Annotated in this window: 99 protein-coding genes (1 of these 99 running past the window's edge); 38 read left to right on the top strand and 61 right to left on the bottom strand. The window is 70.5% G+C overall.

Going from position 1 to position 112,724, the window contains the following annotated elements; all coding sequences use genetic code 11:
- A protein-coding gene (locus tag ABZ906_RS24900) for a SpoIIE family protein phosphatase (protein WP_361181890.1) crosses the window boundary here: on the top strand, positions 1-898 show its 3' end. It extends 1,205 nt beyond the left edge of the window; 898 of the gene's 2,103 nt are visible here — the last part of the coding sequence; its start codon lies beyond the left edge, outside the window; its stop codon occupies positions 896-898.
- A gap of 106 nt (positions 899-1,004) precedes the next feature.
- Here the strand turns inward: ABZ906_RS24900 and ABZ906_RS24895 are convergent, their stop codons facing one another.
- Positions 1,005-3,269 carry a transglycosylase domain-containing protein gene (locus tag ABZ906_RS24895; protein ID WP_361386067.1) on the bottom strand — a complete coding sequence of 755 codons (2,265 nt, stop codon included), beginning with the start codon at positions 3,267-3,269 and terminating at the stop codon, positions 1,005-1,007.
- A 335-nt stretch (positions 3,270-3,604) separates the two neighbouring features.
- Here ABZ906_RS24895 and ABZ906_RS24890 point away from each other — a divergent pair, with 335 nt between their 5' ends.
- The 3 genes from ABZ906_RS24890 (at position 3,605) to ABZ906_RS24880 (ending at position 7,229) form a co-directional block, all read left to right on the top strand.
- A complete protein-coding gene (locus ABZ906_RS24890) occupies positions 3,605-4,132 on the top strand; it encodes a PadR family transcriptional regulator (protein WP_361181894.1) in 528 nt (175 codons plus the stop codon).
- Positions 4,129-4,815 (top strand): ABC transporter ATP-binding protein, encoded by a 687-nt coding sequence (locus ABZ906_RS24885; RefSeq protein ID WP_361386065.1) that lies wholly within the window; start codon positions 4,129-4,131, stop codon positions 4,813-4,815. The genes ABZ906_RS24890 and ABZ906_RS24885 overlap by 4 nt, the downstream gene beginning before the upstream one ends.
- A 98-nt stretch (positions 4,816-4,913) precedes the next feature.
- Complete coding sequence (locus ABZ906_RS24880; protein WP_361386764.1) at positions 4,914-7,229, top strand: FtsX-like permease family protein; 2,316 nt, start codon at positions 4,914-4,916, stop codon at positions 7,227-7,229.
- 36 nt (positions 7,230-7,265) lie between these two features.
- On the opposite strand, the gene ABZ906_RS24875 is transcribed toward ABZ906_RS24880, so the two are convergent.
- Positions 7,266-8,222 carry a LysR substrate-binding domain-containing protein gene (locus tag ABZ906_RS24875; RefSeq protein ID WP_361181897.1) on the bottom strand — a complete coding sequence of 319 codons (957 nt, stop codon included), beginning with the start codon at positions 8,220-8,222 and terminating at the stop codon, positions 7,266-7,268.
- Between the two features lie 215 nt (positions 8,223-8,437).
- Here ABZ906_RS24875 and ABZ906_RS24870 point away from each other — a divergent pair, with 215 nt between their 5' ends.
- Positions 8,438-8,992 (top strand): peroxiredoxin, encoded by a 555-nt coding sequence (locus ABZ906_RS24870; protein WP_361181899.1) that lies wholly within the window; start codon positions 8,438-8,440, stop codon positions 8,990-8,992.
- Positions 8,993-9,007: 15 nt separating this feature from the next.
- A complete protein-coding gene (locus tag ABZ906_RS24865) occupies positions 9,008-9,538 on the top strand; it encodes an alkyl hydroperoxide reductase (RefSeq protein WP_361181900.1) in 531 nt (176 codons plus the stop codon).
- 113 nt (positions 9,539-9,651) lie between these two features.
- Here ABZ906_RS24865 and ABZ906_RS24860 read toward each other — a convergent pair whose 3' ends face one another.
- From ABZ906_RS24860 to ABZ906_RS24845, 4 genes are all read right to left on the bottom strand, one after another.
- Positions 9,652-11,004: an AI-2E family transporter gene (locus ABZ906_RS24860; protein ID WP_361386062.1), complete on the bottom strand. Its 1,353-nt coding sequence runs from the start codon at positions 11,002-11,004 to the stop codon at positions 9,652-9,654.
- Positions 11,005-11,130: 126 nt separating this feature from the next.
- Positions 11,131-11,877 (bottom strand): lytic transglycosylase domain-containing protein, encoded by a 747-nt coding sequence (locus ABZ906_RS24855; RefSeq protein ID WP_361181904.1) that lies wholly within the window; start codon positions 11,875-11,877, stop codon positions 11,131-11,133.
- A 392-nt stretch (positions 11,878-12,269) separates the two neighbouring features.
- On the bottom strand, positions 12,270-13,592 hold the full coding sequence (locus ABZ906_RS24850) for a PhoH family protein (protein WP_361181906.1): 1,323 nt from the start codon (positions 13,590-13,592) through the stop codon (positions 12,270-12,272).
- Positions 13,593-13,922: 330 nt separating this feature from the next.
- The gene (locus tag ABZ906_RS24845; RefSeq protein WP_361386060.1) at positions 13,923-14,696 is read right to left on the bottom strand and encodes an isoprenyl transferase; all 774 of its coding nucleotides are present in this window, start codon (positions 14,694-14,696) and stop codon (positions 13,923-13,925) included.
- 131 nt (positions 14,697-14,827) lie between these two features.
- Between ABZ906_RS24845 and mgrA the strand changes: the two genes are divergently transcribed.
- Positions 14,828-15,865 carry an L-glyceraldehyde 3-phosphate reductase gene (gene mgrA, locus ABZ906_RS24840; RefSeq protein WP_361181910.1) on the top strand — a complete coding sequence of 346 codons (1,038 nt, stop codon included), beginning with the start codon at positions 14,828-14,830 and terminating at the stop codon, positions 15,863-15,865.
- 119 nt (positions 15,866-15,984) lie between these two features.
- Here the strand turns inward: mgrA and ABZ906_RS24835 are convergent, their stop codons facing one another.
- The gene (locus tag ABZ906_RS24835; protein WP_361386057.1) at positions 15,985-16,512 is read right to left on the bottom strand and encodes a hypothetical protein; all 528 of its coding nucleotides are present in this window, start codon (positions 16,510-16,512) and stop codon (positions 15,985-15,987) included.
- 404 nt (positions 16,513-16,916) lie between these two features.
- Here ABZ906_RS24835 and ABZ906_RS24830 point away from each other — a divergent pair, with 404 nt between their 5' ends.
- Positions 16,917-17,276, top strand: a complete 360-nt coding sequence (locus ABZ906_RS24830) for a DUF192 domain-containing protein (RefSeq protein ID WP_361386054.1) — start codon at positions 16,917-16,919, stop codon at positions 17,274-17,276.
- Between the two features lie 280 nt (positions 17,277-17,556).
- Here the strand turns inward: ABZ906_RS24830 and ABZ906_RS24825 are convergent, their stop codons facing one another.
- Positions 17,557-17,904, bottom strand: coding sequence for a helix-turn-helix domain-containing protein (locus ABZ906_RS24825; protein WP_361182488.1), 348 nt, complete (start codon positions 17,902-17,904; stop codon positions 17,557-17,559).
- A 163-nt stretch (positions 17,905-18,067) separates the two neighbouring features.
- Between ABZ906_RS24825 and ABZ906_RS24820 the strand changes: the two genes are divergently transcribed.
- Positions 18,068-19,249, top strand: coding sequence for a winged helix DNA-binding domain-containing protein (locus ABZ906_RS24820; protein WP_361386051.1), 1,182 nt, complete (start codon positions 18,068-18,070; stop codon positions 19,247-19,249).
- A 31-nt stretch (positions 19,250-19,280) separates the two neighbouring features.
- Here ABZ906_RS24820 and ABZ906_RS24815 read toward each other — a convergent pair whose 3' ends face one another.
- The gene (locus ABZ906_RS24815; RefSeq protein ID WP_361386048.1) at positions 19,281-20,036 is read right to left on the bottom strand and encodes a methyltransferase domain-containing protein; all 756 of its coding nucleotides are present in this window, start codon (positions 20,034-20,036) and stop codon (positions 19,281-19,283) included.
- A gap of 173 nt (positions 20,037-20,209) precedes the next feature.
- Between ABZ906_RS24815 and ABZ906_RS24810 the strand changes: the two genes are divergently transcribed.
- The gene (locus tag ABZ906_RS24810) at positions 20,210-20,653 is read left to right on the top strand and encodes a nuclear transport factor 2 family protein (RefSeq protein WP_361386045.1); all 444 of its coding nucleotides are present in this window, start codon (positions 20,210-20,212) and stop codon (positions 20,651-20,653) included.
- A gap of 1,859 nt (positions 20,654-22,512) precedes the next feature.
- Here the strand turns inward: ABZ906_RS24810 and ABZ906_RS24805 are convergent.
- From ABZ906_RS24805 to ABZ906_RS24755, 11 genes are all read right to left on the bottom strand, one after another.
- Positions 22,513-23,172 carry an OmpA family protein gene (locus ABZ906_RS24805; protein ID WP_361386042.1) on the bottom strand — a complete coding sequence of 220 codons (660 nt, stop codon included), beginning with the start codon at positions 23,170-23,172 and terminating at the stop codon, positions 22,513-22,515.
- Between the two features lie 2 nt (positions 23,173-23,174).
- On the bottom strand, positions 23,175-23,774 hold the full coding sequence (locus ABZ906_RS24800) for a hypothetical protein (RefSeq protein ID WP_361386761.1): 600 nt from the start codon (positions 23,772-23,774) through the stop codon (positions 23,175-23,177).
- A gap of 32 nt (positions 23,775-23,806) precedes the next feature.
- Positions 23,807-24,400, bottom strand: a complete 594-nt coding sequence (locus tag ABZ906_RS24795; RefSeq protein ID WP_361386758.1) for a pilus assembly protein TadG-related protein — start codon at positions 24,398-24,400, stop codon at positions 23,807-23,809.
- Between the two features lie 11 nt (positions 24,401-24,411).
- Positions 24,412-24,630 carry a hypothetical protein gene (locus ABZ906_RS24790; RefSeq protein WP_361386755.1) on the bottom strand — a complete coding sequence of 73 codons (219 nt, stop codon included), beginning with the start codon at positions 24,628-24,630 and terminating at the stop codon, positions 24,412-24,414.
- Positions 24,631-25,140: 510 nt separating this feature from the next.
- On the bottom strand, positions 25,141-26,031 hold the full coding sequence (locus tag ABZ906_RS24785) for a DUF5936 domain-containing protein (RefSeq protein WP_361181923.1): 891 nt from the start codon (positions 26,029-26,031) through the stop codon (positions 25,141-25,143).
- A gap of 115 nt (positions 26,032-26,146) precedes the next feature.
- Positions 26,147-27,091, bottom strand: a complete 945-nt coding sequence (locus ABZ906_RS24780) for a type II secretion system F family protein (protein ID WP_361386039.1) — start codon at positions 27,089-27,091, stop codon at positions 26,147-26,149.
- Positions 27,092-27,185: 94 nt separating this feature from the next.
- Positions 27,186-28,544 carry a CpaF family protein gene (locus ABZ906_RS24775; protein WP_361181927.1) on the bottom strand — a complete coding sequence of 453 codons (1,359 nt, stop codon included), beginning with the start codon at positions 28,542-28,544 and terminating at the stop codon, positions 27,186-27,188.
- 8 nt (positions 28,545-28,552) lie between these two features.
- Positions 28,553-28,882 (bottom strand): TadE/TadG family type IV pilus assembly protein, encoded by a 330-nt coding sequence (locus ABZ906_RS24770; RefSeq protein ID WP_361386036.1) that lies wholly within the window; start codon positions 28,880-28,882, stop codon positions 28,553-28,555.
- A 137-nt stretch (positions 28,883-29,019) separates the two neighbouring features.
- Positions 29,020-30,633 (bottom strand): AAA family ATPase, encoded by a 1,614-nt coding sequence (locus tag ABZ906_RS24765; protein ID WP_361386034.1) that lies wholly within the window; start codon positions 30,631-30,633, stop codon positions 29,020-29,022.
- A 429-nt stretch (positions 30,634-31,062) separates the two neighbouring features.
- Complete coding sequence (gene cpaB, locus ABZ906_RS24760; protein ID WP_361181931.1) at positions 31,063-31,776, bottom strand: Flp pilus assembly protein CpaB; 714 nt, start codon at positions 31,774-31,776, stop codon at positions 31,063-31,065.
- A 95-nt stretch (positions 31,777-31,871) separates the two neighbouring features.
- Entirely contained in the window at positions 31,872-32,804 is a 933-nt protein-coding gene (locus ABZ906_RS24755; protein ID WP_361386031.1) for a hypothetical protein, read from the bottom strand.
- A 250-nt stretch (positions 32,805-33,054) separates the two neighbouring features.
- Here ABZ906_RS24755 and ABZ906_RS24750 point away from each other — a divergent pair, with 250 nt between their 5' ends.
- The gene (locus ABZ906_RS24750) at positions 33,055-34,068 is read left to right on the top strand and encodes a chitinase (RefSeq protein ID WP_361181935.1); all 1,014 of its coding nucleotides are present in this window, start codon (positions 33,055-33,057) and stop codon (positions 34,066-34,068) included.
- Between the two features lie 91 nt (positions 34,069-34,159).
- Here the strand turns inward: ABZ906_RS24750 and ABZ906_RS24745 are convergent, their stop codons facing one another.
- Positions 34,160-35,509 (bottom strand): Nramp family divalent metal transporter, encoded by a 1,350-nt coding sequence (locus ABZ906_RS24745; RefSeq protein WP_361386028.1) that lies wholly within the window; start codon positions 35,507-35,509, stop codon positions 34,160-34,162.
- Between the two features lie 176 nt (positions 35,510-35,685).
- Here ABZ906_RS24745 and ABZ906_RS24740 point away from each other — a divergent pair, with 176 nt between their 5' ends.
- Positions 35,686-37,032 carry a M14 family metallopeptidase gene (locus tag ABZ906_RS24740; RefSeq protein ID WP_361386025.1) on the top strand — a complete coding sequence of 449 codons (1,347 nt, stop codon included), beginning with the start codon at positions 35,686-35,688 and terminating at the stop codon, positions 37,030-37,032.
- Positions 37,033-37,086: 54 nt separating this feature from the next.
- On the opposite strand, the gene ABZ906_RS24735 is transcribed toward ABZ906_RS24740, so the two are convergent.
- The 5 genes from ABZ906_RS24735 to ABZ906_RS24715 form a co-directional block, all read right to left on the bottom strand.
- On the bottom strand, positions 37,087-38,652 hold the full coding sequence (locus tag ABZ906_RS24735) for an AAA family ATPase (protein WP_361386022.1): 1,566 nt from the start codon (positions 38,650-38,652) through the stop codon (positions 37,087-37,089).
- Between the two features lie 75 nt (positions 38,653-38,727).
- Entirely contained in the window at positions 38,728-39,312 is a 585-nt protein-coding gene (locus tag ABZ906_RS24730; RefSeq protein ID WP_361386019.1) for a hypothetical protein, read from the bottom strand.
- Positions 39,309-39,503, bottom strand: a complete 195-nt coding sequence (locus tag ABZ906_RS24725; protein WP_361386016.1) for a hypothetical protein — start codon at positions 39,501-39,503, stop codon at positions 39,309-39,311. The genes ABZ906_RS24730 and ABZ906_RS24725 overlap by 4 nt, the downstream gene beginning before the upstream one ends.
- A complete protein-coding gene (locus ABZ906_RS24720) occupies positions 39,503-41,269 on the bottom strand; it encodes a hypothetical protein (RefSeq protein WP_361386014.1) in 1,767 nt (588 codons plus the stop codon). Before ABZ906_RS24720 ends, ABZ906_RS24725 begins: the two co-directional genes overlap by 1 nt.
- Positions 41,270-41,337: 68 nt before the next feature.
- Entirely contained in the window at positions 41,338-41,811 is a 474-nt protein-coding gene (locus tag ABZ906_RS24715) for a hypothetical protein (protein WP_361386011.1), read from the bottom strand.
- Positions 41,812-42,064: 253 nt separating this feature from the next.
- Between ABZ906_RS24715 and ABZ906_RS24710 the strand changes: the two genes are divergently transcribed.
- Positions 42,065-44,026, top strand: a complete 1,962-nt coding sequence (locus ABZ906_RS24710) for a caspase family protein (protein WP_361386008.1) — start codon at positions 42,065-42,067, stop codon at positions 44,024-44,026.
- Here the strand turns inward: ABZ906_RS24710 and ABZ906_RS24705 are convergent.
- From ABZ906_RS24705 to ABZ906_RS24670, 8 genes are all read right to left on the bottom strand, one after another.
- Positions 44,007-48,176, bottom strand: coding sequence for a CHAT domain-containing protein (locus tag ABZ906_RS24705; RefSeq protein WP_361386005.1), 4,170 nt, complete (start codon positions 48,174-48,176; stop codon positions 44,007-44,009). The genes ABZ906_RS24710 and ABZ906_RS24705 overlap by 20 nt on opposite strands.
- Positions 48,177-48,283: 107 nt before the next feature.
- Positions 48,284-48,937: an RES family NAD+ phosphorylase gene (locus ABZ906_RS24700; RefSeq protein WP_361386002.1), complete on the bottom strand. Its 654-nt coding sequence runs from the start codon at positions 48,935-48,937 to the stop codon at positions 48,284-48,286.
- Position 48,938: 1 nt separating this feature from the next.
- A complete protein-coding gene (locus tag ABZ906_RS24695; RefSeq protein WP_361385999.1) occupies positions 48,939-49,610 on the bottom strand; it encodes a hypothetical protein in 672 nt (223 codons plus the stop codon).
- Positions 49,607-50,722, bottom strand: a complete 1,116-nt coding sequence (locus ABZ906_RS24690) for a hypothetical protein (protein WP_361385996.1) — start codon at positions 50,720-50,722, stop codon at positions 49,607-49,609. Before ABZ906_RS24690 ends, ABZ906_RS24695 begins: the two co-directional genes overlap by 4 nt.
- A gap of 170 nt (positions 50,723-50,892) precedes the next feature.
- Complete coding sequence (locus ABZ906_RS24685) at positions 50,893-52,383, bottom strand: gluconate:H+ symporter (protein ID WP_361385993.1); 1,491 nt, start codon at positions 52,381-52,383, stop codon at positions 50,893-50,895.
- Positions 52,384-52,509: 126 nt separating this feature from the next.
- Positions 52,510-52,929 carry a RidA family protein gene (locus tag ABZ906_RS24680; RefSeq protein WP_361181956.1) on the bottom strand — a complete coding sequence of 140 codons (420 nt, stop codon included), beginning with the start codon at positions 52,927-52,929 and terminating at the stop codon, positions 52,510-52,512.
- A gap of 7 nt (positions 52,930-52,936) precedes the next feature.
- On the bottom strand, positions 52,937-53,695 hold the full coding sequence (locus tag ABZ906_RS24675; protein WP_361181958.1) for an IclR family transcriptional regulator: 759 nt from the start codon (positions 53,693-53,695) through the stop codon (positions 52,937-52,939).
- On the bottom strand, positions 53,692-54,801 hold the full coding sequence (locus ABZ906_RS24670; protein ID WP_361385990.1) for a sugar kinase: 1,110 nt from the start codon (positions 54,799-54,801) through the stop codon (positions 53,692-53,694). Before ABZ906_RS24670 ends, ABZ906_RS24675 begins: the two co-directional genes overlap by 4 nt.
- Before the next feature lie 141 nt (positions 54,802-54,942).
- Between ABZ906_RS24670 and ABZ906_RS24665 the strand changes: the two genes are divergently transcribed.
- The 3 genes from ABZ906_RS24665 to ABZ906_RS24655 all read left to right on the top strand — a co-directional run bounded on the left by ABZ906_RS24665 (position 54,943) and on the right by ABZ906_RS24655 (position 59,685).
- The gene (locus ABZ906_RS24665) at positions 54,943-56,253 is read left to right on the top strand and encodes an amino acid deaminase (protein ID WP_361181962.1); all 1,311 of its coding nucleotides are present in this window, start codon (positions 54,943-54,945) and stop codon (positions 56,251-56,253) included.
- Positions 56,254-56,515: 262 nt separating this feature from the next.
- Positions 56,516-58,117, top strand: a complete 1,602-nt coding sequence (locus tag ABZ906_RS24660) for a D-aminoacylase (protein WP_361385987.1) — start codon at positions 56,516-56,518, stop codon at positions 58,115-58,117.
- Positions 58,118-58,248: 131 nt separating this feature from the next.
- Entirely contained in the window at positions 58,249-59,685 is a 1,437-nt protein-coding gene (locus ABZ906_RS24655; RefSeq protein ID WP_361385984.1) for an FG-GAP-like repeat-containing protein, read from the top strand.
- 95 nt (positions 59,686-59,780) lie between these two features.
- Here ABZ906_RS24655 and ABZ906_RS24650 read toward each other — a convergent pair whose 3' ends face one another.
- Together ABZ906_RS24650 and ABZ906_RS24645 are read right to left on the bottom strand one after the other, a co-directional pair.
- On the bottom strand, positions 59,781-60,650 hold the full coding sequence (locus ABZ906_RS24650) for a trypsin-like peptidase domain-containing protein (protein WP_361385981.1): 870 nt from the start codon (positions 60,648-60,650) through the stop codon (positions 59,781-59,783).
- 174 nt (positions 60,651-60,824) lie between these two features.
- Positions 60,825-61,658 (bottom strand): serine protease, encoded by an 834-nt coding sequence (locus ABZ906_RS24645; RefSeq protein ID WP_361385978.1) that lies wholly within the window; start codon positions 61,656-61,658, stop codon positions 60,825-60,827.
- Between the two features lie 242 nt (positions 61,659-61,900).
- On the opposite strand from ABZ906_RS24645, the gene ABZ906_RS24640 reads away from it, so the two are divergent.
- Positions 61,901-63,112, top strand: a complete 1,212-nt coding sequence (locus ABZ906_RS24640; RefSeq protein ID WP_361181969.1) for a pyridoxal phosphate-dependent aminotransferase — start codon at positions 61,901-61,903, stop codon at positions 63,110-63,112.
- Positions 63,113-63,193: 81 nt separating this feature from the next.
- The gene (locus tag ABZ906_RS24635) at positions 63,194-63,604 is read left to right on the top strand and encodes a hypothetical protein (RefSeq protein WP_361385975.1); all 411 of its coding nucleotides are present in this window, start codon (positions 63,194-63,196) and stop codon (positions 63,602-63,604) included.
- A gap of 75 nt (positions 63,605-63,679) precedes the next feature.
- Here ABZ906_RS24635 and ABZ906_RS24630 read toward each other — a convergent pair whose 3' ends face one another.
- Positions 63,680-65,395, bottom strand: coding sequence for an Ig-like domain repeat protein (locus ABZ906_RS24630; protein WP_361385973.1), 1,716 nt, complete (start codon positions 65,393-65,395; stop codon positions 63,680-63,682).
- Between the two features lie 203 nt (positions 65,396-65,598).
- Positions 65,599-67,440, bottom strand: coding sequence for a phosphoenolpyruvate carboxykinase (GTP) (locus ABZ906_RS24625; protein WP_361181974.1), 1,842 nt, complete (start codon positions 67,438-67,440; stop codon positions 65,599-65,601).
- A 308-nt stretch (positions 67,441-67,748) separates the two neighbouring features.
- On the opposite strand from ABZ906_RS24625, the gene ABZ906_RS24620 reads away from it, so the two are divergent.
- From ABZ906_RS24620 to ABZ906_RS24610, 3 genes are all read left to right on the top strand, one after another.
- Positions 67,749-68,486, top strand: coding sequence for a hemolysin III family protein (locus tag ABZ906_RS24620; RefSeq protein WP_361181975.1), 738 nt, complete (start codon positions 67,749-67,751; stop codon positions 68,484-68,486).
- Positions 68,487-68,619: 133 nt separating this feature from the next.
- Entirely contained in the window at positions 68,620-69,264 is a 645-nt protein-coding gene (locus tag ABZ906_RS24615) for a TetR family transcriptional regulator (protein ID WP_361386752.1), read from the top strand.
- A 41-nt stretch (positions 69,265-69,305) separates the two neighbouring features.
- Positions 69,306-70,067 (top strand): Mut7-C RNAse domain-containing protein, encoded by a 762-nt coding sequence (locus ABZ906_RS24610; RefSeq protein WP_361385970.1) that lies wholly within the window; start codon positions 69,306-69,308, stop codon positions 70,065-70,067.
- Positions 70,068-70,179: 112 nt separating this feature from the next.
- Here ABZ906_RS24610 and ABZ906_RS24605 read toward each other — a convergent pair whose 3' ends face one another.
- Complete coding sequence (locus tag ABZ906_RS24605) at positions 70,180-72,192, bottom strand: thioredoxin domain-containing protein (RefSeq protein ID WP_361385967.1); 2,013 nt, start codon at positions 72,190-72,192, stop codon at positions 70,180-70,182.
- A gap of 133 nt (positions 72,193-72,325) precedes the next feature.
- On the opposite strand from ABZ906_RS24605, the gene ABZ906_RS24600 reads away from it, so the two are divergent.
- A complete protein-coding gene (locus ABZ906_RS24600; protein ID WP_361385964.1) occupies positions 72,326-75,526 on the top strand; it encodes a tetratricopeptide repeat protein in 3,201 nt (1,066 codons plus the stop codon).
- Here ABZ906_RS24600 and ABZ906_RS24595 read toward each other — a convergent pair.
- Both ABZ906_RS24595 and mca read right to left on the bottom strand, forming a co-directional pair.
- Positions 75,523-75,792: a hypothetical protein gene (locus tag ABZ906_RS24595; RefSeq protein ID WP_361386749.1), complete on the bottom strand. Its 270-nt coding sequence runs from the start codon at positions 75,790-75,792 to the stop codon at positions 75,523-75,525. The two genes, ABZ906_RS24600 and ABZ906_RS24595, sit on opposite strands and share 4 nt — an antisense overlap.
- A gap of 19 nt (positions 75,793-75,811) precedes the next feature.
- Entirely contained in the window at positions 75,812-76,693 is an 882-nt protein-coding gene (gene mca / locus ABZ906_RS24590) for a mycothiol conjugate amidase Mca (protein ID WP_361181983.1), read from the bottom strand.
- 167 nt (positions 76,694-76,860) lie between these two features.
- On the opposite strand from mca, the gene ABZ906_RS24585 reads away from it, so the two are divergent.
- Together ABZ906_RS24585 and greA are read left to right on the top strand one after the other, a co-directional pair.
- The gene (locus tag ABZ906_RS24585) at positions 76,861-77,268 is read left to right on the top strand and encodes a DUF4307 domain-containing protein (RefSeq protein WP_361385961.1); all 408 of its coding nucleotides are present in this window, start codon (positions 76,861-76,863) and stop codon (positions 77,266-77,268) included.
- A gap of 201 nt (positions 77,269-77,469) precedes the next feature.
- Positions 77,470-77,967, top strand: a complete 498-nt coding sequence (greA, locus tag ABZ906_RS24580) for a transcription elongation factor GreA (RefSeq protein WP_361181986.1) — start codon at positions 77,470-77,472, stop codon at positions 77,965-77,967.
- A 98-nt stretch (positions 77,968-78,065) separates the two neighbouring features.
- On the opposite strand, the gene ABZ906_RS24575 is transcribed toward greA, so the two are convergent.
- The 3 genes from ABZ906_RS24575 to ilvA form a co-directional block, all read right to left on the bottom strand.
- Positions 78,066-78,932 (bottom strand): ABC transporter permease, encoded by an 867-nt coding sequence (locus tag ABZ906_RS24575; protein WP_361385958.1) that lies wholly within the window; start codon positions 78,930-78,932, stop codon positions 78,066-78,068.
- On the bottom strand, positions 78,929-79,942 hold the full coding sequence (locus tag ABZ906_RS24570) for an ATP-binding cassette domain-containing protein (RefSeq protein ID WP_361181989.1): 1,014 nt from the start codon (positions 79,940-79,942) through the stop codon (positions 78,929-78,931). Before ABZ906_RS24570 ends, ABZ906_RS24575 begins: the two co-directional genes overlap by 4 nt.
- A gap of 212 nt (positions 79,943-80,154) precedes the next feature.
- On the bottom strand, positions 80,155-81,384 hold the full coding sequence (gene ilvA, locus ABZ906_RS24565) for a threonine ammonia-lyase (RefSeq protein WP_361385955.1): 1,230 nt from the start codon (positions 81,382-81,384) through the stop codon (positions 80,155-80,157).
- Positions 81,385-81,529: 145 nt separating this feature from the next.
- Between ilvA and ABZ906_RS24560 the strand changes: the two genes are divergently transcribed.
- The 3 genes from ABZ906_RS24560 to ABZ906_RS24550 all read left to right on the top strand — a co-directional run bounded on the left by ABZ906_RS24560 (position 81,530) and on the right by ABZ906_RS24550 (position 82,862).
- A complete protein-coding gene (locus ABZ906_RS24560; RefSeq protein ID WP_361181992.1) occupies positions 81,530-82,033 on the top strand; it encodes a MarR family transcriptional regulator in 504 nt (167 codons plus the stop codon).
- Between the two features lie 95 nt (positions 82,034-82,128).
- Positions 82,129-82,611: a sigma factor-like helix-turn-helix DNA-binding protein gene (locus ABZ906_RS24555; protein WP_361181994.1), complete on the top strand. Its 483-nt coding sequence runs from the start codon at positions 82,129-82,131 to the stop codon at positions 82,609-82,611.
- Complete coding sequence (locus ABZ906_RS24550; RefSeq protein ID WP_361181996.1) at positions 82,608-82,862, top strand: hypothetical protein; 255 nt, start codon at positions 82,608-82,610, stop codon at positions 82,860-82,862. Before ABZ906_RS24555 ends, ABZ906_RS24550 begins: the two co-directional genes overlap by 4 nt.
- A gap of 16 nt (positions 82,863-82,878) precedes the next feature.
- Here the strand turns inward: ABZ906_RS24550 and ABZ906_RS24545 are convergent, their stop codons facing one another.
- The gene (locus tag ABZ906_RS24545) at positions 82,879-84,033 is read right to left on the bottom strand and encodes a cystathionine gamma-synthase (RefSeq protein ID WP_361181998.1); all 1,155 of its coding nucleotides are present in this window, start codon (positions 84,031-84,033) and stop codon (positions 82,879-82,881) included.
- A 90-nt stretch (positions 84,034-84,123) separates the two neighbouring features.
- Between ABZ906_RS24545 and ABZ906_RS24540 the strand changes: the two genes are divergently transcribed.
- From ABZ906_RS24540 to ABZ906_RS24525, 4 genes are all read left to right on the top strand, one after another.
- A complete protein-coding gene (locus ABZ906_RS24540) occupies positions 84,124-85,242 on the top strand; it encodes a hypothetical protein (protein ID WP_361182000.1) in 1,119 nt (372 codons plus the stop codon).
- 160 nt (positions 85,243-85,402) lie between these two features.
- Complete coding sequence (msrA, locus tag ABZ906_RS24535) at positions 85,403-86,107, top strand: peptide-methionine (S)-S-oxide reductase MsrA (protein WP_361385952.1); 705 nt, start codon at positions 85,403-85,405, stop codon at positions 86,105-86,107.
- A gap of 131 nt (positions 86,108-86,238) precedes the next feature.
- Positions 86,239-86,880 carry an ATP-dependent Clp protease proteolytic subunit gene (locus tag ABZ906_RS24530; RefSeq protein ID WP_361385949.1) on the top strand — a complete coding sequence of 214 codons (642 nt, stop codon included), beginning with the start codon at positions 86,239-86,241 and terminating at the stop codon, positions 86,878-86,880.
- Between the two features lie 2 nt (positions 86,881-86,882).
- Positions 86,883-87,491, top strand: coding sequence for an ATP-dependent Clp protease proteolytic subunit (locus ABZ906_RS24525; RefSeq protein ID WP_361385946.1), 609 nt, complete (start codon positions 86,883-86,885; stop codon positions 87,489-87,491).
- A gap of 38 nt (positions 87,492-87,529) precedes the next feature.
- Here the strand turns inward: ABZ906_RS24525 and ABZ906_RS24520 are convergent, their stop codons facing one another.
- Together ABZ906_RS24520 and ABZ906_RS24515 are read right to left on the bottom strand one after the other, a co-directional pair.
- Positions 87,530-87,862, bottom strand: a complete 333-nt coding sequence (locus tag ABZ906_RS24520; protein WP_361386746.1) for a helix-turn-helix transcriptional regulator — start codon at positions 87,860-87,862, stop codon at positions 87,530-87,532.
- A gap of 251 nt (positions 87,863-88,113) precedes the next feature.
- Complete coding sequence (locus ABZ906_RS24515; protein ID WP_361385943.1) at positions 88,114-89,016, bottom strand: aminoglycoside phosphotransferase family protein; 903 nt, start codon at positions 89,014-89,016, stop codon at positions 88,114-88,116.
- A gap of 43 nt (positions 89,017-89,059) precedes the next feature.
- On the opposite strand from ABZ906_RS24515, the gene ABZ906_RS24510 reads away from it, so the two are divergent.
- A complete protein-coding gene (locus tag ABZ906_RS24510) occupies positions 89,060-89,866 on the top strand; it encodes an alpha/beta fold hydrolase (protein ID WP_361385940.1) in 807 nt (268 codons plus the stop codon).
- A gap of 31 nt (positions 89,867-89,897) precedes the next feature.
- Here ABZ906_RS24510 and ABZ906_RS24505 read toward each other — a convergent pair whose 3' ends face one another.
- Both ABZ906_RS24505 and ABZ906_RS24500 read right to left on the bottom strand, forming a co-directional pair.
- Entirely contained in the window at positions 89,898-90,284 is a 387-nt protein-coding gene (locus ABZ906_RS24505) for a VOC family protein (RefSeq protein ID WP_361385937.1), read from the bottom strand.
- A gap of 237 nt (positions 90,285-90,521) precedes the next feature.
- Positions 90,522-91,589, bottom strand: a complete 1,068-nt coding sequence (locus ABZ906_RS24500) for an NAD(P)-dependent alcohol dehydrogenase (RefSeq protein ID WP_361182010.1) — start codon at positions 91,587-91,589, stop codon at positions 90,522-90,524.
- Positions 91,590-91,707: 118 nt separating this feature from the next.
- Between ABZ906_RS24500 and ABZ906_RS24495 the strand changes: the two genes are divergently transcribed.
- Positions 91,708-92,619: a helix-turn-helix transcriptional regulator gene (locus ABZ906_RS24495; RefSeq protein WP_361182012.1), complete on the top strand. Its 912-nt coding sequence runs from the start codon at positions 91,708-91,710 to the stop codon at positions 92,617-92,619.
- Positions 92,620-92,682: 63 nt separating this feature from the next.
- Here ABZ906_RS24495 and ABZ906_RS24490 read toward each other — a convergent pair whose 3' ends face one another.
- Positions 92,683-93,453 carry an antibiotic biosynthesis monooxygenase gene (locus ABZ906_RS24490; protein WP_361385934.1) on the bottom strand — a complete coding sequence of 257 codons (771 nt, stop codon included), beginning with the start codon at positions 93,451-93,453 and terminating at the stop codon, positions 92,683-92,685.
- Positions 93,450-93,857, bottom strand: a complete 408-nt coding sequence (locus ABZ906_RS24485; protein ID WP_361385931.1) for a helix-turn-helix domain-containing protein — start codon at positions 93,855-93,857, stop codon at positions 93,450-93,452. Before ABZ906_RS24485 ends, ABZ906_RS24490 begins: the two co-directional genes overlap by 4 nt.
- 52 nt (positions 93,858-93,909) lie before the next feature.
- Between ABZ906_RS24485 and ABZ906_RS24480 the strand changes: the two genes are divergently transcribed.
- Positions 93,910-94,311: a nuclear transport factor 2 family protein gene (locus ABZ906_RS24480; RefSeq protein ID WP_361385928.1), complete on the top strand. Its 402-nt coding sequence runs from the start codon at positions 93,910-93,912 to the stop codon at positions 94,309-94,311.
- Positions 94,312-94,339: 28 nt separating this feature from the next.
- Here the strand turns inward: ABZ906_RS24480 and ABZ906_RS24475 are convergent, their stop codons facing one another.
- The 5 genes from ABZ906_RS24475 to ABZ906_RS24455 all read right to left on the bottom strand — a co-directional run bounded on the left by ABZ906_RS24475 (position 94,340) and on the right by ABZ906_RS24455 (position 102,086).
- Positions 94,340-97,681, bottom strand: coding sequence for a S8 family peptidase (locus ABZ906_RS24475; RefSeq protein WP_361385925.1), 3,342 nt, complete (start codon positions 97,679-97,681; stop codon positions 94,340-94,342).
- Positions 97,682-97,802: 121 nt separating this feature from the next.
- Positions 97,803-98,486 (bottom strand): ABC transporter ATP-binding protein, encoded by a 684-nt coding sequence (locus ABZ906_RS24470; RefSeq protein WP_361385922.1) that lies wholly within the window; start codon positions 98,484-98,486, stop codon positions 97,803-97,805.
- 91 nt (positions 98,487-98,577) lie between these two features.
- The gene (locus ABZ906_RS24465; protein ID WP_361385919.1) at positions 98,578-100,080 is read right to left on the bottom strand and encodes an ABC transporter permease; all 1,503 of its coding nucleotides are present in this window, start codon (positions 100,078-100,080) and stop codon (positions 98,578-98,580) included.
- Positions 100,081-100,215: 135 nt separating this feature from the next.
- Positions 100,216-101,475 carry an Ig-like domain-containing protein gene (locus ABZ906_RS24460; protein WP_361182024.1) on the bottom strand — a complete coding sequence of 420 codons (1,260 nt, stop codon included), beginning with the start codon at positions 101,473-101,475 and terminating at the stop codon, positions 100,216-100,218.
- A gap of 251 nt (positions 101,476-101,726) precedes the next feature.
- Positions 101,727-102,086: a hypothetical protein gene (locus ABZ906_RS24455; RefSeq protein WP_361182025.1), complete on the bottom strand. Its 360-nt coding sequence runs from the start codon at positions 102,084-102,086 to the stop codon at positions 101,727-101,729.
- Between the two features lie 110 nt (positions 102,087-102,196).
- On the opposite strand from ABZ906_RS24455, the gene ABZ906_RS24450 reads away from it, so the two are divergent.
- Both ABZ906_RS24450 and ABZ906_RS24445 read left to right on the top strand, forming a co-directional pair.
- Complete coding sequence (locus ABZ906_RS24450) at positions 102,197-102,544, top strand: hypothetical protein (RefSeq protein WP_361385916.1); 348 nt, start codon at positions 102,197-102,199, stop codon at positions 102,542-102,544.
- Between the two features lie 88 nt (positions 102,545-102,632).
- A complete protein-coding gene (locus ABZ906_RS24445; protein ID WP_361385913.1) occupies positions 102,633-103,397 on the top strand; it encodes a PepSY domain-containing protein in 765 nt (254 codons plus the stop codon).
- A gap of 85 nt (positions 103,398-103,482) precedes the next feature.
- Here the strand turns inward: ABZ906_RS24445 and hutH are convergent, their stop codons facing one another.
- From hutH to ABZ906_RS24420, 5 genes are all read right to left on the bottom strand, one after another.
- Positions 103,483-105,021, bottom strand: coding sequence for a histidine ammonia-lyase (gene hutH / locus ABZ906_RS24440; protein ID WP_361182495.1), 1,539 nt, complete (start codon positions 105,019-105,021; stop codon positions 103,483-103,485).
- Between the two features lie 593 nt (positions 105,022-105,614).
- Positions 105,615-106,790, bottom strand: a complete 1,176-nt coding sequence (locus ABZ906_RS24435; RefSeq protein WP_361182031.1) for a diguanylate cyclase — start codon at positions 106,788-106,790, stop codon at positions 105,615-105,617.
- 73 nt (positions 106,791-106,863) lie between these two features.
- On the bottom strand, positions 106,864-107,661 hold the full coding sequence (locus ABZ906_RS24430) for an enoyl-CoA hydratase-related protein (protein ID WP_361182033.1): 798 nt from the start codon (positions 107,659-107,661) through the stop codon (positions 106,864-106,866).
- Between the two features lie 93 nt (positions 107,662-107,754).
- Positions 107,755-108,834, bottom strand: coding sequence for an adenylate/guanylate cyclase domain-containing protein (locus ABZ906_RS24425; protein WP_361182035.1), 1,080 nt, complete (start codon positions 108,832-108,834; stop codon positions 107,755-107,757).
- 717 nt (positions 108,835-109,551) lie between these two features.
- Positions 109,552-110,445 (bottom strand): biotin--[acetyl-CoA-carboxylase] ligase, encoded by an 894-nt coding sequence (locus ABZ906_RS24420; protein ID WP_361385910.1) that lies wholly within the window; start codon positions 110,443-110,445, stop codon positions 109,552-109,554.
- Between the two features lie 228 nt (positions 110,446-110,673).
- Between ABZ906_RS24420 and ABZ906_RS24415 the strand changes: the two genes are divergently transcribed.
- Together ABZ906_RS24415 and ABZ906_RS24410 are read left to right on the top strand one after the other, a co-directional pair.
- Positions 110,674-112,323 (top strand): acyl-CoA carboxylase subunit beta, encoded by a 1,650-nt coding sequence (locus ABZ906_RS24415; RefSeq protein ID WP_361182038.1) that lies wholly within the window; start codon positions 110,674-110,676, stop codon positions 112,321-112,323.
- A gap of 44 nt (positions 112,324-112,367) precedes the next feature.
- Positions 112,368-112,574 (top strand): acyl-CoA carboxylase subunit epsilon, encoded by a 207-nt coding sequence (locus ABZ906_RS24410; protein ID WP_361182040.1) that lies wholly within the window; start codon positions 112,368-112,370, stop codon positions 112,572-112,574.
- Positions 112,575-112,724 lie beyond the last annotated feature (150 nt).

Here is a 112,724-nt window from a genome sequence, read left to right as displayed (position 1 = left end):
GATCATGGGCCAGCTGCGCACGACGGCGCAGACCCTGGCCGGGCTCGACCTGCCGCCCCAGGAGGTCCTGCACCACTTGGACGAGCAGGCCCAGCGGCTCGGCTCGGACCGGATGGCGACCTGCCTCTACGCGGTCTACGACCCGGTCGCGCACCGCATCACCATCGCCAACGCCGGCCATCCGCCGCCCGTCCTGCTCCACCTGGGAGGCCGCGCCGAGGTCCTGCGGGTCCCGCCGGGCGCCCCCATCGGCGTCGGCGGCGTCGACTTCGAGGCCGTGGAGCTCGACGCGCCCGCGGGCGCCACCCTGCTGCTCTACACCGACGGGCTGGTCGAGTCCCGTCTGCGTGACGTATGGACCGGCATAGAGCAGCTGCGCGAACGGCTCGCCGCCACCGCCCAGTTGACGGGCCCGGACCATCCGCCGCCCCTGGAGGCCCTCTGCGACGACGTGCTCGACATGCTCGGCCCCGGCGACCGGGACGACGACATCGCGCTGCTCGCCGCCCGCTTCGACGGGATCGCGCCGAGCGACGTCGCGTACTGGTACCTGGAGCCGGAGGACGCCACGCCGTCCCGCGCCCGCCGCCTGGCCCGCAGCGCCCTGGAGCGCTGGGGCCTGCAGGAGCTGAACGACTCGGTGGAGCTCCTGGTCAGCGAGGTCGTCACGAACGCCGTGCGGTACGCGTCGCGTCCGGTGACCCTGCGGCTGCTGCGTACGGACGTCCTGCGCTGCGAGGTCGGCGACGACGTGCCGCAGCTGCCGAGGCTGCGCCAGGCGCGGGCCACGGACGAGGGCGGCCGCGGGCTCTACCTGGTCAACAGGCTGGCCCGGCGGTGGGGCGCGACACGGCTGAGCACCGGCAAGGTGGTGTGGTTCGAGCTGAACCACGGCTGAGCGGGGCAGTAGCGGGGCAGTGCACGGCGAAGGCGCCGGAAGCGTGTGCTTCCGGCGCCTTCGCCGTGCCTGGTGACGTCCGTCCGGCCCTCGGGCCCTCGGGCCCTCAGTCCTTGTTCGGCCGCCCGTTCGGGTTCTCCGGGATCTCGATGGAGTCGGACGGGTCCGGCTCCTCCGGATCGTCCGTCGGCTGCTGGGTCGTCGGGTCGTCCGTCGGTTCCTGCGTCGTCGGATCGTCCGTCGGTTCCTGCGTCGTCGGGTCCTCCGACGGCGGCTTCGTCGTCGGGTCCTTCGTCTCCGAGGGCTCGTCCGTCGGCTCCGTGGGCTTCTGCGTGGTCGGCTCCGAGGGCGGTGCGATGGCCGCGCCCATGGAGGTGTCCAGCTCGAACTCGCTGGGCGAGCCCATCGCCTTGAACGTGTACGCCGCCCAGATCTGCGCCGGGAAGCTGCCGCCGTCGACACGCGGCAGACCGCCCGCGCCCTTCATGGAGACCTGCTTGCCCTGTTCGTCCGAGCCCGTGGCGCCCTCGCCGAAGAGGCCGACCGAGGTGACCAGCTTCGGCGTGTAGCCGGTGAACCAGGCCGACTTGTTGTCGTCGGACGTACCGGTCTTGCCCGCCACGTCCTGCACGGGGCTGCGCACCGCGCTGCCCGTACCGTCGTCGACCACACCGGTCAGGACCGAGGTGAGCGAGTCCGCGGTGCCGCGCTCGACGACCTCCTCGCCGATCGGGTCCGGCAGTTCGATCGTGCGGTCCTTGTGCTCGACGGACGCCACGAGGGCGGGGGTGACCTTCTTGCCGTGGTTGTCGAGCGTGGCGTAGACGCCCGCCATCTCCAGCGGGCTCGCGCCCATGGTGCCCAGGGTCTGGGCGGGCACGGCGGGCAGATCCTCGACGTCCATGCCGAGCTTGCCCGCGGTCTCCAGGACGTCGTCCATGCCGACGTCCACGCCCATCTGCGCGAAGACGGAGTTGATGGACTTGTTCATCGCCTTCTGGACGGTGACCGGGCCATAGCTCTTGTCGTCCTCGTTCGGCGGCGCGAAGGCGACGTCGCTGCCCTTGACCGGGCGCTCGCTCGTGCCGTCGTAGACGGTGTTCGCCGTGATCGGCTGGTCGGACTGGGTCTTGGCGCCGTTCTCGAGGGCGGCGGCCAGGATCAGCGGCTTGAAGGTGGAGGCGGGCTGGTAGTCACGCCGGGTGGCGTTGTTCGTGTAGTGCTTCACGTAGTCCCGGCCGCCGTACATCGCGAGGACCTTGCCGGTCCTGGGGTCGACGGACGCGGCGCCCGCCTGCACCCGGGCATCGGCCTTGCGCTTCTTCGGATCGAGCTCGTCGTTCAGCTTCTTGTCGACGGCCTTCTCGAGCTGCTTCTGCTTCTTCTCGTCGATGTTGAGCGTGATCGAATAGCCGCCCGCGTCGAACTGCTCCTCGCTGAGGTGCCCGGCCTTCATGACCTCGGCCTTGGCGCGCGTGACGAGGTAACCGGTCTGGCCCTCGAGTCCCGGGGCCGCCTTGGGCTCTTCCGGCACGTCGAACTTCTGGCGCTGGCGTTCGCTCGCGGACAGCCAGTTCTCCTCGACCATGTTGTCGAGCACGTAGTTCCAGCGGGCCTTGACCAGCTTCCTGCTGGCGGGCGTGGCCGACGTCCAGTCGTACTGGCTCGGGGCCTGGAGCAGCGCGGCGAGGTAGGCGCCCTGCGAGACGCTCAGCTTCTCGGCGTCCGTGCCGTAGTACGCCTGGGCGGCGGCCTGGATTCCGTAGGCGCCGCGGCCGTAGTAGCTGGTGTTGATGTACCCGGCGAGGATGTAGTCCTTGCTCTTGTTCTGGTCCACCTTCAGCGAGATGACCAGCTCCCGGAACTTACGGGTCACCGTCTGGTCCTGCGTCAGGTAGTAGTTCTTGACGTACTGCTGGGTGATCGTCGAGCCACCCTGCTTGCCCTTGCCGGTGACGGTGTTGAGCAGGCCGCGGGCGGTGCCCTTGAAGTCGACGCCCTTGTCCTTGTAGAAGGACTTGTTCTCGGCGGCCACGAAGGTGCGCTGCACCTTCTTCGGCACCTTGTCCAGGTCGACGACCTCGCGGTTCAGCTCGCCGGTCCTGGCGATGACCTTGCCGTTCTTGTACTTGTAGACGTTGCTCTGGAGCTTGGCCGCGGCGTTGCCCTCGGGCACCTCGACCATCATGTAGAGGACGACGAAGCCGAGCATGCCGAGCAGGCAGAGCCCGAAGAACGTGCCCAGGATCTTCTTCAGCGTGAAGAAGCGGCGTATGCCCGTGCGCTTGGGCTTGCCGCCGCCGGCGGGGCGCCCGCGCCATGCCCGGCGCGCGCCGCGCTGCCGCGCTTGTCGCTCTTCCGCTCGGCCCATGAGTGTGAGTGCTCCGCTTCCGTCTCGTTCACTAATCCGTATGCCGTGGCAAGTCAGCTCAAGAAGCTAACACCGCACCTGGGGACAAAGGACTGCCGATCCGGTCTTTTCCGGACGTGACAATCAGCACCTGCCCCAGAGGAACCGTTGGTTGCCCCCAGCAGACCGACCCCAGTAGATCGACGATCCCGGGGCCCAGAAGGTTGCCCGTGTTGCGAACCTGTGAGCCGCGCATCAGCCGCACACCAGCCCGGCGACAGAGCGGCAGTACGCCGTCAGCGGCTCTGAACCGACGGTATACATGCCACGTATACACACGGTGTAGAGTGCTCCGCATGTCCATCGGTCACACCCTCCTCGGCCTCCTTGAGTCGGGCCCGCGCCACGGCTACGACCTCAAGCGCACCTTCGACGAGAAGTTCGGTCACGACAAGCCCCTGCACTACGGGCAGGTCTACTCGACCATGTCCCGTCTCCTGAAGAACGGCCTCGTCGAGGTCGACGGCATAGAGACGGACGGCGGCCCCGAACGCAAGCGGTACGCGATCACCGACGCCGGCATCACGGACGTCGAGCAGTGGCTCGCCACCCCGGAGAAGCCCGAGCCCTATCTCCAGTCGACCCTCTACACGAAGGTCGTCCTCGCGCTCCTCACCGACCGCGACGCCTCGGAAATGCTCGACGCCCAGCGCGCCGAGCACCTGCGCCTGATGCGCATCCTCACCGACCGCAAGCGCAAGGGCGATCTCGCCGACCAGCTGATCTGCGACCACGCGCTCTTCCACCTCGAAGCCGATCTGCGCTGGCTCGAACTGGCCGCCGCACGCCTCGGCAAGCTCGCCCGGGAGGTGCGCTCCGCATGACACCCGCAGGTTCCCTTCTCACCGCCACCGGCCTCCGCAAGACGTACGGTCCGACGACCGCGCTCGACGGCGCCGACTTCTCCATCCACCCCGGCGAGGTCGTCGCCGTGATGGGCCCCTCCGGCTCCGGCAAGTCCACGCTCCTGCACTGTCTCGCGGGGATCGTGAAGCCCGACGCGGGCTCCATCACGTACAACGGCCGCGAACTCGCCGGTCTGCCGGACGCCGCGCTGAGCGCCCTGCGCCGCAGCGAGTTCGGCTTCGTCTTCCAGTTCGGGCAGCTGGTGCCCGAACTGACGTGCGTGGAGAACGTCGCGCTTCCGCTGCGGCTCAACGGCGCCAAGCGCAAGGACGCCGAGCGCACCGCGCAGACCTGGATGGAGCGCCTGGAGGTCGACGACCTGCTCGGCAAGCGGCCCGGCGAGGTCTCCGGCGGTCAGGGCCAGCGCGTCGCCGTGGCCCGCGCGCTCGCCACCAACCCGCGCGTCCTCTTCGCCGACGAGCCGACCGGCGCGCTCGACTCGCTCAACGGCGAGCGCGTGATGGAGCTGCTCACCGACGCCGCGCGCTCGACGAACGCCGCCGTGGTCCTGGTCACGCACGAGACGCGCGTCGCCGCCTACTCCGACCGCGAGATCGTCGTGCGCGACGGCAAGTCACGTGACATGGAGCGGGCCGTATGAGCCTCGACACCCGCGCGAAGGCCCGTACGGACCCCCCGGCGTCGCAGCCCGCGCACTCGGCACCGACAGGCATCCGCGCCTGGGCCCGCGACCTCGTGATGGGCATACGCTTCGCCGTCGGCGGCGGCCGCGCGGGCTGGGCCCGCACGATCATGACCGCGGTCGGCGTCGGCCTCGGTGTGGCGCTGCTCCTCGGCGCGGCCTCCGTGCCGAATCTGCTCCAGCACCGGGAGGACCGCTCGGTGGCCCGCTCCTCCGAGGGCCAGTTCGACGGCAAGGAGCACAAGCGCTCCGACACCAGCGTCCTCACGCGCTACGCCGACACCGACTTCCGGGACTCGACGGTGGCCGGCCGCGTGGTGCGCGCCGAGGGCAAGCACCCCGCCCTGCCGCCCGGCCTGACGAAGCTGCCCGCGGACGGCGAGATGGTCGTCTCGCCCGCCCTGCGCGACCTCATGAACAGCTCGGAGGGCAAGCTCCTCAAGGAGCGCTTCGCGAACTACCGCATCACGGGCACCATCGGCGACCCCGGCCTGGTCCACCCCCAGGAGCTGTACTTCTACACCGGCTCCGACGCCCTCACCCAGGCCAAGGGCGGCCACCGCATCGTGGAGTTCGGCTACAAGGAACCGCCGAAGCCGCTGGACCCGATCCTCATCGTCCTTGTCGTCCTGGGCTGCGTGGTGCTGCTGACCCCCGTGGTCATCTTCATCGGCACGGCGGTCCGCTTCGGCGGCGAACGGCGGGACAAGCGCCTCGCCGCGCTGCGTCTGGTCGGCGCGGACGCACAGGCGGTGCGCAGGATCGCGGCGGGCGAGGCCCTGTGCGGCGCGCTGCTCGGCCTGGCCTTCGGCGCCGTCGCCTTCCTGGGCCTGCGCGAGCTGCTCGGCGTGTTCGACGTGTGGAAGGTCAGTGCCTTCGCCACCGACGTGACGCCGGTGCCCGGCCTCGCGGCGCTCGTCCTCATTGCCGTCCCGCTGACCGCCTTCGTGGTCACGCTGGTCTCGCTGCGGTCCGTCTCCATCGAGCCCCTGGGCGTCTTCCGCAGCGCGAAGCCCCGCAAGCGCCGCATCTGGTGGCGTGTCCTCATGCCGGTGGCCGGCATCGGCATCCTGCTCGCGTCGGGCCGCCTCGCGGGCGATCTGACCCCGCCGGTCTTCGCCATCGGCCTGGGCGCGTCGCTCACCCTGATCGGCCTTGCCGCGCTGCTCCCCTGGCTCGTCGAAGCGGCCGTGGCCAAGCTGCGCGGGGGTCCCGTGCCCTGGCAGCTGGCCATTCGCAGGCTCCAGTTGAGCAGCGGTACGGCGGCCCGCGCGGTCAGCGGCATCACGGTCGCGGTGGCGGGTGCCATCGCCCTGCAGATGATGTTCGGCTCGATGCACAACGACTTCGACCGGGTCACCAACAACGACCCCGCGCGGGCCAAGCTCCAGGTGCGGGCGAGCATCGGGGACGGCGATCTCGCCACGCAGATGATCGACAAGTTCCGTACGACCAAGGGCGTCAAGAACGTCATCGGTACGGTCTCCGCGTACGTCGTGAAGCCCGGCAAGCTGAAGAACGCCGACGACCTCAGGCCCACCACGGAGCTGACGGTCGGCACCTGCGCGAACCTGCGCGAGCTGGCCCGGATCAGCTCGTGCAAGGACGGCGACACCTTCGTCGTGCACACGGGCGACGCCGAGATGAACGAGTGGGTCGACGAGACGGCCCGCCCCGGCAAGCCGATCGACCTGAACTCCATGAGCTGGGAGGAGCCCGGCCACAAACACAAGCCGTGGACGCTGCCCGCGGACACGCGCGAGGTCAAGGCCCGCCCCGACCCGGGCGGCGACCTGCACGACGGCATCTTCGCCACCCCCGGCGCGATCTCCCCGTCCGAGCTGGTCGACGCCGAGACGAGCGCCATGATCCAGGTCGACCCGGCGGTGAAGGACAACGAGGAGTACGTCCGCAACGCCGCGGCCCGCGTCGACCCGTTCCTCGACGTGATGACGCTGCGCGCGGTCGAGCGCGACAAGCAGTACGCCTCCATCCAGACCGGCCTGATGATCGGCGCGATGGCCACGATGGTCCTCATCGCGGCGTCCATGCTGGTGTCGATGCTGGAGCAACTGCGCGAGCGCAAGCGGCTGCTCGCCGCCCTCACCGCGTTCGGCACGCGGCGCGGCTCGATGGCGTGGTCGGTCCTGTGGCAGACGGCCGTCCCGGTGGTCCTCGGCCTGGCCCTTGCGGTCGCGGGCGGCCTCGGACTCGGCCTCGTCATGGTCCGCATGATCGAGAAATCGGTCGAGGACTGGTGGATCTTCCTGCCGCTGACCGGTGCGGGGGCCGTGCTCGTCGCGGTCGTGACGCTGCTCAGCCTGCCGCCGCTGTGGCGCATGATGCGCCCGGACGGCCTGCGCACGGAGTAACTCCCCGCGCGGGAGCAGGACGTTGCCGGTGCGGGGTCACAACACCCGCACCGGCAACGGCTTTACGGCCCCCCTCAGGGCGACGGCGAGCGCCTCGTACTCCGCCGCGCGCGCGGCCCCCGTACGCATCGCGAGGGCGATGCGCCTGGTCGGCGCCGGGTCCGCGAAGTACCCGGTGAGCAGCTGATTGCTGCGGCTGGTCTCGACGCGGACGGCGGTGCGCGGAAGCAGCGTCACTCCGAGCCCGCCGGCCACCAGCTGTACGAGGGTGGAGAGCCCGGCGGCGGTCGTGGTCACGGGGGCGTCCGCGCGCCCCGCCTCGCGGCAGATGTCCAGGGCCTGGTCGCGCAGGCAGTGCCCCTCGTCGAGCAGCAGCAGGTTCAGCTCGCGCAGGGCGTCGCGCGGAATCCCCTCGCGTCCGCCGAGCCAGTGGTCGAGCGGCGTGACGAGCACGAAGTCCTCGTCGAACACGGGCAGTTCGGTGACGCCGGGCACGCCGAGCGGCACGGCGAGCAGCAGCAGGTCGAGCCGCCCCGCGCCGAGCCCCTCGATCAGCGACGAGGTCTGCTCCTCGTGCACCTGGAGGTCCAGGTGCGGGTACTTCTCGTGGACGAGTCCGATGAACGTGGGCAGCAGATACGGCGCCACGGTCGGGATCACGCCGAGCCGCAGCGCTCCGGTGAACGGGGCGCGCACCGCGTCGGCCTCCTCCATCAGCGCCCCGACCTCGTCGAGCACGGCCCTGGCCCGCACCGCGAGCCGTTCGCCCGCCGACGACAGCAGCACCTTGCGGGTCGTACGTTCGAGCAGGGTGACACCGAGTGTCTCTTCCAGGGCTGAGACGGCGCCGGAGAGCGCGGGCTGGCTCATGCCGATCGCGGCGGCGGCATCCCGGAAGTGCAGATGCTCGGCGACGGCGGCGAAGGCGCGCAGCTGGGCGAGGCTCGGCTGTCGGGCGCCGCGCTTGGCCGCGGGCTTGGCGCTGGTGGCCAACTCGCTCCTCCTTCTGGGTCCCTCTCGGGTCCCTCTCGGGTCCCTCTCGGGACCTTCTCGGGTGTCCCCTTATTACTGGGACTGATAGCCAGGTCCGATCAACACGACCCACTCTAGCTATTTCCATAATCAATGCACCCTGTGCCACCATCAACACCAGTCCAACCCCCCAGGAAACTCCCCAAAAGGGATTTTCTTTGCAGCAAGGAGAGCGCGTGCTCACTGTCGGTGACAAGTTCCCCCAGTTCGATCTGACTGCCTGTGTCTCGCTGGAGAAGGGCTCGGAGTTCCAGCAGATCGACCACAAGACCTACGAGGGCAAGTGGAAGATCGTCTTCGCGTGGCCCAAGGACTTCACCTTCGTGTGCCCGACCGAGATCGCCGCCTTCGGCAAGCTGAACGAAGAGTTCGCTGACCGTGACGCCCAGATCCTCGGCTTCTCCGGCGACTCCGAGTTCGTGCACCACGCCTGGCGCAAGGACCACCCGGACCTGACGGACCTGCCCTTCCCGATGCTGGCCGACTCGAAGCACGAGCTCATGCGTGACCTCGGCATCGAGGGCGAGGACGGCTTCGCCCAGCGCGCCGTCTTCATCGTCGACCAGAACAACGAGATCCAGTTCACGATGGTGACCGCCGGTTCCGTGGGCCGTAACCCCAAGGAGGTCCTGCGGGTCCTCGACGCCCTGCAGACCGACGAGCTGTGCCCCTGCAACTGGACCCAGGGCGACGAGACCCTGGACCCGGTCGCGCTGCTCTCGGGCGAGTGAACGGAGCTTTCTGACATGGCACTCGACGAACTGAAGTCCGCCGTACCGGACTACGCCAAGGACCTGAAGCTGAACCTCGGCTCGGTCATCGGCAACTCGGATCTGCCCAAGCAGCAGCTCTGGGGCACGGTGCTCGCTTGCGCGATCGCCTCCCGCTCCCCGAAGGTGCTGCGCGAGCTCGAGCCCGAGGCGAAGGCGAACCTCTCCCCCGAGGCGTACACCGCCGCCAAGTCGGCCGCGGCCGTCATGGCGATGAACAACGTCTTCTACCGCACGCGCCACCTCCTCTCGGACCCGGAGTACGGGACGATGCGGGCCGGCCTGCGGATGAACGTCATCGGCAACCCGGGCGTGGAGAAGGTCGACTTCGAGCTGTGGTCGCTCGCGGTTTCCGCGATCAACGGCTGCGGCCAGTGCCTCGACTCGCACGAGCAGGTGCTGCGCAAGGCCGGCGTGGACCGCGAGACGATCCAGGAAGCCTTCAAGATCGCCGCCGTGATCCAGGCGGTCGGCGTCACGCTGGACTCCGAGGACGTCCTGGCCTGAGGCCCGGCACATCTCAACGAAGCGGCCCCGCTCGGCAGTTGCCGAGCGGGGCCGTTTCGCGTGCGCGCGGAGTGCCGTTTCGCGTGCGCGCGGAGTCAGCTGAGTCCGCGGAGTCAGGAGCCGGTGCCCGGCGACGGGGCCGGGGGATCCACCGGGGCGACATCCACCGCCGTGGCCCCCCGCGGCTGCGGCGACTGCTTCAGGGCCGCCTCCTGGGAGTACGCCCGCAAGTAGCCCACCACCGTGTTCGTCACGGCGACGAGCGGCACCGCCACCACCGCCCCGCCGATCCCGGCGACGAGACCGCCCGCGGCCACGGAGAGCACCACGGCCAGCGGATGCACCCGTACGGCGCGGCCGAGGATGAACGGCTGGAGGATGTGGCCCTCGATCTGCTGCACCGCGAGGACCACGACCAGCGTCATCAGGCCGGTGAAGACGCCCTGGGTCACCAGACCGACCACCACGGCGAGCGCGCCCGAGACCACCGCACCCACCAGCGGGATGAACGCGAACAGGAAGATGAAGACGGCGAGCGGCACCGCCATCGGCACCCCGAGGAAGTAGATCCCGATGCCGATGAAGATCGCGTCGATCAGAGCCACTATCACCGTGCCGCGCACATACGCGGTCAGCGTGCGCCATGCCCGCGGCCCCGCACCCGCGATACCGGGCCGCGCGGGCGCCGGGACCAGCTTGAGGACCCACTGCCAGATGCGCTTGCCGTCGTAGAGCAGGAACAGCGTCGAGAACATCGCGAGCAGGATGCCGGTCATGGCCTCCACGATCACGGTGACGCCTTCGAGCCCCGCCGACGTCAGCTCCTCCGTGTTCGCCCCGACCGCCTCGCGCAGGCTCTTGGCGATGTTGTTGATCTGGTCCTCGGTCACGTGGAACGGGCTGTTGAGCAGCCAGTTGCGCAGATCGTCGATGCCGTCCTGGACCTGGCTGGACAGCGTGTCCACGTTGTCCATGACCTGCCAGACGACGAACCAGCCGACCAGACCCATGATGACGAAGCCGAGGACGGCCGTGACGACCGTCGCGAGCCCCCTGGGAAGTCCGAGCCGCTTGAGCCGGGCCACCGTCGGCTGGAGCATCGCGGTGATGAGCAGCGCCGCGACGAAGGCGAAGACGACGAGTTGCACGGCGCTGATGACCTTCATCAACACCCAGAGCGTGCCCGCGAGTACGAGAAGGCGCCAGCCGGCCTCGGCGGCCACCCGCATCCCCCACGGCACCGCCGCGACGGGATCGGGCCGTGCGGACACGGCCGGCGCGTACGCGGGCGGCGCGGGGACGACCTGCTCCGGATCCACGTCGGCCGCCACATCGGCGTCGGCGGACCGCCGCGACGCCCTCACATCGTCCAGCGGGCCGGAATCGGGCTCATCGCGCCCCATCCGCTCGCCCATCTGCGACAGCCCGGCGCCGAGCCGGCCGATCCACCCTGGTACTCGCGACATGATCCATCCTCTTCCCCCGTCTTTCCCCACCACTCCCCCCTGGAAGTCGTCCGACTGACCGTACACGGCTGAGGCCCCCCACCGATTGACGGTGAGGGGCCTCGAAAGGTTGAGCTGAGCCGGGGCTCAGTACCAGTTGTTCGCCTGCCAGAACTCCCAGGCACCGCACGGGCTGCCGTAGCGGTCGTTCATGTAGCCGAGCCCCCACTTGATCTGCGTGGCGGGGTTCGTCTGCCAGTCGGCTCCGGCCGAGGACATCTTGGAGCCGGGCAGCGCCTGGACGAGGCCGTAGGCGCCGGAAGAGGCGTTGCTGGCCTTGTAGTTCCAGGTGGACTCGTGGTTGACGATGTTGCTGAAGCACTGGAACTGGTCACCGGGGACCATCTGCCGTGCCATCGCCTGAACCTGCGAGACGGAGTACGAGGACTGCGTGCTGAAGGACGAGGCGTCACGCGTGGAGGAGCGGCTGGCCTTGGACTCGGCCTCCTTGCGCTCCTTCGCGTCGGCGGCCTTCTGGGCCGCCTCTGCCTTCTCCGCCTTCTCGGCGGCCTTCTGCTTGGCGATCGCCGACTCGGCGGCCTGCTTGCGCGCGGCTTCCGCTGCGGACTTCTTGGCGGCCGTGTCCGCAGCCATGGCCTGTGCGTCGGCCTGCTGCGTCAGGGACGCGGTCTGCACCTGGGCCTGCTGACCCGCGGGGATGTCTGCGAGGAGTGTCGCTTCGCTTGCCGTCGCCTCGAAGTCGTTGTCATTCGAGGCGCCCTGGGTGCTGCCCGAGGCGACACCAACAACAGCGCCGACAGTGGTGACCGCGGTGGCGGATGCCACGGCGAATCCCCGGACCGAAATCCGGCTCACACGGTTTCCTTCCAGCATCGCCCGCATAGGTGACCTCGCGGACGCAATCGTGCCCCTGGACGCTGGCCTCCGCTTGGTTCTCGGTCACGGGAGGCACGGGCCCGGTGGGCAACTCCCGTGACGGGAGTGCCGCGTGGTGCTTCGGGCGGCATGCGACGGCCACTATGAAGTTCTGGTGTTTCCGGGTTGCAGTACCTCTGGGGGTACACGTGTGTCGCATGCGGGGCCTGACAGGACCCAGACTCTGCCCCAGCCGGACGCCGCAAGGCAATTCTCCGTGCCGTGTGAAAGCTCACACCTCGTTTGCCCCAGGAGTTTTTCGGAAAAGGGCGGACGCCAAGACGCCGCCCGGCTAAGCTCCTTCGCTTCGCCGGGCGGCGCCAACTACCGCGTAACCAGGGTGAACTGGCTCAGATCGATCCGTCCTCCAGCATTTCGGTCACGAGCGCCGCGATCTGCGAACGCTCGGAGCGGGTGAGCGTGACGTGGGCGAAGAGCGGATGGCCCTTCAGCTTCTCGACGACGGCAACTACCCCGTCGTACCGCCCCACTCGGAGGTTGTCGCGCTGGGCGACGTCATGAGTGAGTACGACTCGGGAGTTAGCTCCGATCCTGGACAGAACGGTCAGAAGAACGTTTCGCTCCAGGGATTGGGCCTCGTCGACGATCACGAACGCGTCGTGCAGCGAGCGCCCGCGGATATGGGTGAGCGGGAGCACTTCGAGCATGCCGCGCGCCGTCACCTCTTCGATGACCGCCTTGCCCGCCACCGAGCCGAGCGTGTCGAAAACCGCCTGCGCCCAGGGGCCCATCTTCTCGGCCTCGGTGCCGGGCAGATAGCCGAGCTCCTGCCCGCCCACCGCGTACAGCGGCCGGAAGACCATCACCTTCTGGTGCTGGCGGCGCTCCAGGACGGCCTCAAGGCCCGCACAGAGCGCGAGAGCCGACTTGCCGGTGCCCGCACGGCCGCCCATCGACATGATGCCGATGTCCGGATCGAGCAGCAGATCGAGCGCGATGCGCTGCTCGGCGCTCCTCCCCTTGAGACCGAATGCCTCACGATCACCGCGTACGAGCCGGACGTTGCCCTCTGCCGTGACGCGGCCGAGCGCCTTGCCCTTCTCGGACTGGATCGTCAGGCCCGTGTGGACGGGCAGGTCCGCCGCCTCCGGTACATACAGAGTGTCTTCCTCGAAGAGGAGATCCACCTGTTCGCCGGAGAGGGTCAGTTCGGACATTCCGGTCCAACCGGAGTCCGTGATGGCGAGCTCGGCGCGGTACTCCTCCGCGAGGAGGCCGACCGAGGACGCCTTGATCCTCAGGGGCAGATCCTTCGACACGACGGTGACGTCGTATCCCTCTGCCTGGAGGTTGCGTGCGACGGCGAGAATCCGTGAGTCGTTGTCCCCCAACCGGTAGCCGGCCGGAAGCACGCCGGGATCGGAGTGGTTGAGCTCGACTCGCAGCGTGCCGCCCAGTTCGCCGATCGGGATCGGCGCGTCCAGGCGACCGTGCCGGACCCGGCAGTCGTCCAGGAGGCGCAGGGCCTGCCGGGCGAAGTAGCCGAGCTCGGGATGGTGCCGCTTCGCCTCGAGCTCCGTGACCACGACGACGGGCAGCACGACTTCGTGCTCGTCGAAGCGGTTCATGGAATTCGGGTCTGCGAGCAGAACGCTGGTGTCGAGAACATAGGTGCGCCTGTCGGGCATGCGGCGCTTTGTGCTGGTCACCACGGAAGGACGTACCCCCTCGGATGAGGTCGGGGAGCGACGGGAAGGATGCCGGGAGAAATCCGGGCCGGTCTCGGACCCCAGTGCATGGGCCGAGCTCCGGCCCTCCGCTTCGCCCGTACTCACCGCACGGTCGTCCTGGTGCAAAGGGCCTCCCGGGCGGACGGCCCCATGCCGCCCGCTGAGATACGACATCCGTGAATCGGATGTCGACCTGGAAGGCTTATTCCCTCGAACAAGCGCAGCCATGCCACGGCATATGACGGCGCGTCCGTGAACTCTGGGTTACCCACACCTCATCGACATGGGCACTTCGCGTGCGCCCCGGGGGTGTCAGCCGCCGTAACGCCGGTGCCGGGCCGCGTAATCACGCAGCGCGCGCAGGAAATCGACCTTGCGGAAGGCCGGCCAGAAAACTTCACAGAAGTAGTACTCGGAGTGGGCCGTCTGCCAGAGCATGAAGCCGGACAGACGCTGTTCTCCACTCGTTCGGATCACCAGGTCCGGGTCGGGCTGGGCCCTGGTGTAGAGGTGCTTGCCGATGAGATCGACGTCGACCTTGTCGGCCACCTCTTCGAGCGTTTTCCCCTTGTCGGCGGCGTCGAGCAGCATCGAGCGGACGGCGTCGGCGATCTCCTGGCGACCGCCGTAGCCGATCGCGACGTTGACCACTATCCCGTCGACGTGGGCCGTGGACTCTTCCGCCTCCTTGAGGACGTTGCGCATCCCCGAGGGCAGGATGTCGGTGGCGCCGACGTGGTGGACGCGCCAGCGGCCGTCGCGGCCCAGCGAGCGGACCGTGTCCTCGATGATGCCGAGGAGCGGACCCAGCTCGTCTTGGGGCCGGTCGAAGTTGTCCGTCGAGAGCAGCCACAGCGTGACGACCTTGACGTCCGTCTCGCTGCACCAGCCGAGGAACTCCCCGATGTTGTCCGCCCCTGCCTGATGGCCCTGGGCGGTGGTGGATCCGGCGGCCTTGGCCCAGCGTCGGTTGCCATCCATGATGACGCCGATGTGCTTGGGCACCTGGTCGTGGTCCAGATGACCTTCCACCCGGCGTGCGTACAGCCTGACCAGCAGGCCGCGCAGCCTGTCCCGCAGGTTCACGGTCTTTCAGCCCCTCCGTGCAGATGGCAGTCCCCGAAGGCGAAAGCCTACCGCTGTGAGGCCGGGGTTCCGCCCGCGGGTGATGCGGGCCCGGGCCCCACAAGATCCGGGGCTGGCGTAGTTTCGTGCCCATGAACGACACGTCTCTATACCAAGCGGCAGCGGACCGTTACGACTCCATGGAGTACCGGCGCACGGGCCGCAGCGGCCTGAAACTGCCCGCCGTCTCCCTCGGCCTGTGGCACAACTTCGGTGACGACAAGTCCCTGGAGAGCCAGCGCGCGATCCTGCGCCGCGCGTTCGACCTGGGCGTCACCCACTTCGACCTGGCGAACAACTACGGCCCGCCGGCCGGTTCCGCCGAGCTCAACTTCGGCAAGCTGTTCGCCCAGGACTTCGCCCCGTACCGCGATGAACTGGTCATTTCGACCAAGGCGGGCTACCTCATGCACCCCGGCCCGTACGGCGAGTGGGGTTCGCGCAAGTACCTGCTCTCGTCCCTCGACGCCTCGCTGAAGCGGATGGGCGTGGACTACGTCGACATCTTCTACTCGCACCGCTTCGACCCCGAGACGCCGCTCGAAGAGACGATGGGCGCGCTCGCCTCCGCGGTCCAGCAGGGCAAGGCGCTGTACGTGGGTGTCTCCTCGTACAACAGCGAGCAGACCGCCGAAGCGGCGCGCCTGCTGCGGGAGATGGGCGTGCCCGCGCTCATCCACCAGCCCTCGTACTCGATGATCAACCGCTGGACCGAGGACGACGGGCTGCTCGACACGCTCGAAAGCGCGGGCATGGGCTGCATCTCGTTCGTGCCGCTCGCGCAGGGGCTGCTCACGAACAAGTACCTCAAGGGCATCCCCGAGGGTTCGCGTGCCACGCAGGGCAAGTCGCTCGACCCCGACCTCCTGAGCGACGAGGTCGTGCGCCGGCTCAATGGCTTGAACGACATCGCGGCCCGCCGCGACCAGTCGCTCGCGCAACTGGCGCTGAACTGGGTCCTTCGCGACGAGCGGATGACCTCCGCGCTCATCGGCGCCTCCAGCGTGAAGCAGCTGGAGGAGAACGTGGCGGCCCTCGCGGGTCCGAAGCTCACGGACGAGGAGCTCACCGAGATCGACACGTTCGCGGTGTCCACGCCGGGCACCAACATCTGGGCGGGACGCGGCTAGTCACGCCGGACGGTTACGGCGGCTCGTCGCGCGGGACGGTTACGGCGGCTAGTCACGCCGGAACGTTACGACGGCTAGTCACGCCGGACGGTTACCTCGGACAGTGACGGCGGACCGCCTCAGCCGGTGTACCCCTGACCCTGCCATTGCGCCGGGTCAGGGGTCTGCCCCCGCTTGAACCAGGCGCCGGCGTAGCCCTGGCTGAGCATGATCACCAGCGCGATCGAGCAGCCCACGAGGATGAGCGCGCCGAGGCCGCCGCCCCGGCTCAGGGCGCCGAACCCGACCAGGATCTGCACGCTGCTGAGCACGATCGACGCGACACGCTTCCCGTTGCCGGGCAGGTGGAAGCGGAAAGCCAGCACGCACAGCGGGATCAGAAGGAAGTTGCTCCCCAGCACCGCGCCCGCGGTCTGCGGTCCATACAGCGCACCGCCGATGACGGAACCGAGCAGGCACATCCCGGAGAGCGTCCAGATGATGACCTGTGCGGCACGGACGCCGCCCGGCATCTTCTGCGGCAGAACCGGTCCGAAGCCGTAAGCGGGGGCCGTCGCGGGGCCAGTCGCGGGGGCCGTCGCGGGGCCCGGATAGCCGGGCAGGCCCGCGTGCGGGTTCTGGGGCGGCGGGGGGAACTGGTTCGACATGTCCCTGACCATATCCGGAGGCTTCGGCTCAGCCACGGGGCGGGCGATGCGGGGGCCCGGCGTCAGGGCACAAAAAATCGGGCCGGTCCATGGGGGGGAGATGGACCGGCCCGAGGGGGGGTTTCCACCATAACCCTTCGTAAGTGATGCTGCGCGCATCGGCGTGCCACAACTACTCTCCGAAACCGCCTGACGACTCCGGGGCCCTGTTCTCCCACCGGATTTCGGCCCCGGTGGCATATTTAGGCCCCGTTCGGCGGTCGCCCGTTGGGGGGAACGGGGGCGGGGCGCCTTCTTGACGCGGCGGGCTTGGCGGGGCGGGTGGCTCCGGGGAGACGACCGGACGGCCGGAGAGACGGGCGGGCTTGACGCGGCGGGCGGGCGGGGCGCTAGCTTCGGCTCGCATGGCGACGCTTCTGCTCCCGTCCGGCCGGACACTCCCCCTGGAGATCGCGGACTCCGCCGGTGCGCGGCGGCGCGGGCTGCTCGGCCGGGACGGAGTGACCGGGGCGCTGCTGCTGAGTCCGGCGAACAGCGTGCACACGGTGCGGATGCGGTTCGCCGTGGACGTGGCCCACCTGGACCGGGAGCTGCGAGTTCTCTGCGTGCGGACGATGCGGCCCTGGCGGATCGGGCGACCCCGGCTGCGGGCCCGGCACGTCCTGGAGGCGGAGGCCGGCGCGATGGCCCGGTGGGGCGTGCGGCGGGGTGCGCGGGTGGAGGTGGTGCGGACCGGTGAGACCGGGGGCCTCGACGGGAAGTGAGGTGGCGCGCGGGGCCGCGCAGCCCCCTCCACCGCGCGGCACCGCTACACGTGGCTTTGCTCACGCGAATTCGCCTTGGTCTGAACTTACGTGATGAACGCGCCAAGATCGAGCCGGTCCCGATAACGATGCGGAATCAACGCCACCTGTTCCGGGATCACTTGGCTAACGATTGGCTCGACCGGGCAACCATCGCCCCGCTTTCCCCGTCGGGGCACCGCTCACCAGTGACCAGTGACCAGTGACCAGTGACCAGTGACCAGTGACCAGTCACCCTGCGTCAGGCGGCCGTGCCTTCCTTGTTGCACCGCCGGTTGGCCACGAGCTGCTCCATGTGCTCGTCGCCCCACACGCCCAGCGGGGCCAGCGCCTCGTTCAGGGACGTGCCGAGCGGGGTCAGGGAGTACTCGACCTTCGGCGGCACCTCCCGGTACACCTCGCGGTGCACGATGCCGTCGGACTCCAGCTCGCGGAGCTGCTGGATGAGCACCTTCTCGCTGATCCCGGCGATGTGCCGACGGAGCTCGCCGAAGCGGAGCGTCCTGCCCGCGTAGAGCGCCCACAGGATCATCGGCTTCCACTTGCCGCCGACGACGTCGACGGCGGCATCGAGACCGCAGACGTACATCGCCTTGCCGTCCTTGCCGCTGCTCTCGCCGCCCCCGTTGCCGCTCCCGTTGCCGCTCTCCTTGTCGCTCTCCGAAATGCCCTCCGTGCCGGTCTTCGGCATGGTCCACTCCTCGTGTCCGCAGAGCCACTTACCCGATGGACAGTACCGAAGGAGACCTCCGATGAGCGCCCCTGCCACCGTCACGTGGAGAGCCGCCAACGCCCGCCGCATGGACCGGCAGTTCCTTCGGACACCGGCGAAACCGGGCGAGGCAGGACCCGGCGAGGTGGTCGCCGCGATGCTGGGCGCGCAGGCGCAGGTGTCGTCCGCCGCGGAACTGTCGGTGGGGCTGCGGATGGACGGGGCGACCCGGCATGACGTACGCGACGCGCTGTGGGGTGAGGAGCCGAGCCTGGTCAAGACGTACGGGCCGCGCGGCACGATCCACTTCCTGCCCGTAGCCGAACTCCCCCTCTGGACCGGCGCCTTGTCCGCGATCCCGGGCAAGCCCAGCCCCTTCAAGGCGGGCGACCGGCTGACCGCGGACCAGACGGAGCAGATCGTGGGCGCGATCGGCGACGCGCTGGACGGGGTCCGCCTGACGATCGACGAGCTCAGCGACGAGGTGGTGGCGCGTACGGGGCCCTGGGCGGGCGATCTGGTGCTGCCCGCCTTCCAGGGGATGTGGCCGCGCTGGCGCTCGGTCATGCATCTGGCGGGCCACCGCGGGGCCCTGTGTTTCGCGCCGAACCAGGGGCGCAAGGTCACGTACACGCGCCCGCCGGCCACCGGGGAGCCGCCGCTCGACGCCGAGGTGGCGACGGGGCGCCTGGTGCGGAGGTTCTTGTACGCGTACGGCCCGGCGACGCCCCGCCAGTACGCCAAGTGGGCCGCGGCGCCCGGCGCTTGGGCGGACGGGGTGTTCGCGTCCCTCGCGGCCGACGGGGAGATCGAGGAGGTCCGGATGGAGGGGGAGCCGGGGGCGTGGGTGACGGCGGGCGACACGGAGTTCCCCGAGTTCCCGGATGAGCTGGTGCGGGGCGTGCGGCTGCTCCCGTACTTCGACGCGTACGTGATCGCCTCCCACCCGCGGGACCGCCTCTTCCCCGGCCGGGCCTACGAGAGGGCGCTGTCCGGGGGCCAGGCGGGCAACTTCCCCGTACTGCTGATCGACGGAGTCGTGGCGGGCGTCTGGCACCAACGCCGCAGCGGCCGCCGCGTGACGGTCACGGTGGAGCCCCTGTCCCCTCTGGCTGCCTCACAGGAGAGGGAGCTTGCGGGGCAGGTGGAGCGGGTGGCGGAAGTGCTGGAGGGGCGGGGGGAGTTGGTGGTGGGCGAGGTGACGGTGGGGGCGCACGCGTAGACCGCGAGCCCTTTGGTACGGGCCCCCAGGGTCAGGGCTTGCGGGCGTGGAACAGGTGTCGTGTGCTGTGGGCCACGAAGGGGCCGTCCGCTTCGATCCGGTCGTGCAGTTCCCGCAGGCGGGGGCGGTATCGCTCCACCGAGAAGTCCGGCACCATCCAGACGACCTTGCGCAGGAAGTGGACGACGGCGCCGATGTCGTAGAACTCGATCCGGAGCCGTTCGGCACGCAGGTCGACGATCTCCAGGCCCGCCGCTTCCGCCTCCGCGCGCTCGCCGTCGGGGTGGCGTCCGTTCCGTACGGAATCGGGCTGGGGCCCCAGGAAGTACTCGACGACCTCGAAGACGCTGGCGGGGCCCACGTGCTGGGCGAAGTACGTCCCTCCGGGGCGCAGGACCCGCGTGATCTCGTCGAAGTCTGCCTTCACCGGATGCCGGCTGGTGACCAGGTCGAACGCCTCCGCCGCGAACGGCAGCGGCGCTTCCTCCGGCGAGGCGACGACCACCGCGCCGCGCGGATGCAGCAGGGCGGTGGCCTTGGCGACGTTCGGGGCCCACCCCTCCGTGGCGACGGCGAGCGGCGGGAGGGCGGGTGCGGAGGCGAGGACTTCTCCGCCGCCGGTCTGGATGTCGAGGGAGGCGGTGGCGTGCCCGAGCCGCTCTCCCATGGCGTGGGCGTAACGCCAGGAGGGACGCTCCTCCGTGGCCCGTCCCTCGAACCAGGAGAAGTCCCAGCCTTCGGTGGGGGCCGACTCCGCTTCCGCCACAAGTGCGTCGAAACTGCTCATGCGGCGATCTTCGCATCGCACGGGGTCACGGTTCACCTCCATTACTCGGGAGGTAATCGCCGCCTGCCACGCCCACAAACAACAATCACGTCACACCCCACGCCGCACGCCCCACGCACGCCCGACGGAGCCCACGAGCCATGCCGGAACCCGCCAGCCCCGGAGGAAACCCCATGTCCACTACCACTACCGCTACCACCCGCTCCGTAGTGGAGGACCTCCTCGGCCGCATCGGCGAAGGCGACCCCGAGCGCATCGCCGCGCTGTACGCCGATGACGCCGACTGGAAGCTGGACTGGCCGGAGTCCGAGCACGGCCGCGCAGCCACCCCCTGGATCCGCCACCGCACCACCCGCGCCGACGCCGCCGCCCACTACCGGGAACTCGCCGAGCACCACGTGGCCGGGGAGGCGGCGACGCAGGTCGAGCGCATCCTCGTGGACGGCGACCACGCCGTACTACTCGGCGAGATCCGCCAGACCGCCCGCCCGACGGGCAAGCCGTACCGAGCACGGTTCGCGCTGCACCTCACGGTGGAAAACGGCCTCATCACCCGCCACCACGTATACGAGGACAGCCTGGCGGTGACGCAGGCGTTCGGGGAGTGCGAGGAGTAGGAGGAGTAGGAGGAGGAGCAGTGCGCGGACGCGGCAACAGCGGTACGCCGGTCTGGGCCTGTGACTTTGATCGGTTGCCGGGGCCGTCCGGTTCTCGCGAGATTGGCGGTTCCGGGCCGGGCGTAAAGGGCGCCCTTCGGGCGTCGGCTGCGCCGATTGCGCTGCGCTCCACCCTTGACACCCGTCCCTACACCGCGCGAGGGAAGACAACCGGACGGCCCGGGAGCGGGACTCTCGACCAGGGCCGCAGTCCATCCCACTTTCCGGTCGGGTGCGGACTGGTTCGTTCGGGGTGACCGCCAGAGGGTGAGGTGCGCGGTGGCTCCGGGGATGGGCGCGGGTCTCGTCAAGCGTCCGCCGACCGGATCGTCGGGGGTGACCGGGAGAGGCAATGGGGTGCGGGGGTCGGCGGTCCGTGTCGGCACGAGGGAAATGGCGACCGGCAGCATGGCGGAGAAGTGCGGGGAAGGGCGGCCGATTGGGCCGGTCACAGGGCGGATTGCAGGAAGGTCCCACGCGATGGGCCGCTGAGGGTGATGGGGCGGGACTTTCGTGCAATCGGCCTGGAGGGCCCGGGGGTAGAGGACCTACTTGGCAAAGTTGCGTTTCGGGGTGAGAGGGGCGCACGGAGAGCGCGATGCGCCCACCCGGGCCCAAGTGCTCGCCCGCAGGCTGCCTTGCCTATGTGCAATCGACTTGGAGGCCGGGGGTGGAGGACCTACTTGGCAAAGTTGTGTTCGGAGGGGAGGAGGGCGCACGGAGGGCGCGATGCGCCTGCCTGGGCTTAGGTGTTCGCCCGCAGGCCGCCTTGGGGAGCGGACGGGGCCGCCGTCGACTGCGGGCACCCGTGGCGAGGCCGCGTCGCACAGCACGCGACCGATACCGACATGATCGCGCAGCCCCCTCGCAGCCTCTCTGACCAGCGCGTCGGCGCAGGAAAGACCGCTGCGGCAACCGCTGCCACACCACGCAGCAAGACGCCGCCCACGACGGCACGCAGGCAAGGGCCGCCCCGGACGAACCGCGCCTTCACCCCCAACAACCCAACCAGCCCCAACAGTCCCAACAGTCCCAACAGCCCGGATAGCTGGTCACCGACCGCGCGACCGTCCGACCGCCGACAGCCCGGGTGGCTGGTCACCGACCGCGCAACCGTCCCTCCGCCGACCGCCGATCGCCGTCAGTCCAACGAGACCGCCCCACACCCACCGCAACCGGGCCCCCAGCCCCCAGCTTGGGGCCCCACCCCGTAAGCCTGCGGCGCTCCAACTACACCCCCGGCCCCGCCCCGCCCCCCTGGGCAGGCGCACCCCGCAACACGCGCGCCCCCATCCCCTCCGAACACAACTTTGCCAAGTAGGTCCTCCCCCTTGGGCCTCCGAGCCGATTGCACAAAAGTCCCGCCCCTCATCACTCCCAGCACCCCTCTTCGTGGGACTTTCCTGCAATCCGCCCTCCGACCGGCCCAACGGGCCCCCGACCCCGCATCCCATGCCCCTCCCACCCCCGATACCTCTCCCGGCCACCCCCGACGATCCGGTCGGCAGCCGCTTGACGAGACCGGTGCCCATCCCCGGAGCGGCCGCGCGCCCCTCACCCTCTGACGGTCACCCCAAACGAACCAGTCCGCACTCGACAAGACGACCGGAGGACGGGCCGTCCCTGGTCGAGAGTCCCGCTCCCGGGCCGTCCGGTTGTCTTCCCTCGCGCGGTGTAGGGGCGGGTGTCAAGGGTGGAGCGCAGCGGAATCGGCGCAGCCGACGCCCGAAGGGCGCCCTTTACGCCCGGCCCGGAACCGCCAATCTCGGGAGAACCGGACGGCCCCGGCAACCGATCAACGTCACAGGCCCACTGAAAGATCAGTCCTGGCTGCCGGACGGAGCCGTTCCCTCGTCCGTTCCGGCACCCCTGGGGAAGGACACCTCGACTCGGCGGTTCTTCTTGCGGCCTTCCTCGGAGGCGTTGTCCGCGATCGGATAGTCCTCGCTGTAGCCGCGTACGGAGTACGTGACCTCCGGGCCCAGGTAGCCGGCCATCTTGTCGTGTACGGCTTCCGCGCGTTCGCGGGACAGCTTCTTGCCGTGGCTGTACGAGCCGAGGTCGTCCGTGAAGCCGAAGATGCGGACGTTCGTCGCCTTCTGGGCCTGCGCCTCCTCGGCGATCGCCTTGATACGGGAGTTCGCCTCGGGGTTCAGCTTGTTGCTGTCCTTGGGGAAGAGGACCTCGGCCTGGAGGGCGAACTTGACGTCCGTGTTGGTGTCCTCGCGGCGCTCCTCACCTCCCATGTCCTCGACCACCGACTTGATGTCCAGAACCTTCGCCGGGGCCAGGGTCGCTCCGTCGGCCAGCTTGAGGCCGGGGCTGTTGGAGTCGACCTCCTGGGGCGGGGTGGTGGTCGTGCTGCCGGGGGGTGTGCTGGGGTCGTCGTCGTCCGCGTAGGCGGGGGCGCCGGTCAGGAGGACCAGCGCCGTGAGAGTGACGGTGGCTGTCGCGAGGCTGCGTGATCGTGGGTGGGACATGATCACTCACCCTCGGCTAGTTCGATGGACGCGGGGGGCATGGTCGGAACCTGGAACTGGAGTTTGGTGGCCCCCTCCGGGGGAGCCGGAAACTGGGCGTACCAATCAGCGGACTGGCTCTCGTTGACCCCGCCCTCGAACTTTGTGCACAAGCACCGCCCGGTTGTATCCCTCAGCACCAGGTACTTCTTCTTGCCCTCCTGGTCGACCACGCTGGCACCCGCCAACGATCCACCGTTCTTCTTGAGCTCGTTCTCGTCGCTCCTCCACTCACTGGCGACCCAGATACCGGAAGTGCCGTTGGTGACCTTGCCGCTGATGGTGAGGAAGCCACCCTCATCACGTTCGGCCGAACTCACGGTGAGCGTGATGCCGTTGCTCTTCACCTCGGCCAACGCCTGGCCTGCCGCAGGCTCCTCTGCATCGTCATTCCCTTCATCGCCGCCACCCTTGGCAGGCGTTGAGGCAGACGAGTCCTTGTCCGGCTTCTCCTTGTCGCCACCGTCACCGCCGCCGCAGCCGACGACCGTGAGGACCAGCCCAGTCGTGATCGCCACAGCGGTCATTGCCCTGCGGGCCTTCGTGGTGCGCCGAATGTTCATCGCTACGGCTTCCTTCTTTCGTCGATCGTTCATCAGTCGGCCAAGTGCACGGAGAAGAGAGTGGATGCGTCCGGGAGGTCATCCAGTTCGAAGTCATCGGGATCGATCTCGAAAGAGTCGCCGTCGTCGCAGTCGAATTCGATGACCTTCTCCGGGTCAGCCGAAGGATCAACGTCGCAGCGCGGCTTGATGATGGCGACGGCTTCGGCCTGGGCATGCTTGGACTCTGTGCCCGGGATGATCGAGTCACCCACCGTGTAGTTGGTCTCGACCTTCGCCCGGAAACCCGGGTATCCGTTCACTTCGGCCGGCCCGAACCCAATGACAGAGGAGTCGTTGTCGGCTGCCAGCGCCTGCGCCGCTCCCTCGGCGCCATCACCGGTGAACTCGTCACCCCCCAGCCAGTCGAGCCAGTCATCGCCCTCGCCAATGGACGCCTCCAGCCCGACAACTAGTTCATCCCTGGCATCCTGTGCGGCAGCCAGCGCTGCGGCATCAGCGGCGGATTGAGCGCCGTTCCGAGCGGATGCAGCCTGAGCGAACGCGAAGAAGGCAAACGCAACAAAGAGCAGAATCCCCGTCACCCAGATGTAGATGGGGAGCGTCTGCCCTCGGTCACTCTGTATACAGCTGAGCGTCAGCCGCCGATCACGTCGTTGACTGCGTTGCCGATTGCCTGCGAAATCTTGCCGTCCAACCCCAACTGATCGATCAACGTGTAGATCCCCGCGATCAAAATCATCAACCCCGCATACTCCACAAACCCAGCCCCCGCATCCCGCTCCCTCCCCCGAACCCGGGAAGTCACGGTTACGGTCCAGTCGACCCAGACTCTGAGTACGCGATCTTTCAGCACGACGGCCCCTTCTCTCCCACCCGATACACGCACCGCGAAACGCATCAAACGCGCCACTGGCGCGACCAATTCCGACGCCGCTGTCGTCATAGGCAACGTACGCGAGATCATGTGACCCATCAGCCACTCTCCGCAACCACTGCCGTTTGTGACGCGCAAGTTGGCGGGTTCCCTTCCCCGGCGGCGTGGTCATCACGCACTCCGGAGGCGGGCGGCAGAGGTTCTCGATCGGGCTTTCGGCGGCTCGATGCGTTTCACGACATCCCCTCCCCTGAGTACCGTGAACTCGCCTTTTGCAAAGGTCAGTTGGGGCCGCAGGCCTCGATCGGGGCCACCCCCGAGGTTATTGCGCGCCTCCCGGCCTTCGAGTGACTGTCCCACATGAGGTTGCAGCCGCGAAGAGGTTTCGCGGAGTGGCTTGATAACCGCTCTGATGCCCGCCCTGAGACCGGCTCTCATACCGGCTCCCCCGGAGAGGTCCGACGCAGCGTTCACCGCACCCCCACCTCCTCACTTCCCCAGAATCGAGCCGAAGTCGGAGCCGGACCCGAGGAACATGCCCGCCGCGATGAGGATCATCGTGGCCGGCAGCATGAAGACCAGGGTCACCATCGTCGCCTTGGGGATCGTCTTGGCCGCCCTGCGGCGCGAGTTCTGGGCGTCCGTGCGGCGCATGTCCGTGGCGAGTTGGATGAGCGTCTCCGCGATGGGCGAGCCCAGCTCCTCGCCCTGCTGGAGCGCCGAGACGAATTGCGAGACCTGCTCCGAGGCGTTCCTGCGACGCAGCTCGTCGAAGGCCTGGCGGCGGCTGACCCCCATGTCCATCTGACGGAGCGTGATGCGCAGTTCGTCCGCCCATGGGCCCTCGTAGCGCTCCGCCACGCGGTCCAGCGCCTGGCGGAAGCCGAGGCCCGCCGACACCACCACCGCCAGTACGTCCAGGAAGTCCGGCAGCGTGCGGTCGATGACCTCGCGCCGGTCCCGTATCGCCTGCCAGATCAGCGCGTCCGCCGCCGTCACTCCGAAGGCGAAGGTGAGCAGGCCGAAGAGCGGTGAGCCGTTCGAGAGGAAGACCAGGCCCATCACGACGCCGAAGATGCCGTAGACCGCCCTGCGCGCCGCATAGCGGTCGATCGTCAGGCCTCCCGGGTTGCCCGCCATGTCGATCCTGCGGCGCTTGGCGTCCACCCGTTTGGGGCCCATCAGGCGCAGGACCATCGGCGCGAAGCGCATGCCCAGGCGGTCCACCGCCGAGCCCGCCGTCGAGACGCGGGTGGCTCCGACCTCCAGGGCGATCGCCAGGTCAGAGGGGAGTTTCGCCTCCGCGCGGTACATGCGGACGCCTTGGCAGATGCCCGCCACGGCGAGTCCCATCACCACTGCCAGGGCCAGTGCCAGCATCTTGACTCCCCCTCCTCTCCATCTCTCTATCCGGTTCTCTTTGAACGGTTCTTTTTGTCCGGTTCTCTTTGTTCGGTCGTCCGCTTTGTTTGGTCGTCCGCCTTGTTCGGTCTGTCTAGACTTCGATCTTGCCCAAGCGTCTGATCGCGAAGAAGCCCACCGCGTACAGGCCCAGCGAGATCAGGATCAGCATCTGGCCCACCGGTGATCCCGTCACCCTCTCCAGTGCTCCCTCATTGGAGGAATTGATCAGGAGCAGTGAGCCCAGGCCCAGGAGCGGGACCGTGAATGCCGTTGCGTGGACCTCCGAGAGCATCGTGCGGACCTCCCTGCGGGTTTCCTTGCGGTCCTCCAGGGTCTGGGTGAGGTTCCGGAGTGAATTCACCACCGAGCCGCCCGCCTTGTTGGAGAGGATCAGGGTGGTCACGAGCACTATCAGCTCGCGGGACGGGAGGCGTTCGGCCAGTTCGCCCAGGGTGTCGTCGATCGAGCGGCCCAGCGTCAACTGGTCCGCCACCATCGACAGTTCCTCGCCCGCAGGTGCCTCCAGCTCCTCCGCCGCCATGGCCAGTGACGTACGCAGGGCCAGGCCCGCTGCCGTCGCGTTCGCCAGAATGCGGGCCACGTCGGGGAGTTGGTTGATGAAGGCTTCGATGCGTTTTTGGCGTTGCCAGTTGAGGAACACCACCGCGCTCCAGACGGCGACCACTCCCGCGATCGGGCCGAAGAACGGGGCCAGGGTCGCCGCCGCCATCAGCCAGAGCGCGGCGACGACCGCCACGACGTAGACGAAGAACTCGCCGGCCGTCAGGTCGAGTCCCGTCGCCGAGAGGCGCAGGTGGATGGAGCGGCCGAGGCGGGTGCGGCGCAGGCGGCGGTCGACGGCCGCGAAGCGGCGGCCCCGGACTCCGGCGTCGCCCGTGCCGGGGCCGATCGACAGGCGGTCGACCAGGGCCTGGCGCTGGGCCCGGCCCGAGGCGTACGCGTGGACTCCCGCGACGGCTAGCGTGCCGGTCAGGATCGTGGCGCCGAGGGCCAGCAGGGCGGCTTGGTTCTCCATCAGGCGGTGGCCTCCCCCGCGGCCGTTCCCGTATCCGTCCGCGTGCTCGCCTTCGTACCCGCCCGCGTGCCCGCCCGCGTACCCGACCTCGTACTCATCCGATCGCCTCTCTCGTGTTCAGTACGTCGATGGCCTGCGCCACGCCGAAACCGGGTGGCACCGGTTCGCCCGCGACGTAGAGGCGTTCGGCGACGGAGCGTGGCAGCGGCAGGTGCTCGAAGTAGCCGTGTACGCGGCGGTCGAGGCCGCCGCCGCCCGGCTGGCGCGGGACGAAGCGGGTCACCGGGGCGATGCGGAACTGCTCGCGGCCGTGGGACACGAGGAGAACGATCTCGGCGATCTTGCGGGAGCCGTCCGCGAGCCTGGCCAGCTGGACGACCACGTCCACCGCCGAGTTGATCTGGTCCTTCAGCGCCTCGAAGGGGATCTGGACCTCCGACATGGAGCCCAGGGTCTGGAGGCGCATGAGGGCGTCCTCGGCGGTGTTCGCGTGGACGGTGGCGAGCGATCCGTCGTGGCCGGTCGACATCGCCTGGAGCATGTCGAGCGTCTCGCCGCCTCGGACCTCACCGACGATGATGCGGTCGGGGCGCATACGCAGGCTGTTGCGGACCAGGTCGCGGATGGTGATCTGGCCCTTGCCCTCGACGTTCGGGGGGCGGGATTCGAGGCGGATCACGTGGTCCTGCTGGAGTTGCAGTTCCGCCGAGTCCTCGATGGTGATGATGCGTTCGTGGGCCGGGAGGAGGCCTGAGAGGGCGTTCAGGAGGGTTGTTTTGCCTGAGCCCGTGCCGCCGCTGACGATGATGTTGAAGCGGGCCCGTACGAACGCGGAGAGCAGGAGCAGCATGTGCTCGTCGAGCGAGCCGAGGCCGATGAGCTCGTGCAGCGTGTACGCGCGGGGGAAGCGGCGGATGGTGAGCGTGGCGCCGGTGAGGGCGAGCGGCGGGATGATCACGTTGACGCGCTCGCCGGTCGGCAGGCGGGCGTCGACCATCGGGTTCGACTCGTCGACGCGGCGGTTGACCGTGGAGACGATGCGCTCGATGGTCTGCATGAGCTGGTCGTTCGACGCGAAGCGCAGGGGGAGCTGTTCCACGCGTCCGGCGCGCTCGACGAAGATCGAGTCGGGGCCGTTGACCATGATTTCCGTGATGGAGGCGTCGGCGAGGAGCGGTTCCAGTACGCCGAGTCCCAGGGCCTCGTCCACGACGCGGCGGATGAGCTGGGAGCGCTCGGAGGTCGAGAGGACGGGGCCCTCGCGGCTGATGATGTGGCCCATGACGCGTTCCAGGCGGACCCGGCGGTCGGCCGTGGTGAGGGACGACATCTCGGCGAGGTCGATCTCTTCGAGGAGCTTGGAGCGGTAGACGGCGACGAGGCCGTCGTCGCGGCTCGGGCCGCTGTCCTTGCCGTGGTCGTGCGCGGTCGCCACGCGGTCGCGGAGGCTCATTGCTTCTCTCAGCTCCCGTCTTCGTTCTCGTCGTTGGGCATGGTGGCCGACTTCGTGACGGACCAGCCGGCGTCCACGAAGGGGAGGAGCGTGGGGACCTGGACGGTGACCTCCGCCGTGGTCGTGTCGCCGCCGCCGCTGAGGGCGACCTGCGCGTCGAGGTTCCCGTCCATCGCGGCCCTGCCCGCTGCTTCGCCGCCCTCTCCCTGCGACGCGACGCGCGCTGCCGCTCGGGCTCCGGATCCGGCCTGGTTGACGGCGTAGCCGACGAGGCCCAGCTGGATGGCGGCGAGGCCGATGAGGAGCAGGACCGGGAGAAACCCGGCGAACTCCAGCATGGATACCCCGCGATCGTTCCAGCGGGGGTTCTTGCGCGGCGACCGACGCGCTCCCGGGAGCAGCTTCGCACCCCCGGTCACCGGCTCCGCCGAGTTCGTCCTCAAACGCCGGACGGGCTGGAACTCCCCCCGCAGCCTCACCCGTCCTCCCCCTCCTTCGCCGCCCCCGCCTCCCCGCTCACGCTCCACCCCGTGTCGACGCCGGGGAAGAAGAGCGGGACGTCCGCGTCCACGTGGGCCTTCCACACCGTGCCGTCGTCCGTGCAGGACACCGTCGCGCCCTGCCACGCCGACGGCAGGTGCTCCTTCGCGGCGGCCGCGCACGCCGCCTCGCCGCCCTCGCCCACCGCGTACGCCGCCGTGGCCGCCCGCGCCGCCTCGTCCGCGGCGTTCCCGGCGAGGGAGAACGTGTAGCCGTACAGGGCGCACTGCCACAGGAGGCCCACCACGGCGAGCAGGATCGGGAACATGCCGGCGAATTCGAGAGTGACGGCGCCCCGGTCTCCCCCGACCCGCTTCCGGAGAGCCAGTGCGCCGCCCCGCTTGCCGCCGCCGGAGGCCTCCGCGTCGACCAGGCCCAGCTCGCCCGCGAGTGCCCACAGCGCCTGTTTGACCGAGGACTTGCTGTCCAGGTCCTGCATGCGGCCCGCGTCGACCGCGCCCTGGAGTTCCTTGAAGTTCGCGGGGACGGTCGTACGGGCCACTCTCGTCCCCGTCACCCGCTCGACCAGGGAGGGCTGGATGTCCGCGCCCTTGCCGTGGCGGTTGACGACCGTGAGGGTCTCCTCGGCCTTGCGGATCTGGAGGCGGTCCCAGAGGCGGACCATGCGCTTGGCGGCGCGTACGGAGACGACGTCCGGGGTGACGAGGAGGACGGCCTGGTCGGCGAGTTCGATGGCGGCCGCGCTCGCCCCGGTGACGTACGTACCGCAGTCGACGAGGACGACGTCGTAGCGGCTGCGCAGGGCGCCCAGGGTCTGGCGGGCCACCCTGTCGGTGATCTCCTCGCCCCGTTCGCCCTCGCCGGGGGCGAGGAGGAGGCCGATGCCGGTCTCGTGGGTGTAGACGGCGTCCTGGAGTACCCGGGGCGTGATGTCGGTGATCGCCGCCAGGTCCGCTATCGAGCGGCGGAACTGGACGTCGAGGTACGAGGAGACGTCACCGGACTGGAGGTCCAGGTCGAGGAGGGCGACGGTGCGGCCCGACGCGCGGGCCGCGAGGGCGAGCTGGACGGTGGCGAGCGTCGTCCCCACGCCGCCCTTGGCCCCGCTCACGGCGACGACGTGCCCGCCGCCGGGGGTCTCCCCCGGTCCCGCGTAGAGCTCCATGCCCCCGCTGCCCAGGTGCCTGCGCATCCCCGCCGACCAGGCGGCCGCCGCGTGCACCCGCTCGGCCAGCGCGTCGTAGGCGAGCGGGAAGCCGACGATGCCGCGGGCTCCGGAGTCCATCGCGGCGGTCAGGAGGCCGGGGCTGGTGTCGGCGGTGATGAGGACGACGCCGACCGCGGGGAAGCGCAGGACGAGGTCGCGGATCAGGTCGAGGGCGGGGACGGGGCCGATGCGCTCGTGGATGAGGACGACTTCGGGCAACTCGTCCAGGGACTCGGCGGCGAGCCGGGCCAGGTGGTCGAGCAGTTGGGTGGAGTCGGCGACGGGGAGGGCGGGTTCGGCGTCCGGCAGCTGCCCGACGAGCGTCGAGAGCGCGCGGGCGGCGTCCATGTCCCCGATGGCGGGGAGGATACGGGTCGTCATACGGGGTCGCCTCCCGGCCTGCCTGCGGCGGCGTTCGGCAGCAGGGCTCTTCCGCCTGCGGCGGGGCGGGGCCGTGCGGCGGCGTTCGGATGCGGGGGTCCACCTGCGGTGGGGCGGGCGGCGTGGGTTGCCTTGCCCGGCAGCTTGCCCTGACGAACAGGCCTTTCCCGCCCACCCGCCCGATTACCCCGCACCACGACCCAACCGAACAGACACCCCTCACCGCACAACGACGACGACCGCGGGGCAATCGGGCGGGTGGGCGGGAGGGACTCGCCGCGCAGCGGCGCCCCGGAGCCACTGCCCGTCGCAGGGACGACACCACGCGGCGCCCTGGAGTGGTTGCCCGTCGCGGGAGCGACATCACGCGGCGCCCGAAAACCGCTGCCCGTCGCGGGAGCGAACCTGCGTAGCCTCATCCCCGGCCCCCTACTTGTCCTCGTCGAGTGTGTACGTCCGGTCGCTCCGCGGGATGCTGCTCTCCTCGCCCTTGCCGACCAGGGCGAGGCGTACGTGCGTGGCGAACGACTCCGCGTACGCCACGCGCTGTGCGTCCGCCGTGCCCAGGGCGAACGTGATCGGCACCGCCTCCGTCGCCGTACGACGGCTGCTGCGGTCGTCCTGGTCGGGGTCGAGTGCCGTCAGCTTGCCCACGTCGATCACCTTCGCGGACTCGACGATGACCTTCGACTGGTCCTTGGTGGTGTCGGTCTCGCCCTTGAAGGTGGCGTAGATGTTCACCGTCGAACCCGGCGTGATCTTGCCCGCGACACCCGTGGCCGCGTCGATCATGATGGCGATCTCCTGCTGGCCGGGCGCCAGTTCGGGGCGGTTGACGATCATGTCCGTCTGGAGCAGCGAGCCCTTGCGCAGCTCCGTCACCGCGATCTTGCCGCGCACCTGGCGGAGGTCGGTGACCGCGTTGTCGGAGAGCCACCGCTCGGGCATCTCGACCTTCTCGAACTGGTCCGCGCTGAGCTCCTTGTACGGGGCTATGTCCCCCTTGAGCTTGTACGCGGCGACCTCGGGCCCCACCTTCGAGTTCACGTCCCGGATCACCGAGAGGACGCCCGCGAACGCGCCGAACGCGGCCAGGACCGACAGGACCAGCAGGATGACGCCGCGGCGCTGGCGTGAGTTCATGAACCGGACTACCTCGATCGGGTGCGGATGGCTACGGACAGTGATCGGCGTGGTGCGCGTTCAGTTCGGGTTCGTGCACGTCAAGGGGCCGGGCCTTACGTCGCGCCTCGCGGAAGCGCTCGTACGTGAGCAGCGGGAGCAGCGGGAGCTGAAGCGGCGGAAGCAGAAGCGGCGGGAGCCGGCGCCGCCCGTTCGGGAGGCTGCGCGAGCGGCGCCGCGCAGAAGCCGCAGCGGTCGCCGATGAGTTCGAGGCCGCACCAGTGGCAGTCGTCGCGGCGGACGGAGGACACCAGTTGGTAGAGCACGGAGATGTCGGGGATCGCCGCGGCGAACTCGACGAGCTTGCCCGTCGCCCACCACCGCGCGGACTCCCCCGGAAGCCGCGTCTCCGAAACCCCCTGGGTCCGCCACGCGGGAGCCAGCGTCTCCGTGACCCAGCCGGGGCCCAGCTGCCCGGCGGCGTACAGCATCTTCGTGCCGAAGCCGGGGCCGGAGAGCGTCGCGTCTCCCGCGACCTTGATCAGCTGGGGGCGCGGCGTGGCGAGCACGGCGAACTGGGCGCCCGGCACCCATGACTTGGCGTGCGACTGGAGGCTGACGGGGACCCGGTCCAGCTTGGCCACCGAGCCGAGCAGGGCGCCCGCGTAGATGTAGTGGGAGAGGAGCCGGGCCGCCGATGCGAGCACGCCGGGGCTGAAGTCGCAGATCGACAACTGGCGGAGCTGGAGCGCGAGGACGGCGAGGCCCAGCGGCGGCAGGTCCGGGCGCAGGATCGCGATGCGGTCGCTCTCCAGGACGGAGCGGATCGCGTGCATGCGCTGCACGACGGCGGTCGGCGCCGAGGCGGGGCACAGGACGATCACATAGCCGTGGTGCTCGATGAGCGTGTGCATCTCGGTCAGCGCCTGGTCCAGGGAGTACGTCCGGGACGACTGGACGGCGCTCTGCAGGACGGCCGCCGACGGGGTGTGCCGGTCGGGCGACGGCAGCACCAGGTCAGGGCCTGTGACGGCTATGGCGGTCGGCATGCGTACACCCCCCGGTCTTCCCCCGGTCTCCCTGCACTTCTGCCTCAGCACCATATCCAGGTCAGCGCCACCTCAACACCCAACTTCCCACTGTTCACATTGAGGTTGGCCGGACTGCCGGGGTGCCGGTGATGCCAGAGGTCTTGACAACTCAATTGGTCTGGACCAGCTTGTACGACCACTGGACCAGGCAGCAACCCCCCAAGTGAGAGCTCTCCGAATGCCCCAACTCCCCCCACCGGAGGCAGAAGTGGACCACGCACGCGGCAGGACACGCAGGAAGGCAGGTCCCGTCATCACTCTGGCAACGGCACTCGCCCTCGCGCTCACCGGCCTGCTCACCGGCGGCGCCGACAACGCCGACGCGGACACCCGCGCGGTGCCCAAACACGCGGTGACCGGCTACTGGCAGAACTTCGACAACGGCGCCACGGTCCAGAAGCTGGGCGACGTACAGGACGAATACGACATCATCGCGGTCTCGTTCGCGGACGCCACGAGCACGCCGGGCGAGCTCGCCTTCAACCTCGACTCGGCCGGGCTCGGCGGCTACACCGTCGACCAGTTCAAGGCCGACATCAAGGCCAAGCAGGCGGCCGGGAAGTCCGTGATCCTCTCGGTCGGCGGCGAGAAGGGCGCGGTGTCGGTCGCCGACTCGGCGTCCGCGACCGCCTTCGCGGACTCGGCGTACAAACTCATGCAGGAGTACGGCTTCGACGGCGTCGACATCGACCTGGAGAACGGGCTCCACTCGGAGTACATGTCGCAGGCGCTGAAGTCGCTCGCCGGGAAGGCCGGGTCCGGGTTCGTCCTGACCATGGCGCCGCAGACGATCGACATGCAGTCCACGTCGGGCGAGTACTTCAAGACGGCGCTTGCCGTGAAGGACATCCTCACGGTCGTCAACATGCAGTACTACAACAGCGGTTCGATGCTGGGCTGTGACGGCAAGGTCTACAACCAGGGCTCGGTCGACTTCCTGACCGCGCTCGCCTGTATCCAGCTGGAGGGCGGCCTCGACCCGTCGCAGGTCGGCATAGGCGTCCCGGCCTCGTCGAAGGCCGCGGGCGGAGGCTATGTCTCGCCGTCCGTCGTGAACCAGGCCCTGGACTGCCTGGCGAAGGGCACGAGCTGCGGTTCCTTCAAGCCGTCCAAGACGTACCCCGGCATCCGGGGCGCGATGACCTGGTCGACGAACTGGGACGCGGCCGACGGCAGCTCCTGGTCCAAGGCGGTGGGCCCGCACGTCCACGGCCTGCCGTAACCCCGGCAGCCCCGCAACCCCGTAGAACCGGTACTCCGGAAAGACCGCAGCGCCGCCGCTCCCCCGGCGGCGCTGCCGCATGTCACGGTGCCTACCAGGGCAGGTCGCGCACCTGCTGCACGCACAGGACGAGGAAGAGCAGTCCGGCCGCGGCGAGCATCACGTTGCTCAGCATGCCGTTGCGCCATTCCTTGGGCGTACGCGAGGAGTTGAGCAGCCACAGGAGGGTCAGCGCGAGGAACGGCATGAAGAAGGCGCCGAGCACGCCGTAGGCGACGACCAGGCCGAACGGCTGGTCCAGGAAGAGCAGGCCCATCGGCGGGAAGGTGAGCCAGAGCAGGTACGCCCGGAAGGGCACCGACTTCTCCCGCTTGCCGGCCGCGACCTCCTTGACCATCTCGTCGCCGCCCCCGGGGCCCGCGGCACTCTCCCCCGCGTCCGGCGCGCCCGCGCCCGCCCGCTCGCGCCGCAGCCGCTCCACGAAGTCCGCGAACATCAGGCTCACGCCGTGCCACACGCCCATCAGCGCGCCGAAGGACGTGGCGAAGAAGCCGATCAGGAAGAGGTTGGCGGTGACCGCGCCGAACTTGTCCTCCAGGACGTCACCGAGGTCGATCAGGCCCCGGTCGCCGGAGGTGAGGGCGATGTTCGTGGAGTGCAGGAGCTCGGCGCCGATGATCATCATGGCGACGACGAAGATGCCGGTGGTGATGTAGGCGACGCGGTTGTCGAGCCGCATCACCTTGAGCCAGCTGATGTCGGTCCAGCCCTTGGAGTTCACCCAGTAGCCGTACGCGGCCATGGTGATGGTGCCGCCGACACCGCCGATCAGGCCGAGGGTGTAGAGCAGCGAACCGTCCGGCAGGGCGGGCACCAGGCCCGCGAAGGCGTTGCCGAGGTCGGGGGCGACGCGGATGGCGACGTACACGACGATCAGGAACTTCATGCCGATGACGATCGTCATGGCCTTTTCGAAGACGGCGTACCGGTTGAACCAGACGAACGCGAGGCCGAGCAGGCCGCACAGGATCGCCCAGGCCTTCAGGCTCGGCCCGTCGGGGAAGAGCGCGACGAGCGGCAGGGCGCTGGACGACATGGCCGTGGCGCCGTAGACGAAGCCCCAGACGACGACGTAGATCGCGAAGTACCAGGTGGTCCACTGTCCGAGGCTGCGCCAGCCCTCGAAGAGGGTGCGGCCGGTGGCCAGGTGCCATCGGCCCGTCGCCTCGGCGAGCGAGATCTTCACCAGACAGCCGATGATCGCGGCCCACAGGAGCGTGTAGCCGAATTTGCTGCCCGCGATGAGCGTCGCGACGAGGTCGCCCGCGCCGACGCCGGTAGCGGCGACGACGATGCCGGGGCCGACGTACTTCCAGCTCGCCTTGCGCATGCGGGGCGCCGCGTCTCCCGTGGCAGCGTCACTGCCTGTCGTTTCAGCCATGCCGATCAAGAAACCGCATGGCGGCTCATGGCACAAGGGGTTGGCCGAAGACAGCGTTGACCGGAGCATGCCACACCTCCACGATGGGGCCGCGCAACCCGCACGCCGCAGAGCACACCGCGCAACCCGCACCGCACGCGTCGCAGTGAACCCATCCCCCACCCCCAGGAGACTTCATGCGACTCCGCATACGCGGCAGAAGATCCGCTGCCCTCGCAGTCCTTCTCGCCCTCGCCGTGGCGGCGCCCATCACCGCCAACGCCTCACCGGACACCACCGGGTCCAGCGCACGCGGCACGACCGCGTCCGCCTCCGACAACGAAACGCGCCAGTACGAGGTCCCCCTCGGCGACGACCCCGCCGCCCGCACCGCGATCGCCCGCACCGGCGTCGCCATCGACGAGGTCGACGCCCGCGCGGTGGTCGTATCGGCCGACGGCCGCGAGGCCGCGGCGCTCCGGGACGCGGGCTACGAGCTCAAGCCCCTGGCCGGGCCCCCGAAGCGGACGAACGGCGAGCCGGTGGAGGCCAAGGACTTCCCGCCCGCCGACGCGAGGTACCACAACTACGCCGAGATGAACGCGGAGATCGACCAGCGCATCGCGGCCCACCCGACGCTGATGAGCAAGAGGGTGATCGGCAAGTCCTACTCGGGCCGCGACATCATCGCCATCAAGATCAGCGACAACGTGGGCACGGACGAGGCGGAGCCGGAAGTCCTCTTCACCCACCACCAGCACGCCCGCGAGCACCTGACCGTGGAGATGGCGCTGTACCTGCTGCGCGAGCTCGGCGACGACTACGGCACGGACGCCCGCATCAAGAAGATGGTCGACGAGCGCGAGATCTGGATCGTGCCGGACCTGAACCCGGACGGCGGCGAGTACGACATCGCCACCGGCTCCTACCGCAGCTGGCGCAAGAACCGCCAGCCCAACAGCGGTTCGTCGAACGTCGGCACCGACCTGAACCGCAACTGGGCCTACCGCTGGGGCTGCTGCGGCGGCTCGTCCGGCTCCACGGGCTCCGAGACCTACCGCGGCCCGAGCGCCGAGTCGGCGCCCGAGACGAAGGTCGTCTCCAACTTCGTGCGCAGCCGCGTCGTCGGCGGCAAGCAGCAGATCAAGGCCTCCATCGACTTCCACACGTACAGCGAGCTGGTCCTGTGGCCGTACGGCTACACGTACAGCGACACGGGCCCCGGCCTCACGCAGGACGACCGCGACGCGCATGCCGCGATCGGCCGGAAGATGGCCGCGAGCAACGGCTACACCCCGCAGCAGTCCAGCGACCTCTACATCACGGACGGGTCGATCAACGACTGGCTCTGGGGCAACCAGAAGATCTTCAGCTACACCTTCGAGATGTATCCGTCGTCCGCGGGCGGCGGCGGCTTCTACCCGCCCGACGAGGTGATCGAGCGCGAGACGAACCGCAACAGGGACGCGGTGCTGCAACTCCTGGAAAATTCCGACTGCATGTACCGGTCGATCGGCAAGGAGCAGCAGTACTGCACCGGCTGAGGGGATCGGGTGCGGGGTCGCCGTACACCGGCGGCCCCGCACCCACCCCGTCCGTCAGTCGTCCATGAACACGATCCGCCGCGCCGGCTTCGCCGCGCCCGGTGCCGAGCTGACCGATGCCCGCCCCGCGGGGACGGCGCGCTCCCGGCCCCAGGCCCTGATCTCCTCGATCTGCTCCGGGTTGACCCTGCTCATCGGCACCGTGTTGGCGAAGGTGTCCAGGAGCAGCGAGGGCTTCAGGTTGGCGGCGCCGCCGTTGAGGAGTGCCTCCGCGCCCACGTCGTGCAGGGCCGACTCGATGTCGGAGCCCGCGAAGCCCTCGGAGAGGTCGACGAGCCGGTTCACCTGCTCGGTCTCGGGGGCGGTCTTCAGATAGCGGTGGTGGTAGAGGGAGATGATCTCCCTGCGCTCGTCGGCGTCGGGCAGGTCCACGAAGAACAGCTCGTCGAAGCGGCCCTTGCGCAGGAGCTCGGGCGGCAGGCTGCGGACGTCGTTGGCGGTGGCGACGACGAAGGCCCGCGACTGGGACTCCTGGAGCCAGAAGAGGAACTGGCCGATGATCCGCTGCGGCACTCCCGTGCCGTCGTCGCGGCCCGCGAGTCCCTTCTCGATCTCGTCGATCCACAGGATGCAGGGCGCGACCCGGTCGGCCATCGCGAGGGCCTCCCGGAAGCGGCCCTCGGACTCGCCCAGGTACTTGCCGTGGATGCTGCCCATGTCGAGGCGGTACAGCGGCAGCTTCCACTCGTGGGCGATGGCCTTCGCGGAGAGCGACTTGCCGCAGCCGGGCACGCCGACGAGGAGTACCCCGCGCGGCGGGCGCAGTTCGGTGCCGCGCAGGTCGGCGTGCATCAGCTCGTGCTTGCGGCGCAGCCATTCGCGCAGGCTGCTCAGGCCGCCGATCGAGTAGTCGCTCTCCCGCAGCGCCACCCGTTCCAGGCCGGTGAGATCGCTGAAGATCCGGTCCTTGGCCTGCGCGAGGCCCAGGACGTCGGCCTCCTTGATGGACCCCTTGGCCGCGATGGTCGCCATCAGGTTGACGCACTCCGCCTCGGTGACGCCCCGCAGGAACTCCGCCGCGCGCCGGGCGTCCTCCTCGCTCCACTCGATGGGGATGTGGCCCCGGTGGTCGCCGAGGAAGCTGCTGAGGATGCCGTACATCTCGTCGGCGTCCGGCAGGTCGAGGTGCAGGCTCATGCCGAGCCGCTGGAGGCCGCTCCAGATGGGGGTGTCCGTGATGAGGACGATGCTGCCCATGTTGCTGTCGGCGAGCCGGGCCAGCTCGGCCACGTGGCGGGTGACCGGGGTGTCCGCCTCCAGGCCGTCGGGGTCGACGAAGACCACCGTGGCGTTGGCCCTGCTGGTGAACTGGGTGGCGGCGAACTCCATGGCGCCGGTGAGCGACCGGTCGTCCATGACCGGCGAATTGGTCCGCAGGTCACGCAGGCCCGTGGCCCTGGTGTAGATCCAGAACGGCATGCTGCTGCGGCGCGGCTGGGTGGCGGACTCCCGCAGCAGGCGCAGGGCGCGCTGCTGCTCGATGGTGCGCATGCCGATCACCGGTACGCGCGCGGAGATGTAGCTGTCGAGGTGGTGCAGGCTCTCGGCGTAGTTCGACATACGGATGGGGCCTTCGCGGGAGTGGGCGGGGTGGGCCGGGGCTGGGTGGGCCGGCTCCTTCGTGGCGGGCGCTCGTCAGTCGGTGATCACCCGGCGCCGTGGTGCGGCGGCCGGGTCGTACCCCCAGGGGTCGGGGGCGGCGCCGGTGGCGGGGGGCGGCGGGCTCTGGGCCAGGACGCCGGTGAGGGCGTTGTCGCGCAGGGTGCGGCGGCGCTCTTCGAGGAGGCGTGCGTCCCCGCCCCGCCGTATCGCGTCGTCGAGGAAGCGTTCCAGCTGGTCCTGGAGCTCGGGGATCTGCCGGTCGACCAGCTCCGTCATGGCCGTGCGCAGCTTCTGCGGGAGCCCCGGGTGGCCGGCCATGGCGCGGATGGACTGCAGGCCGGTCCTCGCCTGGGCCAGCTCACGGCCGTAGGAGAACTCGTCGTTCGCGGGGCCCATCGCGAGGGTCAGCTGCCGGGCCCATTCCTTGAGCCGCCGGTCGAGGGCGCCGCCGAGGTGGACCGTGAGCCGCTGGACGGTCGCCCCGTCGTACTGCTCCTCGGTGATCGCGGGCAGCGCGGCCGGGTCGACGTCCTCGAAATCGGCCCAGCGGCGCAGGAAGGCGACCCAGGCCTGGTAGGCGCCGCCGTCGCCCCACAGTCCGTTCGCCCCCGTGCTCACGCCGAGCTTCCGGGGCGCCGCACGAAGGTCTCGCCGGGCGGCAGCGGCTCCCAGTCGGGCAGCCCCTCGGCGATCCTGCGCAGCCGGTTGGTGACGCGCTCGCCCTGCGGCTTGCCGGTGGCGGCCCACGGCGAACGGGTCTGCGGGCGCTGGCTGTCCGGTGACTGCCGGGGCTGCGGGGGAACGCTCATCACTGGTTCTCCTTGACGACGGTACGGCCCTCGAAGGGGGAGCCCCCCTGGGTCGCGGTGGCGAGCGACGTGATCATTTCGCGGCAGTCCGCGTCCACCCGGTCGGCGGCGCGGTACTTCTCGTACCAGTCGGTCAACTCGGCCGACGCGCCGCGCAAGTGATGGAGCGAGTCGGTCTTGGCGCGCTCCAGGAGCTGCCGCGCGTTGTCCTGGTTCCGCTTGGCCGCCTGCGCGCCGTTGTGGAGGACGAGCCCCCATACGCCGCCGGTGATGACGGCGGCGACGAGCGCGAAGCCGATGTGGATCGCCCCGACGAGGAGCAGGATTCCCGCGACGACGGCGATCAGCGGCGCGACCTTGCGGGCCGTCGGGTAGGCGAGCGAGGCGATGAACGGGGCCATGTGCTGGTCCCAGTGGCCCGCGAGTGACTTCTCCAGTTCGGCGAGCGGCCGGACGAACGAGCCGGTCCACGGCGGCAGATGGAAGGTCTGCGCACCGACGGTGTGCGCCGTGCCGAACTGCGCCGTCACGTCCTGCGGCACCGAGGTGCGGTAGTCGCGCGTGAAGCCGGTGTGCGCCTCGAAGAACCACTCGTTGCAGGCGGCGACGGCAAGGCGCTGGGTGGCGGCCGACGTGCCGATCGCGGACGGGTTGAGCGCCGCCGTGGTCTGCACCGTCAGATAGTCGAGCGTCTCCTCGTACGAGGCGGAGTCCGCGTCGGAGGCCTTGCGGGCCGCGACGACGTCGCCGTCGTGGCCGACGACCGCGTGGTTGAAGGCGAGGTCGCGGCGCAGCGGCAGCTCTTCGTCGTCGTACTCGGACACGAGCCGGTCGAGGATGTCGTCCACCGCGTCCTCGACACGGTCCGACGGCTCGAACTCCCGCTTCATGATGGCCCGGTACTTGTCGAGCAGGGCCTGCTGTGCCCGCGCGGAGCTGTAGGCCGAGTCGAGGTGGGGCCACTGCGGGGAGACCGCCGCCAGGCGCGGGAACTCGGCCTTGGCGGACGGCTGGCGCAGCGAGTCGATCTCCTCGCGCCACCGCGTGACCTGCCGGGTCCGCGACTGGGCGTCGTCGGCCAAATGCTCGCGCCAGCCCGCGAGGGTGTCGGTGAGCAGCTCACGGCCGACGAGGCCGAAGGCGCCCTGCGCGATGGACTCCAGGATGACGGCGAACTCACGGCCGAGCGCCGCCGGGTCCTGCGCGAGGAGGTAGTGCCGCAGCCAGCGGACCGCGGACTCCTTGCGGCCCTGGCGGCGCAGCACGAGCGCGAAGAAGAGCGCGGTGCGGTCCGGGGAGCGCCGGAAGGCCTCCTCCACGCCGCGCTCGCACAGCTCCCGGTCGTCGGCCGACCAGGAGGCGAGCGCGACCAGGGCGGGCGCGAGCCAGTAGCGGGGCGTCTGGATCATCAGCTGGTCGCTGACCATGCGGACGTTGTCCTCGGACACCAGGCCCACGTCGAAGGCCTGGAGCATGCCGACCGCGGTGCGGCGCACCGTCTTGTGGTGGCCGAACTCGTGGTCCACCTGGTCCTGGATGACGCCGATCCGGGTCTCGGCGCGCTGCACGTTGGCGGTGGATTCGGCCTGCTTGACGAACGCCATGAACTCGTCGCGCAGTTGCTGGAGTTCACTGCGGGTCTGCTGCTGATTGCTGTCGACAGTCGCCACCTGGCCGGACACCGAGCTCACCTGCTCGCCGAGCCTGACCACGAGGTTGCTGACTTCCTGCACCTGACGGCGCAGCGTGTAGTCCACCTCGGACATACGGGTCTCCGATCACACTGGTCTGTGGTGGTTGGGGCTGTGGGGCGGTCACGCCGGGAGGGGGCGGCTCAGGGGCGTACGACGGTTCCGTCCGCGAGCACGGGGAGGACCAGTCCGCCGTCGTACACCTCGACGTACGCGTATCCGCCGGACCTGACCAGCATCCGGGCCTGCGCGAACGGCTCGGGCATCGGTTCGGCCGGGGCGAAGTGCCGCAGGATGACGTGGAAGAGGTTGAGGACGTGGTCGATGTAGGGCGGGCCCAGGTGGCAGACGGCGACGAGTCCGAGCGGCACGTCCCCGTAGGCCGTCCGGTACTCCTCGCCGATCCACTCCGCGAGCTGCCGGCGCGCTCCCTCGTCGAGCCCCGCGTCAAGGCGGGTCACGGCGTCCATGAGGGGCCGCTCCCGTGCGCGGTACAGCTCGCGGCGGTGCGGGCCCGCCGCACCGGGAGCCCGGGTGGTGCGCTGTTCCTTGCCGAGGCCGGGCGTGAGCTGCTGCCCGGTCTGGACGATTCGCCGTGGACGCTCGATGTGCCCCATGTGTCCCCCGAGAGTCATGGGTGGTGAGCCGGCGCAGGGCCGGCGGAGTGGCGCGTGAAGTGCTCGGTGACGCGTGAAGTGCTGAGTAGTACGTGAGGAAGCAAGCGGTGCCAGAAGAATAGTGACGCCACGTCAATAGTGCGACCTGACATGGACATTTGCAGGCTCTTGACCCAACCGCGCCCGAAAGACGACCTGTTCACGCCCAGTGCGGGGGCGATGGCGGACCCCCGTCGCTGTCAGACTCTCCGCCATGGGGACGATCTATGCGCTCTTGGTGGGCATCAACGACTATCCGCGGGACATGGCGACACCGCTCACCGGATGCGTCAACGACACGAGAGAGGCAGGCCGGCTGCTCGCGGAACGCGCGGGCGCGACGGCGGACGTACGGGTCCTGCTGGACGCCGAGGCCACGACAGCCGCCGTCACGGAGGCCATCGAGCACCATCTGGGGGCCGCGGGACCCTCGGACACGGCGCTGTTCTGGTTCTCCGGGCACGGCACGCAGTCGCGGGCGACGGGCGCGGACCTCCTGATCGAGGCCACCGGCCGCAATCAGGCCCTCGTCTGCGTGGACGGCCCGCTGCCCGACAAGCGCCTGGGCGTGCTGCTCGACGCGGTCGCCGCACGCGGCGCGCACACCGCGGCCGTGCTCGACTGCTGCTACGCCGGGGGCGCGACCCGGGACTCGGAGCTCACGGCGCGCTATGCGCCGCCGGGGGACGGATGGGACTGGGGCCTCACGGGGGCGGACGCGACCGGGGCGCGGGAGGCGACGGGCGCCGGGGGCGGTCCCGCGAGTGGTCTCCGGCGGCATGTGCTGCTTGCCGCGAGCAGGCTCGACCAGCGTTCCTACGAAGGCCACTTCGCGGGCCGCAGGCAGGGCGCCTTCACCTACGCGCTGCTCGGCGCCGTACGGGAGGCGGGCGCGGACGCCACCTACCGTGAGCTGCTGTCCGCCGCCGACGCGCGGCTCCAGCGTTCCGGGGGCGGACAGCAGCCGGTTCTCCATCCTGCCGAGCCCGGCGGTGTCGCGGACCTGCCGTTCCTGGGCGGCTCGGTCTCGCGCGCGCCGAGCCCCTACCTCCTGCGGTACGGGACCGAGGGCTGGGAGGTGGACTGCGGCAGCGGGCACGGGCTGCGCGAGGGGTCGCAGGCGGCCGCTTCCGGGACCGAGTTCACGGTGCTGCCCGGTGCCGGTGACGGCGGGGTCGTACGGGCGCGGGCCGTGCACGGGCACCGGACGCTCGTCGATCCCGTGGACTGGGCGCCGGTCGCGTCGCGGGTCTATCCGGTGGCCCTGTCCGCGCTCGCGCTCGCCCCGGCGACGGTGGCGGTGGCGGTCACCGGGGCCGAAGCGGACGGCGCTTCGGAGGGGTTGCGGGATGTGCTCGGTTCGTCGCCGCTGCTCCGGGTGGTCGACTCGCCCGCGGAGGCCGGGGACCTGCACTTCCGGGTCGAGGCCCGGGGTGCGTCGGCGCATGTGCTGCGCAGGGACGGGTCGCCGTTCGTGGAGCCGTTGCCGTCGGCGGACGCGGGGCGCGTCGCGGACTGCCTGGTCCATCTCACCCGCTGGCATCAGCTCCGGGACCTCACGTCGCGGCCCTCGCTGCTGGACGGGCTCGTGCGGGTGGAGATCAAGCCGTGGGGGACGCGGGACGAAGAGGGTACGGAGCTGCTTCCGGGCGGTGACGGGGAGATCGTCTGCCCTTACGCGCGGGGAGCCGGCGGGCCGGAGAGTCCGTGGGTCTCGATCCGGCTGCACAACCGCTCTCCCGACCGGCCGCTGTGGTGCATGCTGCTCGACCTGACGGACGGCTACCGGAGTGACGCGGAGCTCTTTCCCGGGCACTTCATCGCTCCGGGGCATACGGGGTACGCGCTCGACGGGCAGCCCGTGCAGTTGTCGTTGCCCGTGGGGCGGGCCGTCGTGGGCGGGGCGAGTGCGCGGGACTGGTTGAAGCTGGTGGTGGCGGAGAGGGAGTTGAACACCGTGCCGTTTCATCTGCCCGCGTGGGGAGTGGGCGGGGGCCTTTCGCGGTCCGGTGAGGGTGCCCTCGGGGATGGTGTGCTGCGGCTTTCGGGGCGTTCGGGGAGCGGCGGGAGCCGGGACTTGGGGCGCGTCGGAGGCGGTGGGGGTCCGGGACTCTGGGCCACCCGGACCATCGCGGTGCGGACCGTGGTGCCGGGGATCACTGACCCAGGTGCGTGAACCCCGCCCACCCGCTCAAGTCATCCGGGTCCACACCCCCCGCCCTCGCCGCCAGCAACGGCGGCAGATCCGGCGGGAGTTCGCGGTCGGGGTCCAGGATCCACAGTTGGGCGCGGCGCAACGCTCTCGCGGGGCTCTCTCCCTCCGTGCGCAGGAAGTGGTGGGTCAGGAACATCAGGACGGATGTGGCGTCGTCCGGTACGGGCCACAGGGAGCCGATGACCGAGCGTGCGCCCGCCACAAGGAACGCCGTCGAGAGCGTGTACGCCTCGTTGTGGCCGCGTCCTGACACATGGCTGCGGCAGGCGGCGAGCAGCACCAGGCCCAGGCGCCCGCGGCCGCCGCCGCTCAGCGCCTCCGTCAGTTCCTCCGCCGACAACTCGCCGTCGTGGAGCGAGAGATGCGCGCTGCCCCGCAGTCCGGACCGGCCCGTCACCGTCGCGTGGCAGGCCAGGTGCAGTACGCCGCCGCTGTCCTCGTCGCCCGCCCGCAGCCAGGACACCACCTCCTGCGGAGTGCCCGCCCCGTCGGACCGGCCGCCGGAGCGATCCCCGAGGAACTGCCCGTCCGGGTAGAACACCCGCTGCACGGCGTCCGCCTCCTCGCCCGCATACCGCAGGTCCCCCGTCGGGTTGCCGACGACCAGCGCGCGCCCGGTGTGCGGGACGGCGGTCCTCGCGGCCACGTCGCACAGCAGGCGCGCGGAGGCGGCGTACGAGATCTCCGCGTCCTGCAACGCGTACCTGCGGCTTCCGGAGTCCGTGTGGCCCCAGGCCGCGTGCCAGGGGACGAGGCCGAGCGCGCCCATCGGGACGAGCACCAGGCGCGGCACCCTGCCGGGTCTGCCGGGCGCGGCGAACGCGTCGAAGAGCGGGCGCATCGCCGCGTACCAGGCCCAGCCGCAGAGCCGGTCGAGCCGTTCGCGGTGGGGTGCCGCGGCGGCCGGTGCGGGGGCGGGCGGGGCGTGGCCCGGCACCGGGCCCATGTCGCGTACGCCTTCGCCCGCGGGCGTGTACGCCTTGAGCGGGCCCGCGTCCTCCCTCAGCTTCGGCAGCGGCACGGAGTGCACGTCGCCGCCGTTGGTGACGACGACCGCCGCTCCTCCCCCGTCCTCGGACGCGGGGACGAGGTAGACCAGCGCGTCCTTGCCCAGGGTGCGCAGGGCGGTGGCGATCTCGGCGGGGGCCGGCGGGTCGAGGAGCCGGTCCTGCGCGGTGCCTTCGCCGGGCGGCGCCTCCTCGCCGGTGAGCGCGGCGAGGACGCGGCGGCGCAGGGCGCTGGGGACCGACAGGGGTGCCTGCGTGGCGGAGAGCGGGTCGGCGGCCTCCCCGGAAGCGGCGCCCACCCCGCGCCACTGGTCCGCCAGATCCTCGCGGCCGACCGCGGCGAGCCGCTCCGGCACGGTGCTCGACGTGGTCGCCGCGTGCAGGACGAGGCCACGGCAGGCGTCGAGCGCGCGTACCGCGTCCTCGGGGGCGTTGTCGCGCAGGCACCACGCGGTGACTTCGAGCGCCGATCCGGTGGCCTTCTCCGCGGCCTGCGTGGCGTGTTCGGTGCCCGACTGGAGCAGGGCGGCCCAGGCGTGGCCGCGCAGGGCGTCCAGTCCGATGCGGCGTGCGGTCGCGCGGTCGCCGGCGCGCAGCGAGTCACGGGCGCGGTAGGCGCGGGCGAGACCGAGCCCGGTGGAGGCGTACAGGCGGTGCTCGGGGCCGCCGACCACGCCGTAGGAGTACTCCAGCATCTCGATGCCCCGGGTGAGGTGGCGCTCGCGGGCCCGCGGGTCGCGCTGGATCTCGGCGAGCGCGCAGTGGCCCGCGCCGAGGCAGGAGGCGTACCGCAGCTTGCTGTCGCTGCCCTCGTCGGCCAGGTCGTGGGCCTCCTGGACCAGCTCCATCGCCTCGGCGAGGGCGGCGGAGTCCAGGGACTCCTTCGCCCGGGTGAAGCGGACGATTCCGCTGTCGCCGAGGACCCAGGCCCGGTGGTCGCGCGGCAGCTTCGCCGCGTCCCTGCGCAGCCTCGCGGCGGTGGGCCTGCCGACCAGGGGCGGGGCGGGCGGCTCGCCGATCTGCTCGGCGAAGTCGTCGCGGATCATCCGGTCGATCTCGATGAGCGTCCACAGTTCGGCGCGGGAGGGGTCCTCGGGGTCGAGACCGGCGTGCACCTCGATGACGACGGCGGTGTGCCGGTCCGCGGCTTCGAGGTCACCGTGCCGGATCGCGGTCTGGGCGTCGAAGGACGCCTGCTGCGCGTCCATGATCAGGCGGGTGTGCGCGGGCAGGCCCGGCCGGTCGCGCAGCTCCCGCCACTGGGCGCGGGCCGCCTCGACGTCGTCCGCGCCGCCGCCGGTCTGCCCCCGGTGGTTGGTGGCCATCATCCTCGCCAGGTCGAGCCCGTGCCCGGCGGATCCGCCGCCGGCCCGCGCGCCCGCGGCCTGTGCCTGGGCGAAGTGGTCGAGGACCGCGTCCATGCCGGCTCCGGCGCCCGCCATCTCGTCGGCCATCAGGGCCGAGCCCGCCGCCATGTGCGCGGTGTGCTGCCACTGCGGGTCGTCCTTGCCGTGTTCGAGCGCGGCCGCCACCAGATCGGCCTTCTGGGCGGCGCTGACATGGACGCCGTGCGGATCGAGGATCCGCAGGTGCGAGAGCAGCAGGGCGGCGCCCTTCGCGCGCCCCTGGCCGGTTTCCAGCGCACTCCACTCGGCGTACATCTCGTCGAACACGGCCGCCTGGCGTTCGGGGCTGAAGCCCGCCAGGAGCCCGGGGAAGTCCTCGTCGGTCCCGCTGAAGTCGAGGAACGTACGGCCTTCCTCGATGTCGCGGAACAACTCGCCGTAGACGTCCTTGAGTTCCACGTCCTGCGACGACCGCGCGCCGTCCTTCTGTTCGGCGCCGCGGAACTGGGCCCAGGCGGCGAGAATCCGCGCGCCTTTGCGCACCTCGGCGACCGCGTTCTCGTCCGCGAGGGCGAGTGCGGCCGCCTCGGCGACATCCGCGACGCGGGCGGGATCCGGGTCGGCGGCGTGGCGGGTCTGCTGGCAGAAGCCGAGGAAAAGGGCCGCCGCCGTGACACTGCCGTCCCGTTCGGGCTGCCACTCGGTGACCGCGCGACGCATCAGGGCGATGCCCCGGTCGCAGCCTGCCGCGTCACCGCGGACGTTCGCCCTGTCGTAGAGGAGCCGCCCGAATCCGTCGAGCATCTGCGGCAGCAGTTCCTCCGCCACGCCCGGCCTCTTGAGCAGCGCGATCAGTTCGACCTCGCCCGCCGCCGCGTGCGCCTGGTCCTTCCAGGTGGACCAGATCACGACGCGGACGAAGACGGCCCTGCTCTCCGCCTCCCCGGCCCACGACGGCTCTTCGCCGGTACGTCTGCGGGCGTCGCGGACCGCCGTGCCGAACGCCTCGCGGGCCTCCTCCAGTTCGTCCCGGTCGGCGGTCGCCCTGCCGTGCACGAGCAGCGCGACGCCCAGGCTGTGCCGTACGAACGGCAGGTCGGTGCCGGACAGGGCGGCTTCGAGCACCGCCTTGTAGTGCGCGACGGCGGCCGCCGCGTTCTCGGCGCCGCCGCCCAGCAGGCAGCGTTCGAGCCGCAGGAATCCCTGCGCCTCCCACAGGTCGACGACTTCCTGGCTGCCCGCCTCCAGGGCCGTGTCGGCGTCGGCGCTGCGGCGCAGTGCCTCGTCGAGCAGGGCGGCCCGCTCCTCCCGGGGCGCCTCCCCGGCTCGCGTGTACCGCTCCCTCGCGCAGAGCGCGAGCAGGTGGCGGCCCAGGACGCGCGGGGCGTCGTACGCGGGATCGTCGGCGGACAGGGACTCGGTTCCGTCGAGCAACAACTCCCAGCACTGTGCGAGGAGTTCGGGGGTGGGTTCGGCGTCGTACTCTAAGGCGCGTACGTGCGCGTACACGATCCGCCAGGCGTGCCAGTCGTCGTCCGCGCCGGGCGCCGCGAAGGCCAGGGCGAAGGCTTCGGAGGCCAGTTGCAGGTCGGCGTCGTCCGGCTCGCTCCCGGCCGTCAGGTAGATGCGGTAGCTCAGTTCGCCCGCGTACGCGCACAGCACGGGCGCCTCTTGCGCATCGGACGGCAGCTCCGCGATGCGGTCGAGGACCTCGTCCCGCTCTTCTTCGAGCTGCGACCGGCTGTTCTCGTCGAGCACGGTGACCCTTACGTGTGGTGGCCCTTGCGTGTGGTGACCCTTACGTGTGGTGGCCCTTGCGTGTGGTGGCCCTTGCGTGTGGTGACGCCTGCGTGTTCAGAGGGCTCTCAGGGCGCGAGGCGCGCATAGTACGGCTGGAGAACGGAGTTGAGCCATTGCTCGCCGTCCGCCGTGCCGAAGTCCACCGCGTTCGCCTCGACGGCCTCGACGGCTCCCTGCGGGCACCGGTCGCCGAACAGCAGCACCGTGCGGTCGCCGGGCTCGCGCTTCGACGACCAGACGAAGCCCTGCGCCCAGGGGTCGGTGTGGTCGCGTATCCAGTGGGCCCAGTCGCGCGTGTACGCGTAGTCGATCGCCTCGGTCTGGACGAGCCAGCTGTCCTGGTGGACGGCGGCCAGTTCCTGTGCGCTCATCAGCGATACGACGGTGAGGTCGGTGGTGAGCCGCAGCGTGGAAAGACGCCGCCCCTCGACGCCGACCCGCGGCAGCAGCCGGGGGCCGCCCGCCGGGTCGAACGGCAGGGAGCGCAGCAGCGTCTCGCAGACCGCGGCGGCCGGGCTCAGGCCCGCGTAGAGGTAGCCGTAGGGGTCGCAGGCGGTGCCGTCGAAGCGGCCGCCGCCGTAGAGGCAGTGCGCGGGGCCGGGGTTGAATCCGGCGGCGTCGCGGCGGGACTTGTGCACGCGGTGCAGGATCGTGCCGCGTTCCAGGGTGACCTTGGCGGGCGTGCCGGTCATGGTCTCGGGCGGGCGGTAGTTGGGCACGCTACTCACCCTCCATCAAGAACCGTGCGGTGTCCGCGAGTTGTCGGTCACGTCCGGCGCCGAGGAGCTGGGCGGGCGGTGTGCCGAGCCAGGCGTTGGCGGAGAGCCACCAGTCGGCGGCGCCCCAGGGGTCGCGGTCGGCGGCGAGGACGGCGTTGACTTCGAGCACGACGAGCCAGGGCATCGCGTCCTCGGAGAACTGGAAGCGCGGCAGACGCGGCAGTCCGCCCGCGCCGGGCAGCCGGATCAGCTCGGGCGCGAAGGGGTTGCCGCCGTGCCGCAGTACGGTGTCGGCGTCCAGGGCGGGCGCGGCGAGCAGCCGTTCGCGGACCGGGCCGAGCACGGGGCCGACCATGCGGTGGCCGTCGATCAGGAGTACGGCGAGGTCCTCGAAACGGAACCCCTGGTAGCCGAGGTCTTCGCCGACCGCGTCCGCCGGCCCGGCGTCCAGGGTGAGCCGCGCCTCGCCCCCGGCGCCGAACTCCTCCGGCAGCCGCTCCCGCAGCAGCCCCGCCGCCCGGTCGGCCGCTTCCCTGCGGGCGCTCTCGTCCGCGTCCGGTGCGCGTACGACGCCCAGCAGCGTGGCGAGGCGGTCGCGCAGCGGCTGGTCGAGCCGTTCGGCGATGCGGTCCCAGAGCGCGGCGGCGGCCGCGAGCACGGCGTACGGATTCACGGGTTCCCCCTGGCATCCCGGGCCCCGCGGTCGGTGAGCCCCGCGAGCAGTCTCTCGATGAGGTCGGCGCGTGCATGGCGGCGGACGACGAAGTGGATGTCCCAGTCGGCGCCGCGGGCCAGCTCCGCCTCCACCGCGGCCCACAGCGCGCCGAAGCTCTCCAGCGGCGGGAGGCCGCCGCGCCCCGCGCCGAGCAGCGGGAGGCAGATGGAGGTGAGGGGCGGATCGCTCGCCCGGGACTCCTCGGCGAGCAGGGCGAAGGCGCGGGCCACACCGCGGGTCACGTCGGCGGGCTGTACGTCGTAGTCGTTGGTCTCGGGCCGGGGCACGGCCACCGCCACGTGGTAGATCCGCCGGACGCCCTGTTCCCCCAGGGCGCCGGCGGAGGTGGCGACGACCGTGCCCGGCAGGGCCGCCCGGCCCGGTGTTCCGTGCCGGGCGGCCCATCCCCGTAACTCGTCGTGGACGTGGTCCTCGACGAGACCCCCCGTCGGGTCCTTGCGCGCGCCGGCTCTCCGCAGGGTCGCCGACACGGACGACTTGTAGGCGGCGGGCAGCGCGAAGTACGTGTTGGTCGGCGAGACGACGACGTCCACGTCCCGCAGCAGGTCCACGGAGTGGACGTGCACGGTGACGGTGACGGCGCGCCCGTGCAGGGCGAGCCGGAGCTCGCGGTGGGCGGCGGGCAGTCCACCCGCCGTCCCGCCGTCCTCCCCCGGTGTCCGGACCGCGATGCCGACGACCTGCTCGGCTATCTGTCCGAGCACCATCAACTCGTGGTGCTTGCGGAACCGTTCGACGCTGACCCCGTACACCTGGGCGGCCCTTCGGCGCCGGTCGGCGGGTGGCCAGTCGCGGGTGCCCTGGGCGAGGCCGAGGGTGTACTCGGCGGCGGTCTGGAGGCTGCCGCCGCCGATCGTGGCGACGGCGGCGCGCAGCAGCCGTTCGACCGCACCGAAGGACAACTCGCCGTCGGCCGCGGGCAGTTCCCCGGCGATACGGATCAGCTCGGGCGTGTCCGTCTCACGCAGTCTGACGACGCCGGCCCGCCGCACCTTCCTCACCTCCTCGAGCACCAATCCGTGATCGGGTATGTGAGGAGGCGGTGACATGGCGGCAAGGATCGCACCGGCGTCACAGCCATCACAAGCCCGTTCCGTTCTCCCCTCGCCTTCCATTGGACCGCTGCCGCCGGTCGTACTCCGGGCGCGCGCAGGGCGGAAACGGGTCGGGGGCGCCCCGGCCGCGACGGCCGGGGCGCCCCCATGAACGTACGAGCGCGCTAGACGAACAGGCTCACCACGGCCGCGACCGCGAAGCCCGCGATGGAGAGGACCGACTCCAGGACCGTCCACGTCTTGAGGGTGTCCCGCTCCGAGATGCCGAAGTACTTCGCCACCATCCAGAAGCCGCCGTCGTTGACGTGCGAGGCGAAGATCGAGCCCGCCGAGATCGCCATGATGACCAGGGCGATGAACGCCTGGGAGTAGTCGCCCTCGGTGAGGAGCGGGGCGACGATGCCCGCCGTCGTGACGATCGCGACCGTCGCCGAGCCCTGGGCGACGCGCAGGACCAGGGAGAGCAGGTAGGCGAGGACGATGATCGGCAGGCCGACGTCCTGGAAGGTGTCCGAGAGGGCCGTGGCCACACCGCTCGCCTTGAGGACCGCGCCGAAGATGCCGCCGGCGCCGACCACGAGCAGGATGTTGCCGACCGGCTTCAGGGACGAGGTCGAGACCGTCTCCAGGGACTTGCGGGACCAGCCGCGCCGGATGCCGAGCAGGTAGTACGCCATCAGCAGGGCGATCGTCAGGGCGACGAAGGGGCTGCCGAAGAACTCGATGACGCTGCGCAGGGTCGAGGGGTCGAAGGCGATCGACGAGAAGGTCGCGAGGAGGATCAGGAACAGCGGCGTTCCGATGATCGCGAACACGATGCCGAGCGGCACCGGCTTCTCGCTCGGCTGCACGCCCGCGGCGCGCTGCTCGGCGACGACCGCGGCCTTGGCCTCGTCGGCGGCCTCGACCATGTCCTGCGGGACGGGCACGAAGATGCGCTTGCCGATCCAGGCGGAGAAGACCCAGGCGGCGAGGACGGCCGGGATGCCGCAGACGATGCCCATGAGGATGACCCAGCCGAGGTCCACGTGCAGCAGACCGGCGGCGGCCACCGGGCCGGGGTGCGGCGGCAGGAACGCGTGGGTCATCGAAAGACCCGCGAGCAGGGGCAGGCAGTAGATCAGGATCGACTTGCCGGAGCGCTTGGCGGCGGCGTACACGATCGGCGCGAGGACGAAGATGCCGACGTCGAAGAAGACCGGGATACCGAAGATGAGGCCCGTGAGACCCATCGCGAGGGGCGCGCGCTTCTCACCGAAGAGGCCGAGGAGACGGGAGGCGAGGACTTCGGCGCCGCCCGACACTTCCAGGATCGCGCCGAGCATCGTGCCGAGGCCGATGATGATCGCGACATGGCCGAGGATGCCGCCCATGCCGGACTCGATGACGGAGACCGCGTCGGACTTCTGGACCGTGCCGAAGAGTTCGGTGACGGAGAGGCCGGCCGAGAGGCCGACGACTATGGAGACCGCGAGCAGCGCCACGAAGGGCTGGAGCCTGACCTTGATGATCAGGAAGAGGAGCAGCACGATGCCGAGCGCGGCGACGGTCAGGAGACCGGCGGTGCCGTCGATCAGGGTGAGGATGCCGCCGGTGTGAGGTGGTGCCTCTGCGGGGGCGGCGGCCGCGAGCGCGGCGAAGGGGGACGGGGACATCTTTGACCTCGTAAGTGCATGGAGCTTTCGGGGCAGGGGGGATCACGGCGCGGCTCCCGAAGGGGGGAGTTGGGAGCCGCGCCGTGACGACTTACGGCTTGCGGGGGTTTCAGCGAGAGGGGCGGATCAGCCCAGGACGGCGAGCGCGTCGATCTCGATGAGCAGACCCTTGGGCAGGCCGACGTAGACGGTGGTGCGGGCCGAGGCGGGGGCCTTGAGGCCCTGCTCCTCGAAGTACGCGTTGTAGATCTCGTTCATCTCCGCGAAGTGGTCCACGTCCGTGAGGTAGACGCGCATCATCATCACGTCGTCCCAGGTCGCGCCGCCCTCTTCGAGGATCGCCTTGACGTTGGCGAACGTCTGGAGGGTCTGCTCGCGCAGGGTGGGGCCCGCGGGGGTGGGGGCCTTGCCCTCCTCGGCGGGGAGGAAGCCGACCTGACCGGCGACCTGAAGGATGTTGCCCTTCTTGACGCCGTGGGAGAACTTCGCGGGCGGGGTCGTGTGGGTGGCCGGGGTGAGTGCTGTCTTTACGGTGTTCTCGGTCATCGGTCGTTCAGGCTTCCTTGAGGGGTGACTTGCCGGAGTACTCCCGGCTGATGGCGTCCGCCGTACGGCGCACCAGCGGGAGCAGCGTGAGGAGTTCGTCGGCGGTGACGACGACATTCGGCGCTGAGACCGACATGGCGGCGACGACCCGGCCGTCCGCACCGCGGATGGGGGCCCCGATGCAGTTGATGGACTCCTCGTGGCCACCGAGGTCGGTGGCCCAGCCCTGTTCGCGCACGGTCGCCAATTCCTTGAGGAAAGCGGCGGCGTTGGGCGTCGAACGGGACGTGTACGTGGGGTAGTCGAGCTTCTCCGCGATCGCGCGGCGCTCGGCCTCGGGGAAGTCCGAGATGAGGAGCTTGGCGACGGCGGCGACCGTGATCGCCACCGGCTTGCCGATGCGCGAGTACATCCGCACCGGGTAGCGGCTCTCCACCTTGTCGATGTAGAGGACTTCCTGCTCCTCGTAGACCGCGAGGTGGACCGTGTGGCCGCACTTCTCGTTGAGCGCGAGGAGGTGGGGGTGCGCGATCTCGCGTACGTCGAGGTTCTCGACGGCTTCCTGGGCGAGCGCGAAGAGGCGGGCGCCGAGGCGGTAGCGCTGGTCGGACTGGCGGTAGACCAGGCCGTGTTCGTGGAGCGTGCGCAGGAGCCGCAGTGCGGTGGACTTGTGCACGTCGAGGCGCTCGGCGACCTTGCCGAGGTCCGCGGGGCCTTCGGCGAGCAGCGGCAGGATGGACAGGGCTCGGTCGACGGTCTGACTCATGTACGTGCCTCCTCCTTGGCCTCAGTGTTCACGGCGTCGTGGTTCACGGTGTCGTTCCCGGGGGTGCCGTCGGTCCAGCCCGGGCCGAGACGAAGTGTCCCCCAGGCCTCGGCGTCCAGGGCGGCGAGGCGATCGGCGTCCTCCCTCGCGGGAGGCGTGGCGAGGTCGCCGGGGACGGTGAGCGCGGCGGCGGCCATCAGGTGGCCGTGGCGAAGGCGCTGGTCGGCGGGGAGTCCGCGCAGGGTGGCGGAGAGGAACCCGGCGGCGAAGGCGTCTCCGGCGCCGACGGGGGCAACGACGTCGACCTTGAGGGCGGCCCGGAAGACGGCGGGCTCGTCCTCGGTGTAGACGGTGGCGCCCTCGCTGCCCTGCTTGACGACCAGGGTCGCGGGCTCGGGGAGCGCGGCGCGGATGGCGTCGGGGCCGCCGGTGATGCCCCAGGCGTCGGCGGCCTCGTCCTCGCCGACGAAGACGAGGTCGGCGCCGCGGGCGATGTCGAGGAGGACGCGGGGTCCTTCGTTCGCCTGGTTCGCTTCCCCGCTCCACAGACCGGGGCGGTGGTTCACGTCGAAGGACACCAGCGGGCGGCCGGGGCGGGGTGCGGTCAGTTCGCGCAGGAGGGCGAGGCAGTCCGCGGAGAGGGCGGCGGTGATGCCGGAGAGGTGCAGGATGCGGGCCGCGTCCAGGGCCTGGCGGTCCACGCTGTGCGGCGCCATCGCGGATGCGGCGGATCCCGCGCGGTAGTAGAGCACCTCGTGGGCGTCGGTGTCGCGGTCGTCGGCGGTGCGGAAGTAGATGCCGGTGGGGCGCCGCGGGTCGCGCCGCACGGCCTGCGTGTCGACGCCGTAGCGGGCGATGGCCTCGACGAGGTGGTCCCCGAAGCCGTCCGCGCCGACGCGGCTGACCCAGCGGGTGCGGTGCCCGGCCGCGGCGAGCGCGCAGGCGACGTTCGACTCGGCGCCGCCGATTCCGCGATCGAAGGAGGGTACGTCGGCGAGGCGGCCGGCGCGGGAGGGCAGGAACGTGACCATGGATTCGCCGAGCGCGACGACGTCCACGTCTCCGTCCGCTGCTGCCTTCGCGGTCTGCGCGGCCTCTGCCGTCACGATCTTCCTGCCCCTCAAACGACTGCCCGGATCGACTGCCCGGATCCGTTGACCCGGCGTTGGCTCGGATGTTAGACAGCAGTAAGCGACATACGCAATGACCGTTGCACATTATGCAACGCACCTTTTCGAGGAGGCGCCATGGCCGCCGGCAACGCAGCCGACCGCTCCGCCGCAGCACGTCAGGCACAGGAGCTCGACCGGCTTGCGCAGGAGCGGGTCGACCACCGCTTCAAGGGTCTTCCGCCGGACGCGGAGGGCCTGACGGTCGGCGAGCTCGCGGCCCAGCGCCGGAACCTCTTCACGGACGGATTCACCACCCCCGTCCTCGCCCTCTCCGCCGAGCGCCTCGAACACAACCTCGCGCTGATGGAGACGTACTCCGAGCGGCACGGCCTGGCCTTCGCGCCGCACGGCAAGACGTCCATGGCGCCGCAGCTCTTCGCGCGGCAGATGGAGCACGGCGCGTGGGGCATCACGCTCGCCGTACCGCATCAGGTACGGGTGGCGCGGGCCTTCGGGGTGGAGCGGATCTTCCTCGCCAATGAGCTGGTGGACGCGGCGGCGCTGCGCTGGATCGCGGCCGAGCTCGACGCGGATCCTTCCTTCCGCTTCATCTGCTACGTCGACTCCGAGGCCGGTGTCGCCCTGATGGACGCCGCTCTGCGCGCGGCGGGCGCGACGCGTCCCGTCGACGTCGTGGTGGAGCTGGGCGCAGGCGACGGCGCGCGGACCGGTGTGCGGACCGAGGCCGAGTGCGTGGAGATCGCCAACGCGGTCGCGGCGGCGGACACGCTGCGGCTCGTGGGCGTCGCCGGGTACGAGGGCGAGGTGCCGGACGCGACGTCCGAGCGGGTGGAGGCGTGGCTGCGCCGGCTGACCACCCTGCTCGTGGAGTTCGACAAGGCGAACCGGTTCGCGGACCTGGACGAGGTCGTGGTCAGCGCGGGCGGCAGCGCGTGGTTCGACGCGGTGGCGAACGTATTCGCGGAGCTCCCCGCGCTCTCCCTTCCCGTCCTCAAGCTGCTGCGCTCCGGGGCGTACGTCTCGCACGACGACGGTCACTACCGCCACCTGACGCCGTTCAACCGGGTCCCGGACGAGGGCGCGCTGCACCCCGCGTTCCGGCTCTGGACGCAGGTGGTCTCCCGGCCGACGTCGGAGCAGGCGTTCACCAACGCGGGCAAGCGGGACGCGGCGTACGACATCGACCTGCCCGAGGCGCAGGTCGTCCACCGGGACGGCGTCGACCGTCCCGCGACGGGCGTCACGGTGACGGGCCTCTCCGACCAGCACGGCTGGGTCCGTACGACGCCGGAAGCGGATCTCGCCGTGGGCGACTGGGTGGGCCTGGGCCTTTCCCACCCCTGCACGTCCTTCGACAAGTGGCAGCTGATTCCTCTGGTCGAGGCGGACGGAACGGTCACGGACTACATCCGCACCTATTTCTGACCCCTGGGTCTTGGGCGGTGCGGGGTCACCCCGCGATGCGGGAGCAGAACAGACCCGCCGCTCCGCGGCGGAACTCTCCCGCCCACCCGCCCGATTGCCCCGCGTCACAGGGCGAGCGCCCAACCCAGACCCGCCGCTCCGCGACGGATGTCCCCCACCCACCCGATTACCCGGAGCAACGGGTGGGCGGGTGGGCAAAAACCCGGCCGGAGGCCGGGTACACCGCGCACAATCTGCGCCCACGCAAGAGAGAGGCACCACCATGGACCTGGTGATCCGGGACGCACGCGTCATCGACGGCACCGGAGGTGCCTCGTACCGAGCAGACGTCGGCGTACACGAGGGCAGGATCACCACGATCCACCGCGAGGGGGGCGCGGGCCCCCGCCCCACAGGAACCCGCACGGTCGAGGCCCACGGCCTGGCCCTCGCCCCCGGCTTCATCGACATGCACGCCCACAGCGACCTCGCCCTCCTCCGCGACCCGGACCACAGCGCGAAGGCCGCCCAGGGCGTGACCCTGGAGGTCATCGGCCAGGACGGACTGAGCTACGCCCCCGTCGACGACCGCACCCTCGCCCAGGTCCGCCAGGCCATCACCGGCTGGAACGGCGACGGCAGCGACATCGACTTCGACTGGCGCACGGTCGGCGAGTACCTGGACCGCCTGGACCGGCAGGGCACAGCCGTCAACGCCGCCTACCTCATCCCGCAGGGCACCGTCCGTATGTACGCGGTCGGCTGGGACGACCGTCCGGCCACGCCCGCCGAGGTCGAGCGGATGAAGCAGCTCGTCGCCGAAGGCATGGAGCAGGGCGCCGTCGGCATGTCCTCGGGCCTCACCTACACCCCCGGCATGTACGCCGACGACTCCGAACTCACCGAGCTGTGCAAGGTGGTGGCGCAGTTCAACGGCTACTACTGCCCTCACCACCGCAGTTACGGCGCCGGCGCCCTCCAGGCGTACGAGGAGATGGTCAACCTCACGCGCACGGCGAACTGCCCCCTCCACCTCGCGCACGCCACCATGAACTTCGGCGTGAACAAGGGCAAGGCGCCGGACCTGCTCGCCCTCCTGGACTCCGCGCTCGCGAACGGCGCGGACATCACCCTCGACACGTACCCCTACACCCCCGGCTGCACGACCCTCGTCGCCATGCTGCCGAGCTGGGCGAGCGAGGGCGGCCCGGACTCGATCCTCGCCCGCCTCCAGGACGACCCGACCGCCGAGAAGATCCGCCACCACATGGAGGTCATCGGCGCCGACGGCTGTCACGGCGTACCGATCGAGTGGGACAGGATCGAGATCTCCGGCGTCTCCGAACCCGCCCTGACCTCCTACGTGGGCAAAACGGTCGCCGAGTCCGCCGCCGAGCGCGGCGAGGAGCCCTGGGTCACCGCCCGCCGCCTCCTCATCGAGGACAAACTCGGCTCGACGATCCTCCAGCACGTCGGCCACGAGGAGAACGTCCAGGCGATCATGCAGCACCCCGTGCACACGGGCGGCAGCGACGGCATCCTCCAGGGCTTCAAGCCGCACCCGCGCGCGTACGGCACGTTCCCCCAGTACCTCGGCCGCTACGTCCGCGAACTCGGCGTCCTCACCCTCGAAGACTGCGTCGCCCACCTCACCGGCCGCCCGGCGGCCCGCCTGCGCCTGCCCGACCGCGGCATCGTCCGCGAGGGCTACCGCGCGGACCTGGTCCTCTTCGACCCGCAGACGGTAGCGGCGGGCTCCACTTTCGACGCCCCCCGCACCCTCCCGACGGGCATCCCGCACGTCCTGATCGACGGCAAGTTCGTCATGGAGGACGGCCGCCGCACAGACACCCTCGCAGGCCGATCGGTACGCCGAACTCCCTGAACAACGGAACACGGCACCACAGAGGGCGCGTAACCCAACCCGCACGCCCCCGCCCCCACATCTCGTACAACCCTTCGACTCCTCGGATTGTCTTTGGCACCGTCAAGCACAGCTCCAAGGAGAGAACCTTCATGCCCCTGTCCTTCCGCACCGCTGTCGCCACCGCCGTCGCCACCGCGGCCGTCACCTCGCTGACCGGCGGCCTCCTCGTCGTCGGTCCAGTGGCATCGGCAGCCGCCGCACCCGCCAAGCTCGCCGACGACTTCAACGGTGACGGGCACCGGGACCTCGCGGTCGGCGCGCCGTACAAGACCGTCGGCGGGGCGGAGGCCGCGGGCGCCGTGGTCGTGGCCCTCGGGTCGGCCGACGGTCTGACCACCAAGAAGGTCACCCTCACCCAGAGTTCCGCGGGAGTGCCGGGCACGCCGGAGGAGAGCGACCACTTCGGGATCTCGATCGCGAGCGGCGACCTGGACGGTGACGGATACGCGGACCTCGTCGTGGGCGCCGACGGCGAGGACGTGGGCGACTTCGAGGGCCAGGGCAGCGTCACCATCCTGTGGGGCGGCGTAAAGCCGTTCACCAGCAGCACCACGACCACCGTGGAGAATCCGGAGAAGTGGCAGTCGCACGGCTACGACGTCGCGGTGGGCGACTTCACCGGCGACAGCGGCGCGGACCTCGCGGTGATCGAGCCGGGCGCGGTCGTCGTCTACAAAGGCGGCGCCGCCCGGGAGAGCAAGCCGGCCCCCGCGTACACCCTGTCGGTCCCCGGTGCGGGGCTCCTGTACTCGGAGGCCGCCGTGGGCGACGTCAACGGGGACGGCAAGGACGACCTGGCGGTGACCGGCGACGCCGGCACCGGACGGCCGGGCACCGACATCTTCACGGGCCAGGAGGGCCGCCCGAACCGGATCCAGCGCGTGGACGACGGAAACACCGCCGTCGCTCTCGGTGACGTGAACGGTGACGGCTTCGACGACATGGCCACGTCCCTGACCTGGCCCCAGTTCTTCTCCGTCGACGACCCCAGCAACGGCTCCGGCTACGTCACCGTCCGCCTCGGCAGCCGTACGGGCTTCGGCGACCCGGTGACCCTGCACCAGAACAGCGCCGGTGTGCCCGGCGCCAACGAGGACGGCGACAACTGGGGAGCCTCGGTCGCAATCGGCGACATCACCGGCGACGGCAAGGCCGAACTGGTGGTCGGCGCCAACGGCGAGCAGCTCGGCGACCTGGACAACGCCGGTGACGTGACCGTGTTCCGTGGTTCCGCCTCCGGCGTCTCGCAGTCCGGGGTCGTGCGCGTTTCCCAGGACACCACCGGAGTCCCGGGCGCCGCCGAGACCGGGGACCTCTTCGGCGCACAGGTCCGGATCGCCGACTACGACAACAACGGCAAGGGCGACCTGGCGGTGACCGCCTCCTTCGAGAACGACCGCAGCGGTGGCCTGTGGACCCTGCCGGGCACGTCGTCCGGCCTCACCGGTTCCGGTTCCAAGTCCCTCAGCTCGGCCGACTTCGGCCTCGCGAGCGGCTCACGGTTCGGCGAGAGCCTGCTCGACTAGGACGCGGCCAGGACTCGCCCGAGAACGCCCCCCGTCCCCGTCAGCAAGTGACGGAGACGGGGGCCGCGTACCCCAAGTACCCCAAGCGGGGTGCCCTACCTCAGCCCACCCACCGGCCGCGGCAACTCACACCCCTTGCGACCAAGGTCGATCCTGCTGTCACGGCCGACGCACGGCACGATCCCGTACGTCTCCTGCGCGTAGTTGATGCCCTTGCGGACCGTCACCTTGCCGTTCCGGTCGACCTCGCACGGGTTGTTGAGGGTGCAGCGCTCGCCGTCCTCGTTCCCCGTGTTGTTCACGGCCGTGACCTTGCCGGTCTTGTGGTCGATCACCGGCGATCCGGAGGTGCCGCCGATGGTCTGGCACTCGGGGGTGTAGCGGACGGAGTCCTTCCAGGTCCACTCGCCCTCCTTGAGGCGGTAGACGAATCCGTCGATCTTGCAGGTGTACGTCTTTTTCCAGTATCCGGAGACGACCGAGATGGCCCGCTTCTTCACCGGGTGGTCGTCCTCGATCTCCAGCGCCTTGATGCCGTACTTCTTCTTGATGTCGGCGTATCTGGTGGTGAGTTGGTACAGCGAGATGTCGGTGTCGGTCATCGTCGCGTACGAGATCTTGCTCGCCGTGAGCGTCGCCTTCTCCGCGCCCTTGGCGTCGAGCAGCTTGAAGGTGCGGGTGGACGGCTGGTCGACGATGACCTCGCCCGCCGCCGGGAACCCGCTCTCCAGGCAGTGGCCGTTGGAGAGGACGAGCGCGGGGTCGTCCGGCTTCGACTGCGGCACGCGGACGACGGAGCCCGAACAGTTGCTGAGCGCGACGGTACCGGCGAAGTCGACGCCCTTCGCCGCGGCCTCCCCCGCCGCCTGTGACGAAGGTGCGCCGTCCGGAGCCGCGACCGACGGAGCGGAGCCGAACCCTACGAGGGTGAGGGCGAGTAATCCGCCCGCGAGAGCCTTGTTCATGTGTGGAGCCCCCCTTGCAGCTGTGCCCTGTGTGGTTGTGGTTGTGCTGTTGTCACGGGCATTCTTCGGGGGCCCTTGGAGGGGGACAAGGGGTGAGAACTCTTGACAATTCGGTGGGGCCGCACAATTCGGTGGGGCCGCCCGAGTCGGACGGCCCCACCGTTGCCCGGAGTCCTACGGCTTGGGGAGCTCGCAGCCCTCGCGGCTCAGGTCGATCTTGTTGCCGGCCGCCACGCAGGGCACGATGCCGTATGTCTGCTGGGCGTAGTTGATGCCCTTGCGGACCGTCACCTTGCCGTTCTCGTCGACCTCGCACGGATTGTTGTCCGTGCACTCCTCGCCGCTCTCGTTGCCGGTGTTGTTGACGGCGACCACCTTGCCGGTCGCGTCATCGATCACCGGAGAGCCCGAAGTGCCGCCGATCGTCTGGCAGTCGGAGGTGTAGCGGACCGAGTCCTTCCAGGTCCAGTTCCCCTCCTTGAGGCGGTAGGAGAAGCCGTCGATGCTGCACTTGTACATCTTCTTCCAGTAGCCGGACGCGACGGTGATCGCCTTGCCCTGCTCCGGGTGCTCCGCGTTCAGTTCGAGCGCCTTGATGCCGAACTCGCTCTCGATCTCGCTGTATGTGCTGGTCAGTTCGTAGAGCGAGAGGTCCGTGTCCGTCATCGTGCCGTACGCGATCTTGCTCGCCTTGACCGTTCCGGCGTCACCGCCGCTCGCGTCGAGGAGCGTGAAGCTGCGCGACGACGGCTTGTCCACGACGACCTCGCCGGGCGCCGGGAATCCGGCCTCCAGGCAGTGGCCGTTGGACATCACGAGCGCCTTGTCGCCGGGCTGCGAGTCCGGTACGCGGACGACGGAGCCGGAACAGTTGCTCAGCGCCACCGTCCCGGCGAAGTCAACGGCCTTCGCCTTGGCGGGACGTTCGTCGCTTACGGCCGTCGCGGGCATCGCCGTGGCTCCCAGGAGCAGGGCGGAGAAGCATGCGACGACGAGAGGCTTGTTCATGTGGGGGGTCCCCTCTGTTGACTATGTGACCGAAGTTGCTTCGGTTTTGTCATGCGCATTGTTGAGGTAGTCGGCCGCGAGGACAAGACCGCATACGGACACAACTGACCGCTCACAGGACACTCGAATGCCACACACCACACCGCCGAATGCCACGCGCCGCCCCGCGCACGGCGCCGCCCGTCCCCGACGTGGCGGAAAACACGAGGCGGGTCTCCTTACGCGGCCGTAAGCTCGCGGACATGCAGGTCATCCAGTCGACGAAGCTCGCCAACGTCTGTTACGAGATCCGGGGTCCGGTGCTCGAGGAGGCGATGCGGCTGGAAGCGGCGGGCCACCGCATCCTGAAGCTGAACACCGGCAACCCGGCGGCCTTCGGGTTCGAGTGCCCGCCCGAGATCCTGGAGGACATCCTCCGCAACGTCGGCGACGCGCACGGGTACGGCGACGCGAAGGGCCTGCTCGCCGCCCGCCGCGCGGTGGTCATGCACAACCAGACCCTGGGCATCGAGACCGACGTCGAGCACGTCTTCATCGGCAACGGCGTCTCCGAGCTCATCGTCATGGCCATGCAGGGCCTGCTCGACGACGGCGACGAGGTCCTCGTACCGGCGCCGGACTATCCGCTGTGGACGGCCGCGGTCTCGCTCTCCGGCGGCACGGCCGTGCACTACCGCTGCGACGAGCAGGCGGACTGGATGCCGGACCTGGCCGACATCGAGCGCAAGGTCACCGACCGCACCAAGGCGCTCGTGATCATCAACCCGAACAACCCGACCGGCGCCGTCTACAGCGAGGACATGCTGCGCGGCCTGACCGACATCGCGCGCCGCCACAATCTCCTGGTCTGCTCGGACGAGATCTACGACAAGATCCTCTACGACGACGCGGTCCACACCCCCACCGCCGCCATCGCCCCCGACCTGCTCACCCTCACCTTCAACGGCATGTCGAAGGCGTACCGGGTGGCCGGTTACCGCGTCGGCTGGGTGTCCATCTCGGGGCCGAAGGCGCACGCGTCCTCGTACATCGAGGGCCTGACGATCCTCGCGAACATGCGCCTGTGCGCGAACATGCCGGGCCAGCACGGCGTGGTCGCGGCGCTCAGCGGGCGGCAGACCATCAACGACCTCGTCCTGCCGGGCGGCCGTCTGGTGGAGCAGCGCGACACCGCGTACGACCTGCTGACACAGATCCCCGGCGTGAGCTGCGTGAAGCCCAAGGGGTCGCTCTATCTCTTCCCGCGGCTCGACCCGAAGGTCTTCAAGATCAAGGACGACCGCCAGATGGTGCTCGACCTGCTCCGCGCCGAGAAGATCATGGTCGTCCACGGCACCGGCTTCAACTGGCCCGAACCCGATCACTTCCGGGTCGTCACGCTGCCCACGGCGACGGATCTGGCCGAGGCCGTCACCCGTATCGGCACCTTCCTGGACGGCTACAGCCAGCACTGACCCCGCACACACGACCCGAATCAACTTTAGACAGAATCTAATGTAGGATGGCTTTCAAGCTACCCGCCAGGAGGCCATCCCATGTACGAGCCGATCCGCACCAAGTCGGTCCACGCCATGGCCGACCCCGGCGACTTCCCGCACCGCTCCCGCGAGGAGGAGCTGGACATCCAGCTCGCCGCGCATCTGGCGGCACTCCTCGCGGTCACCGACGAGCTGCGCGCCCTGGCGCCCGCTCTTGACCTCGACGACGCCGCCGAGCAGCTGTCGTCGGAGGTGGCCCGGCTGCGCGGCGGCCTCGTGCCGGTCCGCTCGGCCGTGGTGACCGCCATCCACGAACCGCACCTCACCGCCCTGCACCAGCGCGCGCACGCCCTCGCGGGCCGCGCCCTGGTCGTGGCCGCGTCCCGCGCCGACACCGCGGCGGCGATCCTCGCCGCCCACCGCATGGACGCGCACGCCGGCGCGGCCCGGCTGGTCGGCGCCCACTGACGGCCTCGGTCCGCGGCCGGGAAGGCCGCGGACCGGGCGCCACTGACGGCAGCGAGGACTGGGGGTACCCGCCGCCTAGCCGGTGATCTTCACGGTGGCCTGCGCCGACGAGCCCGCATGCAGGTCGTCGCCCTCGTAGCTCACCGCGTACACGGTCTTGCCCTTCTTGTTCGGCAGGTCCCTGATCTTGAACGTGCCGTCCGCGGCCACCGAAGCCGACGTGAGCTCACCCGTCGTGCCGAGCCTGTCGGTCCGCGTCACCTTGAGGTCGATCCCGGAGGGCAGCGCGCACCCCTGCCCCGTCAGCTTCCCGGTGATCTCGACCCCGCCCGCGCGGGTCGCCTCCGCCGGGGCCGTCATCTCGACCGCCGTCGCGGCCTTCGCCACGTCGACCGTGAGCGTGACGTCCTGCGCGGGCCGGTGCGTGACATCGCCGAGGAACCGCAGCGTGTACGTCGCCTCGCCGAGCCGGTCCGGCACGTCGAGGACGGTGAAGCCGCCGTCGGCCGCGACCTTGGCGGACGCCACCTCCGTCGTGCCGTCCGCGTCCTTGCGGACCGCCTCGACCTTCACCGCCTCCGCGGGCGCGGGCCCGTCAAGCTCCAGCCTGCCCCGGATGCCGAGCGGTTCACCGACGACGGGCTTCGACGGCGTGGTGCTCAGGGTGCCCGTGAAGCGCGAGTCGTACTGGGCGGCCGGGGGCTGGATGATGTGCAGCCAGTACTCGTTGCCGTACGCGTTGGTCGTGACGGCGAACAGCCGCCGGCCGTCCTTCGACCAGTCGAGGCCGCGCGGCACGACACGGTTGCCGTCGAGCGTGCCCTCGAAAGCGAACTCGAACGGCGTCGTGCCGTCCGCCGGATCGGCGGGCTGCACGAGGAGGTCGGCGGTGCTCCCGGAGGCGGCGGCGCCGCGCGCCACGTACTTTCCGTCACCGCTGAACGCCACCGCGGAGGCCTTGGCCCCCTCGGGCAGTGCCTGGTACGGCGTATCGGCGTCCGAGAGGTCCCCCGCGTTCAGCAGCCTCGTGCCGTACGCGGCGTCCGCGACCGCGACCCTCTTGCCGTCGGCGCCGACCGCCAGATCCTTCAGCTGCAGCGCGCCGTTGCCCTCGCTGTCGGCGAAGCGGCGCACGGCGTCACGTACGGGGTTGTCGCCCTCGGTGTTGAAGGAGGCCAGGAACGGGTTGGCATCCCCGGGGCCGGACTCCTGCCCCATGAAGAACCGGTTGGCGCCATCGGGGGCGGCTTCCAGGTTCAGCCTGCCCTTGGCGTTCCAGCCCGTCCGGGCGAGGGTGCCGCCGACCAGGCTGTCCAGATTGCTCTGCGCCGCGGGACAGTCGGAGATGTAGGTGCTTGACTGCTCGGTCCACCACACCTTGCTGCCCGTGACGGCGACCTCCCGGCCGCACGTCTCGTCGTAAGCGGTGGTGGCGGCGGTCAGCTTGAAGGTCGTGGTGTCGTACTCCGCGATCCGGGTGCGCTCACCGACGTACAGCGTGGAGCTGTCCGCGCTGAGCGCCAGGCCCGACACGCGGTTCGTCGTGGCCCAGGAGGTGAGCTTGTGCCCCTGGAAGTCGTAGACCGCGATGAAGCCGGGGTTGCTGTAGCTGCCCCGGTAGTTGTCCGAGACGAAGACCCGCTCGTGCGCCGAGTCGACGGCGATCGCCGAGTACGAGGAGATCGGCAGCTTCACCACCTCGTCCGACGGAGTGGCGGCGTACGCGGCGGGTGTGGTGCCGGCGACGAGTCCCGCCGACCCCAGGACCACCGCGAGCGCGGCGCCCGTCACACGTCTTAACCGCTGAGAGTTCTTCAACTGTGCCCCCCACAGGCTTATTTGTCGGCCCGTGACGATCAACAGGCCCCCGTGCGGGGTCATTGAAACATGTGAGAGGAGTGTGAAGGCAAGGTGTTTGAGATGCGTGCGTGTCGCACGGCCGGGCCCCCGCACGCCGTTGTGCGGGGGCCCGGCCGAAAGCGGAACGGCTGAGGTCAGCCGAGACGCTGCACCAAGGCGCGGTACTCGTCCCACAGCTCCGTGGGCGTGTGGTCGCCGAAGGTGTTCAGGTGCTCGGGGACCAGCGAGGCCTCGTCGCGCCAGACCTCCTTGTCGACCGTGAGCAGGAACTCCAGGTCGGACTTGTCCAGGTCGAGGCCCTCGGTGTCGAGCGAGTCGACGGTCGGCAGGATGCCGATGGGGGTCTCGACGCCCTCGGCGCGGCCGTCGAGACGGTCCACGATCCACTTCAGGACACGGGAGTTCTCGCCGAAGCCGGGCCACACGAACTTGCCGTCGGCGTTCTTCCGGAACCAGTTGACGTAGTAGATCTTCGGCAGCTTGGACTGGTCCTTGCCGGCGCCGACCTTGACCCAGTGGTTCATGTAGTCGCCCATGTTGTAGCCGCAGAACGGCAGCATGGCGAACGGGTCGCGGCGCAGCTCGCCGACCTTGCCCTCGGCCGCGGCGGTCTTCTCGCTCGCCACGTTCGCGCCGAGGAAGACGCCGTGCTGCCAGTTGAAGGACTCCGTCACCAGCGGCACCGCGCTGGCGCGGCGGCCGCCGAAGAGGATCGCCGAGATCGGCACGCCCTTGGGGTCCTCCCACTCGGGCGCGATGATCGGGCACTGCGAGGCGGGCGTGGTGAAGCGGGCGTTCGGGTGCGCGGCCGGGACGCCCGATTCGGGGGTCCAGTCGTTGCCCTTCCAGTCGGTGAGGTGGGCCGGAGTCTCCTCCGTCATGCCCTCCCACCAGACGTCGTTGTCGTCGGTGAGCGCGACGTTCGTGAAGACGGAGTTGCCCCACAGGGTCTTCATGGCGTTGGCGTTGGTGTGCTCGCCGGTGCCGGGCGCGACGCCGAAGAAGCCGGCCTCGGGGTTGATGGCGTAGAGCCGGCCGTCCTCGCCGAAGCGCATCCAGGCGATGTCGTCACCGATGGTCTCCACGGTCCAGCCGCGGGTCGTCGGCTCCAGCATGGCGAGGTTGGTCTTGCCGCAGGCGCTCGGGAACGCGGCGGCGACGTACTTCGACTCGCCCTGCGGCGGGGTGAGCTTGAGGATCAGCATGTGCTCGGCCAGCCAGCCCTCGTCGCGGGCCATGACGGAGGCGATGCGCAGGGCGTAGCACTTCTTGCCGAGCAGGGCGTTGCCGCCGTAGCCCGAGCCGTACGACCAGATCTCGCGGTCCTCGGGGAAGTGCGAGATGTACTTCGTGGAGTTGCAGGGCCACGGCACGTCCGCCTGGCCCTCTTCGAGCGGGGCGCCGAGCGTGTGGACGGCCTTCACGAAGAAGCCGTCGTCACCGAGCTCGTCCAGGACCGCCTGGCCCATGCGGGTCATGGTGCGCATGGACACGGCGACGTACGCGGAGTCGGTGATCTCGACGCCGATCGCGGAGAGCGGCGAGCCGACCGGGCCCATGCAGAACGGGACGACGTACATGGTGCGGCCGCGCATGGAGCCGCGGAACACGCCCTCCTCGCCCTGGAAGATCTCCCGCATCTCGGCGGGGGCCTTCCAGTGGTTGGTCGGGCCCGCGTCCTCTTCCTTCTCGGAGCAGATGAACGTGCGGTCCTCGACGCGCGCGACGTCGGTCGGGTCGGAGGCCGCGTAGTACGAGTTCGGGCGCTTGATCGGGTCGAGTTTCCGGAAGGTGCCCTTGGCCACGAGCTCCCCGCACAGGCGCTCGTACTCGGCCTCGGATCCGTCGCACCAGACCACGTTGTCCGGCTGTGTCAGTTCGGCGATCTCGTTCACCCAGGAGACGAGCTCCCGGTGGTCGGTGGGAACGGTACCCAGGGAAGCTGCGAGAAGGGGAGCCGCGATATCGCGCGCCACGATTGCTCCTATACGAGGGGTTTTGGTTTGTTTTGCCCCGTGGGGGCTCCGACCCGGACGCTTCACGTATTGACCCTCTGGCGCTCATCCGGTGCCGACCGCACTCATTTGATCATCCGACGCTTCTGCGCATATGTCCAGAGGGCCTCACACCTGAGCGGCGTGAGCATCGCCACTCGCCAGGGCGGCCTTCCGTACGCGAATCCGTCACTTGTACGCTCGGGTATCACCGTGACCATCGCCACTTGTACGCCTCGGTCCTCACTTGCCTGATGCCTAACTTACGGTTGCGTAGGTACGATGCCGATATGACCGCTCCTGTCCCCGACTCGGACACGAACCCCCCGGCCAAGAGCCACGATTCGTCCCCGCTCGACGCCCTGCCGCGCCCGGAGATCCCGGATCTCGCCGAACTGAAACCGAAGATGCGCGGCTGGCTGCACGCGGGCATGTTCCCCGCGGTGCTCGTCTCCGGCATCGTCCTCACGGCGCTCGCGGGCTCCACGCGCGCACGGATCGCCTGCGGGATCTATGTCCTGACGGCATGCCTGCTCTTCGGCGTGAGCGCGATCTACCACCGCGGCACCTGGAGTCCGCGCGCGGACGGCGTGCTGCGCAGACTCGACCACGCCAACATCTTCCTGATCATCGCGGGCACGTACACACCGCTGACGATGCTGCTCCTGCCCGAGTCCAAGGGGCAGTGGCTGCTCTGGGGCGTATGGGGCGCGGCGGTGGCCGGCATCCTCTTCCGCGTCTTCTGGGTCGGCGCCCCGCGCTGGCTCTACACCCCGTGCTACATCGCGATGGGCTGGGCCGCGGTCTTCTATCTGCCGGACTTCATGCGGACGGGCGGCATCGCCGTGCTGGTCCTGGTGGTCGTGGGCGGACTGCTCTACAGCGCGGGCGGCGTGATCTACGGCATCAAGCGCCCCAACCCCTCCCCCCGCTTCTTCGGCTTCCACGAGGTCTTCCACTCCCTGACACTGGCCGCGTTCGCGGTGCACTACGTGGGCATCTCGCTGGTGGCCTACCAGCACGGATAGCAGCCCAAGACCCCTTCCCCCCTTCATGGCCGCGGCTCTCCAGCCGCGGCCATTTGCGTGCGCGGGGACACACGGACGACGGACGCATTGACGGTGACTACCTTTTGACAGTTACTTTCAATTCATGAGGACAATGAGGGCCATGACGGCCGCACGTACCACCGCTTCCCCGCACGGCTCCCGGCCGGGGCTCCGCGAACGGAAGAAGCTGAAGACCCGCAGCGCGATCCGTGAGGCCACCTACCGGCTGATCGAGGAACAGGGGTACGACGCCACGACGGTCGAGCAGATCGCCGAGGCCGCGGAGGTGTCGGCGTCCACCGTCTTCAGGTACTTCCCGACCAAGGAGGACATCGTCCTCACCGACGAGTACGACCCGCTGCTCGAACAGGAGCTGCGGGCGCGCCCGGCGGACGAGCCGATCGTGGAGTCCCTGCGGCACGTGCTGCGCAGGGCGCTGAGTCTCGGGTTCACCGAAGACCCCGAGGTCTCGCGGCTGCGCACCCGCCTGATGGTGGAGATCCCCGCCGTGCGCTCCCGGATGCTGGAGAGCATGTCGGTCACCGGCCGGATGCTGTGCCGCGTCATCGCCGAACGCACCGGCCGCGACGCGGAGGAGCTGGAGGTGCGGGTGTTCTCGATGGGCCTGATCGGCGCGCTGACGGAGGCGACGGCGTACTGGGCGGAGCACGGCCACCGGGACGATCTGGGCGACCTCGTGGACCGCACCCTGGACATGCTGGCGGTGGGCTTCGCGTCGGGGCGCGGGGCGCCGTAAATGCCGGGTCCTGCGGGTGCCCTCCATGCCATCCTGACCGCATGAACGGTCCGGAGATCCTCATCCAATTCGCCCCCGAGCTGGGCCTTTTCGTCCCGCACGAGCGCAGGGGCGGCCCCACCGCGGCAGCTACGGACGGCGTGTCCACGCTCGGGCACGTCGTCGAATCGCTCGGGGTGCCGCTGACGGAGGTGGGCGCGCTCGTCGTGGACGGCGCGGAGGTCCCGGTCTCGCACATCCCCGCGGCGGACGAGTCGGTGGAGGTCCGCGCCGTCACCCGCCCCCAGCCCGTACCCGGCGCCCCTCTGCGCTTCCTCCTCGACGTCCATCTCGGCACGCTGGCCCGGCGTCTGCGCCTCCTGGGCGTCGACGCGGCCTACGAGAGCACGGACATCGGCGACCCCGCCCTCGCCAAGCGCTCGGCGGCCGAGCAGCGGGTGCTGCTCAGCCGCGACCGGGGGCTGCTGCGGCGGCGGGAGCTGTGGGCGGGCGCGTACGTCTACAGCGACGCGCCCGACGAACAACTCCGCGACATCCTGGGCCGGTTCGCCCCCGCGCTGCACCCGTGGACACGCTGCACCGCCTGCAACGGCTCACTGCGGGCGGCGACCAAGGAGGACGTGGCGCAGCGCCTCGAGGGCGGCACGCGGGGGACGTACGACGTGTTCGCGGAGTGCGGTGAGTGCGAGCGGGTGTACTGGCGCGGGGCACATCATGACCGGCTGGAGGCGATCGTGGCGGAGGCGGTGGCGGATGCGTCCGCGAACGCCGGCCGGGCGGGTGACAGCCCGTCCGGCGTTTGAGGACGAACTCGGCGGAGCCGGTGATGACGGCACGCAAGGCCCCCGCGCCGAGCGGGTTTTCGGGAAGGGGCGGGGTCGGGGAAAAGAACCCCGCCCAACCCCGCCCGCGACGTCACCCGGACAACTTCGCCGCCAGCTCCCCCGCATCAGCGGTAGGCGCGTCGCAAACGAACCGCCGGCACACGTAGGCCGCAGGCCGCTCCCTCCCCGCGAGCAGCGGAAACTCGTCACCGCCCGCAGGGCCGACGGCGACAACGGCCCCCGGCGCAGTCCCCAGAAGCGCCGTACGGTGCAGCTCACCCCCGACCTCACCGATCACAGCCACCTCACGAGGCCCGTCAAGCGCCGCCTCGGCCACAGCCAACCCGTTCCCGATGAACCGCGGCGCCCGAGGCGCAAGCCCCTTCACGACCCCGAGGGCCCGCTCGGCCGCCGCACGATGCGGCTCCGCCCCCGTATGCGCCGCATACGACAGAAGGGCCCCCGCAGCAGCCGTCCACCCGGACGGCACCGCATTGTCGGTGGGATCCTGCGGCCGCCTGATCAGCTGCTCCGCGTCCGCGGCGGTGTCGTACAGAGAGCCGGACTCCGCATCCACGAACTGCCCGAGCACGTGATCGAGCAAGAACCCCGCGAACTCCAGCCACACCCCCTCCCCCGTCACGGAGGCCAGCGCGAGGAACCCCTCGGCGACATCCGCGTAGTCCTCAAGGACACCCGCGTTGGCGCCCACGACACCGTCCTTGGACGTACGGGAGAGCCGCGCCCGGTCGTCCATGTGAAGGCGCACCAGCAAGTCACCGGCGCCCACCGCCGCAGCCACCAGGTCCGGCCGCTCGAAGTACGCCCCCACCTCGGCGAGCGCGGCGACGGCGAGGCCGTTCCAGGCGGCGACGACCTTGTCGTCACGTCCGGGCGCGGGCCGCTGCGACCGCGCCGCGAGGAGCCGCTCCCGAATCGAGTCGAGCCGCCCGGCATCCGCCGACACACCCGCGTCCACCGGAAGCTGCAGGACCGAAGCGCCCTCCTCGAAGGTCCCTTCCTCCGTCACCCCGAAGTACGCGGCGGCGATCTCCGCGTCGTCATCACCGAGCACGTCGCGCAGCTGCTGCGGCGTCCATACGTAGTACGCGCCCTCGACGTGCTTGCCGGTCGCGGCGTCCTCGCTGTCCGCGTCGAGCGCGGAGGCGAACCCGCCCTCGTTCGTGCGCAGTTCGCGCACCATGAAGTCGGCGGTCTCCAGGGCGACGCGCCGCGCGAGGTCGGAACCCGTGGCCCGCCACAGGTGGGCGTAGACGCGGCACAGAAGGGCGTTGTCGTACAGCATCTTCTCGAAGTGCGGCACGACCCACTCGCGGTCCACGGAGTACCGCGCGAACCCGCCGCCCAGCTGGTCGTAGATCCCGCCGCGCGCCATCCGCTCGCAAGTGTCGGCCGCCATCTGGAGGGCGCCCTCGGAGCCGGTGCGGGCGTAGTGCCGCAGCAGGAACTCGATGACCATGGACGGCGGGAACTTGGGCGCGCCCCCGAATCCGCCCTGTGTCGCGTCGTAGTCGCGCGTCAGGCCGAGCAGCGCCTGGGCGAGCTCGTCCTCGCCGGGCAGCTCGTCGGCGCCGAACGCCAGCTGCCGCTCGGAGAGATCACGGACGATCTTCCCGGCGACCTCGTCGACCTCGTCGCGCCGATCGGCCCAGGCCCGCCGCACCCCGTCGGCGACCTGCTGGAAGGAGGGCATGCCGTGCCGGGGCTCGGGCGGGAAGTACGTGCCGAAGTAGAACGGCTCGGCGTCGGGCGTGAGGAAGACGGTCATGGGCCACCCGCCCTGCCCGGTCGCCGCCTGCACGGCCTCCATGTAGACGGCGTCGATGTCGGGCCGCTCCTCGCGGTCGACCTTGATGTTGACGAAGTGCGCGTTCAGGAAGGCGGCGGTGTCGTCGTCCTCGAAGGACTCGTGCGCCATGACGTGACACCAGTGGCAGCTGCTGTACCCCACGCTGAGCAGCACGGGAACGCCTCGCTCCCGCGCCTCGGTGAAAGCCTCCGCCGACCAGGGCCACCAGTCGACGGGGTTGTCGGCGTGCTGAAGGAGGTAGGGGGACGTTTCGTGGGCCAGTCGGTTCGGCATGCCCCCATCCTCGCTCACCCGGCCCCCGGATCCGCGGACTGTGCCACGTGATCCGTGGAGTACCTCGCGCCGGAGCTCTGTACGCAGGACACTTGTGACCGCAGGCGACTATTGCTCTCGGAGGGGGACCCATATGCGGGACAGCCATCGGGCCGAAGCCGAGCGGCTGTTGGTGCGGGCGGTGGAGGAAGAGGTGCGGCGTTCCGGCGGGCGCATCGACGCGGGGGTGCTGCTCTCGCGGGCCCGGGCTTCGCTCGACTCCATGGGGCAGGCCGCCGAGGAGGAGTACGCGGCCTATACGCAGGCCGTCGACGAGTCGGAGGCCGGGCAGCTCTCCTTCGGGCAGCGTTACGCCAGGGAGGGTGCGGGAACTCCCCTGCTCGTGGCCGTCGTTGCGGCCGTGGCGGCGTGTGTGGCCGACCTCGTCCTCGGCACGGAGACCTCGACCGCTCTGGGCGCGGGCGCCGCCGTCGGCGTCATCGGCGCCGCCACCACCGTCCTGAAGGTCACCGCGGCCCATGTGCCCGCGGCCAGCCGCCGCGCCGGGGCGATCAGCCAGCCGGGCGGGCCCGAGCAGCTGCGGCTCCAGTGGCTGACGGCCCTCGAGGTGCGGGGCATCCGGCCCTTCATCGACCAGCAGCGGGTGCTCCAGGCGTCCTCCGGGGCCGCCAAGAAGAAGTCCGCGCCCCAGCTGCGGGGCACGGACAAGAGCGCGGCGGCCCGCAGGCGCACCGTACTGGAGCAGTCCTTCACCCAACTCCCCGAGCCACAGGGCCCGTTCGCGGGGCGCCGTGCCGAGCTCGCGCGGGTCGCCCAGTGGGTGCACGCCGCGCGGGCCAGCACCGAGACGCGGCCCACCGTGGTCGTGCTGCACGGCACGCCGGGCTCCGGCCGCTCCTCGCTCGCGGTCCGTGCCGCGCACGACCTGCGCGACCAGTTCCGGGGCGCCTGCGTCGTCGACCTGCGGGGCGAGAGCTCCCAGCCGCTGTCCACGCGCGACGCGCTCCTGCATCTGCTGAATCGATTGGGCGCCCCGCGCGAGCAGTTGCTGTTCCGGGAGCGTTCCTCGCAGGAACAGCAGGTCAAGCGGCTCAGCGAGCTCTACCACCAGTATCTGACCGGGCTCGCGGTGACCGTCGTACTGGACGACGCGAGCGACCCGGAGCAGGTGCGCACCCTCGTGCCCGAGCGCTCCGACAGCCTCGTGATCGTCACCTCCCGCAAGCCCCTGGAGCTCCCCGCCGACCTGCCCGCCTGGGTGCACCAGCTGCCGGTGGACCCGCTGGACGCGGCGGGCGCGGAGGAGCTGCTGCGGGAGGCCGCGCAGGACACGTCGGGGCCCTACGACGCCGAGTCGGAGGACGCGGTGCGGGAGCTGTGCGGCGGCCTTCCGCTCGCCCTGCGCATCGCCGGGTCCTCGATCGGCTCGCGCACCTCGCGCCAGCTGGCCGCCGACCTCGCCGCGTACGGCCCGGTCGAGCCCGTCGAGCGCGTCCTGTGGCTGCGCTACACCGACCAGACCGAGCCCGCGCGGCGCCTCCTGCGCAGGCTCGCCCTCGCGGGCCGCGCGTCCCTGGGGACGGCCGCCGCCGCTGCCCTGCTCGGCGCCGACGAGCAGGGGGCGGCCCGTCAGCTGACGGCGCTCTCGCGCGCGGGCCTCGTCGACCACGTGCGCGGCAGCCGCTACCGCCTGCACGACCTCGTACGGGCCTTCGCGCTCGCCCGCGTCCTCGACGAGGAGGAGCCCGCGGAGCGCACGGCCGCGCAGGAGCGGCTGATCGTCAGCTACAGCGAGCTCGCCGGATCGGTGATCCGCCTGGTCGACGGCAAGATGTCGACGCGGGCCGGCCAGTTCGACCGGCACGGCTTCTCCTCGCTCGACGCGGCCCTGCGCTGGCTCGACGACGAGTCGAGCTTCATCACGGCGGCGCTGCGGCACGCGGAGGGCGTCGACCAGGAGGCGGTACGACACCTCCTGGGCGCTCTGTGCGACTACTGCCTGCTGCGCGGCGACCTCTACCGCCTGGGCGAGATCAGCGAGCTGGCGCAAGCCGTCGACCAGGGGCTTCTGACCCGGAGCGTGCAGTGGCGCACGGGCATCGCCTCGCGCCAGCTCGGCGAGCTCGACCAGGCGCGGACGACCCTGACGTCGGTCGTCGACCTGTACATGGAGGCCCACCAGGACGCGGGCGCGGCCCTCGCCCTGTGCTCCCTGGGGATCACCCTGCACCACCAGGGCAATCTGACGGAGGCCGCGGCCCGGCTCAGCGAGGCTCTGGAACTCCAGGCCGCCGACGAGCTCGCCGGTGACCGCGCCTGGACGATGCACGCCCTCGCCGCGGTGGAACGCGACCGCTCCAACCTGAACAAGGCCCTCGGTCTCCTGGAGGCCTCCCTCGCCCTGCACCGCGAGAACGACTCCCTGCACGGCGAGGCCTGGGCGCACTTCCAGCTCGGCCAGCTGTGCCTGCGCATGGGCGACGTACCGCGTGCGGAGGAGCAGCTGCGGGGCGCCCTCGACCTCTACGGGCGTACGCGCGACGGCCGCGGCGAGGCGTGGGCCCTGACGCAGCTGGCGCGGGCCCGCATGGTGGACGGCGACGCGTCGGCGGCGGTGGACGGCCTGCGTCAGGCGGTGTCCCGGCACCGGGAGAACGAGGACGCGCGCGGCGAGGCGTGGAGCGCCTACTACCTGGGCCAGGCCCTGGAGGAGGCGGGCCAGCTCGACCAGGCGGTGCGCGAGCTGGAGCGCTCGCGGACGATGTTCTCGCGGATGCGGGACGTGTACGGCCTGGCCTGCGCGCGCCACCACTCGGCGCGGGTCACGCGCGACCAGCGTGCCGCCCAGACGGGCTCGCTGCGCAACTCCGGCTTCGCCCGACAGCTCCTGGTGGACGCCCGCGCCGACTTCCAGCGCATCGGCGTCGCGCACGGCGAGGCCTGGACGTGCCTGGAGCTCGCGGTCGTCGACGCGGGGAACACGCGCGCCCAGCAGGCGCTCGCCCTGTGCGACGAGGCCGCCGGCCTTTTCGCCTCGTACGGCGACCGCCGGGGCGGGGACTGGGCCCGCTTCCTGCGCTGCACCCTGCTGCCGTACGCGTCGCCCGGCGGCTGGGAGATCGGTACCGCCGTCGCCCAGGAGGAGCTCAACCAGCTGGTCCGCGCCGGTCACCCGACGCGCGACGGGGCGCTGGTCGACTACATGGAGGCGTACGGCCTGCTGCTGCAGCGCGGCGCCGACCTGGAGGCCGGCTGGCAGGCCTGGAGCCTGGGCATGGTGCCGAACCGCCACTCCCGGGAAGTGATGGGAGTGACGGTGACGAGCGCCGGCTAGCCCTTGCGGGACTCGGCGGAGGACGTGCTCCCGCCGGAGGAGTTCGAGGCACCGGCGGACGGGTTCGAGGAACCGGCGGAGGAGTTCGAGGAACCGGCGGACGAGTCCGCGGGTTCCTTGAAGTCGACCTTCCGCATGTGCTTGTTCATCGACTTCATCAGCCCCCAGACGGCGAGAGCCATCACCGCGAAGACGATGAAGCCGAGAACACCCGGGGTCACCTTGTCATCGTCGACCTCTTTGGCGAGAGGGACGAGATGCGTCATTGCCAGATGTACGTTCACGCTAGGCATTGTCGCGGATGCCCGCAAAGAGGTCGTCCTCGGGGAGGGATGTATCGACGAGCGACTTCGCGAGCTCGTACTCCTCCGTGGGCCAGACCTCCTTCTGGAGCTCCATCGGCACCCGGAACCAGCCGCCCTCGGGGTCGATCTGCGTGGCGTGCGCGATCAGGGCCTTGTCCCGGACCTCGTAGAAGTCTGCGCAGGGGATGTGCGTGGTCAGCGTGCGCTCGACCCGCTCGAACTCGTCCCAGCGCTTGAGCCAGTCCCCGTAGGGCGACTCCATGCCCTTGTCGAGCATCGCCTGGTGCAGCGCCTCGGTGCGCGGCCGGTTGAAGCCCTGGTTGTAGTAGAGCTTCAGCGGCCGGTAGACCGGCCCGAACTCGCTCTCCGGGTACTTCTCGGCGTCCGCCGCACCGTCGAAGGCCACCATCGAGATCTTGTGGGTCATGATGTGGTCGGGGTGCGGATAGCCGCCGTTCTCGTCGTAGGTCGTGATGACCTGCGGACGGAAGGAGCGGATCTGCCGGACCAGCTCACCGGCGGCCTTGTCGACGTCCTCGAGGGCGAAGCAGCCCTCGGGCAGCGGCGGCAGCGGGTCGCCCTCGGGCAGACCCGAATCGACGAAGCCGAGCCAGTCCTGCTTGACGCCGAGGATCTCGCGCGCCTCGTCCATCTCCTTGCGGCGCACCTCGTGGATGTTCTCCTGGATGTACTTGTCACCCTGGAGCTTGGGGTTGAGGATGTCGCCGCGCTCCCCGCCCGTGCAGGTCACGACATGCACGTCCACCCCCTCGGACACGTACTTGGCCATGGTGGCCGCGCCCTTGGACGACTCGTCGTCGGGGTGGGCGTGCACGGCCATCAGTCGCAGCTGCTCAGTCAAGACTCGATCCTCAGTCATTGGGCGCCCGGTCGATATGGCGCGGTAAACAAGTGTCGTCCCGCAGGGGCGTCGATGCGGGGCGGCGGTCGGGTGGCGGGCCGGAGGCTTCTATAGTGACGGAACCGGGGGGCGGAAAATTCCGGCATCCCTTTTCCTGGAGGACGATCATGGCGGCCGTGAGCGAGAAGGCCCCCGACGGCCGTTACGGCCGGTCGCGGACGGCCGACGAACGTGCGGACCGCAAGCTGAAGATCACCGGCGGGATCCTCGGCGTTCTCTTCCTCCTGATGATCGGCTGGTTCGGATACGACTACGTCTCCGGCACCAAGGTCAGCGGCGAAATGATCAAGTTCGACGTCGTCTCGGACAGCGCGGTCAAGGTGCACCTGGAGGTGCGCAAGGACGCGGACGCCAAGGGCTACTGCACCCTGCGCTCGCAGGCCGAGGACGGCGAAGAGGTGGGCCGCGCGGACTTCCGTTTCGACCAGAGCGAAGGACGGATCGACAAGGTCGTCACGCTCCGCACGAAGGCCCGCGGGACGAGCGCCGAACTGCTCGGCTGCCACTCGGACTGACACCGGCTCGCCCCCTGCGTCACGCTGAACGTCCGACGCCCCCGATGTACCGGCTCTCACCTGCGTCGACGTATTTCTGATGGCTTATGTCCTCCCCCTCACGCGCCTGAATTGTTAGGCTCGTGGTTTCGCCCACCCGTTAGGGAACATCCTTCTGGGTAGGGCGATGCTTTGTATTCCCAGTACCTACGAGGAGCACCTGTGACCCAGACCAGCGAGAACGTCACCTGGCTGACCCAGGAGGCGTACAACCAGCTCAAGGCCGAGCTGGAGTACCTGTCTGGTCCCGCGCGCACCGAGATCGCTACGAAGATCGCGGCGGCGCGTGAGGAGGGCGACCTGCGCGAGAACGGCGGGTACCACGCGGCCAAGGAGGAGCAGGGCAAGCAGGAGCTCCGCGTCCGCCAGCTGACTCAGCTCCTGGAGCATGCGAAGGTCGGCGAGGCGCCGGCCGCGGACGGCGCGGTCGCGCCCGGCATGGTCGTGACGATCGCCTTTGACGGCGACGAGGACGACACCCTGACGTTCCTGCTCGCCTCCCGCGAGTACGCGAGCGCCGATATCGAGACGTATTCGCCGCAGTCCCCGCTGGGCAGCGGTGTGAACGGCAAGAAGATCGGCGAGGACGCTCAGTACGAACTGCCGAACGGCAAGCTGGCCTCGGTGAAGATCCTCCAGGCGAAGCCGTACCAGGCCTGAGGCCTGCGACAGCGACGCACGAAAGGCCCCCGCACACGTGATGTGCGGGGGCCTTTCGCATGTCCGGGGCCCTTTGCGTGTCCGGTCCCGGCTGCCGGCTAGTCCGCCCGGCGGTACTTGCGGACCGCGAGCGTACGGAACGCCACGATGATCAGCACGGACCAGATCAGCGAGGCCAGGACGGGGTGCTCCATCGGCCAGGCTCCGGTGACCGACTTCGGCACCCCCTCGATCGTGTTGCCGAACAGGTCCCGGGCCGCCGCCACCGTGGCACTGAAGGGGTTCCACTCGGCGACGTACTGAAGGAATTTCGGCATGCCGTTGACCGGCACGAACGCGTTCGAGATGAACGTCAGCGGGAACAGCCAGATCAGTCCGCCGGAGGTCGCCGCCTCGGGGGTCCGCACGGACAGGCCGATCAGGGCGCCGATCCACGTGAACGCGTACCCGAGGAGGAGCAGCAGGCCGAAGCCCGCGAGGACCTTGCCGATGTTCTCGTGCGTGCGCCAGCCGACGAGCAGCGCCACCACCGCGAGCACGGCCAGGGTCACGGCCGTCTGCACCAGGTCCGCGAGGGTGCGACCGGTCAGCACGGCACCGCGCGCCATCGGCAGCGACCGGAAGCGGTCGATCAGGCCCTTGTGCATGTCGTCCGCGATGCCCGCGCCGGCGCCCGCCGTGGCGAACGTGACGGTCTGCGCGAAGATGCCCGCCATCAGGAATTCCTTGTAGGCGCTCGCGCTGCCCGCGGGCGCACCCGGAATGTTGATGGAGCCACCGAAGACGTACGTGAACAGGACGACGAACATGACCGGCTGGATGACCCCGAAAAGGATCATCTCGGGGATCCTGGTCATGCGGATCAGGTTCCTTTTGGCCACGACGAGCGAGTCCCTGGCCGACTGGACGACGCCGCCCTTGGGGCGGGGCGCCAGGAGTTGCCGGGTGTCGGATACAGCGCTCACTTCGCGTCCTCCATGTCCGTGACGGCCGCGCCGTCCCCGCCGTCGCCGCTGTCCGCGCCGTTCGGTGCCGCCTCGGCCACGTGGCCGGTCAGCGAGATGAACACGTCGTCCAGGGTCGGGCGGCGCAGTCCGATGTCGTCGATCTCGACCCCGCGGGTGTCCAGTTCGCGGATGACCTCGGCGAGCAGCTTGGCGCCGCCGGAGACCGGGACCGTGAGCTTGCGGGTGTGGGACTCGACGGCGACATCGCCCTTGCCCAGACCCCGCAGGACCTCCTCGGCCGGGGTGATGTGCTCGCGCTCGTGCACCACGACCTCGACGCGCTCGCCGCCGGTCTGCGCCTTGAGCTGGTCGGAGGTGCCGCGCGCGATGACCCGGCCGTGGTCGACGACGCAGATGTCGTGCGCGAGGTGGTCGGCCTCTTCGAGGTACTGCGTGGTGAGCAGCAGGGTCGTGCCGCCCGACACCAGCTCCTGGATGACCTCCCAGAGCTGCTGCCGGTTGCGCGGGTCGAGGCCCGTCGTCGGCTCGTCCATGAACATCACCGGGGGCGACACGACGAGCGCGGCGGCGAGGTCGAGTCGGCGGCGCATGCCTCCCGAATACGTCTTGGAGGGGCGGTCCGCGGCGTCGGCGAGGTTGAACCGGTCGAGCAGCTCGCCCGCCCTGACCTTCGCCTCCTTGGCCTTCATCTGGTAGAGCTGGCCGACCATTTGGAGGTTCTCTCGGCCCGTCAAGTACTCGTCGACGGCGGCGAACTGGCCCGAGAGGCCGATCGAGCGCCGCACTTCGTTCGGATGCTTCAGTACGTCGATGCCCGCGACGACCGCCCGGCCGCGGTCCGGTGTCAGCAGTGTCGTCAGACAGCGCACCGCCGTGGTCTTGCCCGCGCCGTTCGGCCCGAGGAGACCGAGCACGGTGCCTTCCGGGACATCCAGATCGACGCCGTCCAGAGCCTTTACGTCGCCGAAGGTCTTCACAAGGCCTTCGGCGTAGATGGCGCCTGGCATGTGGGTTCTCCCAGTGGTTTGGGTGACTTCCTACCGAAAAGTTTAAATTTGCCGGGGAGCACTCGCCCGGCGACCAGTGACGTGAGACACACCATAACGCGATACATCGCGTCTTTACAACGGGGTGGGTGGAGCCTGTGGACAACGCAAAATAGCCGGGAACGGCCGGGCACGCCCGCGATTTTCCGCCGCGGCCCGCGCCGTGCGGACCGTCAGTCGATGACGGTGTAACCCGCCTCGCGCAGAGCCGTGCCGACCTCGACGCAGTGCGCCGGGCCCTTGGTCTCCAGCTGCAACTCCACCTCCACCTCCGTGAGTCCGAGGCGCGGATCGGTCCGCACGTGGCTCACGTCGAGGACGTTAGCGTCGACCACTGACAACACCCCGAGGAGCGTGGCCAGGGCCCCCGGCCGGTCCGTCAGACGCAGCCGCAGCGACAGATAGCGGCCCCCGGCGGCCATGCCGTGGCGCAGGATGCGCTGCATCAGGAGCGGGTCGACGTTGCCGCCCGACAGGAGCGCGACCACCGGCCCCTCGAACTCCCGCGGCCTGCTCAGGAGCGCCGCGACGGGGCTCGCGCCCGCCGGTTCGACGACCATCTTGGCCCGCTCCAGGCAGAGCAGCAGCGCGCTGGACAGCTCGTCCTCGGAGACGGTGACCACGCCGTCGAGCAGATCCTCGATGATCCGGAACGGCACGTCGCCGGGGCGCCCGACCTTGATGCCGTCGGCCATCGTCGCCGGGTTCTCGACGGACACCGGATGCCCCGCGGCCAGCGAGGGCGGATACGCGGCGGCGCCCGCGGCCTGCACGCCGATCACCTTCACGTCCGGGCGCAGCGTCTTGACCGCCACCGCGATGCCCGCGGCGAGCCCGCCGCCGCCGATGCCCAGGACCAGGGTGCGCAGCTCCGGGCACTGCTCGAGGATCTCCAGGCCCACCGTGCCCTGCCCCGCGATGATGTCGGGGTGGTCGAAGGGGTGGATGAAGACGGCGCCCGTCTCGTGCGCGTACTCCTGCGCGGCGGCCAGCGTCTCGTCGACCACCTGGCCGTGCATCCGCACCTCGGCGCCGTACTCACGGGTCGCGGCGACCTTGGGCAGGGGCGCGCCCACCGGCATGAAAACCGTGGAGCGCACGCCGAGGAGCGAGGACGCGAGGGCCACGCCCTGCGCGTGGTTGCCCGCGCTCGCGGCCACCACACCGGCCGCGCGCTCCTCGGGAAGCAGGCCCGCGATCCGTACGTACGCGCCGCGCAGCTTGAAGGAACCCGTCCGCTGGAGGTTCTCGCACTTGAAGTGGACCGGCGAGCCCACCAGCTGCGACAGGTGCCTGCTGCCCTCCATCGCCGTCACCCTGGACACACCCGAGAGCATCTTCTGGGCACCGCGCACGTCGTCCAGGGTGACCGTCGGCAAGGAGTGAGGCGTGCGGTAGCTCATGACCGCCAGTCTCCCAGTTCACACCAGGGTCCTCCTGCGGTGACCACGTGCCGAGACTGGTTTGCGCAGCGCCGGTACGCCCCGCGTCCCGGCCGCGTACCCTGTCCCCCAACCCATCGCCCTCGCATGAAGTGAGCCCCCGGCCATGCCCACAACTCCGGACATGACGACCGCCAGCGATCCCGGCCTCCTCGACACGCTGCAGCACCAGGTGGCCGTGTTCGCCCGCCGTGCGGAGCAGACACGCCTCGGCGGCGTCGGACAGGTCCGCAACTCCATGGACCGCGCCGCGTATCTGCTGCTCAACCGCCTCGACAAGGAGGGGCCGATGGGCGTCAAGGCGCTCGCGGCGAGCATGGGCATCGACTCGTCGACGGTCACCCGGCAGGTCGCCCCACTGGTCGACACGGGCCTCGTCAAACGCACCTCGCACCCCGAGGACGGCCGTGCCGTGGTGCTCCAGCTGTCGCCGCGCGGCGAGGCACGCCTCAACGAGGTGCGCTCCTCGCGGCGTGACCTCATGGCCGAACTGACCGATGACTGGTCCCCGCAGGAGCGCGAAAGCTTCTGCACGCTCCTCACGCGCTTCAATTCCGCCCTCTCCGCCCGGCAGACCTCGCAGACGCCTCCGGAGACGCCCGCTTCCTGAGGCCGGCGCTCCGGCCCCTCCTGCCTATTGACCCCGGCCGTGTGCCTGGCCTCATATGAGACCGGGGGCCCGGTCCCCTCCAGGCAGGAGGCGCGGTGCGCGAGCGGCAGGCGTTCCTCAACGCCCGCCGGGCCCGGGAGTTCGAGGCATTCGTCGCGGGCGCGGCAGGCAGGCTGCTGCATGCCGCGACGCTGCTCACCACCGAGCCGCCGGACGCCAACCCACGCGCGCGTGCCCTGCTGACGGCCTCCCTGGCGCACTCGTACGCGTCCTGGGACCGGATGCGCGGCGAGGATCCCTACGACCGCACCCGCCAGCAGCTGGCCATCCGGTTCGCGCGCGGCGCCTGGCGCAGGCACCGCGGCCACGGCGGCCTCCTGGCCCGGCTCACGCCCCAGGAGCGGCTGATTCTCGTCCTGCGGCTGTACGAGGGCGTCGCCGAGGAACAGACTGCCGCGCTGCTCGGGCTGCCCGCCGAGCGGGTCGGGACGATCTGCGCCCGCGCGATGGAGACGGTCCTGCATCCGCCGCGCGGCCCCGCACCGCCGCGTCCCGTGGGGGAGGCGGCCCCGTCATGAGCCAGTTCGACCGCAAGGAGGACCTGGTCCGCCACCTCCTGGACGACGGCACGCCCCCCTCGGTCCCGACCGAGCTCTACGAAGACGCGCTCCGCCGCGGCGGCCGCATGCTGCGCCGCAGAAGGGCGCTGCGCCGGCTGTTCTGGCTGCTGCTGTTCGCGGCGGCGGTCGCCTTCGTGGTCTGGGCGTCGATCGCCCAGCCCTGGGTGGAGCAGCCTTCCGAGACCACTCCACCCCTCACCCGCTGGTGACCGGGCGCCGGTGCGCCTAGCCCAGCGCCTGCTGGAGGTCGGCGAGCAGGTCGTCCGCGTTCTCGATGCCCACCGAGAGCCGCACCAGGTCAGCGGGGACCTCCAGGGCCGAGCCCACCACGGACGCGTGCGTCATCCGTCCGGGGTGCTCGATCAGGGACTCCACGCCGCCGAGGGACTCCCCCAGGGTGAACAGCTTCGCGCGGTCGCAGACGGCGACCGCGGCCTCCTCGCCCCCGGCGACCTGGAACGACACCATCCCGCCGAACGCCTTCATCTGCTTGGCGGCGGTCTCGTGACCGGGGTGCTCCGGAAGGCCGGGGTAGAGGACGCGCGTCACGCGCGCGTGCCGCGTCAGCATCTCGGCGATCTTCGTCGCGTTCTCGCTGTGCCGGTCCATCCGCACGGCCAGCGTCTTGATGCCGCGAAGGACCAGCCACGAGTCGAAGGGCCCGGCCACCGCGCCCATCGCGTTCTGGTGGAAGGCCAGCTCCTCGCCGAGCGCCGAGTCGTTGACGACGAGCGCGCCGCCCACGACGTCCGAATGCCCGCCCATGTACTTCGTCAGGGAGTGCACGACGACGTCCGCGCCGAGCGCCAGGGGCTGCTGGAGGTAGGGGCTCGCGAAGGTGTTGTCGACGACCAGGCGGGCGCCCGTCTCCTTGGCGACCTGGGCGACGGCGGCGATGTCGGTGATGCCGAGCAGCGGGTTGGAGGGGGTCTCCACCCAGATCGCCTTCGTACGGTCGGTCACCGCGGCCCGTACCGCCGCCGGGTCGGAGGTGTCGGCGACCGACCACTCGACGCCCCACCGCGAGACGACCTTGGCGAAGAGCCGGAACGTGCCGCCGTACGCGTCATTGGGGATGACCACGTGGTCGCCGGGACCGAGCAGCGTACGCAGCAGGCAGTCCTCGGCGGCGAGACCCGACGCGAAGGCGAGCCCGCGCCTGCCGCCCTCGATGGCGGCGAGGTTCTCCTCCAGCGCGGTGCGGGTCGGATTGGCGCTGCGGCTGTACTCGTAGCCGCCGCGCAGCCCGCCGACGCCGTCCTGCTTGTACGTCGACACCTGATAGATCGGCGGGACGACCGCGCCGGTCAGCGGGTCGGCGGTGTTGCCCGCGTGGATCGCGGCGGTCTCGAAACTCTGGCTCCTGAACGTGTCACTCATGCGGCCAGAGCCTAGTCCGGGACGGGGCGCGGCCCGGCAAGTTCGAGACTGGTTCGCCAAGTGTCAGACCAGTCTGGTTCGCTTGTACTCATGGAAATTCTCTGGGTGCTGATGGCGGCGATCATGATCGGGGCGGTGCTCGGCCCTGTCCTGCTGCGCAGGCGCGGCGGAATCCGCCAGGTCGCCCCCGGTTCACCGGACGCCGCGGACCCCGCGGACTACGGCTTCGCGCGCCAGGAGGAGCTGGACATCCGCATGCCGGGCCCGGACCACGACCTCATGGACGTCCTTGACGTGGTCCAGCAGTCGCAGAGCTGGAAGGCGGCCTCGCAGCTGCTCGCGGGCACGGAGATCCACGGCGAGGTGCGCTGGCAGCGCGTGCAGGCGTTCGCGGGCGCGGCATCCCTGGAGCTCCAGCAGCGTCCCGGCGGGGTCAGCGACCAGCCCGGCGGGCAGTGGCTGCGCGTGTGGCGGGCCGAGGCGCCCAAGGACGCGGGCGGTGCGGCGGTGCACGCGGAGTTTCTCGTCCAGCAGGCCTGGCGGTCGTCGACGTCCGGGACGGACGAGTTCCGGATCATCCTGGAGGAGGCGAAGGAGGCCTGCGCGCAGGCGGCGCTCCTCTCCCCCGGCGACCCCGTTCCGTACATCATCGAGCTCTCCATCGCGCGCGGACTCGCTTACTCGCGCGAGGAGTTCGAACAGCTGTGGCTGAAGATCCTGGACCGCGCGCCCGCGCACATGGGGGCGCATCTGGCGGCCCTGCACTACTGGTGCGAGAAGTGGCACGGCTCGCGTGACCTCGCGAACAACTTCGCGGAGGCCGCGGCGGCCCGCGCCCCCAAGGGTTCGCTGCTGGCCGCGCTCCCGCTCTTCGCGGTGTACGAACACCTTCCCGAGGTCAATCTGGTCCGCGGTTTCTACGAGAGCGAGGTCGTCACCAAGGCGGTCGAGGGCGCGCTCTACGCGGTGCACTCGGCCCGCCCGGACGACCCGATGCTGGCGCACGTGCGCCACCTCCTGGTCTTCTTCCTGGTCCGCTGCGAGCGCTGGGCGGAGGCGATGAACCAGCTGGTCCACGTGGACGGCCACGTCGGCGCCCTGCCCTGGACGGTCTCCCCGGACCCGGCCGCGGACTACGCGGTGTACCGCGCGCTCGCCGTCGCGGGGTACGAGGCGAACGGCGGCAGCCCGGCGACGCTGTCGCACTGAGACGACCCGCCGCCCGCCGTCCGGCGCCCGTTCCCGTACGGCCGCCGTCCGGCCCACTCCCGCACGGCCGCCGTACGGCCAGGAATGCGGCCACCTCCGAACACGTTGACGTAAAAGCCGCTAGCCACGCCCCACCAGAGCGTCCCAGGAGGACAGCCCCATGCTCTTCGGCCGCACGCCCGAGCTCCCCACCCCCGAGCAGGCCCTCAAGGGCCGCGCGACCCCCGAGTTCGACGTCCCCACCCGCCACACGGTCCTCGGCAACCCGCTCCTGGGCCCGTACCCCGACGGCCTGGAGATCGCGGACTTCGGACTCGGCTGCTTCTGGGGCGCCGAGCGCAAGTTCTGGCAGACGGAGGGCGTCTGGACGACGTACGTCGGCTACCAGGGCGGTTACACGGAGAACCCCTCGTACGAGGAGGTCTGCTCGGGCCTGACCGGTCACGCGGAAGTGGTCCGCGTGGTCTTCGACCCGACCCGCGTCTCGTACGCCGCGCTCCTGAAGCTCTTCTGGGAGTCCCACAACCCCACCCAGGGCTTCCGCCAGGGCAACGACGTGGGCACCCAGTACCGCTCGGCGATCTACACCCACACCCCCGAGCAGGAAGCGGGAGCGGTGGCATCCCTGGACGCCTACCAGCAGGTCCTGAACGCCGCGGGCCACGGCACGATCACGACGACGATCCTCCCGGCGGCCTCCCGCCCGTTCTGGCCGGCCGAGGGCTACCACCAGCAGTACCTCGACAAGAACCCCGACGGCTACTGCGGAATCGGCGGCACGGGCCTGCAACTGGACAGCCCCTCGGAGACGAACTGGGGCCGCGCCTGCCCGACGGGAATCGCTCCGGCGCCCTCCGACGACTGACCGGGCCTGACCCCTCTGCCGTCGGCAGATCTGCCGCGGGCAGAGATCGCTGACGCGGTGGGGGCGGGCGTCCGAAGGTGGTGGGACAGCGGCCGGCAGGCGTGCCGCTCCCACCGTCTGGAGGACGATCGATGCCACACATCGTCAGTGCCCCGCGAGCCTCCGAGGACGAGACGTCCTCGACCCGGTTCGACGATCATCTGGCCGCGCAGCTCCTGACCCAGCGGATCGTCTTCCTGGGTACGCAGGTCGACGAGGTCTCCGCGAACCGGGTCTGCGCGCAAATGCTGCTGCTCTCCGCCGAGGACCCGCGGACCGACATCAGTCTCTACATCAACAGCCCCGGCGGCTCCGTCACCGCGGGGCTCGCCATCTACGACACCATGCGGCTCATCCCGAACGACGTGTCGACCCTGGCCATGGGGTTCGCCGCGAGCATGGGGCAGTTCCTGCTGACCGTCGGGACCGCGGGCAAGCGCTACGCCCTGCCCAACGCGCGGATCATGATGCACCAGCCGTCCGCCGGTATCGGCGGCTCCACCGCCGACATCGCGATCCAGGCCGAGAACCTGGAGTTCACGAAGAAGGCCGTCGAACGGCTCACCGCCCAGCACACCGGGCAGTCGGAGGAGACCATCTCGCGGGACGGCGACCGCGACCGGTGGTTCACCGCCGAGCAGGCCAGGGAGTACGGGATGGTCGACCGGGTGCTCGACTCGCTCGCCGACGTGCGGCCCGCGGCGACCAAGCCGCGGATGGGACTGGGGGTCTGACGATGAGCCAGTACACGATTCCGACCGTCGTCGAGCGCACCCCGCAGGGCGAGCGTTCCTACGACGTCTACAGCCGGCTGCTCTCGGAGCGGATCATCTTTCTCGGGACCGAGATCGACGACGGGGTCGCCAATGTCGTCATCGCGCAGCTCCTGCACCTGGAGTCGTCCCAGCCGGACCGCGAAGTCGCCATCTACATCAACTCCCCCGGCGGATCGTTCACTTCGCTCATGGCCATCTACGACACCATGAGTTTCATCAGTGCGCCGATCTCGACGTTCTGTGTCGGGCAGGCCGCCTCCACCGCCGCCGTGCTCCTGGCCGGTGGCGACCCCGGGCGGCGGTTCGTGCTCGAACACTCGCGGGTGCTGCTCGGCCAGCCCGCGAGCGGCGGGCGCCAGGGCACGGTCTCCGATCTCGCTCTCCAGGCCAAGGAGATGGTGCGGATCCGCTCGCAGGTGGAGGACGTCCTGTCCCGGCACTCGGGGCACGATGTCGCCACGCTGCGCGCGGACATGGACCGCGACAAGGTGTTCACCGCGCAGGACGCGGTGGCGTACGGGCTCGCGGACGAGGTGCTCAGCCGGCGGATGCTCGCCACGGCGGCCTGAACCCCGGGGCCCAAGCCCCAAGTCTCAAGCCCCAAGCCTCAAGCGGCGAGGCGGATGTCTCCCTGGCGCGGGCGCGGCCGTACCGCCTGTGCGTGGCGGGTCAACTCGCCCTGTGCCAGGGAGAGAAGGTCCGCGAGGCTGAGGCCGAGGGCGCGGGCGCCGGCCGCGAGGACCTCCGACGAGGCCTCCTTGCGGCCGCGCTCCACCTCGGAGAGGTACGGCATCGAGATGCGGGCGGCCTCCGCGACCTCCTTGAGCGTCCGCTCCTGGGCGAGGCGCTCGCGGCGCAGGACATCACCGACGACGTCCCGCCACAGCGGCTCTTTCGCCGCCGGGGGTACGGGAGTTGCGCGCACGGGGGTTGCGCGCACGGGAGTCGTACGCGCAGGAGTCGTACGCACGGGGGCTGTGTCCGCCTGGCGCGAGCGCGGGCGCGGGCGCAGGTGGATGATGCGCGCCCCCCGCTCGTCGGCCCGCTCGTCGGCCTGCGCAGGCTCGGGGTTTCCCTCGGGGTTCCGCTCGTGGCTGCTCACCCCCTCAGGTTAGGAGCCGCACGGCCCACCGGAAGGGATCAGCGTTGCGCCCCCGGCGAAATCCCTGAGCGCAGCCCTTACACGGGCACCTACACGAGCACATCCGCCAGACCGTCCGCCGCCAGGATCCGCCACTGGGGATCACCGTGCAGCCGCCCCCAGTACGCCATCGTCACCGCTCGCGCCTGCGTCCACCGCCGGGCCCGCTCCGGGTCGATCCCGGCGGCGTCCGAGAAGACGGCGAGGCGGCGCAGGACGGCCGCCTTGGGGGCGGTGGCGGTGAGCAGTTCCTCGAAGCGGTGGTGGAGCAGCGTGATCGAGTCGTACGCCGGGTCGCCCGCGTATCCCTTGGGGTCGATGGCGAGCCACGGTTCGCGCTCGGCCCGCAGGACGTTGCCGGCGTGCAGATCGCCGTGGATGAGGGTGTCCGGCTGGTCGGGGCCCAGTTCGCGCAGGGTGGCGATCGCCGCGTCGAGCAGGCGGGAGTCCAGGGGCGAGCCCAGCTCCTTGTCGTCGTCCCTGAGCCCGCGCTCCCACTCCTCGCACCGCGCGCTCATCCGCGGCAGTCCCGCGGGCGCCGGCACGGCGAGCCGCCGGGCGAGCAGGCCCGCGGCCGTCAGCGCCGCTTCGGCGTCCGGCTCGTCGGCGAGCGAGCCGGGCCCGGCCTGCTCCAGGAGCATCGCGAACCGTGCGTCGTCCCGTTCGTGCAGCCGGACGGCGCCCCGCCCCGCCCACACGGCGAAGGCGTCCGGCTCGTGGACGTTGCCGGGGTGCGGGAAGGAGATCTTCAGGACGGCGGGCGTCTCGTCGTACCGGCGCAGGACCGGGATGATCACGCCGACCTGCCCGTGCGTGACCGGCGCCGACGGCTCGCAGTCCCAGCGGTCGAGCAGTTCCCCGGCCAGTTCCGGCAGGGACGCCAGCCATGCGCGGCCGCGCTCCCCCTCCCGCTGGACGGTGCTCGCGGCGAAGGCCTCGGGTGTCTCGATCATCCCGGCACCCTAGCCAGGGCGGTGTATGGCTACCGTTCGTCCCATGCCCTTCGCTGAAGCCGCCGACGGCACCGCCCTGCACTATGAAGTCCACGGCTCCGGCCGCCCCCTCGTCCTGCTCAGCGGGCAGTCCAACAGTCGCCGCTGGTGGGACCCGGTGCGGGATGATTTCGCCGCCTCGTACCGGACGGTCGTACTGGACTGGCGCGGCACCGGCGAGAGCGGACACCCCGACACCGACAGCTACAGCACCCCCGGCTTCGCCCGCGATGTCGTCGCCGTCCTCGATCACGCGGGCATCGACCGCGCCCATGTGTACGGCACGTCGATGGGCGGGCGCGTCGCCCAGTGGATCGCCGCCGATCATGGGGAGCGGGTCGACCGGCTCGTGCTCGGGTGTACGTCACCGGGGGCGCCGCACGGCGTCGAGCGCGGGCCCGAGGTGCGCGCTGCCCTCAGTCAGGCGGATGGGGCGGCGGCCCGCCGTGCCCTCATGGAGCTGATGTACACGCCGGGTTGGATCGCCGAGCGGGAGCGCGCCTCCGAGAGGCCCGTGTTCCACACCCTCGGTGATCCGGCCATGCCCCCGCACGCGCGCCGCCGCCATCTGCGCGCCAGCGCGCGGCACGACGCCTGGGACGCGCTGGCGCGGATCACCGCACCGACGCTCGTCGTGCACGGCACCGACGACGTGTTCAATCCGACCGCCAACGCGCCCCTGCTCGCGGAACGCATCGCCGGCGCCCGGATGCGGCTCGTTCCGGGTGCGCGGCACGCGTACTTCGAGGAGTTCGCGGATGTCGCGACGCCGCTCGTGCTCGACTTCCTCGCGGAGGAGGGGAGTTCCTAGCTGCCGCTGCCGTAGGGCCGGAGGGGAGTTCTCAGCTCCCGCTGCCGTAGGGCCGGGTGAGGATCTCCAGGCTGTGGCCGTTCGGGTCGTCCCAGTACACGCCCCGGCCGCCGTCGTTGGTGTTGATCTCGCCCACGGTGTGGTGGTGCGGGTCGGCCCAGTAGGTGAGCCCCGCGTCCTTGATGCGGCCGAAGATGTCGTCGAAGTCGTCCTCGGAGACCAGGAAGGCGTAGTGCTGGGGGGTGATGGGCCGGTCGCCGGCGTCCATGTAGTCCAGCGTGACGCCGTTGGGGATCTCGACGGGGATGAACGGGCCGTACTGGGGGCTCACTTCAAGACCCAGGATGTCGGCGAGGAACTGGGCGGAGGCCTTCTTGTCCTTCGCGGCGACGATGGTGTGATTGAGCTCGACGGTCATCGTGCGACCTCTTCCTCTGCGTCGGAGTGCCCGTGCTGACGCCCCTCACACTAGGCACGCCCCGCCCGCCCCGCATCGGTCACACGGCCCCCCACCTGCTGCGCAATGCGGCCTAGGGCCAGGGGCCGAGTCGAGTTCCGGCCACGGCTGTGACGCGTACCCGGCCCGGCCCCTGTCGGTGGCCCGGTGCCTGCCCTATCGGTGGCCCGGTGCCTGCCCTGTCGGTGGCCCGCAGCCTCAGATCGTCGACGCGTCGATCACGAAGCGGTAGCGCACGTCGCTGGCGAGGACACGCTCGTACGCCTCGTTGATCTGGTCGGCGTCGATCAGCTCGATCTCGGAGCCCAGGCCGTGCTCGGCGCAGAAGTCCAGCATTTCCTGGGTCTCCTTGATGCCGCCGATCATGGAACCCGCGAGGGTCTTGCCGCCGCCGATCACGGAGAAGAGGTTGAGGGAGACCGGCTCCTCGGGGGCGCCGACGTTCACGAAGGCGCCTTCCGGGCGCAGCAGGCCCAGGTACTTGTCCAGGGGCAGCGGCGCGGAGACCGTGGAGAGGATCAGGTCGAAGGTGCCGCCGAGCTGCTCGAAGGTGGCGTCGTCGCTGGTGGCGTAGTAGTGCTCGGCGCCCAGGCGCAGGCCGTCGTCCTTCTTGCGCAGGGACTGGGAGAGCACGGTGACCTCGGCGCCCATGGCGTGTGCGATCTTGACGGCCATGTGGCCGAGACCGCCGAGGCCGACGACGGCGACCTTCTTGCCGGGGCCCGCCTGCCAGCGGTGGAGCGGGGAGTACGTGGTGATGCCCGCGCACAGGAGCGGCGCCGCGACGTCCAGGGAGAGGCCGTCGGGGATGCGGACGGTGAAGGCCTCGTCCACGACGACGTGCGTGGAGTAGCCGCCGTAGGTCGGCTCGCCGTTCTTGTCGAGGGCGTTGTACGTCTGGATGTTGCCCTTGTCGCAGTACTGCTCAAGGCCCGCCTTGCAGTTGTCGCACTCGCGGCAGGAGTCGACCATGCAGCCGACGCCGACGCGGTCGCCGACGGAGAACTTGGTGACGGCGGAGCCGACCTCGGTGACGACACCGGCGATCTCGTGGCCCGGCACCATCGGGAAGATGCCCTCGCCCCAGCCGTCGCGCGCCTGGTGGATGTCCGAGTGACAGATTCCGGCGTACTTGATGTCGATCAGTACGTCGGTCTCGCCCACCGGGCGGCGCGGGATGGTGGTCCGCTCCAGGGGGGCCTTGGCGGACGGGGCGGCGTACGCGGAAACGGTGGTGGTGCTTGTGGTGCTGGTCTGTGCGGTCATGTCATCCACCGTGCCAGCCATGCCGGCATCTACCCAGGTCACGGCTCTGCCTACGTCCAGTGGTCCTACTACTGACGGGGACAGGCTGCTGCGCGTACGACGCCGGATACTGGAATGCATGGACGCCGACCAGCCAGCGCACTCCCCCGCCCCCGAGCCCCTGGACGGGCGCGCCGAGCTCAGCGAGTTCCTGCGCACCCGCAGGGCCCGGTTGCAGCCGGAGGACGTCGGGCTGCCGAATTTCGGGCGGCACCGGCGGGTGCCGGGGCTGCGCCGCGAGGAGCTGGCGCAGCTCGCGGGGGTCTCCGTCGCCTACTACACCCGTCTGGAGCAGGGGAACGGCCGCAATGTCTCGGGCGAGGTCCTGGACGCGATCGCCCGCGCCCTGCGTCTGACGGACGCCGAGCACGCGCATCTGACGCATCTGGCCAAGCCCAAGCAGCACAAGAAGAAGCGTGCGGCCCGCCCGCAGCATCTGCGGCCCGCGCTGCTCCAGCTCGTCGACGCGCTGGAGGGCGTGCCCGCCTATGTGGTCGGCCGCCGCTCGGACATCCTCGGCTGGAACCGCATGGCCGCCGCGCTCTTCGGCGACTGGGGTGCGCTGCCGCCGGAGGAGCGGAACTGGGCGCGGATCTGTTTTCTGCACCCCGAGTCGCGCGCCCTGTTCCGGGACTGGGACCAGAAGGCGTCGGACATGGTGAGTTTCCTGCGGATGGAGGCGGGCTGCTTCCCGAACGATCCGCAGCTCTCCGCGCTGGTCGGCGAGCTCTCCGTGAAGAGCGAGGAGTTCCGCAGCCTGTGGGCCACGCATGACGTGCGCGAGAAGGGCCACGGCGTGAAGCGGCTGCACCACTCGCTGGTGGGCGACCTGACCCTGTCGTTCGAGACGCTGCGGCTGCCCGACGATCACGATCAGTCGCTGGTGACGTACCACGCGGAGCCGGACTCGGCGTCGGCGGACGCCCTGCGGCTCCTCGCGAGCTGGGGAGCGGACGCGGCGCGCGCCGGTGCGGCGGGCAAGGAGAAGTAGCCGCAGCGGCCTGCGGGCGCCCGTCGGCCGCAGCGGCCTGCGGGCGCCCGCAGCTTTCGCTCCTCAGGGCTGGTACGGCGGCGCCGCTCCCCAGTTCCACAGCGGTACCGGCTGGTCGGTGGGGCGGCTCGCCTCCGGGCCCGAGAAGTAGACCGCGAGCCGTGTGCCCCACTCGACGTAGGCGACGAAGGCGGACCGGAACTCGGCGTCCGTCGGAAGTCCGGCGTCGTCCGCCGCGTCCTGCATCAGGTTGACCCAGCGGCGGCGCTGCGGCTCGGTGATGCTCTTGCCGAGATGCTTGCCGACCATGTGGGTGTGGCCGCCGTGCTCCTGCGAGTACGTGGCGGGGCCGCCGAAAACCTCGCCGAGCCACTGGGCGACGTGCAGGGCGTGTTCCTGTGGCAGGTCCGCGAAGAGGGGGGCGAGGAGGTCGTCCTTGAGGACCTTCTCGTAGAAAATCTCCGTCAGGCGTTCGAAGGTCTCCTCGCCGCCCGCCCAGGTGTAGAGGGTCGGCGTCGAGGCGCCCGTGCCGCGCACGGCGGAGGGCGTGTAGTGGCGCATCTCCTCGATGTTCTCGACGTACGGGCGGATCTCCGCGAAGAACGCGCGGAAGTGCTCCGAGCCGCGGAAGCCCTCCAGGTGGTCCTTGGTGGACGTCCAGGTGATGCGCAGGATGAAGTGCTCGAAGTCCTCTTCGCAGCGCGCGAGTTCGTAGTCGACGCACTGCGGGGCCGCGGCGAGCGGGACGGCGGCCCGGGTGTAGGCGGAGAGGAACTCCGCGGAGCGCTCGGAGGGTATGCGGTAGCGGATGTACTCGACGGTGTGGGCGGTCATGTGACGTCGGCTTCCTCTGCGGTGGGTGGTGCCGGGACGCGCGCTCCCCAGTCCCACAACGCCTGGAGGACCGGGCCGAGTTCTTCTCCGTGGGGGGTGAGTTCGTAGGTGACCGTGGGGGGCCAGCCGGGTGTTCTGGTGCGCAGGACGACGCCCGCGGCGACCAGCTGGGCGAGCCGCTCCGTGAGTACCTTGTCCGACAACTCCGGCATGGTGGCGGCCAGTTCGCTGTACGCGTACGAACCGGCCCGCAGCAACTCGCGGACGATCAGGGTGGTCCAGCGGCCGCGCAGAGCGGCCAGGGTGATCTCGACGGGGCAGCCGGGTGCGGGGGCGCCCGCGCGGGCCCTGGGATCGTCCGGGAGGCCCCGGGCGGCCCCCTGGCTTACCGTTCGGTGAGTCACGAAGACGCCTCCTACCGTGGCCCGCAACCGAGCCTCACCTCAGGAGGGTTACATGCCTCACCCACCCCTGCCCACCCGCGCCGAGGACGTCCCCGCGGCCTTCGCCGAGCGGTTCAACGGCGGTGATCCGGAGGCGGTGCGCGAGCTCTACGAGGAGCGTGCCGCGTTCGTGCCGGAGTCGGGGACGCCGGTCCACGGGATCGCCGCGATCACCGAGGCGAACCGTCCCTTCCTCGCGATCGGGCTCCCCATCTCGGTACGTCCGCGGCACGTGCACGTGTGCGGTGACATCGCGCTGCTGATCGTCGACTGGGAGATCGAGGGCGTCGTCGGGTCGACCGCCACGGACGTGGCGAGGCGCGGCGCCGACGGATGCTGGCGATACGTGATCGACAGTCCTTTCGGCGCCGCGGGGGCTGCGCCCGCAGGAGACGGTCAAGCGAGGCTTGCGTAGTCCTGCGGGCGCGTCATGGCCGGTCGGGCTACTTGCCGTAGTAGGCGTTGTAGATCGACAGCGTCGACTTGTTCCCCTTCTTGTCCGTGATCTTGGCGTGGAAGGAGATGCCCTTGCCGGCGGCCGGGTTCTTGACCTTGATCTTGCCGCCGCTGACGGTGACCTTCTTCCAGGTCTGGCCGTAGTCGTACGACACGTACGTGGTCAGGGACTTGAGGTTCGAGCCGGCCGCGGCGCCGAGCACCGTCACCGGCACGGACTGGGTCTCGCCCGCCTTGGCCTTGCTGCTCAGGTCGGTCGCCGCGGCGAACCGGGCCGTGGAGACCGGCAGCTTCGCGTCGTCGGCCTTCTTGGAGCGGAACGTCCAGCTCGCGTCGATGCGGGTGGAGGCGGCCGCCACCTTGACGCTGCGCTTCACGGACGTCGACAGCTTGTACTCGGCCTCGGCCGACGGGACCTTGAACGAGGCGCCGCCGAGCAGCGGGTCCTCGTTCTCGCCGATCTTCGTGGAGCCCTTGTAGAGGGTCGTCTTCACCGAGGAGAAGAGCGAGGAGCCCGCGTGGGTCTTGCCGTCGGCGACCAGCGGCAGATATCCGCCGATCTCGTTGCCCTGGCGGGAGACGCCGTACACGCCTCCGATGCGCGGGCCGAAGACGGCCGTGTTGAACGTCTTCTCGTAGCTCTTGCCGCCGGCGAACGTCTGCGCCGCGCCGAGCGTGTAGGACGCGTCGACGATCGGCCAGCCGTCCGGGTCGACCCCGGCCTGCTGGTCGAAGTTCAGGCCCCACTTCACGCCGTCGGCCGTGGACAGGTTCAGCGTCCGGGTGCCGGGCAGCGCCTGCGGAATGTTGATCGAGGAGCCGCCCGAGCTGCCGGGGAGGTAGCCGAGGGCGCCGATCGTGCCCTTCTTGCCCTTGGCCGCGGCGCCCATGTTCACCTTCACCGCGGCGAGGTCGGACGCCTTGTAGTGCTTGGTGTAGCCGGTCGCGACCTGCTTGACCTTGCCGCCGGCCACGGTGTCGTACTCGGCGTCGTCACCCTTGACCCAGTGGCCGTCCCACTGCTGGTGCAGCGAGCCGTCGGTGACCTGCGGACCCACGTGCGCGGTCCGGAAGTTGGTGTACGAGTCGAGCCACCAGCCGAAGGAGTAGCTGCCGTAGTCGGCGTCGACCGTGTAGTCCGGCGAGGCGAAGGACGGCTTGGCGTCCGCCGACGGAACCGTGATGTCGACCGGCTTCGTCTTACGGGCGTCCATGGTCACCGTCGTGTCCTTGGTGATGCTCAGCTTCGGCTGAGCCAGCCACTCGGCGCCCTTGGTGAAGTCCTTCGGGTCGACGTACATGCTCGTGTTGAGCACGTAGCCGCCCTTGGGGACACGCAGCTTGACCGTGCCCGAGGCGTCGTACGGGTCGAAGGACTTCTCCCTCGCGAGCCCGCTGACCCCCTCCAGGTCGCTGTCGTAGTACTTCGGGACCTGTCCGTCGCGCCCGATGTGCTTGAGCGTCAGCTCGTACGACTCGACCTCGCGCTCGACCGCGGCGGCCGTGCGCACGGACTGCCCGCCGCCGCTCGCCACGACGTACGCGGAGTACACGCCGTCGACCGTTCCGCCGAGCTTGGTGTCGGTGGTCAGGTCGACCGACGCGGTGCCGCCCGCGGGAACCTTCACGGTCTTCGCGCCGAGCTTGAAGAAGCCCGCCGGAGCCGCCGCGCCCTTGGGGTTGGTGCCCGTGACGGCGAGGTCGAGGGTGACGTCCTCCTTGCCGAGGTTCTTGTACGTCACCTTCTTCGTGACCGGCTTGTCGTCGGTGTGCGGCCACGCCTGGGCGTCGAAGGAGAGCGACACCGGCTCGGCGACGACCGACTGCTTGATGGCCTTGTCGACGGCGATACGGCCCGAACCCTGCTGGAACGGCGTGTACTTGCCGCCCTTGGTGGACGCGGTGAGCGCGCCCTTGAGCTCGGCGTACTTCCAGTCCGGGTGCTGCTGCTTGAGCAGCGCCGCGGCGCCCGCGACGTGCGGGGTCGCCATGGACGTACCGGAAATCGTCAGATAGCCCTCGGGCTTCTGGCCGACCTCCTGGTCGATGACGCTGCCGGGGGCCGCGGCCGCCGTGATGTCCACGCCGGGGGCGGTGACGTCGGGCTTGATGGCGCCGTCGCCGACGCGCGGGCCCTGGCTGGAGAACTCGGCGAGCTTGTCGTTGTCGTCGACCGCGCCGACCGTCAGGGCCGCGTCCGCGCTGCCGGGCGAGCCGACGCTGCCGGGCATGCCGTCGTTGCCGGCCGCGATCGCGAAGAGGATGCCCTTGTCCGCGGAGAGCTTGTTGACCTGGGCTTCGAGCGGGTCGATGCCGGGGGTGTCGCCGCCGCCGAGGCTCAGGTTGACGATGTCGGCGCCCTGTTCGGCCGCCCAGTCCATGCCCGCGATGATCCCGGAGTCGTCGCCGTAGCCGGTGTCGTCGAGGACCTTGCCGTTCAGGAGCTTGGCGCCGGGCGCCACGCCCTTGAAGGTGCCGCCCGACTTCGCGCCGGTGCCCGCCGTGATGGAGGCGACGTGCGTGCCGTGGCCGTAGTGGTCCGTGGCGTCCGCCGCCGTGGTGAAGTTCTTCGCGCCGACGACCTGGTCCTTCAGGTCGGCGTGCGTGGCGTCGACGCCGGTGTCCAGGACGGCGATCTTGACGCCCTTGCCGTCGAAGCCGGCCGCCCACGCCTTGTCTGCGCCGATCTGCTTCACGCTCTTGTCGAGGCGGGCCTTGCGGACGCCGTCCAGCCAGACGCGGCTGACGCCGGAGGCGGTGGCGCCGCCCTCGTCGGCCGTGAGCGCCGACCACAGGTCGGTGGCGTCCTGCTTCGGGGTCGTGATGGCCTCGGCGTTCAGGGCCTTCAGGGACCTGCGGACCGTGGTGTCGCCCGCGGCGCGCACGTCGGACCTGGCCCCGGCTGCCGCTCCCTTGTAGCCGACGATCAGCTTGAGGCCCTTCTTCTGGGCCTTGCGGTTGTCCTTCTTGCTCAACTCGGTGATGTCGAACAGACGCTGGTCGAGCTTGCCGGCGGCTATCAGCCGCTGCGCGTCGGCCGGTATCGCCAGCGTGTGGCCGCCGACGCGCTTGGTCAGTACGGCCACCCGCTCCCGCCCCTTGGCCGGCTCGAAGGCGGTGACGCGGCCCTTGGAGTCGGCGGTGACGCGGTCACCGGTGATGAGGGTGATGTGGTGCGTGGTCTGTCCGGCGCTCGTGAGGCCCGCCGCCTGCGCGGCTGCCGCCGTCGCGTCCGGCGACTGCTTCGCCGCCGACGCCGGGCTGGTCATGCCCGCGGCAAGGGCCACGGCCGCCGCTGTGGCGATCGTGGCCCCATAGGCTCTCTTCACTTTTTGGCGCAAGTCTCCCCCTGGAGGTCAAAGGGGCTCCCGCCCCCTGGACGAGGAAGTATTGCCCAGAGTCGAACATCTGCTCAATAGAGTTGCAGAAGTGACGAGTTGATTGTCCGGTTCAGGAAGCGGCCCGCTCCGTGACCTTGATCTGTCCGCGCTTGATCGTCGCGAGGCGCGGGGCCTTGCGGGCGATGGAGCTGTCGTGCGTGACCATCACGAAGGTGAGGCCGTGCTCCTTCCAGAGCCCTTCGAGCAGCTCCATGATCTCGTCGCGCATGGACTCGTCGAGGTTGCCGGTCGGCTCGTCGGCGAGCAGCACCTTCGGCCGCTTGACCAGGGCGCGGGCGATGGCGACGCGCTGCTGCTGGCCGCCGGAGAGTTCGGCGGGCAGATGGCCGATGCGTTCGCCCAGGCCCACGGAGGCGAGGGCTTCGGCGGCGCGTTCCCGGCGGTCCGCCGCGCGCATGCCGAGGGGGACGAGCGCCGTCTCGACGTTCTCCTGGGCGCTGAGCGTGGGGATGAGGTTGAAGGACTGGAAGACGAAGCCGATCGACTCGGCGCGGACCTTGGTCAGGCGCGCCTCGGGCAGCGATGCCAGGTCGACGCCGTCGAGTTCGACGCTGCCGGACGTCGGCCGGTCGAGCCCGCCGAGCATCTGCAGGAGCGTGGACTTGCCGCCGCCCGTCGGTCCCTGGATGACGAGCCGGTCACCGTCACCGATGGCCAGGTCGACTCCGGCGAGCGCGTCGACGGTCTCCTTGCCCCTGCGGTACTGCTTCGTGACGCCTTTGAGCTGATACATGGTGTGACTCCTGCGATACGTAAGGAGGTTGGCGGCGCGAGCTACGGCGGCCGGGGCCGCCCGCCCGGCGCGCGGCGGTCGCTGGGGCCGCCTACTCGACGCGGCGCAGGGCGTCCGCGGGGCGCAGCCGCGAGGCACGCCAGCCGCCGAAGGCGCCCGCGATGAGACCGCCGGCCACGGCGAGGCCGACGGCGAGCGCGATGGTGGTGGCGCTGACCGGTGCGGTCAGGGAGATGTCGAGGGCCTTCGACGCGGACTCGCGCAGGGCGCCGCCGGGGCCGCCGCCGCCAGGACCGCCGCCCATACCGCCACCGCCCATACCGCCGCCCGCTTGTCCGCCGGCCGAGCCGAGTTCCGCCGTGAGGGTGGGGCTGATGGCCGTCACCACGTACGCGCCGCCGAGGCCGACGGCGATGCCGAGCACTCCGCCGACGAGGCCGTTGACGACCGCCTCGCCGATGACCTGCCGGGTCACGCGGCCGCTCTTCCAGCCGAGCGCCTTGAGGGTGCCGAACTCCCGTACGCGGCGGCTGACCGCCGACGAGGTGAGCAGGCCCGCGACCAGGAAGGCCGCGACGAGCACGGCCATGGAGAGCCACTTGCCGACGCTGGACGCGAGGTCGGACGCGGTGGAGAGCGAGCCCGAGACGGTGTCGGCGAGATCGGCGGAGGTGGTCACGGTCGTACCGGAGACGTTCTTCTGGATGGCGCTCTTGACCGCGTCGATCTGCTGCGAGTCCGCCGCCTTGACGTACACCGTCGTGATCTTGTTCTTCGAGTCGGCGAGGGTCTGCGCGCGCTTCAGCGGCAGATAGAGGTTGGCCGCCGCGTCCCCGCTGTCGGGCGTCGCGATGCCGACGACCTTGATCTTGGTGCCGGAGATCGTGACGGTGTCACCGACGGAGAGCTTCTTCTCCTTGGCGTACGAGGCATCGGCGACGGCCACCTTGGCGTCGGTCTCCGCGTCCGTGAACGTACGGCCCTTGCTGATCTTCGAGGAGGTCAGCGGGCCCAGGGCGGGCTTGCTGACGTCGGTCCCGTACACGCTGTAGGAGTCGACGTCGAAGTCGGCGCCCCCGCCGCGCACCCGGCCCTGCTGCTGATCGCTGCCACCGCCGCCGGGAGGCTGTCCCTTGCCGGTGGAGCCCGGCGCCTGCTCGAACTCGCCCCGCTCGAACGAGCCGTTGACCTTCATGACCTGGAGGCTCAGCCCGCCCACCGCGTCCGCGACACCGCTCTGCCCGCCGACCTTCGAGACGGTGGACGCGGACAGCGTCTGGAAGCCCTGCACCATGACGCGGTCGCTGCTCTGCTCCTTGCCGTCCTCGTCGGCGTCCTTGGCGTCGAACTTGAAGCGCGGGCGCCCCTCCGTCTGCCCGCTGCCCTCCTTCGCCGGCGTGGCCGCCTTGGTGACGGTCATGTCGGTGCCGAGCCCGTACAGCGACTGGAGGACCTTGCCCTGCGCCTGCTCCATGCCGGACGACACGGAGTTGACGACGATGACGAGCGCGATGCCGAGCGCGAGTCCGGAGGCCACGACGAGGGCCGCTTTTCTGCGGCGGCGCAACTCGCGCCTCAGGTAGGTGAAGAACATGTGCGTGAAGCTAAGGACGCACCGTGATGAACGGATAAGGGCGGCATAAGAGAAGGATGAGAAGCCCGAACGGCGGCGGCCCGCACCCCTGGTGAGGGATGCGGGCCGCCGCCGTCAGGAAAAGTCAGCCGGGGCTCAGACCGCCGAACCGGCCTTCCACTGCGCCCAGTCCATGACCCAGCCGTTGAAGCCGTTGTCCGGCTGGACCGTCTTGTCGCCGGTGTTCCGGACGTCCACGACGTCACCGACCATCGAGTTGTCGTAGAACCAGGCGCCCGGGGTGCTCTTGTCGCCCGCACCCTTGGCGTCCTGGAGGCCGACACAGCCGTGGCTGGTGTTGGCGCCGCCGAAGATGGACTTGGCGCCCCAGTAGTTGCCGTGGATGAACGTGCCCGACTGCGACAGGCGCATGGCGTGCGGCACGTCCTTGATGTCGTACTCGCCCTTGCCGTCGCCGTCCGTGAAGCCGACCGTGGCGCCGTCCATCCGGGTCTCCTTGAACTTCTCGGAGATCACCATCTGGCCTTCGTACGTCTTGTTCTCCGGGGAGCCCGCGGAGATCGGGATGGTCTTGATGACCTTGTCGTCCCGCATGACCTTCATCTGCTTCGTCTTGGCGTCGACGACGGAGACCTGGTTGCGCCCGATCTTGAACTGAACCGTCTTCTGCTGGACACCGGTGACGCCGTCCGCGCCCTCGACGCCGTCAAGGGCCAGCTTCAGGGTGACCGTGGAGTTGCCCTTCCAGTAGTCCTCGGGGCGGAAGTCGATGCGGTTGTTGCCGAACCAGTGGCCGACGACTTCCTGGCCGCTGCTCGACGACACCTGGATGTGCGACTGCACGTCCTTCTTGTTCGTGATCGCCTTGTCGAAGTTGATCGACACCGGCATGCCCACGCCGACCGTGGAGCCGTCCTCGGGCGTGAAGTTTCCGATGAAGCTGTTCTTCGGGGAGACCGTCGTGAACTTCGAGTTCTCGTGGGCCTTGCGACCCTCGGAGTCCTCGGCCGTGGCGGTGATCTTGTACGTCTTGGCGCGGTCGAGCTGGGCGCTGGGCTTCCAGCTCTTCTTGTCGGCCGCTATCTGCCCCTCGACCTCGGTGCCGTCATCGGTCGTCATCGTGACGTCCGTCAGTGACCCCTTGGTCACCTTGACCTTGGCCGCGTTGTTGATGCCCGCGTTGTCGGAGCCGTCCTTGGGCGCGATCTTGATATCGGCCTCGGAGGTCTTCTTGGCGGCTGCCTCGTCGACCTGGTTCTGGGACTCCTTGCCGCCGGCACTGCTCTTGTCGCCGTCGTCGCTGCTACAGGCCGAGAGCACAAGGACGCCGCCGACCAGGGCGGACACGGCCGCAAGGCCCTTGCGCCGTCCGCGCCGCCGCCTACTGTCCGTCATCACACGCTTCTCCATCGTTGCTGAAATCCCCAACACGCCAAGAACGCCGGGAGTCCCCGTAATCCCGTACAACGTCCTGCCCGGTTCGTCCCGTTCCACTACCGCGGAAGATGTGGGGAACACCACGTCGTGCGATGCGCCGGTGACATCCGTGCACCTCTGAGACGACGGAACCCCGGGCGGCGGTTGCCGTCCGGGGCTACGGGTTCCGTTTTTTCCGTCCGGTAGACGTACAGATTTTCGTCTACCGGCTAGAGCCTCCGGCCGCCGGTGCCGTCCACATCCTCAACCTCGTCGTCCTCATCATCCTCGTCCCCCTCCCAGTCCGGGGAATCGGGGTCGTAGTCGATCTGCTCGCTGCTCCAGGAAGCCTGCGAGAGTTCCACCCCGGGCACCTGGCTGACCAGGTCGAACGGGTCAACCAAATAGGCGAGGGCTTCCGCGTCGTCCTCCTTGACGGCCGTCTCGGCGTGCTGCCGCTCCTCGGCCGGCATGTGCTCGTCCTCCGCGATGCGGCGCAGGGCCGACGCCGACAGTTCGCCGGAACCGTCGACCTCCACCACCAATTCGACGCGGAGCCGTACAAAGCGTGATGTCTCAGGTGTGCTCATGGGTCGGAGGGTACGACCCGGGGGCCCCGCGACTTTCCCGCGACCCGCGCCTTTCATTACCATCGCCCCACACGGCCAATTCGCCAGCGCCACAAGGGGGATCCGATTCCGTGTCCGCACGTCGATCGCTGTTGACCGCCACTGCCGCGGGGGCCCTTCTCGGCGCCCTGTGGTTCGTTCCCTCCGCGAACGCGACGGCGACGTTCAGATCTCCGCAGGCGCCCGCACAGGCCCCCGATTCCCAGCAGGTCGTCCACACCGAGCAGCGCCGCGCGACACCGGCGTCGGACTCGGCGCCGGACGGCACCGCAGCCCCCTCCGGGGACCGCCTCGCCGACACCGGTGCCGGTGTCGACACGACGCCGTATCTGATCGGGGGAACGGCGTTCCTGGGCCTCGGAGCGGGGTTCGTCGCGTATTCGGTCCGCCGGGAGCGGCAGGGCGGCCCGGCGTACTGAGGCCCCCGGCCCGCTGCCGCGTCGTCGATCGGGTGACCCTGGCCGCCGGGCAACATGGGCGGGCGGCCGGGTGGCTAGGCATCGGGGCATGAGACTCGAACCCCGGCACAGCAAGAGCGGCGCCCCGCGCGCCCGCCGTCTCCGTCTCGTCGGCGCCGTGTGCGCCGTCGCGGCCTCGGCGGCACTGGTGACAGGCTGCGGTGAGGACAGCGGCAAGGCGGAGTCCGCCGCGACCTCCGAAGCGGCGAAGACCGTTCCGGAGGGGGAGGCCACCCCGTCCCCCTCGGGCAGCGCGTCGCTCACGCAGGACCAGACGGAGCGCAAGGCTCTGCTCGCCGACACCAAGATCACTTACGACAAGGCCGCCGCCACCGCGGTGGACAAGGTCTCGGGCAGCAAGCTGACCGACCTGGACCTCAAGAGCGCGAACGACGTCAAGGAAGACCAGTCCGATGACGACGACGCGATGAGCGCGAGTCCCAGTCCCAGCAGCACCTCCGACGGCCCGCAGTGGGTCGCGGAAGTGGCGGAGAAGGACGGGACCTCGCACACCGTCCGTATCGACGCCGTCTCGGGCAAGGTGATCAGCTCCGCCCCCGAAGGCGACCGGGACGCCGACGACAAGAAGGAGACGGCCGACTGGCTCTCCCGCGTCAAGCAGACGCCGGAGCAGGCGGCCAAGACCGCCATGGACAAGACGGAGGGCACGGTCACGTCCGTCGGTCTCGACGACAACGACAGCGGCTCCCTCGTCTGGTCCGTCGACGTCGTCTCCAAGGACTGGAACAAGACCGACTTCGAGGTCGACGCGGTCAAGGGCAACATCACCCACCAGCACGTGGACCGGGACTGACGCGCCGTCACCAGAAGAGCAGGGTACGGAAAGGGGGCGCCGTCACCGGGTGACGGCGCCCCCTTCGTCGTACGACGTGCCCTGGCTAGGCCAGCGGGCCCGTCACCGGCTCGACCGCGTCGAGCAGCGCGCCCGAGCGGACGAACTCGTCCGCCGCCGCCAGGTCCGGGGCGAGGAAGCGGTCCGGGCCGGGGCCCTGGACGCCCGCCTTGCGGACCGCCTCGATGACCGCCCGCGTGGCGGGGGCCGGGGTCAGGCCCTCGCGGAGTTCGACCGCGCGCGTCGCCGCGTACAGCTCGATCGCGACGATGCGGGTCAGGTTGCCGACCGCCGTGCGGAGCTTGCGGGCCGCCGACCAGCCCATCGACACGTGGTCCTCCTGCATCGCGGAGGACGGGATCGAGTCGGCGGACGCCGGGACCGCGAGGCGCTTCATCTCGCTCACGAGGGCCGCCTGCGTGTACTGGGCGATCATCAGGCCCGAGTCCACGCCCGCGTCGTCCGCGAGGAAGGGGGGAAGCCCGTGCGAGCGGTTCTTGTCGAGGAGGCGGTCCGTGCGGCGCTCCGAGATCGAGCCGAGGTCCGCGGCGGCGATCGCGAGGAAGTCCAGGACGTACGCGACCGGGGCGCCGTGGAAGTTGCCGTTCGACTCGACGCGGCCGTCGGGCAGGACCACGGGGTTGTCGACGGCGGCGGCGAGCTCGCGCTCGGCGACCAGGCGCGCGTGCGCCATCGTGTCGCGCCCGGCGCCCGCCACCTGCGGCGCGCATCGCACCGAGTACGCGTCCTGGACGCGCGGGGCGTCGTCCTGGTGGTGGCCGGTCAGGCCCGACCCTTCCAGTACGGCGAGCATGTTGGCTGCGGACGCCCCCTGGCCCGGATGCGGGCGGATGGCGTGCAGCTCGGGGGCCAGGACCTTGGCGGTGCCGAGCAGCGCCTCGAGGGTCAGGGCCGCGGTGATGTCGGCGGACTTGTAGAGGGCGTCGAGGTCGGCGAGGGCCATGACCAGCATGCCGAGCATGCCGTCGGTGCCGTTCAGGAGGGCGAGGCCTTCCTTCTCGCGCAGCTCGACGGGGGTGATGCCGTGCGCGGCGAGCAGTTCGCCCGCCGGCTTCAGCTCGCCGTCCGGGCCCTCGGCGTCACCCTCGCCCATCAGCGTAAGGGCGCAGTGGCTGAGCGGCGCGAGGTCGCCGGAGCAGCCGAGCGAGCCGTACTCGTGCACGACGGGCGTGATGCCCGCGTTGAGCACGTCGGCCATGGTCTGCGCGACCTCGGGGCGTACGCCGGTGCGGCCGGAGCAGACCGTCTTCAGGCGCAGGAACATCAGCGCGCGGACCACCTCGCGCTCCACGCGCGGGCCCATCCCGGCCGCGTGCGAGCGGACGATGTTGCGCTGCAGCTGGGCGCGCAGGTCCGGGCCGATGTGGCGGGTGGCGAGGGCGCCGAAGCCGGTCGATACGCCGTAGACGGGCTCGGGCTTGGCCGCGAGGGCGTCGACGATCTCGCGCGAGGCGGCGAGGGCGGCCACGGCTTCGGCCGAGAGCTCGATGCGGGCGTTGCCGCGCGCGACGGCGATGACGTCCGCCGCGGTCGTCCCGGACGTCCCCAGGACCACGGTATGCATATCCATATTCAGCAGCGTACGGACTGAATCGCCAAGTGTCACGACCGAATCCAAGCTGAGCCACTTACCGGGGGGTACACCCCAAAACACGGCGACCACCTCACACGGACCCGCGGGAACTCTGCTCACCGGGCGCACCGCTCGCCCACGTGGCGCCACGGGTGCCGAGAGGGCCGAGGGAGCCACACAAACCCCGCTCGCCGCACTGGAGCCGGGGGGGGGGGGGCGGGAGTGACGGGCGCACCGCTCGCCGCCCCCGGAGGCTGCGGCCCCCGCCCACCAAAGCCGCACCGCCCGCCCACCCGGCGCCACGGGAGCCGAGGGAGTCACGCAAGCCCCCTTCGCCACATCGCGCATGCGGGCCGCCCGCCGGACGCAGGCTCCTCACGCCGACCCGTAGGGCCCCCGCTCTCCGCACTGGAGCCGGGGGGGGGCGGGAGTGACGGGCGCACCACTCGCCGCCCCCAGAGACTTCAGCCCGCGCCCCCGAAAGCCGCACCGCCCGCCCGCCCGGCACCACGGGAGCCGAAGGAGTCACGCAAGCCCCGTTCGCCACATCGCGCAGACGGGCCGCCCGCCCGAGCGCGGGCTCCTTACGCCGGGCCGCGGGAGCCCCGTGGGTCCGGGCCGCGGCCTCGGAAGCGGCGGCGTTCGCCCGGTGGGCGGGTGTTCTCCGAGTTCGCGAGGCGTACCACCGGGTCGTCCGCGCCCTCGCGGCCCGCGACCACCGGCTTCACCGCGCGGGCCGCCTTCGCGCGGTACTGGGCCGCGTCCGCGAGGCGGAACAGGCGGCGGGCCGTGCGGACCTCGCCGATCGGGTCCTCCGTGGAGGCCACCCCGCACGCGACCCCGTCCCCCAGCTCCAACTCGGACGCCCGTACGCAGAGTTCGTCGGCGACCCGTACCACCTCGTCCGCCGACGGACCCACCGAGAGCAGGCAGAACTCGTCCCCGCCGAGCCGCGCCGCAAGCGTCCCCGGCAGCATCGCCCCGCAGAGGGAGAGCACGGACCCGAAGCGTTCGAGAAGACGGTCGCCGACCGCGTGCCCCCGCGTGTCGTTGACCCGCTTGAGGCCGTTCACGTCGCACACGACCAGACTCACCACCGCCCCGTCCGCGCGATGCCGCTCCACCGCCTCCTCGAGGCGCAGATCGACCGCGCGCCGGTTGGCGAGGCCGGTCAGCGCGTCGGTGAAGGCGAGGCGGCGGGCCTCCTCAAGGCGCTCGGTCTGCGCGATGCCCGCCGCGACCACCGAGGCGAGCACCGTCGCGAAGTCCGCGTCCTTGCGACCGAAGACCGGCGCCCCCACCGGCCGCGCCACATAGAGCTCGCCCCACGCCCGCCCGTGCAGCACGATCGGCGCGACCACACAGCAGCCGCGCCCCCGCCTGCGCAGGGCGGCGACGCGCTGGTGGCAGTAGCCGGGAGCGGAGGCCTCCGCGGGCCCCGCCGCCGTCTCGACCCAGGCGTGCGGCTCGCCGCCGCCCGCCCAGCGCTCGTGCAGGAACTCGGTGATCTCGGGGAACTCGTTCACGGGATACGCCTCGCGCTCCGGGAACTCTTCCTCCCCCTCGGCCCGTTCGCCCACGTTCACCAGCACCCTCAGCCGCCCGAGGTCACGCTCCCAGACGGACAGGGCCGCGAAACTCCCGGACAGCGCACGGCACGCCCCGCGGGCAGCCGCCCGCCAGGACTCACGCGGAGTGTGCGCGGCAGCCATCCCCTGCGCCAGCACGACCACGGCCCGCAGCCGAACGTCCTCTCCCATCTCCCTAGGCTAGGAGATTTACGACAATTTGGGCGTTTGGAACGTCACTCAGCGTGTGGACGCCCCCCTCGGCTCACTCTCCGGGCCACTTGGGCTTCCGCTTCTCGTTGAACGCCGCGACACCCTCCGCCCGGTCACCGGAGAAGGCCACCGAGCGCCAGGCCGCGTCCTCGACCTCAAGTCCGGCGCGCAGGTCGAGCCCGTGCCCGAGGCGCAGGGCGCGCTTGGCGGCGCGCAGCCCGACGGGCGAGTTGGCGGCGATCCGCTCGGCGAGCGCGAGTGCTTCCGTACGGTCCTCGCCCTCGCCCACCAGCAGATCGACGAGCCCCAACTCCCGCGCCTCGGCCGCCTCCACACGCCGCGCGGTGAAGATCAGCTCGGCGGCCCGCGCCGCACCCACGCGACGCGGAAGCAGCTGCGTACCGCCGCCGCCCGGGATCACGCCGACCGACACCTCGGGGAGCCCGACCACGGCGGTCGGGTCCGCGACGACCAGATCGCAGGCGAGCGCGAGCTCGAACCCGCCGCCGAGCGCGAACCCGTGCACGGCCGCGACGGTCGGCATGGGCAGTTCCAGTACGCCGGTGTAGGCGGCGCGCGCCGTGGGACGCTGGCGCACCAACTCGGCGTCGGAGAAGGAATTGCGCTCCTTCAGGTCGGCGCCGACACAGAAGGCACGCCCGTGGGTGGAGGTCACGACCACGACGCGGGCGTCGCGGTCCTCCGCGAGGGCGGCGCAGGCGGAGCCGATGGAGCGGGCCATGTCCGTGGACACGGCGTTCATCGCCGCCGGCCGGTCCAGGACGAGCTCGGCGACGTAGGCGTGCCGCCTGACGCTGACGAATTCCCCGAACCGCTGCTCGCCACCCATGTCTTCCTCCACGTCTGGTTAACGCCCGTTACCGGGCACCCTGCGGATCATGCCACCGCCGCGGGGCAAACGGGTGGGCCGGCGGGAAGAAACTCAGCTCCGCCGGGCAAGCAGCCAGGGCTCCACGACGCCGAGGCCTCGCACGGGCCGCTGCCACATCGGTTGCAGCGCGAAGCGATACGAGGGCGCCGCGGCCCCCTCCTTCTCGGCCAGCTCCGCGGCCTGTGCCGCTTCGGTCTCGGAGGCGGGCGCCTCGCCCGTACGCGTCAGCTCCTCGGCGAACGCGCCGTCCACCAGGACGGCGTCACGCGGCGCTATCGACGTGAGGCGGCTCGCGAGGTTCACCGTCGTACCGAAGACGTCGCCCATCCGCGTCGTGACCGTGCCGAAGGCGATGCCGACGCGCAGCTCGGGCATCGTCTCGTCGTTGGCCATGGTCTCGATGAGGCGCAGGGCGATCTCGGCGGCCACGCCCGCGTCGTCGGCGGCGTACAGGACTTCGTCGCCGAGCGTCTTGATGAGGCGTCCGCCGTGCGCGGCGACGAGGTCGGCGGCGGTGGTCTCGAAGGCCTCGACGAGCTCGCCGAGCTCCTCCTCCTCCATCCGCCGGGTGAGCCGCGTGAACCCGACGAGGTCGGCGAATCCGACGGCGAGGCGCCGGTCGACCATTTCCTCGTCGTCGGCGGCCTGGACGACGCGTCCGGTGGCGGCGGCGAGCTGACGCCGCCACACGTAGACGAGGAATTCCTCCAGCTCGGGCAGCAGCAGCTCTATCAGCGGATACGTGACTTCCGTCCGCGTCATGCCCGGCTCGGGGGGCTCCGTCAGGCCCTCCAGGAAGGAATCGATCTGCCATTCGGCCAGGCGGGCGGTGGTCTGCCCGGTCGACCGTGCCACCTGCACGGCCATCGCCTCGCTGAGCAGCCCTGCCTCTACGAGACCGGCGAGGCGGCGCAGTGCGAGGACGTCCGCTTCGGTCAGCGCCTTGGCCTGCCCGATGTCGGGAAAGCCCATGGCCCGCCAGAAGCGGGAGGCGAGCTCCATGGATACGCCCGCGCTTCTGGCCGCCTGGAAGGGGGTGTAACGGCGGTCGGCGCCGAGGATCAGCCCTTCGAGGCGCAGGGCAAGGGGGTCCTTCTCCGGATCGCCCGGCTTCTCGTCCCCGGAGTCCATGGAATCGAACGCATCGACGGACCCGGTGGTACGTCCGGGGTCACCGTCTGGGCCGGGGGATGTACCCGCTCCGGAGCCGGTGTCGTCGACGGTCACGCCTGCTGCCCTTCCGATCTGCCGCGGTCAGGTATCGACCGGCGCCAACTTTACGGCAGGTGTGCCGCAGCTCACGCCTTACCTGGCGGGGCGCCTTGGACAGTGGGTCCCCCACAGCCGCCCCACCGAACACACCCTCCCCACAACACCACCTCACAGCCCAATCAGCGAACGGGGGCGACGCCGGGGAACAGAAACACCGGCGCCCCTCGCCTGGGGCGCCCCGCAGGAACTCTCCCACCCACCCGCCCGTCTCCCCGGATTCGACCCGCGCCGCAGGAACAGCCCAATCGGTGACGGCCCGCACTCACCGTCGAACCGCGAGGGGACGTGCCGGTATCTCCGCCCGGAGCACGCGGCCCCGCCTTGGGCGCCCCGTAGGGGCTTTCCCGCCCGCCCGCCCGACTCGCCGCGTCACGGCCGGACGTAGGAACAGGCCAATTGGTGGCGGACCGCACCCGGCATCGAGACGGGAGGGGGTGTGTCGGTATTTCCGCCCGGAGCACGGTTCGCTGCGCTCCCTAGGCGAAGAAGACAGGCGGCCACCGGCGGATGGCGAGGACGGACATACCGGCGCGGCCCCGCACCCACACACGAGGCGGAACCGCCCCGGCCAGCCCCCTACACCCCCCGCAAATGCACGACATCCCCCGCCCCCACAGGCTCCTGCACCCCATCCCCCGTAGCCAGCACAAGCCGCCCGTCACCGTCCAGCGCCACCGCCTCCCCCGTGATCGACCGATCACCCGGCAGCTCAGCGCGGACCTTGCGCCCGAGCGTCGCGCAGCCCGCCGCGTAAGTCTCCTGAAGCCGCGAGGCCACCGGATCACCCGCAGCCGCCCGCCAGTCCCCGTACCACTGCTCCAGAGAACGCAGCACGGCCCGCAACACCGTGTCCCGATCGGTCGTCGCCGCCCCGGCAAGCGCAAGCGACCCCGCCCCCGGCACCGGCAGCTCCTCCGCACGCAGCGTCACGTTGATCCCGATACCGACGACGACACCCCCGCCGCCCCCGCCACCCACAGCCCCCGCCCGCTCCGCGAGAATCCCCCCCGCCTTCCGCTCCTCTCCCCCCACCGTCACAAGAAGATCGTTCGGCCACTTCAACGCCGTATCCACCCCCGCAGCCCCCGAAAGCCCCGTGGCGACGGCGACCCCGGCGAGCAGCGGCAGCCACCCCCACCGCTCGATGGGCACCCCGTCCCCCGGCTTCAGGAGCACGGAGAAGAAGAGACCGGAGCGCGGCGGCGCGGACCAGCGGCGGTCAAGGCGCCCGCGCCCCGAACTCTGCTCCTCGGCGACGAGCACCGCCCCCTCGGGCAGTTCGTCGGCGCGGGCCACCAGATCAGTGTTGGTCGACCCCGTCGCGGGCACCACGTCCAGAGAGGTCCACAGACCTCCCCGCACCAGCGCGCGCCGCAACGAAGCGGCGTTCAGGGGCGGCCGGTCGAGGTCGGACCAGCGGTTGCCCCCGGGAAGGTCGGCAGGGTCGTCTGAAGCATCTCGCGGCGTCATGCAAGCCACCTTAGGTGTGGTAAACGCCGCACTGCCGAACCGTATGCACGCCGATACCCTACGAGTCAGTAGCAAGCGATCACCACCAGTCACAGAGCTACGAACCCGCAGCACAAGCCACAACACCAAGCCCCAGCCCAAGTCACCCCAGCAAACAGCCACAAGCACCGCAGCAAACAGCCGCAAGCCGCCAGTAGCCCCTTTGAGCAGGCAGGGAGCCGCATCCCTATGTCCGAGCCGGAAGAGCCCAACGTGCCCGTGCAGAGCGCCGCAAGCGATACCCCCGACGTCCCCGACACGGGTATCGACATCCATACGACTGCGGGCAAGCTCGCTGATCTGCAGCGCCGCATCGAGGAGGCCAAGCACGCCGGTTCGGCCCGCGCGGTCGAGAAGCAGCACGCCAAGGGCAAGCTGACGGCGCGTGAGCGCATCGACCTGCTCCTGGACGAGCACTCCTTCATCGAGTTCGACGAATTCGCCCAGCACCGCTCGCACGACTTCGGCCTGGAGGCCAACCGCCCGTACGGCGACGGCGTCGTGACCGGTTACGGCACCGTCGACGGCCGCCCCGTGGCCGTCTTCTCGCAGGACTTCACCGTCTTCGGCGGCGCCCTGGGCGAGGTCTTCGGCGAGAAGATCGTCAAGGTCATGGACTTCGCCCTGAAGACCGGCTGCCCGGTCATCGGCATCAACGACTCCGGCGGCGCCCGCATCCAGGAGGGCGTCATGGCCCTCGGGATGTACGGGGAGATCTTCCGCAGGAACACCCACGCCTCCGGCGTGATCCCGCAGATCAGCCTGGTCGTCGGCCCCTGCGCGGGCGGCGCGGTCTACTCCCCCGCGATCACCGACTTCACGGTCATGGTCGACCAGACCTCGCACATGTTCATCACCGGGCCCGACGTCATCAAGACGGTCACCGGCGAGGACGTCGGCTTCGAGGAGCTCGGCGGTGCCCGCACCCACAACAGCACCTCCGGTGTCGCGCACCACATGGCGGGCGACGAGAAGGACGCGATCGAGTACGTCAAGTCCCTTCTCTCCTACCTGCCTTCGAACAACCTCAGCGAGCCCCCGTCCTTCCCCGAGGAGGCGGACCTGGAGCTGACGGACGAGGACCGCGAGCTCGACACCCTCATCCCGGACAGCGCCAACCAGCCGTACGACATGCACGGCGTGATCGAACACGTTCTGGACGACGCCGAGTTCTTCGAGACGCAGCCGCTGTTCGCGCCGAACATCGTCACCGGGTTCGGCCGTATCGAGGGCCGCCCGGTGGGCATCGTCGCCAACCAGCCGACGCAGTTCGCGGGCTGCCTGAACATCGACGCGTCCGAGAAGGGCGCCCGCTTCGTCCGCACCTGCGACGCGTTCAACGTCCCGGTCATCACCTTCGTCGACGTGCCGGGCTTCCTGCCGGGCGTCGAGCAGGAGCACGACGGCATCATCCGCCGCGGCGCCAAGCTGATCTACGCGTACGCGGAGGCCACGGTCCCGCTGATCACCGTGATCACCCGCAAGGCGTTCGGCGGCGCGTACGACGTCATGGGCTCCAAGCACCTGGGCGCCGACCTCAACCTGGCCTGGCCGACCGCGCAGATCGCGGTGATGGGCGCCCAGGGCGCGGTGAACATCCTGCACCGCAAGACGATCGCGGCGGCCGAGGCCACCGGCGACGTCGAGGCGACCAGGGCCCGCCTGATCCAGGAGTACGAGGACCGCCTCCTCAACCCGTACACGGCCGCCGAGCGCGGTTACATCGACGCCGTGATCATGCCGTCGGAGACCCGCGCCCATCTGGTGCGCGGCCTGCGTCAGCTGCGTACGAAGCGGGAATCCCTTCCCCCGAAGAAGCACGGCAACATCCCCCTCTAGACCGTGCGGACCGTGCCTCAGCGAGGAGAGCGAGGAGACCCTTCATGATCAAGGTCGTACGGGGCAACCCCACCCCGGAGGAGCTGGCCGCCGCGCTCGCGGTGGTCCAGGCGCGCGCCGCGGCGGTCGCGAACGAGCCGTCCGGCGCGCCCGCGGTGCTCGACGCCTGGTCGGACCCCGCCCGCGTGGCCCGCGACCGCCTGCCCGCGCCGGGTCCGACGGCGTGGGGGCGTACGTACTGGCCCGGCTGAGCAGCCGCGCGATCCGGAATGAGCGGTACGGGCCGGGGCGCCTGAGTACGCGTACCGGGAATTCTTCCGGCGTGGCTTCCGTGCGGGGACCCGGGATCTCGGTCTCTATACGGTTCGGCGGGAGTGTCGACGTCGCTCGGTCAGTGCGCG

The organism is Streptomyces sp. NPDC046925 (genome assembly GCF_040644915.1).
In the GTDB taxonomy this organism is placed as follows: domain Bacteria; phylum Actinomycetota; class Actinomycetes; order Streptomycetales; family Streptomycetaceae; genus Streptomyces.
This window is presented reverse-complemented; position numbering and strand designations above follow the sequence as displayed.

What these genes read in the sequence shown, in the direction of transcription:
- ABZ906_RS24895 (WP_361386067.1), bottom strand. Translation starts at nt 3,269, where the DNA reads ATGGGCCGAGCGGAAGAGCGACAAGCGCGGCAGCGCGGCGCGCGCCGG.
- ABZ906_RS24890 (WP_361181894.1), top strand. Translation starts at nt 3,605, where the DNA reads ATGTCCATCGGTCACACCCTCCTCGGCCTCCTTGAGTCGGGCCCGCGC.
- ABZ906_RS24885 (WP_361386065.1), top strand. Translation starts at nt 4,129, where the DNA reads ATGACACCCGCAGGTTCCCTTCTCACCGCCACCGGCCTCCGCAAGACG.
- ABZ906_RS24880 (WP_361386764.1), top strand. Translation starts at nt 4,914, where the DNA reads ATGGGCATACGCTTCGCCGTCGGCGGCGGCCGCGCGGGCTGGGCCCGC.
- ABZ906_RS24865 (WP_361181900.1), top strand. Translation starts at nt 9,008, where the DNA reads ATGGCACTCGACGAACTGAAGTCCGCCGTACCGGACTACGCCAAGGAC.
- ABZ906_RS24860 (WP_361386062.1), bottom strand. Translation starts at nt 11,004, where the DNA reads ATGTCGCGAGTACCAGGGTGGATCGGCCGGCTCGGCGCCGGGCTGTCG.
- ABZ906_RS24855 (WP_361181904.1), bottom strand. Translation starts at nt 11,877, where the DNA reads ATGCTGGAAGGAAACCGTGTGAGCCGGATTTCGGTCCGGGGATTCGCC.
- mgrA (WP_361181910.1), top strand. Translation starts at nt 14,828, where the DNA reads ATGAACGACACGTCTCTATACCAAGCGGCAGCGGACCGTTACGACTCC.
- ABZ906_RS24835 (WP_361386057.1), bottom strand. Translation starts at nt 16,512, where the DNA reads ATGTCGAACCAGTTCCCCCCGCCGCCCCAGAACCCGCACGCGGGCCTG.
- ABZ906_RS24830 (WP_361386054.1), top strand. Translation starts at nt 16,917, where the DNA reads ATGGCGACGCTTCTGCTCCCGTCCGGCCGGACACTCCCCCTGGAGATC.
- ABZ906_RS24825 (WP_361182488.1), bottom strand. Translation starts at nt 17,904, where the DNA reads ATGTACGTCTGCGGTCTCGATGCCGCCGTCGACGTCGTCGGCGGCAAG.
- ABZ906_RS24820 (WP_361386051.1), top strand. Translation starts at nt 18,068, where the DNA reads ATGAGCGCCCCTGCCACCGTCACGTGGAGAGCCGCCAACGCCCGCCGC.
- ABZ906_RS24815 (WP_361386048.1), bottom strand. Translation starts at nt 20,036, where the DNA reads ATGAGCAGTTTCGACGCACTTGTGGCGGAAGCGGAGTCGGCCCCCACC.
- ABZ906_RS24810 (WP_361386045.1), top strand. Translation starts at nt 20,210, where the DNA reads ATGTCCACTACCACTACCGCTACCACCCGCTCCGTAGTGGAGGACCTC.
- ABZ906_RS24805 (WP_361386042.1), bottom strand. Translation starts at nt 23,172, where the DNA reads ATGTCCCACCCACGATCACGCAGCCTCGCGACAGCCACCGTCACTCTC.
- ABZ906_RS24800 (WP_361386761.1), bottom strand. Translation starts at nt 23,774, where the DNA reads ATGAACATTCGGCGCACCACGAAGGCCCGCAGGGCAATGACCGCTGTG.
- ABZ906_RS24785 (WP_361181923.1), bottom strand. Translation starts at nt 26,031, where the DNA reads ATGCTGGCACTGGCCCTGGCAGTGGTGATGGGACTCGCCGTGGCGGGC.
- ABZ906_RS24780 (WP_361386039.1), bottom strand. Translation starts at nt 27,091, where the DNA reads ATGGAGAACCAAGCCGCCCTGCTGGCCCTCGGCGCCACGATCCTGACC.
- ABZ906_RS24775 (WP_361181927.1), bottom strand. Translation starts at nt 28,544, where the DNA reads ATGAGCCTCCGCGACCGCGTGGCGACCGCGCACGACCACGGCAAGGAC.
- ABZ906_RS24770 (WP_361386036.1), bottom strand. Translation starts at nt 28,882, where the DNA reads ATGCTGGAGTTCGCCGGGTTTCTCCCGGTCCTGCTCCTCATCGGCCTC.
- ABZ906_RS24765 (WP_361386034.1), bottom strand. Translation starts at nt 30,633, where the DNA reads ATGACGACCCGTATCCTCCCCGCCATCGGGGACATGGACGCCGCCCGC.
- cpaB (WP_361181931.1), bottom strand. Translation starts at nt 31,776, where the DNA reads ATGAACTCACGCCAGCGCCGCGGCGTCATCCTGCTGGTCCTGTCGGTC.
- ABZ906_RS24755 (WP_361386031.1), bottom strand. Translation starts at nt 32,804, where the DNA reads ATGCCGACCGCCATAGCCGTCACAGGCCCTGACCTGGTGCTGCCGTCG.
- ABZ906_RS24745 (WP_361386028.1), bottom strand. Translation starts at nt 35,509, where the DNA reads ATGGCTGAAACGACAGGCAGTGACGCTGCCACGGGAGACGCGGCGCCC.
- ABZ906_RS24740 (WP_361386025.1), top strand. Translation starts at nt 35,686, where the DNA reads ATGCGACTCCGCATACGCGGCAGAAGATCCGCTGCCCTCGCAGTCCTT.
- ABZ906_RS24735 (WP_361386022.1), bottom strand. Translation starts at nt 38,652, where the DNA reads ATGTCGAACTACGCCGAGAGCCTGCACCACCTCGACAGCTACATCTCC.
- ABZ906_RS24725 (WP_361386016.1), bottom strand. Translation starts at nt 39,503, where the DNA reads ATGAGCGTTCCCCCGCAGCCCCGGCAGTCACCGGACAGCCAGCGCCCG.
- ABZ906_RS24720 (WP_361386014.1), bottom strand. Translation starts at nt 41,269, where the DNA reads ATGTCCGAGGTGGACTACACGCTGCGCCGTCAGGTGCAGGAAGTCAGC.
- ABZ906_RS24715 (WP_361386011.1), bottom strand. Translation starts at nt 41,811, where the DNA reads ATGGGGCACATCGAGCGTCCACGGCGAATCGTCCAGACCGGGCAGCAG.
- ABZ906_RS24710 (WP_361386008.1), top strand. Translation starts at nt 42,065, where the DNA reads ATGGGGACGATCTATGCGCTCTTGGTGGGCATCAACGACTATCCGCGG.
- ABZ906_RS24690 (WP_361385996.1), bottom strand. Translation starts at nt 50,722, where the DNA reads ATGTCACCGCCTCCTCACATACCCGATCACGGATTGGTGCTCGAGGAG.
- ABZ906_RS24685 (WP_361385993.1), bottom strand. Translation starts at nt 52,383, where the DNA reads ATGTCCCCGTCCCCCTTCGCCGCGCTCGCGGCCGCCGCCCCCGCAGAG.
- ABZ906_RS24680 (WP_361181956.1), bottom strand. Translation starts at nt 52,929, where the DNA reads ATGACCGAGAACACCGTAAAGACAGCACTCACCCCGGCCACCCACACG.
- ABZ906_RS24675 (WP_361181958.1), bottom strand. Translation starts at nt 53,695, where the DNA reads ATGAGTCAGACCGTCGACCGAGCCCTGTCCATCCTGCCGCTGCTCGCC.
- ABZ906_RS24665 (WP_361181962.1), top strand. Translation starts at nt 54,943, where the DNA reads ATGGCCGCCGGCAACGCAGCCGACCGCTCCGCCGCAGCACGTCAGGCA.
- ABZ906_RS24660 (WP_361385987.1), top strand. Translation starts at nt 56,516, where the DNA reads ATGGACCTGGTGATCCGGGACGCACGCGTCATCGACGGCACCGGAGGT.
- ABZ906_RS24655 (WP_361385984.1), top strand. Translation starts at nt 58,249, where the DNA reads ATGCCCCTGTCCTTCCGCACCGCTGTCGCCACCGCCGTCGCCACCGCG.
- ABZ906_RS24650 (WP_361385981.1), bottom strand. Translation starts at nt 60,650, where the DNA reads ATGAACAAGGCTCTCGCGGGCGGATTACTCGCCCTCACCCTCGTAGGG.
- ABZ906_RS24645 (WP_361385978.1), bottom strand. Translation starts at nt 61,658, where the DNA reads ATGAACAAGCCTCTCGTCGTCGCATGCTTCTCCGCCCTGCTCCTGGGA.
- ABZ906_RS24640 (WP_361181969.1), top strand. Translation starts at nt 61,901, where the DNA reads ATGCAGGTCATCCAGTCGACGAAGCTCGCCAACGTCTGTTACGAGATC.
- ABZ906_RS24635 (WP_361385975.1), top strand. Translation starts at nt 63,194, where the DNA reads ATGTACGAGCCGATCCGCACCAAGTCGGTCCACGCCATGGCCGACCCC.
- ABZ906_RS24620 (WP_361181975.1), top strand. Translation starts at nt 67,749, where the DNA reads ATGACCGCTCCTGTCCCCGACTCGGACACGAACCCCCCGGCCAAGAGC.
- ABZ906_RS24615 (WP_361386752.1), top strand. Translation starts at nt 68,620, where the DNA reads ATGAGGGCCATGACGGCCGCACGTACCACCGCTTCCCCGCACGGCTCC.
- ABZ906_RS24610 (WP_361385970.1), top strand. Translation starts at nt 69,306, where the DNA reads ATGAACGGTCCGGAGATCCTCATCCAATTCGCCCCCGAGCTGGGCCTT.
- ABZ906_RS24605 (WP_361385967.1), bottom strand. Translation starts at nt 72,192, where the DNA reads ATGCCGAACCGACTGGCCCACGAAACGTCCCCCTACCTCCTTCAGCAC.
- ABZ906_RS24600 (WP_361385964.1), top strand. Translation starts at nt 72,326, where the DNA reads ATGCGGGACAGCCATCGGGCCGAAGCCGAGCGGCTGTTGGTGCGGGCG.
- ABZ906_RS24595 (WP_361386749.1), bottom strand. Translation starts at nt 75,792, where the DNA reads ATGACGCATCTCGTCCCTCTCGCCAAAGAGGTCGACGATGACAAGGTG.
- ABZ906_RS24585 (WP_361385961.1), top strand. Translation starts at nt 76,861, where the DNA reads ATGGCGGCCGTGAGCGAGAAGGCCCCCGACGGCCGTTACGGCCGGTCG.
- ABZ906_RS24570 (WP_361181989.1), bottom strand. Translation starts at nt 79,942, where the DNA reads ATGCCAGGCGCCATCTACGCCGAAGGCCTTGTGAAGACCTTCGGCGAC.
- ilvA (WP_361385955.1), bottom strand. Translation starts at nt 81,384, where the DNA reads ATGAGCTACCGCACGCCTCACTCCTTGCCGACGGTCACCCTGGACGAC.
- ABZ906_RS24560 (WP_361181992.1), top strand. Translation starts at nt 81,530, where the DNA reads ATGCCCACAACTCCGGACATGACGACCGCCAGCGATCCCGGCCTCCTC.
- ABZ906_RS24550 (WP_361181996.1), top strand. Translation starts at nt 82,608, where the DNA reads ATGAGCCAGTTCGACCGCAAGGAGGACCTGGTCCGCCACCTCCTGGAC.
- ABZ906_RS24545 (WP_361181998.1), bottom strand. Translation starts at nt 84,033, where the DNA reads ATGAGTGACACGTTCAGGAGCCAGAGTTTCGAGACCGCCGCGATCCAC.
- ABZ906_RS24540 (WP_361182000.1), top strand. Translation starts at nt 84,124, where the DNA reads ATGGAAATTCTCTGGGTGCTGATGGCGGCGATCATGATCGGGGCGGTG.
- msrA (WP_361385952.1), top strand. Translation starts at nt 85,403, where the DNA reads ATGCTCTTCGGCCGCACGCCCGAGCTCCCCACCCCCGAGCAGGCCCTC.
- ABZ906_RS24530 (WP_361385949.1), top strand. Translation starts at nt 86,239, where the DNA reads ATGCCACACATCGTCAGTGCCCCGCGAGCCTCCGAGGACGAGACGTCC.
- ABZ906_RS24525 (WP_361385946.1), top strand. Translation starts at nt 86,883, where the DNA reads ATGAGCCAGTACACGATTCCGACCGTCGTCGAGCGCACCCCGCAGGGC.
- ABZ906_RS24515 (WP_361385943.1), bottom strand. Translation starts at nt 89,016, where the DNA reads ATGATCGAGACACCCGAGGCCTTCGCCGCGAGCACCGTCCAGCGGGAG.
- ABZ906_RS24510 (WP_361385940.1), top strand. Translation starts at nt 89,060, where the DNA reads ATGCCCTTCGCTGAAGCCGCCGACGGCACCGCCCTGCACTATGAAGTC.
- ABZ906_RS24505 (WP_361385937.1), bottom strand. Translation starts at nt 90,284, where the DNA reads ATGACCGTCGAGCTCAATCACACCATCGTCGCCGCGAAGGACAAGAAG.
- ABZ906_RS24500 (WP_361182010.1), bottom strand. Translation starts at nt 91,589, where the DNA reads ATGACCGCACAGACCAGCACCACAAGCACCACCACCGTTTCCGCGTAC.
- ABZ906_RS24495 (WP_361182012.1), top strand. Translation starts at nt 91,708, where the DNA reads ATGGACGCCGACCAGCCAGCGCACTCCCCCGCCCCCGAGCCCCTGGAC.
- ABZ906_RS24490 (WP_361385934.1), bottom strand. Translation starts at nt 93,453, where the DNA reads ATGACCGCCCACACCGTCGAGTACATCCGCTACCGCATACCCTCCGAG.
- ABZ906_RS24480 (WP_361385928.1), top strand. Translation starts at nt 93,910, where the DNA reads ATGCCTCACCCACCCCTGCCCACCCGCGCCGAGGACGTCCCCGCGGCC.
- ABZ906_RS24470 (WP_361385922.1), bottom strand. Translation starts at nt 98,486, where the DNA reads ATGTATCAGCTCAAAGGCGTCACGAAGCAGTACCGCAGGGGCAAGGAG.
- ABZ906_RS24465 (WP_361385919.1), bottom strand. Translation starts at nt 100,080, where the DNA reads ATGTTCTTCACCTACCTGAGGCGCGAGTTGCGCCGCCGCAGAAAAGCG.
- ABZ906_RS24460 (WP_361182024.1), bottom strand. Translation starts at nt 101,475, where the DNA reads ATGACGGACAGTAGGCGGCGGCGCGGACGGCGCAAGGGCCTTGCGGCC.
- ABZ906_RS24455 (WP_361182025.1), bottom strand. Translation starts at nt 102,086, where the DNA reads ATGAGCACACCTGAGACATCACGCTTTGTACGGCTCCGCGTCGAATTG.
- ABZ906_RS24445 (WP_361385913.1), top strand. Translation starts at nt 102,633, where the DNA reads ATGAGACTCGAACCCCGGCACAGCAAGAGCGGCGCCCCGCGCGCCCGC.
- hutH (WP_361182495.1), bottom strand. Translation starts at nt 105,021, where the DNA reads ATGCATACCGTGGTCCTGGGGACGTCCGGGACGACCGCGGCGGACGTC.
- ABZ906_RS24435 (WP_361182031.1), bottom strand. Translation starts at nt 106,790, where the DNA reads ATGGGAGAGGACGTTCGGCTGCGGGCCGTGGTCGTGCTGGCGCAGGGG.
- ABZ906_RS24430 (WP_361182033.1), bottom strand. Translation starts at nt 107,661, where the DNA reads ATGGGTGGCGAGCAGCGGTTCGGGGAATTCGTCAGCGTCAGGCGGCAC.
- ABZ906_RS24425 (WP_361182035.1), bottom strand. Translation starts at nt 108,834, where the DNA reads ATGGACTCCGGGGACGAGAAGCCGGGCGATCCGGAGAAGGACCCCCTT.
- ABZ906_RS24420 (WP_361385910.1), bottom strand. Translation starts at nt 110,445, where the DNA reads ATGACGCCGCGAGATGCTTCAGACGACCCTGCCGACCTTCCCGGGGGC.
- ABZ906_RS24415 (WP_361182038.1), top strand. Translation starts at nt 110,674, where the DNA reads ATGTCCGAGCCGGAAGAGCCCAACGTGCCCGTGCAGAGCGCCGCAAGC.
- ABZ906_RS24410 (WP_361182040.1), top strand. Translation starts at nt 112,368, where the DNA reads ATGATCAAGGTCGTACGGGGCAACCCCACCCCGGAGGAGCTGGCCGCC.